Origin of the sequence: Streptomyces fradiae, assembly GCF_041270065.1 — a bacterium.
Lineage (GTDB): Bacteria > Actinomycetota > Actinomycetes > Streptomycetales > Streptomycetaceae > Streptomyces.
This window is the reverse complement of sequence record NZ_CP065958.1, coordinates 2,283,658-2,395,156: the sequence shown is the minus strand read 5'-3', so window position 1 is coordinate 2,395,156 and position 111,499 is coordinate 2,283,658. Positions and strand designations below refer to the sequence as shown.

The following is a 111,499-nucleotide window of genomic DNA, read 5'->3' as shown; positions in this document are numbered from 1 at the left end:
GACCGCGAACGGCAGGGTCACCGTCATACCCGACGAGGCCCGCCCCTATCTGGCGGCCGGTGTCCTCGACCGCCGCCTCTTCGACGTCACCGGACTCGTCGAGCAGGGCATCACCGGCGACCTGCCGCTGATCGTCACCCACGGAAAGGGCACACGCGCGGCGGCCGAGCAGGCCCCGCGCGGCACCGAGACCGTCCGCGCGCTGCCCAGCATCGGCGGCGCCGCCGTCACCGCCACGGAACCCGAGGCCTTCTGGCGCGAGTTCACCCGTACCGAGAGCACCCGGCGGACGGCCCGGTCCGCCGGCGCCACCAAGGTGTGGCTCGACGCCCGTGTGAAGGCCGCGATGGCCGAGTCCAACGCCCAGATCGGCAGCCCCGAGGCCTGGGCCGCCGGACTCACCGGCAAGGGCGTCAAGGTCGCCGTCCTCGACACCGGCGTGGACGCCGGACACCCCGACCTGACCGGCCGGGTCACCGAGACGAAGTCCTTCATCGCGGGCCAGGAGGTCGCCGACCGCAACGGCCACGGCACCCATGTCACCTCCACCGTCGGCGGCAGCGGCGCCGGTTCGGCCGGCCAGGAGCAGGGCGTCGCGCCCGGCGCCACCCTCGCCGTCGGCAAGGTGCTCAGCGACGAGGGCTCCGGCTCCGAGTCGCAGATCATCGCCGGCATGGAGTGGGCCGCCCGCGACATCGACGCCAAGGTCGTGTCGATGAGTCTCGGATCGCAGGAGCCCAGCGACGGCACCGACCCGATGGCCCAGGCCGTGAACACCCTCTCCGCCGAGACCGGCGCGCTCTTCGTCATCGCCGCCGGCAACACCGGCGCCCCCGGCTCCATCGGCTCGCCCGGCGCCGCCGACTCCGCGCTGACCGTCGGCGCCGTCGACCCGGCCGACCAGGCCGCGTACTTCACCAGCAAGGGCCCGCGCTTCGGCGACCAGGCGCTCAAGCCCGATGTGTCCGCCCCCGGCGTCGGCATCCTCGCCGCCCGCTCCCAACTCCTCCCCGGCAGCGGCCTCTACACCTCGATGAGCGGTACGTCGATGGCGACCCCGCACGTCGCCGGCGTCGCCGCGCTGCTCGCCGAGAAGCACCCCGACTGGACTGGCGCCCGGCTCAAGGACGCCCTGATGTCCAGCTCCAAGACGCTGGCCGACTCCGCCTACGACCTCGGCGCGGGCCGGGTCGACGTGGCCGCCGCGATCAACGCCGATGTGACCGCCACCGGCTCCGCCGACCTGGGCTTCCTCGCCTGGCCGTACGAGGCGAACAAGCCGGTCGCCAAGACCGTCACGTACGCCAACTCCTCCGACTCGCCCGTCGAGTTGAACCTCGCCGTCGAGGGCATGCCGGCCGGCAGCGCGACCCTCGCCGACAGCACCCTCACCGTCCCCGCGCACGGCACCGCGAGCACCATCGTCACCGGCGACGGCACCAAGGCGCCGGTCGGCACCAACTCCGGCCGGATCACCGCGACGTCCGCCGGATCGGTCGTCGCGCACACCGCGCTCGGCCTGGTGAAGGAGGAGGAGCGCTACACCCTCACCGTCCACGTCAAGGACCGTGACGGAGCCGCCACCGCCGCCCATCTCGGCGTGCAGCAGTTGACCGCGGGCGTGGACCCGTTCCCGGCCGCGGTCGGCGAGTCCGGCACCCTCCAACTGCGCCTGAAGCCCGGCACGTACACCGTCGACACCTTCCTCGACGTGCGCGGCTCGCACGGCGAGGACTCCCTCGGCCTCGGCTTCCTCACCGCGCCCGAGATCGTCCTCGACCGGGACCGCGAGATCACCCTCGACGGGCGGCGGCTGCGCGAGATCCGCGCCGAAGTCGACCGGCGCACCGAGACCCGGCAGCTCCTGATGGAGTTCGACCGCAAGGCGAACGGCGCCTCGTACGGCGGGGCCGTGCAGGTCCCGCCGAAGTACGACTCGGTCTTCGCCGCGCCCACTGAGAAGCCCGCCACCGGCAGCTTCGAGTACCGCACGGTGTGGCGGCTCGGGAAGCCGATGCTGGAAGGCACCGCGGGCGGCGGCGACCGGATCGGCGAGCTCACCCCGCAGGGCGGCAGCGGCGTCCTCGAAGGCCGCCACCGGCTTCCCGTCGTCGACGCGGGCACCGGCACCGCCGCCGAGTACGCGGGCAAGGACGTCTCCGGCAAGGCCGTGCTCGTCCGCCGCACCGCCGGCGCCGACACCGCGCAGCTCGCCCAGACCGCCGAGGACGCCGGCGCCGAGCTGCTGCTGGTCACCGACGACCAGCCCGGCCGGCTGATGTCCTGGTTCGGCACCGCCGACTACCAGGACCGCAAGCTGCCCGTCGCCACCGTGAACGCCGCCGACGCCGGCCGGATCGCGACCGCCGCCGCCCGCGGCAGCCGCCTCGACCTGACCGGCACCCGCTTCACCCCCTTCACGTACGACCTCTCCGAGGGCCACCCGGGCGCCATCGGCACCGACCTGGTCTACCGGCCCGGCGCCCGCGACCTCGCGACCGTCGACGCGACGTACCGCATGCCGACCGCGAAGAAGGAGCTCGGCGGCGAGTTCCGCTACTCGATCACCGGCGCCTACCCGATCGGCATCGGCTTCAAGGAGTGGATCGCCTTCCCGGCCGAGCGCACCGAGTACGTCTCCACCGGCCCCGGCCAGCAGTGGCACGAGTCCGTCGACCTCGGCGAGTCCCTGGAGCAGCGCGGCGGCCTGTCGGTCTACCGCGGCGGCAGTGAGCAGGCGAAGGACTGGTTCGAGCCGGTCTGGCACCCCTGGCTCGGCACCGGCCTCGGCTGGGGACAGCAGCGAGCCGGCAACAACCTCCAGTTCAACACCCCCGGCTGGGGCGACTCCGGCGCCGACCACACCGGCTTCGGCAATGTGTGGAGCGACCCGACGATGACCCAGTACACCGAGGTGTACGTGAACGGCGTCCGCGTCGACCGCAAGCAGAGCTCCGGCGCCTACGCCTGGGACGCGCCGGCCGAGGAGGCCACGTACAGGGTCGTCACCGACACCGCGCTCGACCGCGAGCGTTGGCGGCTCGGCACCAAGGGCCACAGCGAGTGGACCTTCCGCTCCGCCGAGACGCCGGCCGACCGGTACACCTACCTGCCGCTGATCAACCTCGGCTTCGACCTCGACACCGACCTCGCCGGCGATGTGCGTGCCGGGTCGAAGGTGCCCGTACGGATCTTCACCGAGTACGTGCAGGGCGCGGCCGGCACCGGCACCATCGGCGCCGCCACCCTGGAGGTCTCCTACGACGAGGGCGCGACCTGGACCAAGGCGGCGCTGAACGCGCAGGGCCGCGGCGAGCTGCGCGTCCCGGCCGGCGCCGGCTCCGTCTCGCTGCGGGCCCGCGCGAGCGACGACCGGGGCGGCAGCGTCGTCCAGGAGATCATCCGGGCGGTGGGCGCGAAGTAGTCGCGCGCCCCCCGAACGGGTCGTCCCGGGGCGGGTCCGGGCGCGTGTCCTTGCCGTCGGTCTATGCCCAGGTCAGGCTCCGGTCTGAGCAACCCGGCTCATCAGGAGGTAATTTCATGCGCAAGTTCCTCGCCACGGCCGCCCTGGCCGCCGCCGTCGTCCTCACCGGCTCGGGCACGGCCCTCGCCCACGGCTACGAGGACGACTCCGACGGCAACAGCGTGACCATGGTGGACCACACGGTCGTCGTCTGCGGCGACTTCAGCATGTGTGGCGGCGACGGCGCCTGAGCCTCCCTGCTGTCGTCACGGCGAAGGCCCCCTCGGACCGAGGGGGCCTTTCCCGCGCCTGGGGGACCCCGCACACCGCCTAGCCGACGATGCCGCGTACCACCCCGAGCGCCACCAGGTCCTGCGGGCGGAGCCGCAGCTGGTCGGCGGTGGCCGGCACCTGTTCCGGCGGGCGCTTGAGGATCTGCGCGGCGAGCTCGGGAGCGATCACCGAGAAGTAGCCGTCCGGTGTGACCCAGGTGTTGCCGGGCGCGGCGAGCGCGAGCGCCCCGCCCGAGCCGCCCTCGCCGACGAGCAGCGAGGTCACCGGCGTACGGGCCTCGGCGATCGCCGTGAACGCCTCCGCGATGGCCGGCCCGGCCCCCGCCCGCTCCGCCGCGGCGTCGTTGGCCGCGCCCGGCGTGTCGATCAGGGTCAGGACCGGAATGCCGAGCCGGTCCGCGAGCCGGGCGAGCCGCGCCACCGTACGGAACCCGGCCGGCCGGGTCGCCCCGCCCAGCTGCGCCGCGTACGCCACTGCCCGCCCCTCGTGGACCCCGAACCCGCACTCCACCGTCGGGTCAACCCCGCCGGCCCGGTCGCCGCTGATCGCGGCCCGCACGTCGAAGTACGCGTCGAGGTACGCCCCGGCCCGCGGCCGCTCCGGCGCGCGGGCCGCCCGCACGGCTTCCCACCCGGTGGCCGGAAGCTCCCGCTCACGCAGCGCGCGCGGTGGGGGAGCGGCCACGGGCTCCTCCCCGGCCTCCGGGGTCAGCAGCCGCAGCCACAGCGCGAGGGCCTCGCGCAGCCGCTCCGGCGGTACGAGGGCGTCGACATGGCCGTGCGCGTGCTGGTCCTCCGCCGTGTACGCGGCCGGGTCGGCGTCCGCCGGCCGCACCCGCGACCCCGCGAACGCCACCTGCGCCGAGGGCAGCGCCAGCACCACATCCGCCCCGGCCCCGACGGTGGCCCAGCCCCCGCCGGTGGCCGGGTCGCGGAGCACGGTGACATGCGGCAGCCCCGCCGCCCGCAGCCGGACGGCCGCCGCGGCGACCCGCTGCAGCTGGGTGAGGGCGATCATCCCCTCCTGCATCCGACTGCCCCCGGTGGCGACGAGGGACACCAGCGGCACCCTCCTCGCCCCCGCCGCCGCGTAGGCCGCCACCAACCGGTCCCCGGCCGCCCGCCCGAGCGACCCCCCGAGGAACCCGAACTCGAAGACGACGAGCACGCAACGGCGTCCGCCGACGGTGGCGGTGCCGAAGACGACGGACTCGTCCTCACCGGTGCGCCGGGCGGCCCGGGCGCGGGAGGCGCCGTAGCCGTCCCAGCCGAGGGGCCCGTCCGCCGCCTGCCCGGCGTCCGGTTCGCCGGCCCCGCCGGCCGGCGGCGGCGTCGGCGCCGTCAGCTCCGTGAAGTCGTCCGTCACCAGGGCGATCGCCGCGCGGGCGGAGAGGCGCTCAGCCATCGGTCGGCTCCCGGAGCGCCTTCTTCAGGATCTTGCCCATGTCGTTGCGGGGCAGGGCGTCCAGGTAGCGGACCTCGCGGGGGCGCTTGTGGGGGGCGAGGAGGGTGGCGACGTGGTCGGCGAGGGGGCCGGGGGCGGGTGGGGCGGTGGGGTCGGTGGGGACGATCCAGGCGACGATGCGCTCGCCGAGATCCGGGTCGGGTTCGCCGGTGACGGCGGCCTCGCGGACGCCGGGGTGGTCGAGGAGCGCGTTCTCGATCTCGCCGGCGCCGATCTTGTAGCCGCCGCTCTTGATGAGGTCCGTGGCCTTGCGGCCGACGATCCGGACGTAGCCGTCGGGCTCCCGTACCGCCATGTCCCCGGTGCGGAACCAGCCGCCCTCCGCGAAGGCCGCCGCCGTCGCGTCCGGCCGGTTGAGGTACGCGGTGAACAGGTTCGGGCCGCGCACCTGGATCTCGCCGACCGTCTCCCCGTCGGCCACCGGCAGCACGGAGCCGTCCTCCTCCACGAGCCGCAGCTCGACGCCGTCGAGTGGCAGCCCGACCGAACCGGGGCGCGGGCCCGACCCGACGGGCACGGACGTGTTCATCAGGGTCTCGGTCATCCCGTAACGCTCGACGACGGTCCGCCCCGTCGCCGCCGTGATCCGCTCGTGGTCGTGCACCGGGAGCGCCGCCGAGCCGGAGACGAGGAGCCGGGCGGCCGTCAGAGCCCGTACCAGCGCCGGGTCGTGGGGGAGGGCCTCCGCGATCCGGTGGTACATGGTCGGTACGCCGAACAGCATCGTGCCGCCGCCCTCGCCCAGCTCCTTCGCGACGCCCTCGACGGAGAAGCCGCCCAGGTGCCGTACCTCGCCGCCGCGCCGGAGCGGGCCGAGGACGCCCAGGACCAGGCCATGGACGTGGAACAGCGGGAGACCGTGCACGAGGACGTCGTCCTCGGTCCAGGCCCATGCGGCCGCCAGCGCGTCGAGGGAGGCGGCGATGGCGCGGTGGGACAGCAGGACGCCCTTGGGCGGGCCGGTGGTGCCGGAGGTGTAGACGATCAGGGCGGGGGTCTCGGGGTCGACCGGCTCCTCGGCGTACGTGTCGCCGTCCGCGTACGGCCCGGTCGCCCGTACGTCCACGTCGATCCGCGGCAGCTCCGCCAGACCCGTCGGCAGCTCGTCCCCCGCGGCCGCGAGCACCGCGCCGGGTGCGCTGTCGCCGAGGATGTGCGCGAGTTCGCGCTCGCCGATCCGCGGGTTCAGCGGGACGGCCGGTACGCCGGCGAACAGCGCGGCGACCACGCCGACCGCGGTTTCGGCCGTGGGCGTGGCCCACACGGCGACCCGGCCGGCGGCACGCAGCCGCGGGGCCAGGGCGCCGGCGGCGCGCGCCAGTTCCTCGTACGTCAGGGTGCCGGCGCCGAACCGCAGGGCGGGCCGGTCGGATGTCTTCAGGGCCAGGAGGCGGGCGCTCATGCCGGGGATTCTGCCCACCCGTCAGGTGCGGCGCGCTGCGACCTTGCTCACGTCGGGCGCGGGATCCCCGCTTTCCGGCCGGATGTTCCGCATCCGGCCGTAGGCGTACACGCAGCCGGCCAGGGCCAGGTCGGAGAGGAGCATGAACCCGATCGAGTACGAGTCCTTGGCGCTGTAGATCGCGCCCATGACCAGCGGCGGCACGAAGCCGCCGAGCCCGCCCATCGCGCCGACGATGCCGGTGACGCTGCCGACCTGGGCCTGCGGGGTGACCTGGGAGACCAGGGCGAAGACCGAGCCGGACGCGGTGCCGAGGCCGGCCGCCATGATGAGCAGGGCGATGGTGCCGCCCGGGTCGAGCGGCGGGTCGAAGGCCTGGACGATGGCGAGCAGCGCGACGACGGCGAGCGCAACGGCGGTCACCAGAGCCGGGTGGACCCGGTCCGACAGCCAGCCGCCGAACGGCCGGAACACCACCGTGACCAGGGCGAATCCGGCGGCCTTGGTGCCCGCGTCGGTCGGGTCGAGCTCGTACCAGGTCTTGAGGTACGTGGGCAGGTAGACGCCGAACGCGACGATGCCGCCGAAGCCGATCGCGTACAGCGCCGACAGCTCCCAGGTGACCCGCAGCCGCCCGGCCCGGCCGAGCCGTGTGGCGAGCGACGCGGCGGGGACGGGCCGGTCGGGGCGGTCGGAGATCAGCAGGGCGGCGAGCACGGCGTAGGCGGCGAGGGCGATGGCCACCACGATGAACGGCAGGTTCTCGCCGTGCTTGGCGATCCGCGGGGTGAAGTAGCCGGAGAGCGCCACCCCGCCCATGCCCATGCCGAACACACCGAGCGCGAAGCCCCGCTTGACCGGCGGGAACCAGGAGTTGACCAGGGGGACGCCGATGGCGAACGTGGTGCCGCCGAGCCCGAGCAGGAAGGCCACGGCCAGCATCAGACCGTACGAGTCCTTGACGACGATCAGGAGCAGCACGGGTACGACGGTCAGCGCCGACACGAGCGGGAACATCAGCTTGGCGCCGTACCGGTCGGTGAGCGCGCCGGCCGGGATCCGGCCGATCGAGCCGACCAGGACGGGGATCGCGACGAGCAGCGACTGCTGGAAGGAGCTGAGCGAGAGCCGGTCGCCGTACCAGCCGCCGAGCGGGGAGATCAGGTTCCAGGCCCAGAAGGTGAGCGTGAAGCCGACCGTGGCCATGACGAGATTGCGGTAGGCGGCCGCGGGGATCTTCTCGGCGGGGGCGGCGGGGTGCTGCGCTGCGGTGTCCACGACCTCAAGTCAAGATCGGGGGAGGGGGCGGGGCGCGCGGAACTGCTCCGTACGAGGGACGCCGGGGGCCCGGGGCCTTGGTCTTCGTCGTCAGGGCTTGCGGGCTAGGGCTTGCGGGTCAGGGCTTGCGGGTCAGGGCCAGGTCACCACGGCCGGCGGCCGTCCGTCGTCCGCGACCCGCAGCCGGAGGCCGTCCGCGCCCGCGCCCACCTCGACCGTCACGGCCCCGACGCCGGAGCGCCGGTGGGCGGCGGCGAGCGCGCCGCGCAGCGTGGCGAGCAGCCGGTCGGTCCCGGTCTCGTCGGCGAGGGTGTCGACGGCGCCGGAGAAGTGCACGGACGGCTGGAAGCCGAGCAGCGCCGCCGCGCCGCCGGTCTCGCGCAGCACCCGGCCGCGGAAGGAGGCCGGTGCGTCGGCGGGCGGCTGCTGGAGCGCGAAGATCGTGGTGCGGACCTCCTGGATGGTGGAGTCCAGCTCGTCCACCGCCCGCGCGAGGAGGGCGTCGACCTCGCGCACGGCGGTCCGGCGGCGGGTCGACTCCAGCATCATCTCGGTGGCGAAGAGCCGCTGGACGACGAGATCGTGCAGGTCGCGGGCGATCCGGTCGCGGTCCTCGTAGACGGCGAGCTGTTCGCGGTCGTGCTGGGCGTCGGCGAGCACCAGGGCGAGCGCCGCCTGGGAGGCGAACTGCGAGGCGAGCAGCCGGTCGACGGCCGAGTAGGGGCGGTCGCCGCGCCGCCGGGGGAGCGCGAGGGTGCCGATGAGCCGGCCGCCGCTCTGCAGCGGCAGCATCATCGAGGGCCCGAAGCGGCTGCGGACGTGGGTGGTCATCCGGGGGTCGGTGGCCGAGTCCTCGATGAACACCGGTTCGCCGCCGAGCAGCTGGACCAGGACGGGGGAGCCGGGCGCGATCGTGGTGCCGATCAGATCGCCGGGGTCGTCGGGGGTGGAGGCGGCGACGATCTCCATGCCGCCCTCCTCGGTGGGCTGGAGGACCACGCCCGCGGAGGCGTCGGCGAGCAGCCTGGCCCGTTCGGCCACGGTCGTCAGGGCGTCCTCGGCCGGCCTCCCGGCCAGCAGGGCCGTGGTGACGGCCGCCGCCCCCTCGATCCAGCGCTCGCGGCGGCGGGCGGTCTCGTAGAGGCGGGCGTTGCCGATGGCGATGCCGGCCTGGGTGGCGAGGACCCGGAGCAGGGCCCGGTCCTCCTCGGTGAAGGGGCCGGTCCGCTTGCCGGTGAGGTGGAGCCGGCCGAAGACCTCGGTGTGCACGCGGATGGGCACGTCGAGACCTGCTCCTGGGGCGTCGGGCTCGTCGTCGGCCGTACCGGCCGCCGTACCGGCGGTGAACCGTTCGGTGGTGCGGCCGCGCTCGGGGTCGACGACCCCGAGCGCGCCGTGGCGGGCGCCGGTCAGCGCGGTCGCGGTGTCCACGATGTGCTGGAGGGTGGCCCGCAGTTCGAGTTCGCTGCCGACGCTGAGGACGGCCTCCAGGAGCATGGGCAGCCGGGGCGCGGGCGCCGCACCCGGATCGGTGCCGGGGTCGGTGCCCGCTGGCCCGTGTGCGTCCTCGTCCATGATCGGCATGGCCCCATTGTCGTACAAAACGCCCGACTAGTCGGCGGTGGTGGTCTCGGCCAGCGGGTCGAGGACGAGGGGCTGGATGCGGCCCTCCAGCATCGCGCCGAGGCCGAGCACGGCGCACACGTCGGGCCGTTCGGCGATGTGCACCGGCATGCCGGTCGCCTCGCGCAGCATCTGGTCGAGGCCCGGCAGCAGGGCGCTGCCGCCGACCATCATGATGCCCCGGTCGGCGAGGTCGGCGACGAGGTCGGGCGGGCAGTCGCGGAGCACCTTGCCGATGCCGTCGAGGACGGCGGTCAGCGGGGTCTGGATGGCTTCGCGGACGGCGGCGGTGTCGACGGTCACCGAGCGGGCGAGGCCGGTGGCCACGTCACGGCCGTGGATCTCGGTGAAGGTGGGGCCCTGCAGGGTCAGACCGTTGCCGTGCAGCGCGACCTGCAGCGGGCGGACCGACTGGCTCGGCAGCATCAGTTCGTGCTGGTGGCGCAGGTGCTGGATGACGGCGTGGTCGATGGCGTCGCCGCCGACCGGCATCCGCTCGGCGGTCACGATCGCGCCGAGCGAGAGCACCGCGACCTGGGTGGTGGCCGCCCCGCACACCAGGATCATGGTGGCGGTCGGCTGCTCGACCGGGAGGCCGCAGCCGACGGCCGCGGCGATCAGGGTGTCGACCAGTTCCACCCGGCGGGCGCCCAGGCCGACCAGGGTCTCCACGGCGGCGCGCTGGGCGAGCGGGTCGCTGTCGTGCGGGGTGCAGGCGGCGGCGCGCAGCCGGGGCTTGCGGCGCAGCTGGCGGCGGAGCTTGTCGCCGAGGAGGTGACGGAGCATCCGCTGCGCCATCTCGATGTCGACGACGGTGCCGCCGGAGACGGGTCTGACCACCCGGATGTAGTCGGGGGTGCGGCCGGTCATCTTCTCGGCGAGCGCGCCGACGGCGATCAGCGCGCCGGTGCGGGTGTTGACGGCGGCGACGGACGGCTCGTCGACGACGAGGCCGGCGCCCTTGACGAAGACCCTGGTGCGGGCGGCGCCCAGGTCGACGGCGACATGGCAGCGGCGTAGCTGCTCAAGGCTGACGGTCACGGCGGTCCTCCGGAGTGCGGTGCTGGCACGGGCGAGGCGGCGCGCGGGAGCGCGGTCCTGTTGGCATCGTGCTGCCGCCCCGCGCGGCGCGCGCGCTGAGCTGAGCCGCCCGGGGTCACGACACGCCGTCTGCAGGAGGGAAAAATCACTGACGTAACGTCAGGTCATGGGCAGGGCTTCACGTGGGGTGGGCACGGCTTCACGCGGGGCGAGCAGGGCGGGAGGGGTGCCCGAGGTCATGCGAGGGCAGCGGCGGGACCTGACGCTGGAGCAGACCCCAGGCGAACTCCGCCGCGCAGCGCGCGCCGCCGGGCAGCGTGAAGTCGAGCCGGGCCAGGGTCGGTGCCACCCCCTCGCGCGGCTCGACCTCCTCGAACGCCCGCCACACCTCGTCGATCGTGCACCCCCAGGGCAGCAGGTCGGCGGCGGTGCGCAACTCCGGTACGGGGGCTCCCGGCGCCCTCGTCAGGGTGCGGGACCACACGGCGCGGCCCGGCCCGACCAGGACCGTGAACCGGAGTTCGGGCCACAGCGGGACCCGCCACAGCCAGGCCTCCGCGTCCCCGCGCAGCACGTCCCCGCGCACCGGGCGCCGGGCCTCCGGCTCGCCGAGCGCCCGGTGGTAGCGGGCGAACTCGCCCGGCCCCTGCCGCGCGTGCGCCCCGGCCTGCCAACGCTTGTTCGCCTCGCGCATCTCCGTGTACGTGGCACCGAGTTCGCGCAGCGCGTCGTCCACCAGGGCGGGCTGGTGGTCGGCCATCCGGCGGAGCAGCACGAACTGGAACTCGCGCGGCCCGAAAGGGGCGGCGGGGCGGGCGGCGGACGAGCGGGCGGCAGGGCTCATGCACCCATCCTGCCCTTACGTCCCGTCCGGCGGGACTTAGCGGGAAATTCACGACGACGCGCCGCCGACCTGCGCTTTCCTCACAGGATCCTCACGTCGGCGCCTATCTGCCGGGTCCTCACGGCGCATAGCCTGCGGGCGCCATGGACTACTGCCACCAGTGCCGACGGCATCTCAACGGCGCCCTGGCCTGTGCGGGCTGCGGGACCCCCGCCGAGGAGCTGCGGTACCTCGCTCCCCCCACGCCCCCCACACCCCCCGCGCCCGCCGCGTCCTTCCAGCCGCTCGCGGAGCCGGTGGTCACCACGCCGCCGCCCGTGGAACCGGAGTTCAGCTACGAACTGGACCCGCTCGAGCCGCCCCGCCCCGCCGAGGGGCGCGCCGCCGCGCGCCGACGCGCCAAGGACGGCGGCAGGGGTGGTGGCAGAGGTGCCGGTGGGTCCGGGGCCGGATCCGGTGGCCGGGCCGCCGGTCGAAACGCGGGCCGGAACGGCGGGCGGCGGGCGCGCTCGCGGCGCGGCCGTACGGTGCTGCTCGGCACCCTCGGCTTCGCGCTCGCGGTCGGTTCGCTGACGATGGCCAAGCTGGCCCTGGAGCAGCCGGCCGACGGCGGTGCGGCCACCGCGGTCGAGGAGGAGGACGTCGTCGAGACCCTCGACCCCGACCAGCCGACGCCTTCCGAGAGTGCCGGGATCCCCGACGGCCCCGGCCCGGTCGAGTCCGGCTCGGCCCGTCCCTCCTCCACCCCGCACCCGGCCCGCGGCTCCGGCCGAGCCGGCGGCAGCGAGCACAGCAGCGACACGGGTACGGGTACGGGGTCGGGCTCCGGTACGGGCGACGGGCCAGGCGACGGCACGGGCGACGGGTCGGGGCCCTCGCCCCGGACCACGCCCACAGGACCGGGGAAACCTTCCGCCACCCCCAGCGGCAGCGGCTCGCCCTCGGCGAGCGGCACGGCCCCGGGCCCCTCGTCGAGCGCGCCGACCCCGACGACCTCGCCGAGCCCGGAGCCGACGTGCACGCGCTTCCTGTGGTGGTGCGTGTAGCGGGCGGCGGCCTTACGCCGTCGCCGCGTCGCCCTTGTTCCCGCCGTCGCCCTCGCCCAGCATGCGCTTCAGCAGGTCGCGCAGCAAGGTGCGCTCGACGTCGGTGAGCTCGCCGAGCGGCTCGCGGGCGAAGCGCAGCGAGTCGCGGAGCCGGCGGGCGGTCTCGCGGCCCTCGTCGGTGGGGGCCGCGACCTTGACGCGCCGGTCGGCGGGGTCGGGGCGGCGCTCGACCAGGCCGCGGGACTCCAGGCGGTCGATGATCCCCGTGACGTTCGACGGCTCGCACTTGAGCTGCTCGGCGATCTTCCGCATGGGTGTGGGCTCCACGGCGAGCAGTCCGAGGACCCGGGCCTGGGCGCCGGTCAGGGCGTGTGCGGCGGCGGCCTCCTCGTACTCCTCGTGGTAGCGGGTCACGACCGTGCCGATGAGTTCCACGACCTCGCGGGTCAGCGGGTCCGTGCGGGGCGTGCGTGCGGTGGGCATGCGAACCATCGTACTCCGATACTTGACAACATGAAATATCGAGGCGCATGGTTGTTTCAGGTAGTGAAACTTTCCCGGGAGCCCCCTTCCGGGAGATCCTTATCCGGAGGCCCAGCCGATGTCCGTACTCCCCGCGTCCAGCCGTGAGTGGCACCTCGTCACCCGTCCGCACGGCTGGCCCGTGCCCGCGGACTTCGCGCTCCGCGAGACCCCCGTCACCGAGCCCGCCGAGGGCCGCGTCCTCGTGCGCAACCTGCACTTCTCGGTCGACCCGTACATGCGCGGCCGGATGAACGACGTGAAGTCGTACATTCCCCCGTTCAAGCTGGACCACCCCATGGACGGCGGCGCGGTCGGCGTGGTCGTCGCCTCGAACGCGGAGGGCTTCGCCGTCGGCGACCACGTGCTGCACGGCCTCGGCTGGCGGGAGTACGCGGACGTGCCCGCCCAGCACGCCACCAAGGTCGACCCGGAGCTCGCCCCGCTCTCCGCCTACCTCGGCGTGCTCGGCATGACCGGCCTCACCGCCTACGCGGGCCTCTTCGAGGTCGCCTCCTTCAAGGAGGGCGACGCCGTCTTCGTCTCCGGCGCGGCCGGCGCAGTCGGCAGCCAGGTCGGCCAGATGGCCAAGCTCAAGGGCGCCTCCCGGGTCATCGGCTCGGCCGGCTCCGACGAGAAGGTCAAGTGGCTGGTCGAGGAGCTCGGCTTCGACGCCGCCTTCAACTACAAGAACGGCCCGGTCAAGGACCAGCTGCGCGAGGCCGCCCCGGACGGCATCGACGTCTACTTCGACAACGTCGGCGGCGACCACCTGGAAGCCGCGATCTCCTCGCTCAACGTGCACGGCCGCGCCACCATCTGCGGCATGATCGCGCAGTACAACGACACCGAGCCGGTCCCCGGCCCGCGCAACATGGCCATGATCATCGGCAAGCGGCTGCGCCTCCAGGGCGTCCTCGTCGGCGACCACTACGGGATGCAGCAGCAGTTCGTCCAGGAGGTCGGCGGCTGGCTGCGCTCCGGCGAGCTGAAGTACGGCGAGACCTTCGTCGAGGGGATGGAGAACGGCGTGGACGCCTTCCTCGGCATGCTCCGCGGCGACAACACCGGAAAGATGATCGTCTCGGCGACCCGTTAGTCTTCCCTCAGCCGTCGCGATCGTGGGCGCGAGTCGCGGCGAACAGCAGAAGGAAGACAGCAGCATGTCGATTCAGCACTCCGACGTCCTGTACACCGCCGTCGCCACCGCCGAGAACGGGCGCGACGGCCGGGTGGCCACCGACGACGGCCGGCTCGACGTCGTCGTGAACCCGCCGAAGGCCATGGGCGGCTCCGGCGAGGGCACCAACCCGGAGCAGCTCTTCGCCGCCGGCTACAGCGCCTGCTTCCAGGGCGCCCTGGGCGTCGTGGCCCGCAACGAGAACGCGGACATCGCCGGCTCGACGGTCACCGCCGAGGTCGGCATCGGCAAGAACGACGAGGGCTTCGGCATCATCGTCAAGATCTCGGCCACCATTCCGAACGTGGACGCCGAGACCGCCAAGAGCCTCATCGAGAAGGCCCACCAGGTCTGCCCGTACTCCAAGGCGACCCGCGGCAACATCACGGTCGAGCTCGCGGTCTGAGTTCGGTCTGAGTTCGATCTGAGTTCGACGCCCCGGCCCCGGGGCCGCAGACTGAAGAGGGGCCGTACCCTGACCGACCAGGGTGCGGCCCTTTTTCGTATCGCTCGAACGGTCCCACTAGGGTGATCGCCATGCGTGATTTCGGGGTGGGCTTCGGTTATCTGCTGCGCGGCCAGAAGTGGGTCGCCGGCCACGGACGCTGGTTCGGCTTCGGCCTGCTGCCCGGGCTCGTCACCCTCGTCCTGTACGTGGCGGCGCTGACCGGGCTCGGCTACGGCGCGGACGACCTGACGGCCTGGGCGACGCCCTTCGCCGACGACTGGGGCTCGCCCTGGCAGGGCCTGCTCCGCGGCGCCCTCACCTTCCTGGTCTTCGCGCTCGGCCTGTTCCTCGCCGTGATCACCTTCACCGCCGTGACCCTCCTGGTCGGCCAGCCCTTCTACGAGTCGCTGTCCGAGGCCGTCGACCGCGACGAGGACGGCGAGGCGCCCGAGTCCGGGCTTCCGCTCTGGCGCGAACTGTGGATCTCCGCCCGCGACAGCCTGCGGGTTCTCGCCCGGGTCGCGCTCTACGGCATCCTGCTCTTCGCCGCCGGATTCATCCCGGTCGTCGGCCAGACCGTCGTCCCCGTCATCGGCTTCTGCGTCTCCGGCTTCTTCCTCACCGAGGAGCTCACCGCCGTCGCGCTCCAGCGCCGCCGCGTCGAGTTCAAGGAGCGGCTCGGCATGCTGCGCGGCCGCCGGGCCGCCGCCCTCGGCTTCGGCGTACCGCTCGTCCTCGCCTTCCTGATCCCCTTCGTCGCCGTTCTGCTGATGCCGGGCGCCGTCGCCGGCGCCACCCTGATGGCCCGCGAGCTGAACGGCGAGACGCCGGCGGAGGACGCGGACGAGGCCGGGGCGCCCGCCCCGCGCCGGACGGATGCGGACAGCCGGCTGGGCTGAGCGGCACTCCGGGCGGCGCCGGACCCGCCCGTCCGGCGGGGCGCTCAGGGCCGATCCGGCCCTGAGCCGCCGGACAGGCCCTGGCCCAGGTCGGGGTGCAGTTCCGGGCGGGCCTCCCACCAGGCGCGGTGGAAGTCGTTGTGCGGCACGTTGTCCAGGTACGCCAGGCCCGCCGCCCGGTACAGCAGGGCCGCCCGGGGCTCGCCGACGGCGGCCCGATTCCAGGCGAGCCGGATGCGGCCGGTGATCGGGTCGCCGGCCAGCGGCCGGAGCACGGTCCCGGCGGCGGGCGGCGCCGTCGGCTGGCTCAGCGAGATCGCCCGACCGCCGGCGATCAGGTCGTAGTGCAACTTGCGGTCGGCGATCCGGTAGCGCAGCGACGGGGTGAACCCGGCCCGCCGGCAGGCGGCGACCAGCGCCTCGGGGCCGCCGTCGTCGTCCTCGACCAGGGTCATCCAGGTCTCGCCCGCCAGCTCCGCCAGCTCGATCCGGTCCCGCCCGGCCAGCGGGTGCGCCGCCGAGAGCCGCACGCAGAACGGCTCCTTCGGGATCAGGGTGCGGGCCGCGACCCCGTCGGGCAGTGGCACCTCGTGGTCGGCGACCTCCCCGTACACGATCGCGTCGTACTGCCCGGCGCCCAGCATCCGGCTGAGCGTGGTCACCGAGTGCTCGACGCTGACCGCGATCTCCGGGCCCGCCAGCTCCTGCTCCAGGCGCCCGATCAGCCGGTCCACCAGGACGAGCAGGATGCAGCCGAGCCGCAGCGTCGGATGCGGCGCGGCGGCCCGCGCGCCCGCCGCGAGCGCGTCCATCTCGCCGAGCACCCGGCGCGCCTTGGACAGCACGAACTCGCCGAGCGGCGTGGGGTCCACCCCGTGCCGCCCGCGCACGAACAACTCGCCGCCCGCGGCCCGTTCGATCCGCCGCAGCTGAGCCGAGAGGGCCGGCTGAGACACCCCGAGCCGGACCGCCGCCCGCCCCAGGCTGCCCGCCTCCGCTATCCGGCAGACGGCTTCCAGATGCCTCAACTCCAGCTGCATTTCACCAGGTTAGACACCTGTCCGGGGCGGACGACAGCCTTCGGGCCCGCCCGCGCCATAACGCCGGTCTTATGCCCGGTGAGAGGTCCCCTCCTTGCCATGTCCACACCCATACTCGGCGCGTCCCACCGTCTCCCCCCACCCGAACGGAGCAGACGTGCACCCCACCAGACTCTCGGCGGCCGTCGCGGCGCTCGCCCTGACGGCGAGCCTCGCGGGCACCCTCGCGGGCACCGCCAGTGCCGCCGCGAACCCGCAGGCCGCGCCCGTACCGCCCGGGCACGGCAAGTCGCTCGCCCTCGCCGCCGCCGACAAGGCCGCCGACAGCGGACTGGACGGACTGCGCCACGGCACCGACGAGGAACTCGTCAGGACCGCCGTCACCCCGTGGGCCGGCGGCCTCTACTACGCCGCCTACCAGCGCACCTACAAGGGCCTCCCGGTCGCGGGCGGCGGCGACGCCGTCGTCCTGACCGACAGCGCCGGCAAGGTACGGCACGTCGCCGCCGCGCCCGCCCCCGCGCTCAAGCTGTCCACGAAGGCCACCGTCGGCTCCGCCGCCGCGCTCGCCACCGCCCGCGCCCAGCTGGCCGGCGTCGAGAGCGCGAGCGCCCCCGAACTCAGCGTGCTGCTCAAGGGGAACAAGCCGGTCCTCGCCTGGCACACCCTCGTCGTCGGCCGCACCGCCAAGGGCCTGCCCAGCTCGCTCGACACGTATGTCGACGCCCGCACCGGCAAGGTCGCCCAGGCCACCGACAAGGTGCTGCACGCCGACGGCCGCGGCTACCACAACGGCAACGTCACCATCGACACCGCCACCACCTCGATGACCGACGCCACCCGCTCCCCGTTCCGCTGCGGCGGCCAGAACGGCAGCGCCTACACCGGCTCCTCGCCCTGGGGCAACGGCGGCGCCAACGACCTGGTCACCGCCTGCGTCGACATCATGTACGCCGCCCAGCGCGAGTCCGACATGCTCAAGCAGTGGTTCGGCTACAACGGCCAGAACGGGCAGGGCGGCATGGTCCCGGCCCGGGCCGGACTGAGCGAGGTCAACGCCTACTACGACGGCACCAAGACCACCTTCGGCCACAACCAGAACGGCACGATGCAGCTCACCGGCATCGACGTGGTCGCCCACGAGTACGGGCACGAGATCTTCGACAAGACCCCGGGCAGCGCCGGCTCGTCCAACGAGAACGGCGGCATGAACGAGTCGACCGGCGACATCTTCGGCGCGCTCACCGAGCACTTCGCGAACAACCCCAACGACACCCCCGACTACACCGTCGGCGAGAAGCTGAACTTCCTCGGCGACAACAAGCCGATCCGCTACATGTACAACCCCTCCCTCGCCGGCGACCCCAACTGCTACCCGCAGCTGAACTCCGGCACCGAGGTGCACGCCGCGGCCGGCCCGCAGAACCACTGGTTCTATCTGCTCGCCGAGGGCTCCAACCCCGGCGGCGGCAAGCCCACCAGCCCCATATGTTCCGGCGGCCCGTCCTCCGTGACCGGCATCGGCGTGCAGAAGGCCGGCAAGATCTTCATGGGCGCGCTGCTGATGAAGACCTCCTCCTGGAACCACCTCGCCGCCCGCAAGGCGACCCTTGCCACCGCCAAGAACACCTACGGCAGCACCGAGTGCAACGCGGTGAAGACGGCCTGGAACGCGATCGGCGTCCCCGCCCAGTCCGGTGAGACCGACTGCGGCGGCACCACCAACCCCGACTTCTCCCTCGCCCTGAACCCGGCCGCCGGCACGGTCCAGGCCGGCGGCTCGGTCAACTCCACGGTCAACACCACGACCACCGGCGGCAGCGCCCAGACCGTGCAGCTCTCCGCGAGCGGCGTGCCGAGCGGCGTCAAGGTCTCCTTCAGCCCGACCTCGGTGACCTCCGGCGACTCCTCGACGATGACCGTCCAGGTCGCGGCGGACACCGCGAACGGCACGTACCCGATCACCGTCACCGGTACGGGCTCCGCCACGCACACCGTGACCTACCAGCTCACGGTCGGCACCGACACCCCGCCGCCCACCGGCTGCGACAACTCCGAGTACACCTACCAGGGCAGCCTCTCCTCCGGGCAGGCCGAGGCCCAGCCGGACGGCTCGTACTACTACTCCGCGACCTCCGGCACCCACGTCGGCTGCCTGCGCGGCCCGGCCGGCACCGACTTCGACCTCTACCTGCAGAAGTGGAACGGCTACAACTGGGCCGACGTGGCCGTCGGCGGCACCGCGGGCGCCGACGAGGACACCAGCTACTACGGCTCCGCCGGCTACTACCGCTATGTGGTGCACGCCTACAGCGGCTCCGGCGCCTACACCCTGGGCCTGAGCGCCCCGTAGGGGGAGCCTTCGAGCGCCCCGTCACGGGGACGGGGCAGGTCCGTCACGGGCAGGGGGTTCCGTGACGGCTTCCCCGGAGGGCCGGACCGCCGTATGTCCCACGGCGGTCCGGCCCTCATGCGCGGTTCGCGCGCCGGCCGTTCACCCGGCCACCTTCACGAGCACGAAGCCCGGCTCGTCCGGACCCGCGTCCGCGAGCCGCTCCCCGTCCGGGCCCCAGGCGCCGGCCATGCCGCCGCCCACCCCGTCCTCGTTGGGCCCGAGGACATTGCCGAGGACGACATGCAGCCCGAAGTCGCGGGCGCGCGCCGGATAGACCTCCGTGAACGAGTCGTTGTCGGCGCCGAGCACCGAACTCGCCAGATAGACGGAGCAGTCGTCGGCGGCGGCCCGCCCGGCGAGCTCGGGGAAGCGGTTGTCGTAGCAGGTGGCGAGCGCGAAGCGGACCCCGTCGAGCGCGAACCGCCCGTCCACGGCGCCCGGTTCGAAGACCTCGGCCTCCACCCCGTACAGATGCCGCTTGTCGTAACGGGCGAGCAGCCCGCCGTCCGGGCCGATGACGAGGGTGGTGATGCCGGGACGCGAACCGGGACGTGAACCGGGGCCCGCCACCGGCCCGTTGACCACGGCCGCCGCCGACACCGCCCGGCACGCCTCCCGTACGGGTTCCAGGCGCGGGTCGTCCTCGGTGAGCACCAGCTCGGGGTTGTCCCGGATCAGGCTCGGCTCGTACCCGGTGACCGAGAGCTCGGCGAAGACCACGACCCGGGCCCCCTCGGCCCCGGCGGCGCGGACCAGGGCGGCGACGGCCCCGACGTTGGCGGCGATGTCCCCGGCGACCGGGGCGAACTGCGTGGCGGCGACGATCATGCCCGCATCATCGCAGCCGTCTCCCGCAGCAGCGCCAGGAAGGCCGTCGCCGCCACCGTCGGCACCGGCGGGGTCGCGGCGCAGATCCGCCGGTACGGCACGTCGTCCGGGTGGATCGTCACCAGCGTCACATCGGGCCGTACGGACGCGGCCGCGAGCGCCGGTACGAGGGTGACGCCGAGCCCCGCCGCCACCGCGCCCAGCTTGGCGATCCAGTCGAGCGCGAGCAGCCCGGTGCGCGGCCGGAACCCGGCGGCGACGGCGGGCCGGAACAGGGTGTCCTCCAGGCGCTCGTTGGCGACGATCCACTCCTCGTCGGCCAGCTCCGCGAGCCGCACGTCCCGCCGCCCCGCGTACGGGTGTCCGCGCTCAAGCGCCACCAGCATCGGCTCGTCCAGGAGGTGATGGAGCGTCACCCCGTCCGGTGCGGCCCCACTCGTCGCCGGGCTGACCACCGCCAGGTCCTCCTCACCGGCCGCGACCAGCCGCAGATGCTTGACCGAGGGCCCCTCCACCCGGGTCACCGCGACCCCCGGATGCCGCGCCCGGAAGGCCGCCTGGGTGCGCGGTACGAGCGCTGCGCCCGCGCTGGCGAAGGCGCCGAGCCGCAGCAGCCCGCCGTCCAGGGTGCGCAGCGCCGCCAGTTCGGCGCGGGCCAGGGCCAGCCGGTCCCGTACGGCCTCGGCGTGCGGCAGCAGCACCCGGCCCGCCTCGCTCAGCCGCACCCCGCGCGGCAGCCGCTCGAACAGGGCCGCGCCGGTCTCGTCCTCCAGAGCCTGGATCTGCCGGGACACCGCGGACTGGGTGTAGCCGAGGGTCCGGGCGGCGGCGGTGAAGGAGCCGGCGCGGGCGACGGCCAGGAACACCTCGTACAGGGACTGGGAGCCATGCGGGTTGGGCATGGTTCCCATGCTAGACATTCGCTTGTGGCATGCCGCCTCGCTCTCTAGCGTCGGAAGCATGGAGAACACGCGGAACGAGACCGCCCACGAGACCGCTCAGAAGATCGCTTTCCTCGGGCTCGGCAACATGGGCCTCCCCATGGCCCGCCGGCTCCTCGACGCCGGCCACCCCCTCACCGTGTGGAACCGCACGCCCGGCAAGGCCGACGCCCTCGTCGCCGACGGCGCCGTGCGCGCCGCGGACCCCGCCGAGGCGGTCGCCGGCGCCGACGTCGTCATCACCATGCTCGCCGACCCGGCCGCCGCGCGTGCCGTCGCCGAGACCATGCTCCCGGCGCTGCGCCCCGGCACCCACTGGATCGACACCTCGACCATCGGCCCCGACGCGGTGCGCGAGCTCACCGACCGGCTCCCCGAGGGCGTCACCCTGATCGACGCACCCGTCATGGGCAGCGTCGACCGGGCCGCCACCGGCGAACTGCTCATCTTCGCGGGCGGCGACACCCCGCCCGTCGCCGCCGTCCTCGACCGGCTCGGCACCGTCACCCCGTGCGGCGGCCCCGGCACCGGCGCCGCCCTCAAGCTCGTCCTCATCAACGCCGTCATCGGCGGCGTCGCCCTGATCGGCGAGGCCCTCGCCCTCACCGACGCCCTCGGCCTGCCCCGTGAGCTCGCCCTCCGCACCCTCGGCGCGGGCCCGCTGGCCGGTGCCGTCGGCCGCGCAACCGCCACCGGCGTCCACTTCCCGGTGGCCCTCGCCGCCAAGGACGTGGCCCTGGCCACCGCCGCCACCGAGGCGAAGCTCCCGATCCTGGAGGCCGTCCACCAGGCCCTCACCCGGAACCCGGCCCTCGCGGCGGAGGACCTGGCGGCCGTCGTCACCCAGTGACGCGGGCGCTCACCTGACGGGTCCACCCAACCGGCGCCCTCGCGCGGCGCCGAACGAGTGGACTCGCCGGAGCGCGGACCGGGCGGTGGGCGCCCGGCGTACGGTCCGGTGCCGATGCTGGCCGTCCGGGCCCCGCGTCCGGGCCGCGACGGCTCCGGGCCGGAGGTGCGGGCCCGGAGCCGTCGTGGCCCGCAGCCGTGGCCCGGGCCCGTGCCGTGCCGCGTACTCCGTGATCCGCGCTCCGTGACCCGGAAGAGGCACCCCGCCCATGCGACGTACCCCCCGCCGTCGGCTGCTCGCCGCGACTCTGCTCGCGGTGAGCGTCCTCGCCCCGATGGCAGCCGTGCCCGCCACGGCCGCCCCCACGCTCCGCGCCGCCGCCGGCGGCGACGACGGGCCGCACGGGAGCGGGACCGGGACCGACTGCCCGCGCGACGACGGCCTCGATCCCGCGCTCAGCGCCCGCCTGGACAAGACCATCGCCCAGGTCCGTGCCCAGGCCGGCATCCCCGGCGTCGTCGTCGGCCTGTGGCTGCCGGGCCGGGGCTGCTACGTGAAGGCGACCGGCGTCGCCGACAAGAAGACCGGCGCCCCGATGCCCCTCGACACCTTCGTGCGCATCGGCAGCGAGACCAAGACCTTCACGGTCACCGCGCTCCTCGAACTCGTCGACGAGGGCAGGATCGGGCTCGACGACCCGATCGACCGTTACGTCCGGGGCGTGCCGAACGGGCACAAGATCACGCTGCGCCACCTCGCCGAGATGCGCAGCGGCCTCTTCCCGTACACCGCCGACGCCGACTTCATCCGCGACCTGCAGACGCAGCCCGAGCGCGCCTTCAACCCGTGGGAGGCGCTGTCGTACGGCTACCGGCACGCCAACACCTTCGCCCCCGGCGCCCAGTTCCAGTACTCCAACTCCAACCTGCTGCTCCTCGGCCTCGTCGTCGAGAAGGTCACCGGGCAGAACCTCGCCGACGTCCTGCACCACCGGGTGATCCGGCCCGCCGGGCTGCGGCACACCCTCATGCCGAAGGGCACCGAGTTCCCCTCGCCGCACGCCCGCGGCTACACCGACCAGACCCTGGACGGCACCGTCCAGGACGTCACCGACTGGAACCCCAGCTGGGCCTGGGCGGCCGGCAGCATGATCTCCGACCTGGGCGACCTGCGCCGCTGGGCCGAGGTCCTCGCCACCGGCAAGCTGCTGAGCCCGCAGACCCAGGCGCAGCGCCTGAAGATGCTGCCGACCGGCTTCCCCGGCACCGACTACGGCCTCGGCATCCTCGACACCGACGGCTGGATCGGCCACAACGGCTCCATCCCCGGCTACGAGACGGTCACCGTCTACCTGCCCGAGGAGAAGGCCACCATGGTCCTGATGATGAACACCGACGTCCTCGTCGGCGGCCAGGAGCCCTCGACCCTGCTCGCCCGCGCGATCACCCAGGTGATCACGCCGGACCACGTGTACGCGGGCGGCATCGCCCCGCGCTGAGCCACCGGCCGTCACGGCCGGCGACCCCGGACGCGCACCGCACCCGGCCCACCCCTTCTCGGAGGGGGTGGGCCGGGTGCCTTATCGCTCCTCGGGCCGCAGCAGGCGTACGAAGTCCCGGAAGGCGGCCGGCATGTCCACCGCGTCCGGGTCGAGCAGCCACTGGTACTGCAGGCCGTCCATCACCGCCGTGAGCAGCGGTGCCGCCCGCTCCGGGGTGAGCCCGCCCGGGAGTTCGTCGCCGAACTCGGCGCGCAGCACGTCCGCCATGTTCTCCCGCACCTGTGCGTAGCGCTCGGTGAAGAAGGCCCGCGCCGGGTGGTCCTCGGTGACGCTCTCGCCGAGCAGCGCCGAGAAGGTCTGCACGATCCCCGGGCGCATCGCGTTGTACTCGACCAGCGACTCCATGAGGTCGAGCCGCCACCGCTCCCGGTCCCGGGCGCCGCTGGTGTCCCAGCGGTCGCGCTCCTCCAGGACGGCGACGAGCAGCGCCTCCTTGGTGGGGAAGTAGTGCAGCAGACCCTGCTGGGTGAGCCCGACCCGTTCGGCGACCGCGCCCAGGGAGGCGCCCCGGTAGCCGCGCTCGGCGATCACCTCCAGGGCGGCGCGGACGATCTCCGCCTTGCGCTCCTCGCTCCTGGTACGCGCCATGCCCGTTCCCCCTTCCGCAGGTCCCTGTCGTGAGGACCGTACGCCATTCCTTTGATAACGAAATGCTAACGTAACCTACCGATCTACAGGTAGGCGAGTCACCATGGCCGCACAACGCCCACCACGAGGAGGTACGGCCGTGGCAGACACGAACGCGGTGCACACCGACGCGGCGCACGCGGACACCGTGCGCGAGGAAGCCGTCGAGGCGGCGCTCGCCAAGCTCGACCTGGACGCCAAGACCCGGCTGCTCGGCGGCCAGGACATGTGGTCGCTGCCCGCCCTGCCCGAGATCGGCCTGGCCTCGCTGGTCATGTCGGACGGCCCGATCGGCGTCCGCGGCGTCCGCTGGACCGCCGACGACCCGTCCGTCGCGCTGCCGTCCCCGACCGCCCTCGCCGCCACCTGGGACCCGGAGCTCGCCCGCCGCGCGGGCCGGCTGCTCGCCCAGGAAGCCCGCCGCAAGGGCGTCCACGTCCTCCTCGCACCCACCGTCAACCTGCACCGCACCCCGCTCGGCGGCCGCCACTTCGAGGCGTACAGCGAGGACCCGTACCTCACCGGCGCCATCGGCACCGGCTATGTGCAGGGCGTCCAGGACGGCGGCGTCGGCACCACCGTCAAGCACTTCGTCGGCAACGACGCCGAGACCGACCGCTTCACCGTCGACAACGAGATCGCCCCCCGCCCGCTGCGCGAGCTCTACCTCGCGCCCTTCGAGGCCATCGTCGCCAACGCCCACCCCTGGGGCATCATGACCGCCTACAACCAGGTCAACGGCGTGACGATGACCGAGCACCGCCACCTGGTGAACGAGGTGCTGCGCGGCGAGTGGGGCTTCGACGGCTACAACGTCTCCGACTGGATGGCCGCCCGCTCCACCACCGGCGACATCGAGGGCGGCCTCGACGTCGCCATGCCCGGGCCGCGGACCGTGTACGGCGAGGCGCTCGCCGCCGCCGTCCGGTCCGGCGAGGTCGCCGAGGCCACCGTCGACACCGCCGTGCGCAACGTGCTCCGGCTCGCCGCCCGAGTCGGCGTCCTCGACGGCGCCCCCGCCGCCGTCACCGAGCCGCCCGCCGCGATCGACGGCGACGCCCTCGCCCGCGAGATCGCCCGCCGCGGTTTCGTCCTCGTACGGAACGAGGTACGTGACGAGGGCGCGGCCCTGCCCCTGCGAGCCGGTTCGGTCGCGCTCTCCGGCGCCGCCGCCCGCGACGCCCGGGTCCTCGGCGGCGGCTCCGCCCAGGTCTTCCCCGAGCACGTCGTCTCCCCGCTCGACGGCCTGACCGCCGCGCTCCCCGAGGGCAGCCTCTCGTACGTGATCGGCGCCGACCCCAGCGACGAACTCGCCCCCGCCGACCAGGGGTTCACCCTGCGCGCCGTGTGCCGGGACGCCTCCGGCGCGGTCATCGGCGAGGGCAGCCTGCCCAACGGCCAGGTCCAGTGGATCGGCGACGACCTCCCGGCCGGCGTCACCCACGAAGCCCTCGCCTCCATCGAGGTCACCGGCACCTTCACCCCGCGCGAGAGCGGCGAGCACTCCTTCGGCACCCGCGGCCTCGGTGCGTACGCGCTCACCGTCGGCGGCCGGGTCCTCTTCGACGGCGTGCAGTCCATGGGGCCCGAGACCGACCCCTTCGAGGCGTTCTTCGGCTCGCCCGTCGAGCGCGGCAAGGTCGCCCTCACGGCCGGCGAGACCGTCGAGGTCTCCCTCCGGCACACCCTGGACAAGGAGTTCGCGGCGCCGCTGCCGGCCGTCATGTTCTCCTTCGTCCACCTCGGTCCGCGCCGTGACCCCGACGAACTGATCGCCGAAGCCGTCGCCTCGGCGCGCGCCGCCGACACCGCCGTCGTGGTCGTCGCCACCACCGAGCGCGTCGAGTCCGAGGGCTTCGACCGCAAGGACCTGGCCCTGCCGGGGCGCCAGGACGACCTCGTACGGGCCGTCGCCGCCGCCAACCCGAACACGGTCGTGGTCGTCAACGCCGGCTCCCCGGTCGAGATGCCCTGGCGGGAGGACGTGGCCGCGATCCTGCTCAGCTGGTTCCCGGGGCAGGAGGGCGGCGCCGCGCTCGCCGACGTCCTCACCGGCGCCGAAGAGCCCGGCGGCCGGCTGCCCACCACCTGGCCGGTCGCCCTCGCCGACGTCCCGGTCACCGAGGTCACCCCGACCGACGGCCGACTCGCCTACGCCGAGGGCCTGTTCATCGGCTACCGCGCCTGGGACCGGGCCGGCGCCGTCCCCGCGTACCCCTTCGGCCACGGCCTCGGCTACACGACCTGGTCGTACGACGCGCTCACGGCCACCGCCGAGTCCGCCACGGTCCGCCTCACCAACACCGGCCCCCGCACCGGCCGCGAGGTCGTCCAGCTCTACCTGGCCCCCGTCGCCGACACCGTCGAACGCCCCGCCCGCTGGCTGGCCGGCTTCGCGAGCGTCGAGGCCGCCCCCGGCGAGACCGTCGAGGTCACCGTCGACCTCCCGCGCCGCGCCTTCGAGATCTGGAACGAGGAGCAGGCAGCCTGGACCCCGATCCCCGGCCCCTACGACCTCCTCGCCGCCCACTCCCTCACCGACCCCCGCCTCACCACCCGCGTCACCCCCTGACGCGCCCCTGAGACCGGCCCCGGGACGGACCCTGACATCCGCCCCGGGGCCCTACGCCTTGGTGATCTGCCGGTACGCGAGCTCCGCGAGCCGCGCCTGGCCGGACTTGCTCGGGTGGAAGAAGTCCCAGGGGCTCAGTTGCGGCTGGTCGAAGGCGAAGCCGAAGACGGCGCCGCCGTCGTAGCGGCAGCGGGCGTCCTTCGCGCACTCCTCGCGCAGGACCCGGTTGTACGCCACCACCCGGTCCCGCACCGCGGTGCGGCGGCGTTCGGCGGTCGGGCCCAGGTCGGTCGGGTCCTTGAGCATGGCGCCGCAGATGCCCAGCTGCCACACCTGGCGGCCCAGCGGGCTGACCCGGCCGGTCTCCCAGAGGCGGTGCAGGTCGGGCAGGCTCGACACGTACACCTGGGCCTTCGGCGCCCCGGCGCGGAGCCGGGTGAGCGCCGCCGCGAAGGAGGCCCGGAAATCCCCGACCGGGGTCATCTCCTCGGCCCGGGCCCGGCACGCGTCGTTCGCGCCCATCATCACCGTGACCAGCTCGGGCCGTTCGGCCGCCGCCGCGGCCATCTGCTCCGGCAGCTCCGCCATCCGCGCCCCGGTACGGGCCAGGTTCCAGCTCCGGCCGGCCACCCGCGCCGGGCCGAGCAGCCGCAGCGCCAGGCTGTTGACCTCGGCGTCCGTGCCGGTCGCCCAGGACATCTCGGGGCAGTCCGCCAGGACCGTACAGGCGTCGAAGGCGCGGGTGATGGAGTCGCCGACCGCGGCGACCGAGGAGGGGGAGACGTTCCACACCGGCTTCGGCGGAGGCGTCGGCTTCGGCGAGGCGCTCGCCGCCCGCGGGCCCGGCCCGTCACCGCCGCCCGAACAGCCCGCGAGCACCGTCACGGCGCACAGCAGCGCCGTCCCCGCGACGGCGGTACGGAATCGGTCTCGCCCGTGCGGCATCCCGCGGCCCCTCCTCGGCGTCCTCGCGAGTGAAAGCTTGGTGTCCACCCGTCCCCGACCGACCGTACGTCACCCCGACCCGGGCGCGGCACGGTAGCTTTTCCCCCGTCGAACCAGAGGCGCCCCTGCCGATCGGCTCCGGTAAATTACATCACGTCACATGCTGTCCCCTTTTTGGGGGTTTGCGAAGCCGCTTCTTCGTGATGTTGTTTACTGAGGCCGCTGGGAAAGGCGAACCTCGTCCCACACTGGAGGTCCCGGTGACGACACGTGGAGTCCTGTACGTTCACTCCGCACCGCGCGCGCTCTGCCCGCACGTCGAATGGGCGGTCGCGGGCGTCCTCGGTGCGCGGGTCCAGCTCGACTGGATCCGGCAGCCCGCGTCCCCGGGCACGTGGAGAGCCGAGTTCTCCTGGCAGGGCGAGACCGGCACCGCCTCCAAACTCGCCTCCGCCCTGCGCGGCTGGCAGCTGCTCCGCTTCGAGGTCACGGCCGAGCCCTGCGCCACCGCCGAGGGCGAGCGCTACAGCGCCACCCCGGACCTCGGCATCTTCCACGCGGTCACCGGCATCCACGGCGACATCCTGATCCCCGAGGACCGGCTGCGCGCCGCCCTGGCCCGCGCCGCGCAGGGCGAGACGGTCCTGGAGGCCGAGATCTCCAAGCTCCTCGGCAAGCCCTGGGACGACGAGCTGGAGCCCTTCCGGTACGCGGGCGAGGGCGCCCCGGTCCGCTGGCTGCACCAGGTGGTCTAGGAGCTGATGGAGACGCGGGGAACCACGGCGGCCGGCACGGCCGCCGTACTGCTGTCCGGAGACGGCGTCTCGTGGTGGTGGCCGGCCACCGCGGCGGGCGTGGCGGCGGCGTTCGCGGCCGGGTACGCGCTGGGCCGGCGGAGGCGGCCCGCGCCCGAGGAGGCCGGGCCCCAGGGGCCGGTGGCCCTTGAGAAGCACGACGGGCAGCCCGAGGACAGGAAACCGGAGGACCGGAAACCGGAGATCCGGAAGCCCGCCGCCCGCCGCCGAGGCGTGCCCGACGGCGCCGTCCTCCCGCTCGCCTTCCTCGCTCTCGCCGTCTTCCTGACCGTCCTCTGGATGGTCTGGCCCGACGCGAGGGACTTCGCCCCGGACCGGCCCTAGCCAGCCGAAAGCCCCCTGCCGGAACACGGGTGTGTTCCGGCAGGGGGCTTTCCGCCCGCGCTGTGACGTCCGATCAGACCGAACGGAACGCGAGCACCACGTTGTGGCCGCCGAAGCCGAAGCTGTTGTTGATCGCGGCGATCGTGCCCTGCGGCAGCTCGCGCGGCTCGTCGATGACGATGTCCGCGTCGACCTCCGGGTCCAGGTCGTCGACGTTGATCGTCGGCGGGGCCAGGCGGTTGTGGAGCGCGAGGACCGTGGCGACCGTCTCGATGCCGCCGGCGCCGCCGAGGAGGTGGCCGGTCATCGACTTGGTCGCGGAGATCGCGACGTGGGACAGGTCGTCGCCCAGGACCTTCCGCAGCGCCTTGATCTCGGCGACGTCGCCCTGCGGCGTCGACGTGGCGTGCGCGTTGAGGTGGACGACCTCGGCGGGCTTCAGGTCCGAGGTGTCGAGGAGGTGCTGCAGGGCGGCGGCGATGCCCCGGCCGGTCGGCTCGGGCTGCGCGATGTGGTGGCTGTCGGCCGACAGGCCCTGGCCCAGCGCCTCGCAGTAGATCTTCGCGCCGCGCGCCTTGGCGTGCTCCTCGGACTCGAGCACGATGACGCCCGCGCCCTCGCCCAGGATGAAGCCGTCGCGCGCCTTGTCGTAGGGGCGGGAGGCCTTCTGGGGCTCGTCGTTGTTCTTGGACATCGCCATCATGTTGGCGAAGGCCGCGATCGGCAGCGGGTGGATCGCCGCCTCGGTGCCGCCGGCGACGACCACGTCGGCACGGCCGGTGCGGATCATCTCGATGGCGTAGCCGATGGCCTCGGCACCCGACGCGCACGCGGAGACCGGGGTGTGCACGCCCGCCCGGGCGTTCACCTCCAGGCCGACGTTGGCGGAGGGGCTGTTGGGCATGAGCATCGGCACGGTGTGCGGGGAGACGCGGCGCACGCCGGACTCCTTCAGCACGTCGTACTGGTCGAGCAGAGTCGTGACACCGCCGATGCCGGAGGCGATGACGGAGCCGAGCCGCTCGGGCGCGATCTTCTCGTCCTCACCGGCCGGGGCGGTGTAGCCCGCGTCGGCCCACGCCTCGCGGGCCGCGATCAGCGCGAACTGCGCCGAGCGGTCCAGCTTGCGGGCCAGCGGCCGGGGCAGCACCTCGGAGGGGTCCACCGCGGCGAGCGCGGCGATCCGTACGGGCAGCTCCGCGAAGCGCTCGCCCTCCAGGGGCCGGACGCCGGAGCGCCCCGCCAGCAGACCTTCCCAGGTCGAAGCGGAGTCGCCACCCAGCGGAGTGGTTGCGCCGATACCGGTGACGACCACGGTGCGATTGGTCGAGCTCACAGGAATTCTTTCTCCATGTGTGTGATGGTCGAAAAACGGCGCCACCGCCGGGTGGCGAACCGGTTCAGCCGGACCGGGGTCCGGCCGGGCCCCGAATCAGGCCTGGTGCTTGAGGATGTAGCTGGTCGCGTCGCCGACCGTCTTGAGGTTCTTGACGTCCTCGTCGGGGATCTTGACGTCGAAGCGCTCTTCGGCGGCGACGACGACCTCGACCATGGACAGGGAGTCGACGTCCAGGTCGTCGGTGAAGGACTTGTCGAGCTCGACGTCCTCGACCGGGATGCCGGCGATCTCGTTCACGATCTCGGCGAGACCGTCGACGATCTCCTTCTCGGTGGCGGCCATGGTGGCGCTCCTTCTTGTGTCTGTACTGAGGAAAATCGGCTTCCGGAAGATCCGGAGTGCCTAGGGGAGAGTAACGACCGTCGCGGCGAAGACGAGACCCGCCCCGAAGCCGATGATGAGCGCCGTGTCGCCGCTCTTGGCCTTGCCGGTCGCCAGGAGCCGCTCCATCGCGAGCGGGATCGAGGCGGCCGAGGTGTTGCCGGTGGTCTCGATGTCACGGGCGACCGTGACGTGCTCCGGCAGCTTGAGGGTCTTCACCATCGAGTCGATGATCCGCATGTTGGCCTGGTGCGGGATGAAGACGTCCAGGTCGTCCGCCGAGATGCCGGCGGCGTCCAGCGCCTGCTGGGCGACCTTCGCCATCTCGAAGACGGCCCAGCGGAAGACCGCCTGGCCCTCCTGCGTGATGGCGGGGAACTTGATCTCGCCCGCTTCGTTGAGGGGCAGCTTCGACACGTCGCCGACCTGGAACTCGTTCCACGGCACGGTCTGCTTGATCGTCTCGGCCTTGTCGCCCTCCGAACCCCACACGGTGGGGCCGATGTGCGGCTCGTCGGACGGGCCGACGATGACCGCGCCGGCGCCGTCGCCGAACAGGAAGGCCGTCGCACGGTCCTCCAGATCCGTCAGGTCGCTCAGCCGCTCGACGCCGATCACGAGGACGTACTCGGCCGAACCCTCGACGATCATGCCCTTGGCGAGGGTGAGGCCGTAGCCGAAGCCCGCGCAGCCGGCGGAGATGTCGAAGGCGGCGGGCTTGCCGGCGCCGACCTTGTCGGCGATCTCGGTGGCCACGGCCGGGGTCTGCTTGAAGTGCGACACCGTCGAGACGATGACCGCGCCGATCTGCTCGGGGGTGATCCCGGCGTCGGCGACGGCCTTGCCCGCGGCCTCCACCGACATCGCGGTGACGGTCTCCTCGGGGGACGCCCAGTGACGGGTCGCGATGCCGGAGCGCGAGCGGATCCACTCGTCGGACGAGTCGATCTTCTCGAGGATCACCTCGTTGGGCACCACACGGGTCGGGCGGTAGCCGCCGACACCCATGATGCGCGCGTAGGGGTGGCCCTTGCTGGGCTTGATCTTCGCCATGCTTCTCGACACTCCTTGTCAGGCCGTAGCCGTGGCCGTCTCGGCGACGAGCGTGCGGGCCGCGTCGAGGTCATCCGGGGTCTTGAGAGCCACGGTGCGGACACCGGGCAGGGCGCGCTTCGCGATGCCGGTGAGGGTGCCGCCGGGGCACACCTCGATCAGGGCGGTCGCGCCGAGTTCCTGGAAGGTCTCCATGCACAGGTCCCAGCGGACCGGGTTGGCGACCTGGCCGACCAGGCGGGCGATGACATCGGCGCCCGCGGTCACGACCTTGCCGTCCTTGTTGGAGACGTAGCGCACGGCCGGGTCGGCCGGGGACAGCTCCGCGGCGGCCTGCTCCAGCTTCGCGACCGCCGGGGCCATGTGGTGCGTGTGGAACGCGCCGGCGACCTTCAGCGGCATCACCCGGCGGACGCCCTCGGGCTTGTCCTCGGCCAGGGCGGCCAGCTGCTCCATGGTGCCGGCGGCGACGATCTGGCCGGCGCCGTTGACGTTCGCCGGGGTCAGGCCGAGCTTCTCGAGGTGGGGGACGACCACCTCGGGCTCGCCGCCGAGCAGCGCCGACATGCCGGTCTCGGTGACGGCGGCGGCCTCGGCCATCGCCAGACCGCGGGTGCGGACAAGACGCAGCGCGGCGGTGTCGTCGAGGACGCCCGCGAACGCGGCCGCGGTGAGCTCGCCGACGCTGTGGCCGGCGACCGCGCCGGGCTTCAGGTCGATGCCCTCACCGAGGGCGGCGGCGGACAGCAGACCCGCGGCCACCAGCAGTGGCTGCGCCACGGCGGTGTCGCGGATCTCGTCCGCGTCCGCCTTCGTGCCGTAGTGGGCAAGGTCGAGCCCGATGGCGTCGGACCACGCGGCGACGCGGTCGGCGGCACCGGGGAGTTCGAGCCAGGGAGTCAGGAAGCCGGGCGTCTGAGCGCCTTGGCCGGGAGCGACGAGTACGAGCACCCTCACACTCTCTCTTGGGGACGGTCCCGGACGCCCGTGGGGACAAGGACGAAGAACCGTCGGGGGAATTGTTGGTGTTCGACAAAAGTCTAGGACTGCGTCTCCGCGTCGGCCAAGCGCCCGAGAATGAGGGCGATCCGCAGGGTGAAGGCCGAGCGGACGTCGGACGGCGACCAGCCGGTGACGTCGGTCACACGTCGGAGCCGGTAGCGCACGGTGTTCGGATGGACGAAGAGCATCCGCGCCGCGCCCTCCAGACTGCTCGCCTGCTCCAGATAGACACTGAGCGTTTCCAGGAGCGCCGAGCCCGCTTCCTCCAGCGGTCTGTAGATCTCCTCCACCAGCTGCTCGCGCGCCGAAGGGTCGGAGGCGATCGCGCGCTCCGGCAGGAGATCGTCCGCGAGTACGGGACGGGGCGCGTCCTGCCAGGCCGAGCAGGCCTTCAGGCCGGCCGCGGCGGCCTGCGCGGAGCGGGTCGCGGCGAGCAGGTCGGGCACCACGGGGCCGGCCACCACCGGTCCGGCCGCGTAGGGCCCGATCAGGGCCTTCGCCACGGCGAGCGGATTGTCGTTGCCGCCCGCGATGACGACCAGCCGGTCGCCGAGGACACCGGTGAGGACCTGCAGCTTGGCGTGCCGGGCGGCCCGCCGGATCGCCTCCACGGTCAGTTCGCTGTCGCCGTCGGGCGCGGTGCCGAGCACCACGCACACGTTCTCCGGCGAGTTCCAGCCGAGCGCGGCGGCCCGGGACACGGCGCCCTCGTCGGCCTCGCCGGAGAGCACCGCGTTCACGACCAGGGACTCCAGCCGCGCGTCCCAGGCGCCCCGGGCCTCGGCGGCCTGGGCGTACACCTGGGCGGTGGCGAAGGCGATCTCCCGGGCGTAGACGAGCAGCGCCTCGCGCAGCACGCTCTCGTCACCGGGCGCGGCGACCTCCTCGATCGCCGACTCCATGACCTCGATGGTGGTGCGCACCATCTCGACGGTCTGGCGCAGCGTGATCGCCCGGGTCAGCTCGCGAGGCGCGGTGCCGAAGACATCCGTGGAGATCGCCTGCGGGGTCTCCGGGTGCCGGAACCATTCGGTGAACGCGGCGATGCCGGCCTGCGCGACCAGACCGATCCACGACCGGTTCTCGGGCGGCATCGCCCGGTACCACGGCAGCGTCTCGTCCATGCGGGCAATGGCGCTGGCGGAGAGCCGCCCGGAGGACTGCTCCAGGCGCTTCAGGGTCGCGGCATGCGGGTGAGCGGCGTTCACGGGTTCAGACACGGGGACAAGACTGCCTTATCGGGACGGCCACGTGTCGGGTCGGGGCGGCTCGCGCCCGTGCGGCGCGCGGATTCGGGGCCGAGTGAGGCCGCGCGGTGCCGCGCGGGGCCGCCCGCCGGGCCCCGGCGCCGCTACCGTGATCCCGTGATACGCATCCAGCGCGGCGGGGAGCGCTACCCCGGCGGTGACCCGGAGGCCGGGATCGAGACCCGGCACGCCTTCTCCTTCGGGCGTTTCTACGAGCCCGACAACCTGCGCTTCGGCGCGCTGCTCGCCTGCAACGAGGAGCGGCTCGCGCCCGGCGCGGGCTTCGACGAGCACCCGCACAGCCACACCGAGATCGTCACCTGGGTCGTCGAGGGCGAGCTGACCCACCGCGACTCGGCCGGCCACGCCACCGTCGTCCGCCCCGGCGACGTCCAGCGGCTCGGCTCGGCCTCCGGGGTCCGGCACGTGGAGCGCAACGACGGCCCCGACCCGCTGGTCTTCGTGCAGATGTGGCTGGCCCCGCTCGACCCGGGCGGCGAGCCGTCGTACGAGATCGTCCGCGGCATCGCCGACGCCACCCCGTACGCCCTTCCGGAGGCGGGCGCGATGCTCCACGTCCGCCGCCTCGAACAGGGCGCGCGCACCGCGCTCCCGGACGCCGACCACCTCTACGTGCACGTGGTGCGCGGCACCGTACGGCTCGCGGGCGAGGAACTGGCCCCGGGCGACGCGGCCCGCACCACCGCCGAGCAGGGCCTCGCGCTGCTCGCGACGGCGGACGCGGAGGTCCTGGTGTGGGAGATGCGGAGCGCTTCCGGCGGCGTCTAGCTAGGCGGACGGTCCGGCGCGGACGACGGCCTGGTCCCCACGGGGACCGAACAGGTGCAGGATCTCCACGGCGCTGTCGTCCGCGGGGCCGAACCAGTGGGGCTCGGTGGTGTCGAACTCGGCCACTTCGCCGGGCCGCAGCGTGACGTCCCGCGCCCCGAGGACGAGGCGCAGCCGGCCGGCGAGGACGTAGAGCCACTCGTAGCCCTCGTGCGTGACCAGCTCCGGCGGGCGGGGTGACAGCACCTGCTTGAAGACCTGCACCCGGCCCGGGTACTGGGTCAGGGGCACGAGGACGCTCCCGCGCTGCCTGCGCAGGGGCCGCAGGTGCACCCGCGGGTCGCCGCTGGCCGGCGCCGCCACCAGCTGGTCGAGCGCGACGTGGTGCGCCCGGGCCAGCGGGATGAGCAGGTCCAGGGTCGGGCGCCGGATGCCCGACTCCACCCGCGACAGCGTGCTGACCGAGATCCCGGTCGTGGCCGCGAGCGCCTCAAGGGTGAGCCCACGGTCCTTGCGCAGCCTACGCAGCCGGGGCCCGATGCCGTCGAGGATCCGTTCCAGCTCCGGGTCCCCGGTTCCTGTGTTCATGGATCCAGTTTTGCAGTCCTCGCAAAAACGATGGGCCGTGGCCGTCCGCCGGGCCGAGCCTTGCCGGGCACTGTCCCGGCGAACCGGCCATCGGACATCGACATCGGAGGAAGACCGTGACCGTGACGACCCCACCCGCTCAACCCGTGGTCCAGCCCGTGCTGAGCGCGCGCAGACGCTGGACGGTACTGGCCGTCTGCTGCCTGAGTATGTTCCTGGTGGGCCTGGACACCACCATCGTCAACGTGGGGCTGCCGGCCATCGGGCGCGGCCTGGACGTCGGCACGCGCGGCCTCGAATGGATCGTGGACGCCTACACCCTCGTCCTGGCCGGTCTCCTGATCTCCTCCGGCGCGCTGGCGGACCGCTTCGGACGCCGCCGGGTGTTCCAGTCCGGTCTCGCCGTGTTCGGCGCGGCCTCGCTGGTCTGCGCGCTCGCCCCGTCGGCGGGCGTGCTCGTCGCGGCCCGCGCGGCGCAGGGCGTCGGCGCCTCGATGCTCAGCCCCGTGGCGCTCGCGATCGTGGTGAACGTGATGCCTGACCCGAAGGAACGGGCACAGGCGATCGGCATCTGGGCGTCGGTGTTCGGACTCAGCATGGCCGCCGGGCCCGTCACGGGCGGGGCGCTGCTCGCCGGGCTCGACTGGCGGGCGCTGTTCTGGATCAACGCGCCCGTCATCGCGGCCGCCCTGCTGCTCAGTGCGGTCTTCGTGCCCGAATCCCGGGGGCAGCGGACCCGGCGCCTCGACCTGCCCGGCCAGCTCCTGCTCACCGTGGCCCTCGCGGCCGCCGTCGGCATCCTGATCGAGGGGCCGCGCATCGGCTGGACCTCGCCCGCCGCCCTCGCGGGATACGCCGGGGCCGCCGCGGCGACGGCCGCGTTCGTGTGGGCCGAGTCCCGCCATCGCGAGCCGCTGATGGACCTGCGGCTCTTCCGGCGCCCGGTGTTCAGCGGCGCCGTCCTGGGCGCGGTGGCGGTCTTCGTCGCCCTCAACATGACCCTGCTGCTCAACACCCTCTATCTGCAGCACACCCGGGGCTGGTCGCCGCTGGCCGCCGGCGTGGCGACCCTGCCCCTGGCCCTCGGAGCGACCGTCTGCGCCCCCTGGTCCGGCCGCATGGTCGGCCGCACGGGACCACGGCTGCCGCTGCTCCTCGCCGGCGGGTTCATCACGGCCGGCGCGGCCTGCCTGGTCCGGCTCACCCCGCACACGAACGTGCTCCTGCTCCTGGCCGCGTACATGCTCATCGGCATCGGCGTCGGCTTCGCCAACGCCCCGATCACCAACACCGCCGTCAACGGACTGCCGCCCGAGCGTGCCAGCGTGGCCGGGGCGATCACCTCCACCGCACGCCAGATCGGCGCCGCCCTCGGCATCGCCGTCGCCGGCGGCCTGGTCACGGGCGCCGGCCCGGCGCGGCTCGCGCTCGCGTCCCGCCCGGGCTGGATCCTGGTCGCGGCCTGTGGCCTGCTGCTCCTCGCCGTCGCCCAGGTGTCACGGCCGAAGCAGGCCGCCGCGAGCCGCGCCTAGAGCAGCGCCTAGGCCGTGTCTTCCGGATCTTGCCGGGCTCGCGACGCCTGGCACGCACGCTCGCCGCGTTGTCGTCGGTCGCCGATGGCCCCCTGGGCTTCGCCCGGGAGGTGCCCCCACCGCATGGACTCCCTCCTCCGCCTTGCGATCGCACGCACTGGGGGTACCACCCAGGCGAAGCTCTGGGGGAGCCGCTCCCTGATCCGGCCTGATCCGAAAGACACGGCCTAGCGGACGCCGCACGCGAACGACGGTACGGGGCCATGGCGTTCCTCCGGCACGCGAACGGGGCGCCCGGGGCAGCGTCCTGGGCAGCGGACGGGGCGCGTGCACGGGGCCGGCGGGCGGGGCGCACGCACGGGTCAGCGCGCCGTGCCGGCGCAGGGCGTCAGCGCAGCGCGCTCTTCTTCTGCCACTGCTCCCAGCTCAGGTTCCAGTCGCCGTAGCCGTTGCCCTCCGCCACCACGCCCTTGGTCTCCGCACCGGTGATCTCGAAGGGGTCGCCGGGGCGGAGCGCCGCGAAGAGGGACGAGGCCTGTTCGGTGCTCATGCCGATGCAGCCGGAGCTCTTGTTCGCGCGCCCGAAGTACGCGGCGTTCCACGGCGCCGCGTGCGCGTACATCCCCGACCAGGTCAGCCGCATCGAGTAGTCGACCATCTTGTTGTACGCGTCGCCGAGGCCGACGGTCTCCGAGTTCATCCTGATCGTGCCCTCCTTCGCCATCAGGACGGCCGTGCCCCGCCAGGACCGCTTGTCGCCGCCGGGGGTGCCGCCGGAGACCGGGATGGTGGTGACGGTCCTGCCGTCGCGGACCACGGTGAGCTTGTGGCGGTCGAGGTCGACCTTGACCACCCGGGCGGCCGCGTCGACGGTGAAGCCGGTGCGGTAGTCCCGTACGAACCAGCCGCCGGCCTTCCCCGAGTCCGTACCGTTGAGGGTGGCGTCCAGGGTGACCTTCGTGCCCGGCTTCCAGTACTCCTTGGGCCGCCAGTCGGCGCGGTCCTTGCCCGAGTAGTCCGTCACCCAGCCCCAGGAACCCTCGGTGCCGTTGGAGGTGGTGACCTTCAACTGGCGTTCCACGTCGGCCTTGTTGGCCACCGGCCGGTCGAACACGATCGACAGCGGCTGCGCGACGCCCACGGTGGTGTCCTTCCCCGGCGCCAGGCTCAGCTTGTTGACCGTGCCCGCCTCGGGCGTGGAGAAGGTCGAGCGGGAGGTGGTCTCCTTGCCGCCGGTGCCCCGCGCGGTGATCTCGACGGTGTACGAGGTGCCGGGCGCGGCCTTGCGGTCGGAGGTCCAGGAGGCGCCGCCCGTGCCGGTACGGCCCACCAGGACGCCGCCCTCGGCGTCGACGACCTTCACCTCGGCGAGCGAGCCGCCGCTCGCCGTCACGGTGACCGGCTTCCCGGCGGCCGGCGGGACCACGGTCACCTTCGCGGGCGCGCCGTCCGCCGGGGCGGCGCCGCCGCCCTTGGGCGAGGAGTCGTCCGCCGTCGCCGCCGAACAGGCGGTCAGGGCCACGGCCGAGAGCAGGAGCAAGGGGATGCGTATGCGGGAGCGCAGCACGGGACAGACCTCCGGGAGATCCGGGAGAGGCGGGCAAAAGGTGGGATGCCTCGGACTGTAGGCCGCCCCGCGCACCCTCCGCCCCGCCCCGGGCCCATGTGACGACGGCTGCAGAAAAACGGTCATCGTCCGGTCACATTCCTCGCGCGGACCGGTCAACACCGGCTGTGAGCCTGCTGTGCGCCCCACCCGAACGGGGCGGAACAAGGAGGCTCCCCGTTGTGTCAGCGCTGCTCGTGACGCCCGCACCCGCGCCCGTGCCCGCCCACGCCGCCGTGCCGCCGCGGCTCGGACCGGTCACCCCGGAGGCGTACCGCGCGTTCCTCGCCACCCGCTCCACCGGCCCCCACGGACCCAGCTTCCTGCAACTCCCCGCCTGGGCCCAGGTGAAGGAGGGCTGGTCGCACCAACTCCTCGGCTGGGGGCCCGCGTCGGGCGAACTCACCGGGGTCGCCCTGGTGCTCCTGCGCCCCTTCCCCGGCACCCGCAAGTACTTCGCCTACCTTCCCGAGGGGCCGGTCGCCGACTGGGCCGACCCCCACATCGACGGCTGGCTCGACCCGCTCCTGAAGCATCTGCGGGCCTCCGGCGCCTTCGCCGTACGCATCGGGCCCGGGCCCGACTACCGGCGCTGGACCGCCGCCACGCTCAAGGCGCACACCGGCCCCGGCCGGCGCCTCGGCGACGTCCTCGCCAGCGAGGTCGACCCGCTCGGCTCGGCCGTCGCCGAACGCCTGCGGGCCCGCGGCTGGCGCAAGTGCGGCGGCGACTCCCAGGACGGCGCCGACGCCCAGCCCCGGCACGTCTACCAGGTGCCGCTCACCGGCCGCAGCGCCGACGACCTGTGGAACGGCCTCAACCAGGAGTGGCGGCGCAACATCCGCAAGGCCCGCAAGAGCGGCGTCGAGGTCGTCGTCGGATCGGCGGCCGACCTGCCCGAGTTCCACCGCCTCCTGCGTATTACGGAGGAGCGCGACGGCTTCCGGCTCGGGCGCTCCCTGGCGTACTACGAGCGGCAGTACGCCGTCCTCAACGCCGAGGAGCCGGGACGGATGAAGCTCTATCTCGCCCGGCACGAGGGCGAGATCCTGGCCGCCCACACCATGGTCACGGTCGGCCGGCGGGTCTGGTACCAGACCGGCGCCTCCGCCGACCACCGCCGCGAGGTCCGCCCCTCCAACGCCCTGCAGTGGCGCATGATGCTCGACGCCCACGCGCTCGGCGCCGACGTCTACGACCTGCGCGGGGTACCCTCCACCCTCGACCCGGACGACCGCGCCCACGGACTCCTGCGTTGGAAGCTCGGCACCGGCGGACAGGTCGTCGAGACCCTGGGGGAGTGGGAGACACCGATGCCCGGCACGACCAACCACACGCTGTACCGCGCCTTCCAGGCGTATCTGGCCCGCCGATGACGGCTGTCGTCACCGAGAGCACCAGGTCCACGAAAGCGCCGTCCGTCGCGCGCAGCGGCGCGCTCATGGCGGCCGGCTCACTGGTCTCCCGCGCCACCGGCTTCGTACGCTCCGCGGTCGTCGCGGCGGCCATCGGCACCGGCTTCGTCGCCGACGGCTACGCGGTCGGCAACTCCGTCCCCACCATCGTCTACATGCTGCTGCTCGGCGGCGCCCTCAACGCCGTCTTCGTGCCCGAACTCGTCAAGGCCGCCAAGGAGCACGAGGACGGCGGCGTCGCCTACACCGACCGGCTGCTCACCGTCTGCGTGCTCGCCCTCACCGTGCTCACCGCGGTCGCCGTGCTCGCCGCGCCCGCGATCGTCGACGGCTACACCGATTACACCGGCGCGCAGCGCGACACCACCATCGCCTTCGCCCGCTCCTGCCTGCCGCAGATCCTCTTCCTCGGGCTCTTCACCCTGCTCGGCCAAGTGCTCAACGCCCGCGGCCGGTTCGGCGCCATGATGTGGACGCCGGTCCTCAACAACGTCGTCGTCATCGGCGTGTTCGCGCTCTTCCTCGTCGTGTCGGACGGCGGCGGTCTCACGGCCGGCGAGACCGCGCTGCTCGGCTGGGGCACCACCGCCGGCATCGCCGTCCAGGCCCTCGCCCTCGTGCCCTCGCTGCGCGCCGCCGGCTTCCGCTGGCGGCCCCGCCTCGACTGGCGCGGCAGCGGACTCGCCGCGCCGCTGCGCGCGGCCGGCTGGCTGGTGCTGCTCGTGCTCACCAACCAGGCCGCGTACTGGGTGACGACGAAGGTCGCCACCGCGGCCGGCCAGCGCGCCGAGGGCGCCGGACTCAGCGCGTACAACAACGCCTATCTGCTGTGGGCCGTCCCGCACGGCATCGTCACCGTCGCCCTCGTCACCGCCCTGATGCCGCGGATGAGCGGCGCGGCGGCCGACGGCGACCTCGCCGCCGTGCGCCGCGACGTCGCCTACGCGCAGCGCACCACCGCCGCGGCCGTCGTCCCCGCCGCCTGCGCCCTGTTCGCGCTCGCCGTGCCGGTGCTCGCGACGGTCTTCCAGTACGGCGTCACGGACGCGGGCGCGGTCCGCTCGATGGCCTGGATCCTGATGGCCCTCGCGCCCGGGCTGATCGCCCTGTCCGGCCAGTACGTGTGCACCCGCGCCTTCTACGCGCTGCGCGACACCCGCACCCCGTTCCTGCTCAACCTGGTCATCGCCGGCCTGAACGCGCTGCTCGCGGGCGTCTCGTACGCCGTCCTGCCGGCCCGCTGGGCCGTCGCCGGCATGGCGGCCGGCTACTCGCTCGCGCTGTGGGCGGGCTGGGGGGTCACTGCGTACGTCCTGTCGCGGAGGCTGCGGGGCGTGGACCGCGACGCCGGGGGTACGGGGGCGGGTGCCGCGCTCGTACGGCTCCTGGTCGCCGCCGTGCCCGCCGCCGGGCTCGGGCTGCTCACCGCCGACCTGACCGGCCCGGCCGGACCCGTCCCCGCCGGCCTGGCCGGCGCCGCCGCGATCGGCGCCGTGTTCGTGCTGCTCGCCCGGCCGCTGCGGCTCACCGAGGTGCGGGCGCTGATCGGGAACGCGACCGGCCGTGTCCGCCGTCTCACCAGGCGGCCCCGATGACCGCCCCCGACCTTGGGATACTCCACAGATGCCACGCGTGCTCCTGATCGAAGACGACCCCTCCGTCCGTGAGGGCGTCGAACTCGGCCTGCGCCGCCGCGGCCACGAGGTGCGGACCGCCGCCACCGGCGAGGCGGGCCTCGCCGCGCTCCGCGAGTTCCGCCCCGACCTGCTGCTGCTCGACCTGATGCTGCCCGGCATGAACGGCGTCCAGGTGTGCCGCCGGGTCCGCGAGAGCAGCCAGCTGCCGATCATCATGCTCACCGCCCGCGGCGACGACTTCGACGTGGTGGTCGGCCTGGAGGCCGGCGCCGACGACTACATCGTCAAGCCCGCCCGTACCGAGGTCATCGAGGCCCGCATCCGCGCCGTGCTGCGGCGCATCGAGGAGCCGGGCGGCGGGCGGCCCGCCGTGGAGTTCCACGGCGAACTGGCCGTCGACCGGGCCGGCCTCACCGTCGCCAAGAACGGCGAACGCGTCGCCCTCGCCCCCTCCGAGCTCAAGCTGCTGCTCCATCTGACCGCCGCCCCCGAGCAGGTCTTCAGCCGCCAGCAGCTCCTCGAACACGTCTGGGAGCACAGCTTCCACGGCGACGCGCGGCTGGTCGACGCATGCGTGCGGCGGCTGCGCAACAAGATCGAGGACACCCCGGGGGAGCCGCGCTACATCCAGACGCTGCGGGGATTCGGCTATCGCTTCGGCCCGCTCCAGTGACCACGTGCAGAGCGAGGACCGCAGCATGAAGGCCCATGTCCCCGGTGACGTCGACCGGCCGCCGAGACGGCGCCTGCCGCGCGCCTTCGGGCTGCGCACCCGGCTCGTCCTCGCCTTCCTGCTCGTCGCCGCCGTCGGCTGCGGCACCACCGCCGCGCTGACCTACCGCGCCGCGCGCACCGCGATCCTGGAACAGACCCAGGACACCGCCGTCTCCGCCTTCCGGCAGCAGGTCGAGACCCTGACCGTCCAGCTGCCGGTCAGCCGCGACGGACTGCGGAACGAGCTCCAGCGGATCGCCCGGCAGGGCAAGCCGCGCCCGTGGCGGGTCTACGCGGAATACGGCGACCTGCGGGTCTCCTCCACCGACCGGCCCGAGTCCAGCGTCCTCACCCCCGAATTGCGCCGCCGCGCCACCGCCGACGGCACCACCCACGGCAGCTTCCAGCGGGTGGTCAAGGACGGGACGCCGTACCTCACCGTCGCCGTCCCCGCGGTCTTCGGCAACTTCGCCGGCCAGCCGGAGGGCCACCCCACCGGGCTCGTCGTCTACGCGGTGATGGACCTCGGCGTGGAGGAGGCCAACGTCGAGGCCATGCTGCTCGCCGCCCGCGACGGCGCGCTGCCCGCGCTGCTCGTGGCCCTCGTCCCGGCGCTGCTCGCCGCCCGGGGTGTGCTGCGGCCGGTACGGGAGCTGCGGCTCGCCGCGCACAGCATGGGCCGGGGCCGCCTGGACACCCGTATCCACGCCAAGGGGAGCGACGAACTCGCCGACCTGGCCCGGACGTTCAACGAATCGGCGGCGGAGCTGGAACGGTCGGTGACCGAGCTGCGGCGGGCCGAGGCGCGCGCCCGGCGGTTCGCCTCGGATGTCTCGCACGAGCTGCGCACCCCGCTGGCCGGCATGCTCGCGGTGACCGAGGTGCTCGACGAGGACGCCGGCGCGCTCGACTCGGACACGGCCCGCGCGGTACGCCTGATCAGCGCGGAGACCGGCAAACTGGCCGTGCTCGTCGAGGATCTGATGGAGATCTCGCGCTTCGACGCGCGCGCCGCCGAGCTGCACACGGACGAGGTGGACGCGGCGGAGATGGTCCGCAAGACCCTGCAGAACCGGCACTGGAACCATGTGGTGACGGAGCTCGCCGACGGCATCCGCGCCCGGCTCGACCCGCGCCGCTTCGACGTGGTCGTGGCGAACCTGGTCGGCAACGCGCTGCGGCACGGCGCGCAGCCGGTGACGGTGCGGGTGTACGAGGCAGGGGCGGGGGCTGGGGCGGGCGCGGGCTCGGGCGCGGGCTCGGGGGTGCTGGTCACGGAGGTCGCCGACCGCGGGCCGGGCATCCCCGAGGACGTCCTGCCGCATGTCTTCGACCGCTTCTACAAGGCCGACCAGGCCCGTACGCGTTCGGCGGGCAGTGGGCTCGGGCTCGCGATCACCCTGGAGAACGTACGGCTGCACGGCGGCACGGTCGTCGCGGCCAACCGCCCCGACGGCGGCGCCGTCTTCACAGTCAGGATCCCGCTGTGAGCCGCCGCCGGACGTGGCCGGGTCTCGCCGCCCTGCTGAGCCTGGCGTGCCTGCCGGTCCTCGCGGGCTGCGGCATCCAGGGCAGCGACGTGGTCGAGGCCGGGGGCCCGGCGCCGGTCACCGTGCAGCCGACGGCCAGCCCGCGGGTCGTGCTGTTCTTCACCGGCAAGGACGGGCGGCTGATGATGGTCCTCCGGTCCGTCGGCTTCCTCCCCGGCGCGGAGTCGAGCGCGGACTCGGGCACCGGCACCGCCGCCGGGCACGCGGTGGACCCCACCTTCCCGGCCGACGGCTCCGACCGGATCGCCACCGACAAGGTGCTGACCGCGCTTCTGGAGGGCCCGGCGGCGGAGGAGCGCGCCGCGGGACTCACCACCCGGCTCAGCTTCCACGGCCGTGGCGAACCCCATGTCACCCTGCCCGTCCCCGACGGCCCCCGGCAGCTCAACCTTCGGGTCGGGGTGCGGGTGCGGGACCTGGACCCGGTCGCCGTCCAGCAGTTGGTGTGCACCGCCGCGTACGCCGAGGCCGAGAAGTACGGCACCGGGATCCCGGTCGTCGTCTCGGGCACGGACGGCGCGTTGCCCGCGACGAGCTGCGAGGTGTCGTAGGGCCGGTTACGGAGCGACCAGCGCCGCCACCACCCGCCGTACCGCCGGGCGCGGGTCGGGTGCGCCCGGCCAGGACGTCATCAGCAGGTGGTGGGCGGTGCCGACGAGGGCGAGGGCGGCGGTGGCCGGGTCGAGGCCGGCCGGGACCCGGGCCAGGTCGCGTTCGGCGGCCAGATAGCCGGCGATGGCGGCCTCGATCGCGGCGAAGCCGGGGGCGCCGGACTCCAGGGCCTCGCGGACCCGGGCCGACGCGGCGGGGCGGGACATGACGAGGCCCGAGACGGCGGGGCCGTCGGAGGCGAACAGGGCCAGGACCACGGCGTCGAGGTTGCCGGTGACGGTGCCCCGGCCGGCCAGGCCTTCGAGGGCGCGGGCCCGTTCGGCGGTGCGGGCGAAGCGGTCGAGGCAGAGCTCGGCCACGAACTCGTCGAAGCCCGCGAAGTGCGCGTGCAGCAGGCCCTTCGCGCAGCCCGCCTCGGTCGTCACGGAACGGCTGGTGAGCGCGCCGGGGCCGTCCCGCTCCACGACCCGTTCGGCGGCGGCGAACAGGCGCTCGCGCACGTCGGGCGTCGCCACTCCACGCGGTGACATGACGGTCCCTCCCTCTCGGCCCTTTCTCGGCCCACTCTCGGCTGCTTCCCGGATCGTAATCGGGATTGCGGGTATGGGCATGTGCCCATACTGTTTGGGCAAGCGCCCATTCTCAAGCCCGGTCGTAGGAGGCAGCCATGCCCGAGATCGTCAACACCGCCCAGGAGCAGGCCTGGAACGGCCCCGAAGGCGCCCACTGGGCCCGCCACCAGGACCGCTGGAACGCCGTCAACGAGGGCTTCGACGAGCCGCTGCTCACCGCCGCCGGCATCGCCGCGGACACCCGCACCCTCGACATCGGCTGCGGCGCCGGCCAGACCACCGTCCTCGCCGCCCGCCGCGCCCCGGCCGGCCGGGCCCTCGGGCTCGACCTGTCCGGCCCGATGCTCGCCGAGGCCCGCGCCCGTGCCGCCCGCGAAGGCGTCGCCAACGCCGCCTTCGTCCAGGGCGACGCCCAGACCCACCCCCTGGAGGACGGCGCCTTCGACGCGGCCATCAGCCGCTACGGCGTGATGTTCTTCGCCGACCCCGAGGCCGCCTTCGGCAACATCGCCCGCGCCCTGCGCCCCGGCGGCCGCCTCGCCTTCGTCTGCCCGGCCGAACCCGAGCTCAACGACTGGCTGGTCGCCATGACCTCACTGCGCGACCTGCTCCCGGTCGGCGACCTGGGCACCCCCGGGCAGCCCGGGATGTTCTCCCTCTCCGCCCCCGACCGCATCCGCGCGGTCCTCGCCGCCGCCGGCCTCACCGCCGTCGCCGTCGACCGTGCCGACGCCCACGGCAACTGGGGCGCCGACGCCGAGGACGCCGCCGACTTCCTGCTGCTCTCCGGCCCGGGCCGGCACTTCACGGCCCAGGTCGACCCGGCCACTCAGGACCGCGCCCGCCAGACGCTCACCGACCACCTCCGCGCCCATGAGACCGCGGACGGCACGGTACGGCTGCGCAGCGCGTCCTGGCTGGTCACGGCGACCCGGCCGTGAGGACCGGTCTTCAAGCTCGCGCCCGCAGGTCCGCGAGGACCGCGTCCGTGAACGGGGGCCAGGCCTCGATCGCCCACGGGCCGAAGGCGCGGTCCGTCAGCGCCACGCACGCCGCGCCCGCCTCCGGGTCGATCCAGAGGAAGGTGCCCGACTGGCCGAAGTGGCCGAAGGCGCGCGGCGAGGAGGTGGCGCCGGTCCAATGCGGGGCCTTGCCGTCGCGGATCTCGAAGCCGAGGCCCCAGTCGTTGGGCCGCTGATGTCCGTAGCCGGGCAGGATTCCGGTCAGACCGGGGTACGTGACGGTCATCGCGTCCAGGACCGTGCGCGGGTCGAGCAGCCGCGGCGCCTGCACCTCGGCGGCGAAGCGCACCAGGTCGTCGACGGTCGACACCCCGTCCTTGGCGGGCGAGCCGTCCAGGGTCGTGGCCGTCATGCCGAGCGGCTCCAGGACGGCCTGGTGCAGATACTCGGCGAAGGGGATGTCCGTCGCCTTGGCGACATGGTCGCCGAGCGCCTCGAAGCCGGTGTTGGAGTAGATCCGGCGGGTGCCGGGGGCCGCCGTCACCCGGTTCTCGTCGAACGCGAGCCCGGAGGTGTGCGCGAGCAGATGCCGTACGGTCGCGCCCTCCGGCCCGGCCGGCTCGTCGAGGTCGATCGCCCCCTCCTCGTACGCCACGAGCACCGCGTACGCCGCGAGCGGCTTGGTGACGGAGGCGAGCGGGAAACGCCGGTCGGTGGGGCCGTGGGACCCGGCCAGGGTGCCGTCCGCGCGGACCACGGCGGCCGCCGCGTGCGGGACGGGCCAGTTCTCGATCGACGCCAGGCTGGGCAAGCTGCTCTGCATGCAGCCGAGCCTACTTGCTTCGAGTGCACTCCAACCTTTTAGCGTGGAGGTCATGAGCGTGATCGAGAGCACGAGCACGGACACGGCGGCCGCCCCCGTCGCACAGGAGCGGTTCACCATCAGCGAGGTCGCGGCCCTCACCGGTCTCACCGCGCACACCCTGCGCTGGTACGAGCGGATCGGCCTCATGCCGCACGTCGACCGGTCCCACACCGGGCAGCGCCGCTTCGGCCGGCGCGACCTGGACTGGCTCGCCTTCGTCGGCAAGCTGCGGCTCACCGGCATGGCCGTCGCCGACATGGTGCGCTACGCGGAGCTGGTGCGCGAGGGCGCCCACACCCACGACCAGCGGCGCGCCCTCCTGGAGGCCACCCGGGACGACGTCGTCACCCGGATCGCCGAACTCCAGGACGCCCTCGCCGTGCTCGACCTCAAGATCGACCACTACGGCACCGTCTGCGGAGGAACCCCGTCATGACCACACTGAACGGCAAGATCGACACCGTCCGCCTCGGCGGCCCGGACGGCCCCGAGACCGGTGTGCAGGGCTTCGGCGCGATGGGCATCAGCGAGTTCTACGGCGACACCGACGAGGCCGCCGCCCGCGACACCCTGGAAGCGGCCCTGGAGGCCGGCGTCACCCTGATCGACACGGCCGACGCGTACGGGCACGGCGCCAACGAGGAGTTCCTCGCGCCGTTCGTCGCCGCGCACCGCGACGAGATCGTCCTCGCCACCAAGTTCGCCCTGGAGCGGCGCGTCGACGACCCCACGTACCGGGGCATCAACAACGACCCCGCCTACATCCGCAAGAGCGTCGAGGGCAGCCTGCGCCGCCTCGGCGTCGAGACCATCGACCTCTACTACATGCACCGCCGCGACCCGGCCGTGCCGTTCGCCGAATCCGTCGGCACCATGGCCGAGCTGGTCAAGGAGGGCAAGGTCCGGCAGCTCGGTCTCAGCGAGGTGACCGGCCCGGAGCTGCGCGAGGCGTACGCCGTCCACCCGATCGCCGCCCTCCAGTCGGAGTGGTCGCTGTTCTCCCGCGACGTGGAGCACAGCGCGGTCGGCGCGGCCGCCGAGCTCGGCGTGACCTTCGTGCCGTACTCGCCGCTCGGCCGCGGCTTCCTCACCGGTTCCTTCGCGGATGCCGGAAAGGAGCTCGCGGAAGGCGACTTCCGGCGCAGCCAGCCGCGCTTCACCGGCGAGAACGCCGAGCGCAACGCGGCCCTGCTCGAACCCCTCCGCGCGATCGCGGCCGAGCACGACGCCACGCCGGCCCAGATCGCCCTGGCCTGGCTCCACCACCGGCCCGCCGTCCACGGCCTCACCGTCGTCCCCATCCCCGGCACCCGCAAGCGCACCCGCCTCCTGGAGAACGCCGCCGCCACCCGGATCAAGCTCTCGGCCGCCGACCTCGCCGCCCTGGAGCCCATCGCCGCCCTGGTCACCGGCGACCGCTACCCGGACATGCGCTCCACCTCGGCGGCCCGGGAGGCCTGACGCCCGCCGCGGTCCTGGCGTGCGGCCCGTGGGGGTCACGCCAGGCCCAGCGCGAAGACCGCGAAGCCCGCCGCCAGGACGCCCGCGACCGCCCGCCGGACCGTGCCGGTGCGGGTCCACGGGGACTCGAAGCCCCGTGCGTACCGCCCGATCAGGACCAGCAGGCCCGCGAAGACCGGCATCCAGGCGAGCCGCGCCAGGATCCAGGTCACCGAGTCGGGCGCGCCGACCAGGCCGGTGAGCTCGCCCGCGTACGAGGCGGTGGGGATCGCGGCGGCGAGCATGGCCGTCTGGTGCCAGCACAGGATCGTCATCGCCGACAGGTTGATCACGACCACCGGCGCCCACAGCGCCGGCCGCTTCAGGAGCCGCCCGAAGCGCTCGCGCAGCAGGATCGCGGCGCCGCTCTGCGCGGCGGCGAGGGCGAGCACCAGGAGGGACGGCGGGTGGGAGTTGGTGCGGGCCTCGCCGGGGACGCCGACCATCGAGGCCGGGTAGCCGAACCAGACGAGCAGCGCGGCGAACAGCGCGGCCCCGCCCAGCAGCAGCCCCCACGCGTGCCGGCGGCCGACCCGGCCCTCGCCCCACGAGACGCCGAGCTGATACGCGAACAGCCAGCCGGGCAGGATGTTGAGCACGCTCAGCCAGGACGGCATCGCGTCGGCGTACGGGCCGTAGCGCAGGAGGTCGACGACGGCCACCGAGCCGAGCAGCGGGGCCGCGGCCCACGCGCCGAGCCGCCGGGCGGCGCGCACGCAGTACGGGGTGAGCGCGGTGACGACCACGTACACGCCCACGAACCACAGCGGCTGGACGACCAGCGTGGACGCCGTCCGCAGGGTGTCGGACGGCACCCCGAGGCCGTAGTGCAGCAGCGGCAGCAGCGCCGCCCAGACGGCGGTCACCCCGAGCACCGGCCGGCCGAGCCGGGCGATCCGGCCGCCCAGCCACGCGCGCGTGGAGCCCTGGTGGCGGCGGAAGGAGAGGACGGAGGCGTAGCCGCCGACCAGGAAGAAGATGCCCAGCATCTGGAGGATCCAGCTGACCGGCGCCAGGCCGCCGAAGGCGGAGAGCGGGCTGGCGTTGTGGATCGCGCCGTCGGCGGAGCGCGTGAAGCCGCCGAGCAGCCAGTGCCCGGTGGGCACGGCGAGCAGGGCGAGGGCGCGCACCCCGTCGATCGCGCGGTCGCGGTGGGCGGGGGTGCGGGCCTCGATCGTCGCGGCCATCCGGTGCATCGAGCGCAGGGTCTTCATCGGCTTCAGCGTCTTCATCGGACGTCACCCCGGGCGATCGCGGCGAAGGTACGGAGGGAGGCGGTGCCGGGCGCGAAGTAGCCGTCATGGCCGTCGGCGTCACCCGCGGGCACGATCCGGGCGCCGAAGCCGGGGTCGGTCGGGTCGGTGCCGTGCCCGAGGCCCGCGAACGAGACGTTCGGCACCCGGTCGATCCAGTCCGTCGGATCCTTCGCGGCCCACACCCGGGCGCCGGTGTTCAGGGCGGCCACGTCGTCGGCGCGCATCCCGGGGGAGGCGACCGCGACCAGGTCCTTGGCCTTGATCTCGTGGGCGGCGAGCCCGCACACCACCGAGCCGTAGCTGTGGCAGAACAGCGCGGGCTCGGCCGCGTTGACCGTGCGCAGCCCGGCCAGGAAACCGGTGAGCCGGGCCGCGCCGGCCTCGGCCAGCTCCCCGGAGGCGGCGTCCAGGCCGACCCCTACGGGAGTGGTGTAGCCGGCCCAGGCGACGACGGCGGTCCGCGCACCCGCCGCCCCGCGCAGCGCCGTCGCCTTGCGCACCAGACCGTCGAGATGCCCGGCGTCGGTGTCCGACCCCGGTACGACCACGGCCACGTGCGCGGCCCGCGCCAGGTCCCCGTACACGAGCACGGCCTGCCCGCGCCCCCTCGGGTCGTACGCGAGGACCTGCTGCCCGGCCCAACGCCCACCCGACACCAGGGCGTTGGCCTGGTAGCGCAGGGCGAGCGGGGCGCCGTCCAGGTTCCCGACCACGCCCGGGTGGGACCGTACGAGCTCCTGCTGCCGCTCCCGGCCCAACCCCAGGAAGAAGTCCGCGACCTGAACGGGCGTCATGCCCTGCGGGTCGGGAAGGCCGGCGGCCCGCCAGGCCCCGGTGCCGGCCGGCGCGCCGGTGACGGGCTGCTGGCTGTTCCCGGACGCCCAGCCGGCGGTCCCGGCCACCACCGTCACGGTGAGCGCGGCGGCGACCAGGGTCCTCGTGAAGCGGCGCATGCGACGGCCCTTCCTCTCGCTTGTCGTTGGCGAGAGGAAGGTAGGAACGGAGTGGGTGACCGGACGTCACACCGGGGCGCCAACCCCGAACTGATACCGGGGTAGGGGCGGGACGAGGGGCCGGCCCGAGACCGGGGGTGGGGGAAACCCCCGGGGGCGGGCCGTAGTTCGCTAGGGCGCGCCGGGTGTGACCAGGCCCGACTCGTACGCGAAGATCACCGCCTGCGCCCGGTCGCGCAGGTCCAGCTTGGCGAGCACCCGCCCGATGTGGGTCTTCACCGTCTGCTCCGCCAGGACCAGATGGTCGGCGATCTCCTGGTTCGACAGGCCCCGGGCGATGAGCTCAAGGACCTCCGTCTCGCGCGGGGTGAGGCCGTTGAGCCGCAGCGCCGCCCGGTCGGCGCGCGGCGCGGGCCGGCTCGCGGCGAAGTCGGCGATCAGGCGCTTGGTCACGGACGGCGCGAGCAGCGCGTCGCCGGCCGCGACCACCCGTACCGCAGCGATCAGATCGGCCGGCGGCGCGTCCTTCAGGAGGAAGCCGGAGGCGCCGGCGCGCAGCGCCTCGTACACGTAGTCGTCCACGTCGAAGGTGGTGAGCATCAGCACCTTCGGCCGGTGCACCACCCCCGCGGGCGGGTCGAGGATCTCGCGGGCCGCCGCGAGCCCGTCCATCTCCGGCATCCGCACGTCCATCAGGACCACGTCCGGATGCGTCGAGCGGGCCACCTCCACGCCCTGCCGCCCGTCCGGCGCCTCGCCGACCACGTCGATGTCGCTCTGCGCCGCGAGCAGGGCGGCGAACCCCGCCCGCACCATGGCCTGGTCGTCGACGATGATCACGCGGATGGTCACGGAGCGCCCTTCGAGTCGGTGGTGCCGGTGGTATTGGTGGTGCTGGCGGTGTCGGTCGAATCGGCGGAGCCGGTGGCGGTGCCGGTCGAGCCGGTGAGCGGGGTTCCGGCCGGGGGTCGCCCGGCCGTCGGCTGCTCGGTCAGCGGCAGCCGGGCGGCGACCCGGAAGCCCCCGTCCGGCAGCGGCCCGGTGTCGAGCGAGCCGCCGGTCAACCGTACGCGCTCCCGCATCCCGACGAGCCCGTGACCGGTGCCCGTGCCGCGCTCGACCGGCGAAGCCGGCTCCGCGGCCGGGCCGTTGACGACGAGCACGGTCAGCCAGTCGCCCGCGTCGTCGGCGCGCACCGACACCCGGGTGGGCGCGCCCGGCGCGTGCCGCACCACGTTGGCGAGGGCCTCCTGCACGATGCGGTACGCGGAGAGGTCGACCGCCTGCGGCACCTCGCCCAGCTCCGCGGCGAGCGCCAGTTCGGCCGGCACCCCGGCCCGTACCGTCGCCTCCACCAACTGCTGCAACCGGTCGAGCCCGGGCTGCGGCGCCCGCTCGCCCTCCGTGCCCTCGCTGCGCAGCACCGCGAGCAGCCGCCGCATCTCGGCCAGCGACTCGCGCGCCCCGCCCGCGATCGACGCGAACTCCTCGACGGCCGCGTCCGGCAGGCCCGGGATGCGGTACGGCGCGGAGTCCGCCTGCACGGTGATCACCGACATGTGGTGGGCGACCACGTCGTGCAGCTCACGGGCGATCCGGGCGCGCTCCTCCAGGAGGGTCCGGCGGGCCCGTTCGGCCTCGCTGATGGTCTCCTGCTCGACGAGCCGGCGCTCCGCCTCGCCGCGCCCGCGCAGGGCCGAGGTGAGCAGCAGCACGATCCCGCTGAGCACGAAGAGCAGCACGACGACGCCGTCGCCCGGCTGGTTCGGGGCGACCGCCTCGAAGACGGCGCCGGCGACACCGGTCATCAGCCACACGCCGAGCAGCGCGCGCCGGGACTCGCGCAGACCGAGGGCGAGCATCAGGAAGAGGTAGCCGATCACCACCATGGGCGTCCACGGCCAGGGCAGTTCGCGGTAGTTGTCGGCGATCAGCACGACGAAGCCGCCCACCACGTCCGCCGTGAAGATCACCCACCAGGCCTGCAGCGGCCGGGACACGGCGAGCAGCAGCGGCGTGGCCTGCGCGGTGGCGAGCGCCCCCGCGATGGGCCCGTTGACGTGGTAGTCGTTCACGAGCACGACGATCGTGACGGGCAGCAGGGCCGCGACGAGGGCGAGCGCGATCGCGTACGGCGCCCATCGCGCCCAGGGCGAGGCGGCGCGCGCGAGCAGCGCCTCGCCGGGGCCGGTGGGCGTCGTCAGGGCGGTCCCGAGGCTCATGAGCAGCCTGCGGGCCCGGACCCCGGCTTCGGACCCGGTCCCGCCTTCGTTCCCGGCTCCGGTCGGTCGTGGCATGCGCGGCAGTCGCCGCTTCTCTTCGTCCTTCATGGCCCGCCCAGGGTAGGCAGCGGGCCCGGGCCGGTACGTCATACCGGGGTGCGGGGCGCGGGGTCATACCGGGGTACGAGGACGGGGCCGGCGGGCCGTCGACCTGGTCCTTCAGGAGGCTGCCCGCGACCACAGCTCCCCGACCACAGCTCCCCGACCACAGCTCCCCGACTACAGCTCCGCGAGCAGCTCCGCCTTCTTCGCGGAGAACTCCTCGTCCGTCACAAGCCCGGCCTGATGCAGCTCACCGAGGTGGCGGATCCTTTCTGCGACCCCGGCCGGATCCCGTGGCCGCGCCGCGACCGCCGGCACCCGTTCCCGCTCGGACGCGCCGCGGATCGCGGCCAGGACGGACGCGGCGAAGGGCAGGGACTCGTACACCGGCCCGTAACCGAGACCGAAGACGACGGAGGCCGGGTCGTGGTCGGGCTGCACGGGGCGGCTGTCGTGGCCGTCCCGGCGCACCAGGCGCAGATAGCCGTCCATGATCTCCGGCGAGCGCCACTCGACCCCGCTCAGCTCCCGTACCCGGAAGGTCTGGTCGCCGGCCTTCCACTTCTCCGAGGACGCCCCGGTCCAGAACCAGCGGAAGCCGATCTCGCCCTTCCCGTCGAAGCTCGCCTTCCCGTCGTACGCCTTGAAGGACTGCGGCCCCTCGGGCGCCGCCACCAGGAAGCCGTCCGCCGGACCCAGGTCCCGGTACGGCGCGATCGCGGCGCGCAGCTCGTCGCGGTAGTACTCGGCGAGGGTCTCCCGCTCGGCGGGCAGGACGAGGCGGTACGGATCGCTGCCGTCCTTCAGCTGCCCGGCCGCCGCCTCCATCAGCGGATCGGCGCCGGGCCGCGGCTGCGCGTGCAGCACGACGGTGCCCCGCTTGCCCGGGGCGAGCGTCACCGAAGCCAGCGCCTCGTGCGGAACGCGCCGCTCGCGCAGCGCGTTGAGGAGCTTCGGCGTGCGGATCCCCCGTTCGAAGCGGATGACGACTGCGTCGTTCTCGAACTCCCAGGTGGCATGAATTCCGGCCAGCACATCACCCATACGCCTCATCGTATGCGGCGTATGCCCCGACGTCGCCCCTTCGCAACCACCGTAAATCCGCCGTGATCTACGCGCGTCAGGCGGGTGTCCCGCCGAAGATTCCGTCGAGACAAGCGCTGTCGGCGCTCGCGCAGGTCAGCGCGCCGTACGCGCCGACGCCCAGCGCGGCGAAGTTCGCCAGGCTGCTCGTACCCGGCTCGAAATAGCCGGTGTGCCCGGCCGCACCGGCCGCCGAGAGCAGCCGCGCGCCGAACTCCGGGGCCACCGGATCGGTGCCGTGCCCGACCCCGCCGAGCTCCAGGTGGGGCACGTCCGCGATCCAGTCGTCGGCGTCCCGCATGGCCCAGACCCGGGCCCGGGTGCGCAGGTCCTCGGCCCGCTCGGCCCGCATGCCGGGGCTGCCGGCCACCACCACGTCGGTGACCCGGGCGGGCAGCCGGTCCGCGGCCACCCCGCACAGCACGGAGCCGTAACTGTGGCAGAAGAGGGTGACGCGCGAGTCGCCCGGCAGCGCCGTCGTCAGGTCGACGAGCCGCACCGCGCCGTTCGCGGCGAGCCGGCCGATCGCGGCCTCGACGCCCACGCCCACCGGGGCGGTGTAGTCGGCCCAGGCGATGACGGCGGTACGCGCGCGTGGATCGGCCCGGCGCTCGGCGGCGTACAGGGATTCGGCCATGCCGGCGGGCGCGGAGTAGCGGCGGGCGGTCTTCTGGAAGGTCAGCAGATTGGTGTCGACGCCCGGCACGATCACCGACACCCGGCGGGCCCGCGTCAGGTCGCCGAGCACCTCGGCGGTCCGCCCCGTACCCGTCGGGTCGAAGGCGAGGATCTGCCGGCCGGGCCGCATCAGACTGGTGAAGCGGTGCACCCGGCGCAGCGCCTCGTGCCGCCCGTCGGCGGTGAGCCGCGGGTCGTCGACCCTGCCCCGCTCGGCGTCGAGCGCCCGGGCCAGCGAGACCCGGTTGGCGCGGTAGCGCAGGGTGACGGGCGCGCCGTTGAGGTTGCCCACGACGAGCGGGTGGGTGTCGGCGAGCGCGGCGCCCCGGGCGGGCCCGACGGCGGCGAAGAACGCGGCGATCGTTCGGGCCGGGGACGCCGGGTCCGGCAGCGCGCGGCCGCCGATCCGGCCGTGCGTCCACGCGGCGAGCGCCTCCTCCCGGGTCGGTCCTGGCGTGCGCTGATGCCGGATCGTGGTCCACCCGGTCGTCGCGAGGAGCACGAACACCACGGCGAGCGCGAGCAGCATCCGCCAGACGGTGAGGGTGGGGGAGGAGTCGAAGGAAGACATTGGCCGCCACCCTAGGGGGCGCCGGAGGGCGCCCGTGCCGCGAGTGACGCGGATCACGGCGGGAGAGGGGTGTGCGGTGACGGTACGTGCGCGGAGGCGTACGCGACGCACGGGTAGGGGCGTGCGGTGCGGGGGGTGTGGGGCTGGGGCGTACGGCGTACGTAGGAGAGGGGCGTACGGGCGGGGCGCGGGTGGCTGGCGGGCTCAGGCGCGTGTGGGCTCAGGCGCGCCAGCGCGGGGCGAGGGCGGCGCCGAGCTGGTCGAGGTAGCGCTCGGTCAGGGCGCGGATCGACTCCAGGGTCTCCTCCTCGCCGCGTCCCCAGAGGCGGCCGGTGACCCGCATGACCCCGCCGAAGGCGGCGGTGGCGATCCGGGGCCGCGGGTCCTCGTCCACGTCCAGGCCCTCGCGCTCGGCGATCAGCCGGGCGATCCGCTCCTCGATCTCGGCGGAACGGCGCAGATGGGCGGCGAACAGCGCGGGCGTGGACTCGATGAGGTGGTAGGCGCGGATGTAGAGCTCGACCGGGACGACCTCCTCGATCGCCTCGCCGATGGCGTCCCAGGCGCCCAGGACCGCGTTGCGCATCGCGTCGAAGGGGCCCTCCTCGGGCGGGCGTTCGCCGAGCGCGCGGACGTAACGCTCCTCCACCATCTGCTGGACGGCGAGGGCCGCGTCCTCCTTGGTGGCGAAGTAGCGGAAGAAGGTGCGCTGGGAGACCTCGACGGCTTCGGCGATCTCGTCGACGGTGGTCCGCTCGTACCCCTGGGTGGTGAAGAGCTCCAGGGCGGCCCGGATCAGCGCGTCGCGGGTGCGCTGCTTCTTGCGCTCGCGCAGGCCGGGCGCGGTGGTCACGTGTCGATCCTCTTTCCGCCACTTCTTCCGGGCCAGGCTACCTGTGAGGTACGTGACAGTTACCGTCGTGTGAATCGCTTTGTCAATTGTCAGTGACTGTCATTAGCCTGCCCGCATGACTAGTCAGATCACCATGGAAAAGACCCCGCAGGGTCAGGGGGGTGGCGGCCGGACCCCGGACGGGGCCCCGGTGAAGGGACTGCGCGGTCACCCATGGCTGACGCTGTTCAGCGTCGCGGCCGGCGTGATGATGGTCGCGCTCGACGGCACGATCGTCGCCATCGCCAACCCGGCCATCAAGGAGGACCTGAACGCCAGCCTGGCGCAGGTCCAGTGGATCACCAACGGCTATCTGCTCGCGCTCGCCGTCGCGCTGATCACCGCCGGCAAGCTCGGTGACCGCTTCGGGCACCGGCAGACCTTCGTCATCGGCATCGCGGGCTTCGCCGCCGCCTCCGGCGCGATCGGCCTGTCGGGCTCGATCGGGCTCGTGATCGCCTTCCGTGTGCTCCAGGGCCTCTTCGGCGCGCTGCTCATGCCGGCCGCGCTCGGTCTGCTGCGCGCCACCTTCCCGGCCGAGAAGCTCAACATGGCCATCGGCATCTGGGGCATGGTCATCGGAGCCTCGACGGCCGGCGGCCCGATCCTCGGCGGTGTGCTCGTCGAGCAGGCCGACTGGCAGTACGTCTTCTTCATCAACGTGCCGGTCGGCGTCCTCGCCCTCGTCCTCGGCCTGCTGATCCTCAAGGACCACCGCGCCGAGAACGCGCCGCGCTCCTTCGACCTCCCCGGCATCGTGCTGCTCTCCGCCGCGATGGGCGCCCTGATCTGGGGCATCATCAAGGCCGGCGAGTCCTGGGGCTGGAGCGACGTCAAGACCTGGGGCTGCCTGCTCGGCGCCGTGCTGCTCTTCGTGGTCTTCGCGGTCTGGGAGACCAAGGTCCGCGAGCCGCTGATCCCGCTGAAGATGTTCCGCTCCGTGCCGCTGTCGGCCGGTGTGGTCCTCATGGTCCTGATGGCCTTCGCCTTCATGGGCGGCCTGTTCTTCGTGACCTTCTACCTCCAGGGCGTGCAGGGGCTCAAGCCGGTCGACAGCGGTGTGGCCCTGCTGCCGCTGACCGGCATGATGATCGTCTCCTCGCCGCTGGCCGGCCTGCTGATCACCAGGTTCGGTCCGCGGGTCCCGCTGGTCGGCGGCATGGTCTGCACCGCGGTGGCGATGTTCGGCATGCTCACCCTCGACGCCGGTACGGGGAAGCTCGCGATGTCCCTGTGGTTCGCGCTGCTCGGCCTGGGCCTGGCCCCGGTCATGGTCGGCGCCACCGAGGTGATCGTCGGCAACGCGCCGCTGGAGCTCTCCGGCGTGGCCGGCGGTCTGCAGCAGGCCGCGATGCAGGTCGGCGGCGCGCTCGGTACGGCGGTGCTGGGCGCCGTCATGTCCTCCAAGGTGTCGAGCTCGTTCGGCGAGAACTGGACCGCCGCCCATCTGCCCGGGCCCGCCGATCCGCGCCTGGAGCAGGCCGCCGAGTTCGGCATGGTGCCGCCGGAGCTGGCCAAGGCGCCGGGCATGACGCCCGAGGCCGTCCAGACCATCGGCAAGGTCATCCATGACACCTTCCTGGACGGCATGGGCCTTGCCTTCACCGTCGCCGGTGTCGTCGCCGTCGTCGCGGCCCTCGTCGCCACCCTCACCAAGCGCGGTGAGAACGCGGAGGCGGGCGCGGGAGCGGCCCACATCTAGGGGTTCCCGTAGGGGGCCGTCACCCGTTCGCGTGAACGGGGGCGGCCCCTCTTCCATGTCCGCGGACCCTCCGCCATGCTCTTGATTACAGAGAGTTACGAAACGGGGGTTCACCTGCATGTATACGAAGACGTTGCTCGTCGCCGGAGTCCTGCTCACCGCCCTGCTCGCGATCCCGGCCCAGGCGGCCGCACCGAGCGGCACCGGCACCGGCACCGGCACCGGTACCCGTGCCGGCACCGCGCTCGGCGCCTGCGGGCCCGGCCAGCTGTGCCTGTGGCCCAAGGCCGACTTCAAGGGCAGGGCCCAGGCGCACGAGCTGACCGCGGTCGACATCGAGAGCTGCACCGCCCTGCCGGCCGGGACCAGTGCCCAGTCCCTGGCGAACAGGACCGGGCGGCCGGTCACGACGTACCAGTCCGCGGAGTGCGCGGAGACCGGGGAGTTCGAGACCTATCCGGGGAAGGGGGTGTGGGTGCCCCAGTCGCCCTACCAGGTGCGGGCCTTCAAGATCTGGGAGCGGTAGGCAGCGGAACGTCAGGAGCGTCCAGGTCTGGGGCCGATTTCAGGTCCGGGGCCGGGTCCGCCGGCTGCGGGGGCGAGAGGCGCGCGACCTCGGCCCGCAGCGCCCGCACCTCGGAGGTCAGCGCCTCCAGGAGCTCGGTCTGCCGGCGGTCGGCCTCGTCGTCCCGGTCGAAGCGGGAGATGAACCAGGCGGCGATGTTCGCGGTGACCACACCGAGCAGGGCGATCCCGGACAGCATCAGGCCCACCGCGAGCACCCGGCCCAGGCCCGTGGTCGGGGCGTGGTCGCCGTAGCCGACCGTGGTCATCGTGGTGAAGGACCACCAGACCGCGTCGCCCAGGGTCTTGATGTTGCCGTTCGGGGCGTTCCGCTCCACGTGCAGCACGGCCAGCGAGCCGAACATCATCAGTCCGACCACGGCGCCCGCCACATAGGTGGTGAGCGTTATCTGCGGGGCCATCCGGGCCCGCCGGCCCACCAGGAGGAGCGTGGAGACCACCCTGAGCAGCCGCAGCGGCTGCACCATCGGCAGTATCACCGCGAGCAGATCGAGCAGATGCCCGCGCACGAAGGCCCACCGGTCCGGGGCGAGCGCCAGCCGCACCAGATAGTCCAGGGCGAACGCGCCCCACACCGCCCACTCCACATGGGAGCACCACTGGTGCACCCAGGCGTCGGCGTCCGGGGCGACGATCGGGACGGCGTAGGCGATCCCGAACGCCACCGCGAGCACCAGCAGCGGCGTTTGGGTGTGGCGTTCCCAGCGTTCCTTCATGCCGGGCATCGTAGGCAGGCCCGCACCCCCTCAGGGGCACGGGCCACCCTCCGACCAGCCACGACGCACCCGCGCGCGCGGGTACGACCACCGCTCGGACTGCTGCCCGGCTACGCGTCGCCGCCCGCGGTGCCGGGGTCGGCCGACGCGACGTCGAGGAGCCGGTAGCGGTCCACGGCCTGCTTCAGGGCCGAGCGGTCCACCTTGCCGTCCCGGGCCAGCTCGGTCAGCACCGCGAGCACGATCGACTGGGCGTCGATGTGGAAGAAGCGGCGGGCCGCGCCGCGGGTGTCCGCGAAGCCGAAGCCGTCCGCGCCGAGCGAGGTGTAGCGGCCCGGCACCCACCGGGAGATCTGGTCCGGCACCGAGCGCATCCAGTCGGAGACCGCCACGAACGGGCCCTGGGCGTTCTGCAGCTTGCGCGTCACCCACGGCACGCGCTGCTCCTCGTCCGGGTGGAGCATGTTGTGCTCCTCGACGGCCACGGCCTCGCGGCGCAGCTCGTTCCAGGACGTGGCGGACCAGACGTCGGCGCGGACGTTCCAGTCCTCGGCGAGGATCCGCTGCGCCTCCAGGGCCCACGGCACGCCCACGCCGGAGGCCATGATCTGCGCCGGGACCGCGCCGGACTCGCCGCGCTTGTAGAGGTGGATGCCCTTGAGGATGCCCTCGACGTCCACGTCCTCCGGCTCGGCCGGGTGCTGGATCGGCTCGTTGTAGACCGTCAGGTAGTAGAAGACGTCCTCGGACTCGGGGCCGTACATCCGGCGCAGACCGTCCTTGACGATGTGCGCGATCTCGAAGCCGAAGGCCGGGTCGTAGGCGACACAGCCCGGATTCGTGGAGGCGAGGAGGTGGGAGTGGCCGTCGGCGTGCTGGAGGCCCTCGCCGGTCAGCGTGGTGCGGCCGGCGGTGGCGCCGAGCACGAACCCGCGGGCCAGCTGGTCGGCCATCTGCCAGAACTGGTCGCCGGTGCGCTGGAAACCGAACATCGAGTAGAAGACGTACACCGGGATGAGCGGTTCGCCGTGCGTGGCGTAGGCCGAGCCGGCGGCGATCAGCGAGGCGGTGCAGCCCGCCTCGGAGATGCCGTCGTGCAGCATCTGGCCGGTCGGCGACTCCTTGTAGGCGAGCAGCAGTTCGCGGTCCACCGCCTCGTACTGCTGGCCGAGCGGGTTGTAGATCTTGGCGCTCGGGAAGAAGGAGTCCATGCCGAAGGTGCGGTACTCGTCCGGCGCGATCAGCACGAAGCGGCGGCCGATCTCCTTGTCCCGCATCAGGTCCTTCAGCAGCCGTACGAAGGCCATCGTGGTGGCGATCTGCTGCTGCCCGGAGCCCTTCTTCACCGCCGCGTAGGCCTTGTCGTCCGGCAGGACGAGCGGCTTGGCGCGGACCACACGGGTGGGCACGTACCCGCCGAGCGCCTTGCGGCGGTCGTGCATGTACTGGATCTCCTCGGAGTTCCGGCCCGGGTGGTAGTAGGGCGGCAGGCCCTCCTCCAGCTGCTTGTCCGTGATCGGGATGTGCAGCCGGTCGCGGAACCGCTTCAGGTCGTCGACCGTCAGCTTCTTCATCTGGTGGGTGGCGTTGCGGCCCTCGAAGTTGGGGCCCAGCGTCCAGCCCTTGACGGTCTTGGCGAGGATCACCGTCGGCTGGCCCTTGTGGGCCTTGGCCGCGGAGAAGGCCGCGAAGATCTTCTTGTGGTCGTGACCGCCGCGGCCCAGGTGCAGGATCTGGTCGTCGGACATGCCCTCGACCATGGCCCGCAGCCGCTGGTCGTCGCCGAAGAAGTGCTCGCGGATGTAGGCGCCGGTCTCCGTCGCGTACGTCTGGAACTGCCCGTCCGGCGTCGTGTTCATCCTGTTGACCAGGATGCCGTCCCGGTCCTGCGCGAGCAGCGGGTCCCAGGAGCGGTCCCAGATCAGCTTGATGACGTTCCAGCCGGCGCCGCGGAAGACCGACTCCAGCTCCTGGATGACCTTGCCGTTGCCGCGCACCGGGCCGTCGAGGCGCTGCAGGTTGCAGTTGACGACGAAGGTCAGGTTGTCGAGGTTCTCCCGGGCCGCCAGGGTCAGCTGGCCCAGCGACTCCGGCTCGTCCATCTCGCCGTCGCCGAGGAAGGCCCACACGTGCGACGCGGAGGTGTCGGCGATGCCGCGCGCCTCCATGTAACGGTTCATCCGGGCCTGGTAGATCGCGCCGAGCGGGCCGAGGCCCATCGACACGGTCGGGAACTCCCAGAAGTCCGGCATCAGCCGCGGGTGCGGATAGGACGACAGACCGTTCGGGAACTTCGACTTCTCCTGGCGGAAGGCGTCGAGCTGGGTCTCGTTCAGCCGGTCCAGGAGATAGGCGCGGGCGTAGATGCCGGGGGAGGCATGCCCCTGGAAGAAGATCTGGTCGCCGCCGTCGCCCTCGTCCTTGCCGCGGAAGAAGTGGTTGAAGCCCACGTCGTAGAGGGAGGCGGAGGACGCGAAGGTCGCGATGTGGCCCCCGACGCCGATCCCCGGGCGCTGGGCGCGCGAGACCATCACGGCCGCGTTCCACCGGGTGGCGTTGAGGACCTTGCGCTCGATCTCCTCGTTGCCCGGGAAGAAGGGCTCGTCCCGGGTGGCGATGGTGTTCACGTAGTCCGTGCTGCGCATCTCCGGCACGGCGACCCGCTTCTCGCGGGCCCGCTCGATCAGCCGCAGCATGAGGTAGCGGGCCCGCTCCCGGCCCCGCTCGTCGACGGCGGCGTCCAGGGAGTCCAGCCATTCCCGGGTCTCTTCGGGGTCGAAATCCGGGACCTGGCTGGGAAGGCCGCCAATGATGATCGGGTTGCGATCGGATGCGGAAGCCACGCTGTTCCTTCGCTGGTCGGTGGAGCCCAGGGGGACCGAAGACCCCGCAGAGGCCAGGATGCTCATCGTGTACCCCGCCGAAGGCAAACGTCATCTTTACCGAGCGGTAATCCTCGTGGGGTACCAAGGACGTTCCAGTCCGGTCAAATCGCAACCTTACGCCCATCCCGCGCATGCGTTCCGGCAATACGTTCGGCAGACTGAAGCCGCAGAGACCCACATTGCGGGACGAAGCGTGCAGGACTCGTCACGGAGCGCGACGGGTGTTCGCCGGAAGTTGCGGCGAGACGGCCCCAAACGTCACCGTTTCGGCGGTCTCATCGGCCGGGTACTTGCGCGATCCGCCCCGGCACGTGTGGACTACGGCCAGCGCCGCGCGCCCGCGCGTGGTGAGGCATTTTCCGATACATGAGCAGGAGGCAAGCCGTGAGCGCGACCGCGGACCACGCGGAGGAGCGGACCAACCCGGCAGCGAGGCTGGGGTTCGAGCCCGGACAGGTGGTCCAGGAGATCGGCTACGACGACGACGTCGACTTCGATCTCCGTGAAGGCATCGAGTCCCTTATCGGCCAGGAACTCGTGGACGAGGACTACGACGACGTCGCCGACGCCGTGCTGCTGTGGTTCCGCGACGAGGACGGTGACCTGACCGACGCCCTGGTGGACGCCATCGGCTTCCTTGAGGACGGCGGCCAGATCTGGCTGCTGACCCCGAAGACGGGCCGCGACGGCTACATCGAGCCGAGCGACATCAACGATGCCGCGCAGACCGCTGGTCTCACACAGAGCAAGAGCATCAGCGTCGCCAAGGACTGGGTCGGCACCCGACTCGGCACCCCGAAGCGCTGATCACCCCCGAACACTGCGCGGAGCCCCCGCCGGAGCACCTCCGGCGGGGGCTCCGCGCGTCCTCGTACCCGGCGGCCATAAGGTGGGTTTCACCGTTTCGGCCCAAAAGCTGGGCCGCCGGCGAAGGGATGCGTACGGGATGGCGATCGAGATCGGCGCACAGGCCCCCGACTTCGAGCTGAAGGACAACCACGGCCGCACCGTGCGGCTCTCCGACTTCCGCGGCGAGAAGCGCGTGGTGCTGTTCTTCTACCCCTTCGCCTTCACCGGCGTGTGCACCGGCGAGCTGCGCGCCCTGCGCGAGCGGGCCGGCGAGTTCGTCAACGACGACACCCAGCTGCTCGCCGTCTCCGCCGACTCCATGCACACCCTGCGCGTCTTCGGCGAGCAGGAGGAGCTGGAGTTCCCGCTGCTCTCCGACTTCTGGCCGCACGGCGAGGTCTCCCGCGCGTACGGCGTCTTCGACGAGGACAAGGGCTGCGCGGTGCGCGGCACCTTCGTCATCGACAGGGCCGGCACCGTCCGCTGGTCCGTCGTCAACGCCCTCCCGGACGCCCGCGACGCCGACGCGTACGCCAAGGCCCTCGCCGCCCTCTGACGGACCCCGTAGACCCCCGGACGGCCCTGCCGGACCAACACTCGGGCGAAACGTCTGTTTCGACGGGGAACCCGTCACTAGGATCCACACGTTGATCGGATGACAACGCACGACTGGGGGCGCTGCCCCTGAAACCAATGGAGGGACTCGTGGGAGTCAGCCTCAGCAAGGGCGGCAACGTCTCGCTGACCAAGGAGGCCCCGGGCCTGACCGCCGTCACGGTCGGTCTGGGCTGGGACGTCCGCACCACCACCGGTACGGACTTCGACCTCGACGCCAGCGCCATCCTGGTGAACGAGGCGGGCAAGGTCCGCAACGACCAGGACTTCGTCTTCTTCAACAACCTGAAGAGCGCGGACGGCTCCGTCGAGCACACCGGCGACAACCTGACCGGTGAGGGCGAGGGCGACGACGAGCAGGTCAAGGTCAACCTGGCCGGCGTCCCGGCGGATGTCGCCAAGATCGTCTTCCCGGTGTCGATCTACGACGCCGAAAACCGCCAGCAGTCCTTCGGCCAGGTGCGCAACGCGTTCATCCGCGTCGTGAACCAGGCCGGCGGCGCCGAGATCGCGCGCTACGACCTGTCGGAGGACGCCTCGACCGAGACCGCCATGGTCTTCGGCGAGCTGTACCGCAACGGTGCCGAGTGGAAGTTCCGCGCCGTCGGCCAGGGCTACGCCTCCGGCCTGCGCGGCATCGCGCAGGACTTCGGCGTCAACGTCTGAGCCGCGCACCCGACATCGTCCGGCGCCGCACACTTCGTGCGGCGCCGGACGTGCCTGTAGAGAAACACCTGACAGGGGAGGAACCATCGTCATGGGCGTCACGCTCGCCAAGGGAGGCAATGTCTCCCTCTCCAAGGCCGCACCCAACCTCACCCAGGTGCTCGTGGGTCTCGGCTGGGACGCGCGCTCCACCACCGGAGCCCCCTTCGACCTCGACGCCAGCGCCCTGCTGTGCCAGTCGGGGCGGGTGCTCGGCGACGAGTACTTCGTGTTCTACAACAACCTCAAGAGCCCCGAGGGCTCCGTCGAGCACACCGGTGACAACCTGACCGGCGAGGGCGAGGGCGACGACGAGTCCCTGATCGTCGACCTCACCAAGGTGCCGGTCCAGTGCGACAAGATCATCTTCCCGGTCTCCATCCATGAGGCGGACAATCGCGGCCAGACCTTCGGCCAGGTCAGCAATGCCTTCATCCGTGTGGTGAACCAGGCCGACGGGCAGGAACTCGCCCGGTACGACCTTTCCGAGGATGCCTCCGGCGAGACCGCGATGATCTTCGGCGAGCTGTACCGCTACAACGGCGAATGGAAGTTCCGGGCGGTGGGGCAGGGGTACGCGTCCGGCCTGCGGGGCATCGCTCTAGACTTCGGGGTCAACGTTTCGTAAAGCCGCGAGTATCGCGTAAATATCACGATGGGGTAGACAGTGATTCTGAAAACCTTCGGCTGGTCGTTCGCGATCACCGCCCTCGGCCTGGTGGCCGGGGTGCTCTACGGGGGGTGGGAGGCTTTCGGGGTCGTCGCCATCCTCTGCATCCTCGAGATCTCGCTCTCGTTCGACAACGCGGTGGTCAACGCCGGAATCCTGAAGAAGATGAATGCCTTCTGGCAGAAGATCTTCCTCACGGTCGGTGTGCTCATCGCCGTCTTCGGCATGCGCCTGGTCTTCCCCGTCGTGATCGTCGCGATCAGTGCCAAGATCGGCCCCATCGAGGCCGTCGACCTCGCGCTCAACGACGCCGACCGCTACCAGGAACTGGTCACCGACGCGCACCCGTCGATCGCCGCCTTCGGTGGCATGTTCCTGCTGATGATCTTCCTCGACTTCATCTTCGAGGACCGTGACATCCAGTGGCTGCGCTGGATCGAGCGCCCGCTCGCCAAGCTCGGCAAGGTCGACATGCTGTCGGTCTGCATCGCCCTCGTCGTCCTGCTCATCACCTCGATGACCTTCGCGACCCAGGCCCACCAGCACGGCGGCGCCCACGTCGACAAGGCGCAGACGGTGCTGATCTCCGGCATCGCCGGCCTCATCACGTACCTCGTCGTCGGCGGTCTCTCCGGCTACTTCGAGAACAAGCTGGAGGAGGAAGAGGAGCGCGAGCACGAGGCCGAGGAAGAGGCGAAGCGTTCCGGCAAGAAGGTCTCGGTGGTCCAGCTCGCCGGCAAGGCCGCCTTCTTCATGTTCCTCTACCTTGAGGTCCTCGACGCCTCCTTCTCCTTCGACGGCGTCATCGGCGCCTTCGCCATCACCAACGACATCGTCCTGATGGCCCTGGGCCTCGGCGTCGGCGCCATGTACGTGCGGTCCCTGACCGTCTACCTGGTCCGCCAGGGCACCCTCGACGACTACGTCTACCTGGAGCACGGCGCGCACTACGCGATCGGCGCCCTGGCCGTGGTCCTCATGGTCACCATCCAGTACGAGATCCCCGAGATCGTCACCGGCGGCATCGGCGTGGCGCTCATCGCCTGGTCCTTCTGGTCCTCCGTGCGCCGCAACAGGGCGCTCGCGGCGGCCGAGGGCGACGCGGACTCCTCGAACGACAAGACCGAGGTGCCGTCCGGGGTCTGACACCCCTGACCGTTCCAGGGTGTGACACCCCGGACGATTCGGGGTGTGACACCCCCGAGAATGAGGAACGCTTCAAGCGGGGCGGCCGGGAGCACCCGGCCGCCCCGTCGGCGTGTGTGCGCACGGGCCGGGGTGGACCGTAGGGGACCGACTGTGGGGGTGGGGAGCCGTGGGCTTCTTCGACAATCTCTTTCCCGGCCGGGGGGAGCCGTTCGACGCGGGCGGATCCGCCGCCGGCTCCATCGACCTGACCCGCCGCCGCCCCAGCGTCTCCCTCACCCAGCAGGGCGCCGCCACCGGCAACCTCCGGGTCAACCTCTCCTGGCGGATGCGCACCTCCGACATCGAGGGCCGCCCGCGCAGCTCCAGCAGTCTGCTGCGGCACCCGCTGCGGCTCTTCAAGCCCGAGGAGGTGCAGGCGCACACCCAGGGCATGGTCAACGTCGACCTCGACCTCGGCTGCCTCTACGAGCTGGCCGACGGCAGCAAGGGCGTGGTCCAGCCGCTCGGCGGCTTCTTCGGCGCGCTGAACGAGCCGCCGTACGTGAAGCTCAGCGGCGACGACCGGTTCGGTGCCCCGTCCGGCGAGACGATCTTCGTCAACCTCGACCACCGCGACGCGATCAAGCGCCTGCTGTTCTTCGTCTACATCTACGACCAGACCCCGGCCTTCGACCGCACCCACGCCAAGGCCACGCTCTACCCGAGCAACGGCCCACGCATCGAGATCGAACTCGACGAGCACGCCCCGCAGGCCCGCTCCTGCGCGATCTTCAGCCTGGAGAACACCAAGGGCGACCTGGTCGTCCGGCGCGAGGTGCGCTTCGTCTACGGATTCCAGGCCGAGCTCGACCGGCTGTACGGCTGGGGCCTGCAGTGGGGCCGCGGCTACAAGTCCAAGACCTGAGCCACTGGGCGGTGCCGGGTCAGCGGCCGGTGAACTGCGGGCCCATCGGCGGCATCCGGAACTCGGGCGCCGCGTGCGGATAGCCGTACGCCGGGGCCGGCAGCGGGGCGCCGACCGGCTGCGGATAGCCGTACGCCGGGGCCGGGGCCGGTGCCGTCGCCGGGGGAGTGGCCGGCTGCGGCGGTACGCCCGGGGGCGCCGTGGGCGGCGGCGGAGCCGTCACACCGGACCCGGTGCCGACCGGCGGGTGCACCATCGTCGCGTCCGGATCGTGCGCCGGGTCGTTCGCGGGGGCGGTGGCCTCCGCGGCCTCCGGGGCCTCGGCGGCCGGACCGACCTCCGCCCCTTCCGCCCCTTCGTCGACCGAGACGCCGAAGTCCGTCGCGAGCCCGACCAGACCGGTCGGATAGCCCTGCCCGACCGCCCGGAACTTCCAGCCCTCGCCGCGCCGGTACAGTTCGCCGCAGATGATCGCGGTCTCCTCGCCGGTCTCCGCCGACACGTCGAACACCGCGAGCGGCTCGCCGCCCGCCGCGCCCGGCGCCGCGTCGTACAGCAGGATCCGCAGATCGGTCACGGCCCGGAACGAGCCGCCGTCCGAGGAGGCCGCGACCACCACCTGGTCGACCGAGGCCTCCAGGGCCCCCAGATCGGCCTCCACGGTGTCCGTCAGGCCCTCCGGACCGCGCTTCTTGGCCAGCCGGCGGACAAGCCCCGAAGGGTGCCGCGGCTGGTTGTAGAAGACGAAGTCCTCGTCCGAACGCACACGCCCGTCCGCGCCGAGCAGCAGGGCCGAGGCGTCCACGTCGGGCACCCCCGGTCCCGGTGTCCAGCGGAGCACGGCCCGTACGGCCGCGGTGTCGAGAGGGACGTTGGAGCCCTTCAGCATCGCGTGCGTCATGCCGGACATCTTCCCTGGCCGCCCGCCTCCAGGACAACGTGGGGGGCCGGAAGCGGACGAGTTACCTGAACTTCACTCCCGCAGGGAACTATGGACACCCTTGCCTACGTACTATTACCGGCCACATGTCGTCCGGGCCGTCCATGCAGTCGGGGGAGAAAAATGCGTCATTTCGGGCACATCCCGGCCGCAACGCGGTCCGGATTGTTCCACCAGGAGCCCGCCGCCTTCACGGCGGACTCACCCGCGCCCACGCTCGCCACCGCGCTCGGCGCCACCCTCTACAGCCCGGCCACCCGACCCCGGCTCGCCGCCGACATCCGCAAGCAGGCCACCCGCGGCGTCGTCTCCATGGTCCTCTGCCTGGAGGATTCGATCAACGACGCCGAGGTCGAGACCGGCGAGGCGAACCTGGTCCACCAGTTCGCCGAGCTCGCAGCCGGCACCGGCGGGGACCCCGACGGCGCCGCCGACCTGCCCCTGCTCTTCATCCGGGTCCGCGAGCCCAGGCAGATCACCGACCTCGTCGACCGGCTCGGTGAGACGGTCCGGCTGCTGTCCGGATTCGTACTGCCCAAGTTCACCGAGAGTCGCGGCCGCGGCTTCCTCGAAGCACTCGCCGTCGCCGAGCGCGCCTGCGGCCGCCGGCTCTTCGCCATGCCCGTCCTGGAGTCCCCCGAACTGCTCCACCTGGAGACCCGGGCCGAGACCCTGGCCGGCATCGCCGCCCTCACCGGCAAGTACCGCGAGCGGATCCTCGCGCTCCGCCTCGGCGTCACCGACTTCTGCTCCCACTACGGGCTGCGCCGCACGCCCGACATGACCGCCTACGACGTCCAGATCGTCGCCGCCGTCATCGGCGACGTCGTCAACGTCCTCGGCCGCTCCGACGGCACCGGCTTCACCATCACCGGCCCCGTCTGGGAGTACTTCCGCCAGGGCGAGCGCATGTTCAAGCCACAATTGCGCCGCAGCCCCTTCCTGGAGGGCCGAGCCGAGGACCTGCGCACCGCGCTCATCGAGCACGACCTCGACGGACTGCTGCGCGAGATCGAACTCGACCGCGCCAACGGACTGCTCGGCAAGACCTGCATCCACCCCACCCATGTGGTGCCGGTGCACGCGCTCTCCGTGGTCAGCCACGAGGAGTTCAGCGACGCCCAGGACATCCTGCGGCCGGAACGCGGCGGTGGCGGGGTGCTCCGCTCCGCGTACACGAACAAGATGAACGAGGTGAAGCCCCACCGCGCGTGGGCCGAGCGGATCCTGCGGCGCGCCGAGGTCTTCGGCGTGGCCCGCGAGGACGTCGGCTTCGTGGAGCTGCTCACCGCGGGACTGGCCGGCTGACCGCCGGCCGGACCGACAGCTGACGAAGGGACGACAACGACGTGGTGTGGACCGGAACGTGGGTAGCGGAGCGACTGGGCGTCGAACTGCTCGGCGACGAGAAGCTGCCCGACCTGCTGGGCCTGGCCCTGCGCCGCAACCCCAAGCGGGCCCATCTGCTCGTCTCCAACGTGCTCGGCAAGCACGTGCCGCAGCGCCCGGGCGTCGTCCACGGCTCGGGGTACGAGCTGGGCGTACGGGTACGGGAGCTGCTCGGCGACGCGGAGACCGCCCGTTCCGTCGTCCTTGGCTACGCGGAGACGGCCACCGGCCTCGGCCACTCCGTCGCCGACGGCCTGGGCTCCGCGCCCTATCTGCACTCCACCCGGCGCCCCGTCGAGGGGGCCGCCACCGCCGGCGGCTTCGAGGAGTCCCACTCCCACGCCACCTCCCACCTGCTGCTCCCCGAGGACCCGGCGCTGCTGGCCGCCCCCGGCCCGCTCGTCCTCGTCGACGACGAGTTCTCCACCGGCAACACGGTCCTCAACACCATCCGCGACCTGCACGAGCGCTACCCGCGCGAGCGGTACGTGATCGTCGCCCTGGTCGACATGCGCTCGGCCGCCGACCTGGGCCGCCTGGAGGCCTTCGGCCGCGAGATCGGCGCCCGGACCGACCTGGTGGCCGGCGCGACCGGCACCGTACGACTCCCCGACGGGGTCCTCGCCAAGGGCCAGGCGCTGGTCGCGGCCCAGGAGACGGCGGCCGTGAGCGGTTCCGCCTTCGCGTCCGTGTCCGTCCCGCGGCAGCCCAGGGGGCCCCGTACGGGATCCGTGCCCGCCGCTGTACCCGTACGGGTCGGGCTCGGCTGGCCCGCGGGCGTACCGGACGGCGGCCGGCACGGCTTCACCCCCGCCCACGCGGTGGCCCTGAACGACGCCCTGCCCGCGATGGCCGAGCGCCTGACCGAGGCCCTCGGCGGCGCGCGGCGCGTCCTCGTCCTCGGCTTCGAGGAGCTGATGTACGCGCCGCTGCGGCTCGCCCTCGCCCTGGAGCGGGCCGGGACCGACGTCCGCTACTCCACCACCACCCGCTCGCCCGTCCTCGCCGTCGACGACCCCGGCTACGCGATAAGGACCCGGCTGGTCTTCCCCGCGCACGACGAGCCCGCCGACGGCCCCGGCGAGCGGTACGCCTACAACGTCGCGGGCGGCGGCTTCGACGCGGTCGTCGCCGTCGTCGACTCCGTCGCCGACACCCCGGAACTGCACGCGCCTGACGGACTCCTCGCCCAGCTCGCCGCGCACATCCCGCACGTCGTGCTGGCCGTCGTCCCCTCGTACGTACCCCAGGCCTCGTACGTCTCCCAGGCCCCCGAAGCTCCCGAAAGGAGCTCCATGCTGCCCGAGCCCCTCCGCGGCCCCGCCTTCTCCTCGTACGCGCCGGAAGAGGTCGGCTGGCTGCTCCAGGACCTCTCGGACGTCGAGCTCGAGGCCCCGACCGAGGAGCGCGAGGAGGCCATCCAGAGCGGCGGCGCGCACTACGCGGAGTCGCTGCCCGTCGAGTACCAGCCGACCGAGCGCTACCAGGAGCTGTACGCCTCCGCCCTCGACGCCTCCGCCGCCCGCATCGCCCGCGCGGTCGGCACCGTCACCGAGACCGTGCTCGCGGAGCGCGGCCCGCGCCCGGTCCTGGTCTCCCTCGCCCGGGCCGGCACCCCCGTCGGCGCGCTGATGCGCCGCTGGGCGCAGCACCGGCACGGCCTGGAGCTGCCGCACTACGCGGTGTCCATCGTCCGCGGCCGCGGCATCGACGCCAACGCGCTGCGCTGGCTCGCCGAGCACCACGACCCGGCCGACGTCGTGTTCGTCGACGGCTGGACCGGCAAGGGCGCCATCACCCGCGAACTCAGCGACGCCCTCGATGAGTTCGACGGCTTCGTGCCGGAGATCGCGGTGCTCGCCGACCCCGGCTCCTGCGTCCGCACCTACGGCACCCGCGAGGACTTCCTCATCCCCTCCGCCTGCCTCAACTCCACCGTCTCCGGCCTGATATCGCGCACCGTGCTGCGCGCCGACCTGGTCGGCCCGCACGACTTCCACGGCGCCAAGTTCTACCGCGAACTGGCCGGCGCCGATGTGTCCACCGCCTTCCTCGACGCCGTCGCCGCCCGTTTCGACGAGGTCGCCGACGCCGTCGACACCGAGGTCAAGGAGCTCCTCGCCGCCGACCGCACCCCCACCTGGGAGGGCTGGGCGGCCGTGGAGCGGATCAGCGAGGAGTACGGCATCCACGACGTGAACCTGGTCAAGCCCGGCGTCGGCGAGACCACCCGGGTCCTGCTGCGCCGCGTGCCCTGGAAGATCCTGGCCAAGCGCGGCGCGGGCGCCGACCTCGCGCACGTACGGCTGCTCGCCGAACAGCGCGGGGTCCCGGTCGAGGAGGTCGACGAACTGCCGTACAGCTGCGTGGGGTTGATCCACCCCCGGTTCACCCGCGGGGCGACAGGCGCCGACGGCAAGGCGGTGGTGTCCCAGTGACCGGCACCCCTCTGCCGAACCCCACGGCCACCTCCCCTGCCACGTCCACGGTCCTCGTCGCCAGCGACCTCGACCGCACCCTCATCTACTCCAGCGGCGCCCTCGCCCTCGGCATGCCCGACCCGCAGGCCCCGCGCCTGCTGTGCGTCGAGGTGCACGAGGCCAAGCCGCTCTCGTACGTCACCGAGCGCGCCGCCGCCGAACTGCGCGCGCTCGCCGCCGAGACGGTCTTCGTGCCGACCACCACCCGCACCCGCAAGCAGTACCAGCGGATCCGGCTGCTCGGCGACGCCCCGGCACCGAAGTACGCGATCTGCGCCAACGGCGGGCACCTGCTCGTCGACGGCGTCTCCGACCCCGACTGGCACGCCGGCGTGCTGCGCCGGGTCGCCGAGGCCTGCGCGCCGCTCTCCGAGGTCCGCGCCTACCTCACCGCCACCACCGACCTGTCCTGGGTGCGCAAGCACCGCGTCGCCGAAGACCTGTTCGCCTACCTCGTCGTCGAACGCGAACGCCTCCCGCAGGACTGGCTCGACCGCTTCACCGCGTGGGCGGACGACCGCGGCTGGACCGTCTCCCTGCAGGGCCGCAAGGTGTACGCGGTGCCCCGGCCGCTCACCAAGAGCGCCGCCATGCGCGAGGTCGCCCGCCGCACCGCCGCCACCCTCACCCTCGCCGCCGGCGACTCCCTCCTCGACGCCGACCTGCTGCTCGCCGCCGACCGCTCCTGGCGCCCCGGCCACGGCGAACTCGCCGACACCGACTGGGGCGCGCCGCACGTCACGGCGCTGCCCGAGCGGGGCGTCACGGCGGGCGAGCGGATCATCCGCGCCTTCCGCGCCGCGGCGCGGGAGCATGCCAATCCCTGGTTCAACGGTGCGCCCGCGCCCGGGTCCGCGCCCGCCGTGCTCCCGGACCCGGCCTGAGCGCCCGCCGCCGCAGCCGGACGGCGACGAAGAGCACCACGGCCGCGGCGGCCACGCCGAGCACCGCCTTCGAGTAGACCGACACATAGCCGGTGACCTGCTCCCAGTTCTCGCCGAGGGCATAACCGGCGAGAACGAAGGCGGTGTTCCACAGCGCGCTGCCCAGCGCGGTGAGCGCCAGGAACACCGGCAGCCGCATCCGCTCCACCCCGGCCGGCACCGAGACCAGACTGCGGAAGATCGGCACCATCCGCCCGAACAGCACCGCCTTGGTGCCGTGCCGCGCGAACCACGCCTCCGTCCGCTCGATGTCCGCGACCTTGACGAGCGGCAGCCGGGCGGCGACCGCGATCACCCGCGCCCGCCCGAACAGCGCCCCCGCCCCGTACAGCGCGAGCGCGCCGACCACCGAACCCGCCGTGGTCCACAGCAGCGCGGCGAGCAGCCCCATCCGTCCCGTCGAGGCGGCGAACCCGGCCAGCGGCAGGATCACCTCGCTGGGGATGGGCGGGAAGAGGTTCTCCAGGGCGACGGCGAGGCCCGCGCCGGGCGCGCCGAGGGTGTCCATGAGGCTGTTGATCCAGGTGTCCATGGTGTCGACCCTAGAAATCCGCAGGTCGCGGGGGACTGGTGCGGGCCGCACGGATCGATGCGGTTTTCCGCAGGGTGCGGACGGCGTCCGCCCGCTAGCGTGACCGATCATGAGGCCGATCACGAAGAACTCCGGCCGCGCGGCCCGCACGGTGACCGCCCTCGCCCTGGGCGCCGTTCTCACGCTCCTGGAAGTGGTGGCCGCGCTGCTCCTGCTGCCGCTCCTGGTGTGGCCGGGCGGCCGGCGGACCGCCGCGCGGGCGGCCGAGCGGATCGTCCGGGCCGGGCGGTGGCGCCTGGACCGGCTGCTCGGCGTCCGCGTCCCGCCGTACGGACAGCCGCGCACCCTGCCGTACCTCGTGGCGCGCTGGCCGCTCGACCTGCTCGGCATCGCCGTCCTCGCCAGCGCGGTCACCGGCCTGGCGTATCTGCTCTTCGCGCTCGGCGGCTGGCTGTTCGTCGACCTGCGGGAGCCGTTCATGGTCGCGGTCGGCGGGCTCGGCGGCCTGCTCATGCTCTTCCTTTCGGTCCAGGGGCTCAATCAAGTGGCCCGCACGCACGTCGAGTTGGTGCTGCGCATGCGCGGTCCGCGCCGGACCGACGTGCTGGAGGCGCGGATCGTCCAACTCGCCGCGAGCCGCGCCGAGATCATGGACGTCGTCCACGAGGAACGCCGCCGCATCGAGCGCGATCTGCACGACGGCGTACAGCAGCGGCTCGTCGCCCTCGGCCTGCTCCTCGGCCGGGCCCGCCGCGGCCGCGACCCCGAGCGGGCCGCCGAACTCCTGCTCCAGGCGCACGAGGAGGCCCGGCTCGCGCTCGACGAACTCCGCGAGGTGGCCTGGCGCGTGCACCCGGCGATCCTCGACCAGGCCGGCCTGCGTCCCGCCCTCGAAGCGGTCGCCGAACGCAGCCCGCTGCCGGTGCGGCTGGCCTACGCCGTGCCGCGGGAGCTGCCCAGGGCGGTCGAGACGGCCGCGTACTTCGTGGTGTCGGAGGCGGTGACGAACGTGGTCAAGCACGCGGGGCCGGGCAGCAGCGTGGACGTACAAGTGGGCTGGGAGGACGGGGTGTTGGGCATACGGGTACGGGACGACGGGCCCGGTGGCGCCGCACCCGGCGGCGGTAGCGATAGCGGCGGCGGCAGCGGCCTGGCCGGACTCGCGGGCCGGGTGGCGGCGCTCGACGGGCGGTTCACGGTGGACAGCCCGGCGGGCGGACCGACGGTGATCGGGGCGGAGCTGCCGTGCGCGTGATGCTCGCCGAGGACTCCACCCTGCTGCGCGAAGGGCTCGTACGGCTGCTCGCGGAGGAGGGCCACGAGGTGCGGGCGGCGGTCGGCACCGGCGTCGAACTCCTCGCCGCCGTCGCCGCCGACCCGCCGGAGGTCGTGGTCGCGGACGTACGCATGCCGCCGACCCACACCGACGAGGGGCTGCGCGCGGCCCTGGAGATCCGCGGCCGGTGGCCGGCGGTGGGCGTGCTCGTGCTCTCCCAGTACGTGGAGAAGCGGTACGCGACCGAGCTCCTGGTGGACGGGGCCGGGCCGGGCGGCGTCGGCTATCTGCTCAAGGACCGGGTGGCGCAGGTCGACGAGTTCCTGGAGGCCCTGGAACGGGTCGGCGAGGGCCGCACCGCCTTCGACCCGGAGGTCGTCCGCCGCCTCCTGGTCCGCTCCACCCACACCGACCCGCTGGCCCGGCTGACCCCGCGCGAGGGCGAGGTCCTGGCGGCGATGGCCCAGGGCCACACGAACGCGGCGGTCGCGGCGCGGCTGCACGTGTCGCAGAGCGCGGTGGAGAAACACATCAACGCGATCTTCGACAAGCTGGAGCTGACGGGCCGGAGCGAGGGCTACAGCAAGAGGGTCCTGGCGGTGCTGAGGTACCTGGACAGTTAGCCGCAGCACCTTCCGCCGCAGCACCCGCCACCGCCGCCGGAGGGCTTGGCCTGGGCGGCGGCGGTGCCACCGACCGCGACGGCCGAGAGCAGCTTCACGGTGTCGTCGTGCCCGGCGGGGCAGGCGGCGGGGGCGGCGGACTCGGCCATCGGACGGCTGAGCTCGAAGGTGTCTCCGCAGGTGCGGCAGCGGTACTCGTAACGAGGCATGGCCACAGGTTACGGCGTGCCGCTCACGGCTTGCCGCGCTCCTCACGAATGCGTTCGACGACCTGGGCGGCCGTCTCGCGGATCGCCTCCAGCTCGGTGAGGAAGGCCCAGTAGTCGGGGTGCCGCTCGCTGTCGAGCCCGGCCACCGCCCGGTCGATCCGGCCCACGGCCTCGTCGAGCGGGCGGGCGTGCCGGGGCTCGGGGGTGCTGCGCCCGGCCATCGCGAGCCGCTGGGCGTCCCGTACGGCGAAGCGGGCGCGCTCGATCTCGGCCTGCGGGTCCTTGGCGACGGCGTTCAGCCGGCGCAGCCGGTCGCCGGCCGCGGACACGCCCTCGTCGGCCGTGTTGAGCAGGGCGCGGGCGGTGGAGAGCAGCGAGGTGGCGTCCGGCCAGCGCTGCTCGGCGCGGGCCTTCGACGCCTCGGCCAGCCGCTCCTCGGCCTGGTGGGAGGCGGTCGCGGCCTGCTCCGGCACATGCTGGAGGTCCTGCCAGCAGGCGGCGGCGAACCGGCGCCGCAGCTCGGACAGGACCGGCTCGACCCCGGCGGCGCGGGTGGCGAGCGCCTGCGCGCGGGTGCGCAGCGACACGAGCCGCTTGTCGATCTCGGCGGCCCGCTCCGGCACCCGCTCGGCCTCGGCCCGCACGGCCTCCGCCTCGCGCAGCACGGTGTCGGCGCGCTGCAGGGTCTCGGTGACGCCGTGCCGCCCGGCCCCCTCGTTGAGCCGGGTGAGCTCGGGCCCGAGCCGGGCCAGCCGGGTGGCGAGGTCGTCGGCCCGGAACCCGGCCTCCCGCACCGCGTCGAGAGCGGTGCTCGCGTTACGGAGCGCCTGCCGCGCCCGCTCGACGGCGGGCGCGAGCCGGGCCAGCTGCGTCTCGGCCCGGTCGAGCAGCGGCGCCAGCCCCTGCTCGAACCGGTCGAGCTCCTCCTTGGTCCGTACGAGCTCGGCCTTGGCCCGCTCCAGCTCGCTCCGGGCCCGCCCGGCGGTCGCCGCGTCCAGCTCGACCCGGTCGAGGTCATGGGCGTCGACGGCGGTGATGTACGTATGGCTGACCTCGTCGATCCGCCGCCCGAGCGCCGCGAAGCCCTCCACGACGCGGCGCGCGTCCGCCGAGTCGTCCACGGCACTGATCGTCTCGATGGAGATCCGCAGCCCGCGCTGCGCGGTGTCCAGCTCGTAGAACGCGGCCGCCGCGGCATCCTTCGCCGCCTGCGCCTCGGCCCGCCGGCTCTCGTCCCGCCCCCCGAACCACCGCCGCCCCCCGCTGCCCCCGCCCCCGGCGAAGGCCTGCGGCAGCAGCGCCCCGACGAGCAACGGCAACGCGAGCGACACCCGGAGCAGCCCCCCGATCCCGGACGCCGCCCCACCCCTGCCCTCGCTCGCCCTCACGTCGCCTCTCCCCGTGCCGTCTCGCCGCGTGCCCGATCGCTCCAATCCTCCCACCCCGGCCAGACCCCCACACGCCCCCCACCCTCATCCGTTTGCGATCCTCACCGGTCCGCCATGTACGCTGTTGCTTCACTCCACGGGTGCGTAGCTCAGGGGTAGAGCGCTGCTCTTACAAAGCAGATGTCGGCGGTTCGAAACCGTCCGCGCCCACCACTAGGCAGTACGACGAAGGCCCAGGTCACCGGTACTGAACCGGGATCCTGGGCCTTGTTCGTTCCCCGGCCGGGGAGGCGGGGGAGGGTTGTCGTGCCAGTTACGTGCCAGATGCGTCGCCGGGCTCTGTCGGCTCATGTCCCTGCGCTTGCTGGGGTTCGCGCACGCGGCCGAGTAGGCGTCGGGCGCGTGGCCTATTCGTGGACGTGGCCTCGATATCTGACTCACACCTGACCTCTGACCTGGCAGAACATCTGAGGCGCACGCGCCCTCCGGAGTCGTGTGCGCGAAGCCCCGAACGTTGGCCCGAGGCTTCGTGTCGTTGTGGTGCGTGGCTGTTAGCCGAAGGCGCCTGTCGGCCGGTGCGAGCCCACGTTGCTGTCTCCGCGGTCGGAGGTGCCCGGCGGCGGGAGGCGGTGGGTGCGGCTGTGGCTACTCGGAGTGCGTCTCGTAGGGCGCCGGTGAGGTCCGTTGCCAGGAGGCGGAGTTCTTCCGGGTCCGACGACTCGTCGATGAGTACTTCTTGGGCGTGCTTCAGGAGCTTGGTGGCGATGTCGAGTTGGGCGGATTCGGTGTGGTCGGCCAGGCGGGACAAGGGGCCGCCGGTGGTGTCGGTCGCTACGCGGGTGCTCGCCAGAACGGCGAGGGTCGGGCTGATGCGGAGGGTTGCCGCTTCCAGCGGGGGCGGGAGGCGGGCGTAGAGCCTTTCTTCGATCGCCAGGGGCGTCGCCCCGGTTGTGGGCCAGGTCGACTCGGCGTGTACGTGCAGGCCTGATGCCCGAGGCTCGGCGCGAGTACGACGACGCTACGGGTTTCACAACTGGTATCAACGCCGGTGGACGCCCTTCCTGAGCTGCAGCCGCACCATGGAGCCCCACGTCAGCCGGGTTGTCAGTGCTGCGGCGTAGTTTCTCGCCATGGCGAAGAGACCCCCTGAGAACTGGCGTGCCTGGATGGCGGAGGTGGCCCGAGACGCCGAGGCCAGGAACTTGGAACACGAGTGCGCCGTGGCGGCGGAGATGTACCCCGAATCCTTGCTGAGGGCGACGGACGCAGCTCTGGAGGCGTTCGAGGCGGAGGTATGTGCGCTCGTCGGGCCTTCCGATGAAGAGGTCTTCGGGGTTGTTGAGAGGGTTGTTCTGGCACTCAACGCCGTCGACGGGGACGACAGCCACGGTGGCGCCGGCTACTGCACCGAAGAGCGGGAGCAGCTGTGCGAATACATCGATCTCACCTTGGGCGAGCACGGTGTGGACGTGGCTGCTCTGGCGGAGAGGAGAGGCATGAACCGCGCCGAGATCACTGATGCATGGCGCGACTGGTGACCGTGGCTTCCTGTTACTTCCCGCAGCGTTCTACGTACGAGGACAAGTGTCCTGGTCCCTTGACCCGGTTCGTGCAGCGGCATCATGAGTTCCATGACTTCCGGAACCGGCTCAGCGCCGATCGAGAGCACTCGCGTCACGTCCGCCCTTGAGGGCACGGGGCTCCGCTTCTCCTGGGACGCCGATGCCCGGATCGAGGTGCGGAACCTCGGGACCGAGATCGTCATCGAGGCGAACGCCGCGGGTCTCAGGACGCTTGCAGGGCATCTTCTGGTGCTGGCCGGCGAAGGAGTTCCGGATGGAGCCCATCTGCACCTCGAAGACAGCAACGGGCTGGAAGGCGGGTCCGTCGGCCTGGTCCTGGAACGCAGCGACGAAGAGTGACCAGGTTCCTCGCGGGAGTCGCGGGAGCTGACATCTAAAACTGAGTGACGAGTGACCAGCTGCTGATCGGACGCACGGTGGACGAACGTACAAGGCAGGTGTCGGCGCCAGGGCGGTTCGAAATCGTCCGCGCCCACCATGCCGACGAAGGCCCCCGCCGATTTCGGCGGGGGCCTTCGTCGGCTAGTCCCACCAGAAGTACCAGGTGTTCGCCAGGAGCTGGCTCGAGACCAGGGCCTCGATTGAGTCGACGCCCTGGTCGACGATGTCGGGGCAGTAGGCGTAGTGCTCCAGGGCGGTTCTGGCGAGGGCCTCCGGGGTTGTGGGGCGGTGGCGGACGAGGAGTTCGAGGACGGAGGACTCGAGGGTGACGAGCTCCGCGCCGTGGCGCTCGTGGTATTCGCGCAGGACCATCGCGTGGTCGGTGCCGGCCAGGTCGTAGTTGCAGGCGCCGAGCCAGTTGAGGAGGGCCGGGACGGTGTGGCCGGCGGGGGCGTGGACCAGGCAGAGGGCGGTGCGTTCCTGGCGCAGGGCGGAGAGGTGGAGGCCGCCGACCTGGGTGACGTCCACCTCCGCGGCCACGTGGGCGGCAAGCTGTCGTACCGCCTCGTCCGTCACTCCCTGGGAGAGGATGTCCGGCTGTGTCGGTTCGGTCGGGGCCGGTGCGTAGTCCTCCCGCAGGCCCACCAGCACGCTCCCCAGGTGTTCGGGTTCTCCGGCGAGTACCGGCCACCAGCCGGTCCGGTCGTGCAGTGCCCTGAGCTCGCTCCAGAGGCGGAACGCGTCGACGCCGGCCACCTCGCCCGCGTACACCGGTGTGCCGTCCGTCGCCGTTGCGACCGGGCGGAGTTCGGGCAGGGCGACGGCCTGTTCGGCGCAGAGGAGCCGCAGTTCGGGGATGGTGAGCGTCATGAGGCCACCGTAGGCGCGGGGTGTGACAGTGGCGCTTGACGTGTACGGGGCGGGGTCGGTGTACTCGCGGTATGGATGACATGGGGGATGGGCCCGAAGTGCAGGTGGTGGGTGGGGAGATGACGCCGCAGGGGTATGTGGACGAGCGGCTCGGGCAGTATCAGGAGTGGTACGACCGCAAGGCGACGAAGATGAAGGCGATGCATCTGCGGATGCGGACCGTGTCCGTCGTCGGGGGTGCGCTCGTGCCTGTCCTTGTGAATCTGGATCTGGGGTTCGCGCGGGTGACGGCGACCGTGCTCAGTCTGATCGTGGTGGCGTCGGTGGCGTTGGAGAGCGTGTACCGGTATCGGGAGCAGTGGAAGAACTACCGGTCCACCGAGCAGCTGCTCGGGCACGAGCGGGTCTACTTCGCCGCGCGCGTCGGGCCGTACCACGGGCAGTCCGAGCGGGACGCCTTCACGACGCTCGTCGCGCGCGTGGAGAAGGCCATCGCCAGCGAGAACTCCGCCACGCTCAACGTCATGACGCTCGGCGGGCAGGTCAACTCCGAGCTGCAGCAGTACGGGCTCCCCGCCCAGAAGGGGGTCTAGGCGCGGAAGTCGTACTCCAGGACGTACGACGCCGAGTCGAGGGTCATCTCGTTGAGCTCGACCGGGACTCCCTTCTCCGTCAGCGCCGTTCGGCCGATCAGGATGACCGGGGTGCCGAACTCCAGGGCGAGGCGGGTGGATTCCTCGGCCGTCGGCATGCGGCAGCGGATCTCCTCGCGGAAGTGGACGGGGCCGTGGCCCAGTTCGGCGAGGCGGGCGTAGGTGCCGCCGGGGCCCGTCTCGGGTTCGGCGATCGCGGTGCCCTCGGCGAGGGCGGCCGGCAGGTACGAGACGGAGAGCAGCACCGGGCGCTCGTCGAGCACGAAGCGGCGGCTGCGCACGCACACCGGCGCGTCCGGGGAGTCCAGGCCGAGCACCCGGGCCACCCGCGCGCCCGCCGGGGCGGCCGGGGTCACCTCCAGCTGGTCGATCACCAGGGCGCGGTCCTCGAGGTCCGCCGACCACACCGAGCGGCCGCTGCCCCAGTGGTCGTGCGCCAGCCGCGGGATGCCCCGGCGGCGCAGCGGGCGGAAAGCGCGGACGAAGACGCCGGCGCCCTTGCGGGCCTCCGCCAGGCCCTCGTTGCGCAGGACGGACAGGGCCTGGCGGGCGGTCATCCGGGCCACGTCGTAGGTGGACATCAGATCGTTCTCGCCGGGGAGCCGGTCGCCGGGCGCGAAGGTGCCCGACTGGATCGCGGTTCTCAACTCGTCGGCGATCCGCTGGTACTTGGGCCGACGACCGCTGTCCGGGTCAGTCATGCGTGGACCACTCCCTTCCGTCTGCGGGACACCCTACGGCGAGCCTCCGCGGGGCGGTGAGCAGCGGTGGGGCGCCCCGCGCGGGCGATCCATCCTTCGGGGGACATCTCTAGAGATGCGTTGACACAGCGCGACGCCGGGGCTTCGCTGGGTGTATCCATCTGATCGTCGACAGACGGATGCGACGGATGCGACGGATGAGATGGATGCGACGGACGGGAGGGACGTGTGAAGTCAGAGCCCGAGGTCGGTGACCTCGTACGGGACACGGCCACCGGGCGGGTCGGCTTCTACGTCGGCGCCGTCGCCGGCCGCTTCCTCATCCGGCCCGTCCACGGCGGCCCCGAATGGGAGGCCGAGCCCGCCGACGTCCAGCCCGCGACCCCGATGCGGGAGCTGCGCGCCCGGGCCGCCGAGATCAACGCCCGGAGCCGGCGCGGTCTGAGCTGACGACTGGCGAGCAGCCGCGTTGTCAGTGGGGCGCGTCACACTGGAGGCATGTGCCGCAGCATCAAGACTCTCCGCCCGCCCGCCCTGCCCCACGAGGCCACCGAGGAGGACATCCGCGCCGCCGCGCTGCAGTTCGTCCGCAAGGTCTCCGGCTTCCGCGCGCCCGCCGCGCACAACCGCGAGGTCTTCGACCGCGCCGTGGACCAGGTCGCCGAGGCCACCGCCCACCTCTTGGCCGACCTGCACGTCCGTGGGGGCCACTCGCACCCCCACGAGCACCCGGACCAGGTCAGCCCGCAGGTGCCGGAGCCGCAGCCGGACGCCGTATGACATAGGCCGCGAGCGAGCCCGCCAGGAACAGCGCGAGCACCGGGACGCAGGCGCCCAGCCAGGTCGCGCCCAGCCAGCGGCCGCTGAGCCAGCCCATCCCGACGCCGTACGTCGCCCAGATCACCGCAGCGAGCGCCGACCACGGCAGGAAGTCACGCAGCCGCCGGCCCGTCGCGCCCGCGCCGAGGGAGACCACCGAGCGGCCGGCCGGGGCGAACCGGGCGAGCACGACGAGCAGTCCGCCGCCGCGCTCCAGCGTCTCGCCGAGACGTTCCTGCGCCGCGCTCAGGCGGCGCGAGCGGGCCACCGCGCGGCCCAGCCGGGTGCCGCCGCCGCGCCGGGCCAGGCGGTACGCGGCGAGGTCGCCCAGCACCGAGGCCGAGGCGGCGCAGAGCAGCAGCGGGAGCAGGGCGGGGGCGTACGGGACGCCGGCGGCCGGGCTCGCGGCGCCCAGCGCACCGGCCGCACCGGCACCGGCCGCACCTGCCGCCGCCGAAGCGGCGGTGGCGGCCGTCACCACCAGGATCCCGCTCGGCAGCACCGGCAGGAAGACGTCGAGCAGGATCGACGTCGTCACCGCCGCGTAGATCCACGGGCCCGCGGTCAGCGACTGCAGTGACCACCCCGTGCCGTCGAGCACGTTCACGGGGTCAGAGCCTACGCGGACGGCCCCGCCCGGACGCCGACCGGGGCCGGAAACCGCCCCAGCGGTCCCCGGCCCCGACCCGTAAGCCCTGATGCGGCAGGTGTCTCAGGCGTCCTTACGCCGTCACGGTCGCGGACTTCTCCTCCGTGCGCCCCGCGTCGCTCGTGCCGCCCGCGCCGAAGAGGCCGCCGAGCGCCAGCGCGCCCGGGCCGGTGAAGACAAGCAGCAGGAAGGCCCAGCAGAACATGGCCGCGGACTCGCCGCCGTTCTGGAGCGGGAACAGCGCCTGGGACTGGTGCACGTCGAAGTACGCGTACGCCATCGAGCCCGAGGCTATGAACGCCGCGCCGCGCGTGCCCAGGCCGAGCAGCACCAGGGCGCCCGCGACGAGCTGGATGACCGCCGCGTACCAACCGGGCCACGTGCCGCCGGGGATGGTGGCGCCGCTGCCACCGGCGCCGCCGATCCAGCCGAAGAGGGAGGCGGCGCCGTGGCAGGCGAAGAGCAGGCCGAGGACGATCCGGAAGATGCCGAGGACATACGGCTGGGCCTGGTTGAGGCGGCTCGCGAGCGCGTTCATGAGGACGGAGAACTCCTTCGGTCTGGCCCGTGCCGGCGACACGGGCCGTGGGGGACGGAACCGATGAGTCCTCAGATTAGGCAGCCCTCACCAATGCTTGCAAGTTCAACAAGAACCCTGTGGAAGACGCGCGAGCTCAGCGCCGTCCGTGTACTTGGCAGCCGTTCGGTAGTCGTTCGGTGGCCATGCGGTAGCTGTTCGGTAGCCGTTCAGCAGCCGTTGAGCACCGACTGCAGGGCGCTCTTCTCGGCCGAGTCGACGCTGAGGCCGTAGTAGTACTTCACCTGCACCCACATCCGGGCGTAGGTGCAGCGGTACGCGGTGCGCGAGGGCATCCACTCCGCCGGGTCCTGGTCGCCCTTGGACTGGTTGACGTTGTCGGTGACGGCGATGAGCTGCGGGCGGGTCAGGTCGTTGGCGAAGGACTGTCGGCGGCTGGTGGTCCAGGAGTTGGCGCCCGAGCGCCAGGCCTCGGCGAGCGGGACGACGTGGTCGATGTCGAGGTCGGAGGCGAGCGTCCAGGTGGCGCCGTCGTACTCGGAGTACCAGCTGCCGCTCACGGCGGCGCAGTTGGAGTCCGTGACGACGTTCACGCCGTCGCGCTTGAGGACCACCTCGCGGGTGTTGCAGGTGCCGGACTGGGTGATCCAGTGGGGGAAGAGATCACGGCTGTAGCCGGTGGAGGAACCTTCCGCCTTCACGGTGAGGGAGGAGAGGTAGCTGCGCGCGGTGGCGGCGCTGACCGGGGTGGGCGGGGAGGCCTGGGCGGCCGGGGCGGTGGCGAGGAGGCCGGTGACGGTCAGGGCGGCGGAGGCGGCGAGGACGGCGGTTCGACGCGCGTAGATGTTGGCGGCGGACATGCGAACTCCCTTGGGGTGGGGGGACCTTGGCCGCGACCGGCCCACCCGGGGTGCGGCCCCGGGTGCCGGGCGGCCCGGTCATCGTGGCGGCGCCTGGTTTCCGTGAGGGGTGCGCCAGGTAACAGAGTGGCGACATGAACACGTCACATCAAGGGGTGTGACGTGCCCCGGCTGCACGGGAGTTCGGGAATCCGGAAGTTCGGGAATCTGGGAGTTCGGGAGGGGGTGTGGGGATACGGAAAGGGCGGCCCGTACGCGCGTGCGCGTACGGGCCGCCCTTAAGGGTTTCGGGAGTTCCGGGGACTCGGTGACTCGGGGGCGCGGTCAGGGGCGCGCGAAGCGCAGGGTGAGCGTGCCGTCCGCCGCCGGCTCGATCCGTACGCCGGTCAGGTCCGCGACATGGACGTCGGGCGCGAAGGCGGCGGCCCGCGGGCCCACGCCCACCACCCGCATGCCGGCCGCGCGGCCCGCCCGGATGCCCGCCTCGGAGTCCTCGAAGACCACGCAGTCGGCCGGCTCGAAGCCCAGCGCCGCCGCGCCCTTCAGGAAGCCCTCCGGGTCCGGCTTGCTCGCGCCGACCGACTCGGCGGTGATCCGGGTCGCCGGCATCGGCAGCCCCGCCGCGCCCATCCGGGCCTCGGACAGCGCGCGGTCGGCGGAGGTCACCAGGGCGTGCGGCAGGGTCGCGAGCGCGGCCATGAACGCGGGCGCGCCCGGCACCGGCACGACCCCGTCGAGGTCGGCGGTCTCCTCGGCCAGCATGACCCGGTTGTCCGCGTGGTTCTCCGCCATCGGGCGGTCCGGGAGCAGTACGGCCATCGTGGCGTAGCCCTGGCGCCCGTGCACCACCTTCAGGGCCTCCTCCGGGTCGAGCCCGTGCCGCTCGGCCCAGCGGCGCCAGCAGCGCTCCACCACGGCGTCGGAGTTGACGAGCGTGCCGTCCATGTCGAGCAGGAGGGCGCGGGCGGTGAGCGACGCCGGGGTGGTGGCGGTCATCGGGGATCTCCAGGAGGGGTGTCGGAGATGAGGCGTGACGGTACGAAGCGGTCCCGCCCGCCGGTCAGGGTGTGCGGGCGGGGCCACTTTGTTTCTCCACGATACAAAACGAGGCGGAGGCGCGCCAAGTCCGTCCACATCCCGGTCCTAGTTCCAGCCGTCGCCGCCGCCCGAGCCGCCGTCCCGGTCGTTCGTCGCGTTCTCCAGGGCGCGCCGGGTGGTCGGCCCGTAGACCCCCCTGGGGTCCTCCTCGATGTACATGTACGACTGGAAGACCTCGACCGCGTGCTCGACCTTCCGCCCGTACGTGCCGTCGATCCGCCCGCTGTAGAGGCCCAGCTGCCGCAGCCGCCGCTGCAGGTCCCGTACGTCATCCCCGGTGGAGCCGAGCCGCAGGGTCGTGCCGTCCGCCGACGCTGTGGCGCTCGGCCGGGCCGGTGTCGCGGACGCCGTACGGGGCGGGGCGGCGGGCGCGGTCGCCGTGGGCGTGGCGCGGGTGGCCGCGGGGGACGGCGAGCCGGTGCCCGTACGGGTCGGGCTCGGGGTCGCGGACGTGCTCGCCGACTCCGAGGGGGTGGGCGTCGGGGCCTCGGACACGGCCACGTTGTCGGAGGCGCTGGTGGTGACCTCGGGCACGCCGGCCCGGTCGTCGGTCTCGTCGCCGCCGCCGATCAGCGCGGCGGCCAGGGCGGCGGTGCCGACCACGGCGGCCGCGACCACGCCCGCGATCATTGCCGTACGGGCCCGGCCGCGCCCCCGGCCGTGTCCGTCGCGCCCCTCGGGGGCGTACGCCAGGGTGTGCGCGGGGCCCTCGTCCGGGTACCCCGGCTCGTATCCGGGCTCCGGCTCGTACCCGTAGGGGATCCCGCCCTCGTACGCGAGGTCCGGCGCCGTCCCCGGCAGCAGCAGGCGCATGGTCTCGGGCCCCCCGCCCGAACCGGCCCCCGCGCCTGCCTCCGGCAGGGGTGCCTGGGGCGCCGGGGTTGCCGGAGGCACCGCCTCCGGCGGCAGCGGCCCCGCGAGCGGTCCCGGCGCAACCGGCGGCGCAGGCGGTGCCGGCGGCGGCGCGACCGGAGGCAGCACGGCGGTCGCGTCCCCCGTCCCGTGGCCCGTCCCGTCACCGTTCCCCGGCAGCGTCACGTACGGCCGGATGCGCAGCGGGTCGAAGTCCTCGGCCGCGGCCATCGCCGCGGCCTGCGCCTGCGCTCGCTCGCAGGCGCAGCCAGGTCTGTGTACACCGCATTCAGGACAGGCGTGTCCGGACATCGTTGGGTCCCTCCCCGGTTCAACTGCGAGCGATTATGCAGCCCGACCCTGGCAGCGAGGTGAACGCGTGTGCCCAGCTGTGCCCTCTCCGCAGGCCATAACAGGCCAAACGCCCCAGTGCGGGGGGGCAGGTGAGATGGAGGAGGCGCCCGTGGCCCGGCAGTGGGGCTAGAGCTCCTTGCCGTACCAGATCTCCATGTACGGGCCGGTGCAGTACGCCGGGATCTCGGCGTAGCCGTGGCGCGTGTAGAGCGCCCGCGCCTCCACCAGGTCGAGGCGGGTGTTCAGGACCATGCGGCGGGCGCCGAGGACGCGGGCCGCGTCCTCCAGGTGGCCGAGCAGCGGCCCGGCCCCGCCCTTGCCGCGGTACGTGTGACGCAGGAAGACCCGGGTGAGCTCGGCCCGCTCCGCGTCGAGCAGCAGCACCCCGCCGCAGCCGGCCGGCTCGCCCTCGTACCGCGCCACCAGGAACTGTCCGGTGGGCGGCGCGAGCAGCTCGACCCCGTCGCCGTTCAGGCCCTCGTCGATCTCCGCCTCGGTGGCGGGGCGCCGCCAGTAGCGGCCGGCGACGTCGCCGTAGTAGTCGCGGCGCAGGGCGGTGGCGTCCGGGGTGTCGACGCGCTCGGGAGTGAAGGTCCAGGTCATGCGCGCCATTCTGGCCGCGCACGACACCGGCCCGCCTCCGGATTATCCCGGGGAAATCCGAGGTGGGGACTACTTGGGGGCGGCCTGCTGGACGACCTCGAAGGACCACAGCGTGGAGCCGGTCGCGGCGGGCTTCGGACGCTCGCCCCCGCCCTCGCCCCCGCCCTCGTGGGCGGCCTTCCGGGGGCCGTTCATCCAGGCCTGGAAGTCGTCCTCGCTGCGCCAGCGGGTGTAGACGAGGTATTCGTCCGTGCCCTCCAGCGGGCGGAGCAGCTCGAACCACTCGAAGCCGTCCGAGTTCTCCACGGCACCGGCGCGCGCGGCGAAGCGCTGCTCCAGGAGCTCGCGCTGCTCGGCGGGCACGGTCAGGACGTTGATCTTCACGATGCTCATACCGGCAGCATAGGCAGGAGCGGGCCCGTACCGGACAGGGCCGAAAGCCCTGTCCGGAGGGCCGGATCCAGCGGGCCGCTATCAGGATCAGCCGAGGACGCGGGCGAGGAGCAGCCCGTCGTAACCCTTGGTGCCGACGGTCTGGAGGGCGGTCGCGTCGAGGCGGGGCTCGTGGGCGATCAGGTCGAACATCGCGCGGGTGCCGGTGATGGCCGGGTCGTCGGGGTGTTCGTTGGCGACCTGCCCGGCCCGGACGACGTTGTCGACGACGATCAGCGTGCCGGGGCGGGAGAGCCGGAGCGCCCAGCTGACGTAGTGCGGGTTGTTGACCTTGTCGGCGTCGACGAAGACGAAGTCGAACGGGCCCGCGCCCTCCTTCTCCAGGAGCGGCAGGGTGTCCAGGGCCGCGCCGACGCGCACTTCGACGGTCTCGGCGAGGCCGGCCCGGGCGATGTTGGCGCGGGCGACCTCGGCGTGCGCGGGGGAGTACTCCAGGGTGACGAGCCGCCCGTCGGCGGGCAGCGCGCGGGCCATCCAGATGGTGCTGTAGCCGCCGAGGGTGCCGATCTCCAGGATGTTCTTCGCGCCCTGCGTGGCGACAAGGAGGTTGAGCAGCTTGCCCTGGTTGGGCGCGACGGCGATCTCGGGCAGCCCGGCGGTCCTGGAGTCGGCGAGGGCGCCGGTCAGCCCCTCGTCGCCGGGGGCGAGCAGATCGGTCAAGTAGGTGTCGACGGCGGTCCATTGAGCCTGGTCACGGTCATGGGTGGTCATGCGGCCGAACGTACACCTGACGCGCCGGGCCGCGGGCGGTCGGCGCGGCCCCGGCGCCGGGTTCGCGCCACGGCGAATCCGGCGGCGGCGAGCAGCAGGACCGTGCCGGTGACGGTGAGCAGCCAGACGGGGATGCCGCCGGCCGTCCACAGCCGGTCCTTCCAGATGATCTCGCGGTACGGCGTGTCGGCGGCGGCCCGCACGAGTTCGTGGTCGCCGCTGATGCGGGCGGGCTCGGGGAAGGACTGGTCGACGGCGGTGAGGAACACCCGGCCGGGGCCGGTGAGCTCGGCGAGCGCGCCGTCGGGCCGGTCGACGGCGCCGGCGAACAGCACCTCGGGGCGGGCGCCGCCGATGGCGTCTTTCGGCTCCATGCGGTGGTCGGAGAGCACGTACAGGCCCAGGGACTGCGGGGTGGCGGCGAGCCGGGACAGGCGCATCGGGTAGACGGGCCGGTCGTTCGGGAAGCTGATGCGGAGCGGGTCGAGGGCGCCGTACAGCGGTTCGCCGGCCTTCTCGGGGGCGAGGCGGACGGCGACGTACTCCCACTTCTGCGCCACGTACGGGCGCAGCTCGGCGGCGAGCCGGTCGGAGAGCTCGAAGCCGTTGCGGTGCAGCCAGTCGCCGAGCGCGGTCGGGTCGGTGGCGGTGAGCCGGGCCACGTCGAAGGGTCCGAGGCGTTCCCGGCCGACGACGCCGACGCCCGGTCCGGCGCCGGGCATGGCCCCGGCGGAGGCGCCGTCACCGTCGGAGGAGAAGGGCCAGTCGCGGCCGCGCGGCCAGAAGTAGTCGCGGGTGCGGCGCTCGGGCGCGGTCAGCCCGTCGAGCTGGTCGAAGAGCGCGGGGTCGCCGAGGGCGACGTCGGCGCGGTGCGGCACCGGCATGACCCAGGCGGCCTTCTCGGCGTCGCCGTGCACGGTGAAGCGCATGACGATCCGCTCGGTCCCGGTCCGCGCGTCCCAGTGCACGGCCGAGGTCTCCCGGTCGACGCCGATCCGGTCCATTCGGTTGGTGACCATGGCGCCGCAGCCGCAGGCGTAGGCCGGCGCGACGAGCGAGCCGAGCTGGAGCGCGAGCAGCGCGAGCAGCATGGTGAGAAGGCGCTTGGCGAGCAGCCGCTTGAGAAGTCGTGGTGTCCCCCGCATGACTGCTCGGACGTACGAGGGGAGCGGCTGGTTCCAGCCGCCCCTCCTCTCTCGACGACCTGGTTCAGGCCACCTTGACCTGGAGCTCCTTGATGCCGTTGAGCCAGGCCGCGCGGAGCCGGCGCGGGTCGCCGGCGAGGGTGAGGTCGGGCAGTTCGTCGGCGAGGGCGTCGAAGATCAGCTCGATCTCCTTGATGGCGAGGGACTTGCCGAGGCAGAAGTGGGGTCCGCCGCCGCCGAAGCCGAGGTGCGGGTTGGGGTCGCGGGTGATGTCGAAGGCCTCGGGGTTCTCGAAGACCTCGGGGTCGTAGTTGGCGGAGGAGTAGAAGAGGCCGACGCGGTCGCCCTTCCTGATCTTCTGGCCGCCGAGTTCGGTGTCCTGGGTGGCGGTGCGCTGGAAGGAGACGACCGGGGTGGCCCAGCGGACGATCTCCTCGGCGGCGGTGGCCGGACGCTCCGCCTTGTAGAGCTCCCACTGCTCGGGGTGGGTGAGGAAGGCGTGCATGCCGTGGCTGATCGCGTTGCGGGTGGTCTCGTTGCCGGCGACGGCGAGCAGCAGCACGAAGAAGCCGAACTCGTCGGAGGACAGGTTGCCCTGCCCCTCGGCGGCGACGAGCTGGGACACGATGTCCTTGGCGGGGCACTCCTTGCGGGCGGCGGCGAGGTTCATCGAGTAGCCGATGAGCTCCATGGCGGCCTCGGCGCCGATCTCCTCGGTGATGGCGTACTCGGGGTCGTCGTACGCGACCATCTTGTTCGACCAGTCGAAGATCCGGGCCCGGTCCTCCTGCGGTACGCCGATGAGTTCGGCGATGGCCTGCAGCGGGAGTTCGACGGCGACCCGGGTGACGAAGTCGAAGGCGCCGTCCGAACCGGGCGCCGCCGCGGCCGCCTTGGCCTCGGTGACGATGGCGCGGGCCCGGTCGCGAAGGGCGGTCTCCAGGCTGCGGATGGCGCGCGGGGTGAAGCCGCGCTGGACGATCTGGCGGACCCGGCTGTGCTCGGGCGGGTCCATGTTGAGCATGATCAGCTTCTGGACCTCGATCTGGTCGCGGTTGATGTGCTCGTTGAAGCGGATGACGGCGGTGTTCTCGTTGGAGGAGAACAACTCGGGGTGCGTGGAGACGTACTTGACGTCGGAGTGCCGGGTCACGGCCCAGTAGCCGGTGTCGGCGAAGCCGGTGACGCCGGGGGGCTGGGCGCACCACCAGACGGGAGCGGTCTGCCTGAGCCGGGCGAACTCGGGGTGCGGGACACGGCTTTGGAGCAGATCGGGGTCGGTGGCGTCGAACCCTTCGGAGAGATGGGGGCAGGGCATCGGCAACACGCTCCATATCTGATGGCCCATCAGAAGCTGCCGGGAAAGGTAGTAACGAGTTCTACAACTAGCAAGGCGCACGGCGGGAACTGTTGCGTCCCGGACCCTTGCGTACCGGCGGTAGCAGTCATAAGACTGCACTCAGAACTAGAACGCGTACTAGTTCTACGTGACGTCGACCGGCGAGGGTGCCGGGACACCCCCGCCCGGGCGAGGAGAGGACGAGCTCACATGGCCGCGGAACCCGTCATCGTCGAAGCCGTACGCACCCCCATCGGCAGGCGCGGAGGCGCACTCGCCAACCTCCATCCCGCCTACCTCCTCGGGGAGACCTACCGCGAACTCCTCGGCCGCACCGGCATCCACGCCGACTGCGTCGAGCAGATCGTCGGCGGCACCGTCACCCACGCCGGCGAGCAGTCCATGAACCCGGCCCGCACCGCCTGGCTCACCATGGGTCTCCCGTACGAGACCGCCGCTACCACCGTCGACTGCCAGTGCGGCTCCTCCCAGCAGGCCAGCCACATGGTCGCCAACATGGTCGCGGCCGGCGTCATCGACATCGGCATCAGCTGCGGCGTCGAGGCGATGTCCCGGGTCCCGCTCGGCTCCGGCTCCAAGCACGGACCCGGCAAGCCCTGGCCCGACGAGTGGAACGTCGACCTGCCCAACCAGTTCGAGGCCGCCGAGCGCATCGCCCGCCGCCGCGGACTGACCCGCGAGCGCGTCGACTCCCTCGGCCTGCTCTCCCAGGAGCGCGCCGCCACCGCCTGGGCGGAGGAGCGCTTCAAGCGGGAGACCTTCGCCGTCCAGGTCCCGACGACGGAGGAGGAGCAGGCCGCGGGGCAGGGCATGTGGCGGCTCGTCGACCGCGACGAGGGGCTGCGTGACTCCACGATGGAGGTCCTCGGCCGGCTCAAGCCGGTCATGCCGACCGCCGTCCACACCGCCGGGAACTCCTCCCAGATCTCCGACGGCGCCAGCGCGATCATGTGGGCCTCCAAGCGGATGGCCCGCGCGCTCAAGCTGCGCCCGCGCGCCCGGATCGTCGCCCAGGCCCTGGTCGGCGCCGACCCGCACTACCACCTCGACGGGCCGATCGACGCGACCCGGGCCGTGCTCGGCAAGGCCGGGATGTCGCTCAAGGACATCGACCTGGTGGAGATCAACGAGGCCTTCGCGTCGGTGGTGCTCAGCTGGGCGCAGGTCTTCGACCAGGACCTGGAGAAGGTCAACGTCAACGGGGGCGCCATCGCCCTCGGGCACCCGGTGGGCGCCACCGGGGCGCGGCTGATCGCCACGGCGCTGCACGAGCTGGAGCGTACGGACAAGGAATTCGCGCTGATCACGATGTGCGCGGGCGGGGCGCTGGCGACGGGGACGATCATCCAGCGGCTGTAGGTGCGGGGTGCTCGACGGGCCTGTTCCGGGTCCGGAAACGCCGCAGGCCCCGATTCCTCCGCTGAGGGAGGACGGGGCCTTGCTGCGTTGCGCTGGGGCTACTGGGTCGACTTAGTACCAGCCGTGGGACTGCCAGAAGGACCAGGCGCCGTTCGGGGAGCCGTAGCGCTCGTTCATGTAGTTCAGACCCCACTTGATCTGGGTGGCGGGGTTGGTCTTCCAGTCGGCACCGGCCGAGGACATCTTCGAGCCGGGCAGGGCCTGGACCAGGCCGTAGGCGCCGCTGGAGGAGTTGGTGGCGGAGGCGTTCCAGCCGGACTCGTGCTCCACGATCTTGCTGAAGGAGGCGAACTGCGACGGCGGCACGATCTGTCGGGCGATCTCCTGCGGGGTGGCGGCCGAGGCCGAACCCGTGCTGCCGAGCACCGCACCCGAGGCGCCCAGAAGGAGGGCGGCGGAGACGGCGAAGGTCTTCTTGCGGGAGGCGGCGCGAGTGGCGATCGAGCGGAACAAAGCGTCATACCTAACGTCGGGGGCAAAGGTCGCGCCGGGCGATTTCGGCATGCCGGAACCAGAGCCCGGAGAACCGGGAACTGGTGGGGAACCGGCCTGCCTGGTGTGGTCTGCCGTGATGCCCTGGGCGAGAGGCCCTGAGCACCGGCTGCCTGGCGACGTCCACTACAGAAACAAATCCGGCGGGGCGGCGCAATGACCCCCGGTACGAGGAAGGTTCGGACCCGGCGGGCGAGACCCGGGCCGGTGGACCCGGGCCGGGAAGCGGCTGAAGTGCCCTGATTGCAGGGTTCGCGCTCGCGTTTGGGGTGATTTGGGAGGCCGGTGCGGGCCTCCTATTCCACGTCGTACGTGACCTGGGTCCTATGAGGCGCCTCACCCCGGGGGCCCGTTTCGGGGCCCTCGAATGTGACCTGGGCCTCGAAGTTCGCCCGCCGCGTGGCCCGCCGCAGGGCCCGGAGGAGGGCGCCGCCGACCGTCATCGTGAGGACGACGGTGAGCAGGGCCCGGCCCAGGTCCCAGCCGAGGGACGTGGTGAGGAGGAAGGCCAGGAAGCGGACCAGGTTCGCGGAGGCCGGATCGCCCGGTACGAAGAAGATCCCGGCCTGCTGGTTCCCCGCACTGACGGTCACCCATCCGTAGAGATTCGTGACCGTGCCGTACGCGAAGGCCGCCACGAAGCCGTACGCGGCGAGCAGCACCAGCTCACGCCGCCCGCGGAGCCGGTCCGGGCCCGGCAGCAGGCCCGCGCCCATCGCGAACCAGCCCATCGCCAGCATCTGCGTCGGCATCCAGGGCCCCACCCCGCCGGTGAGCAGGGCGGACGCGAACATCGTCACCGCGCCGAGCACGAAACCGAAGCCCGGGCCGAGGACGCGTCCGCTCAGCACCATCAGGAAGAACATCGGCTCCAGACCCGCCGTCCCCGCCCCGATCGGCCGCAGCGCCGCCCCCACGGCGGCGAGCACCCCCAGCATCGCGACCGCCTTCGCGTCCATGCCGCAGTCGGCGATCGTCGCCACGACGACGCCGATGAGGAGCGGCAGCATCAGGGCGAAGAACCAGGGCGCGTCGGCGGCGTGGTCCGTGAGCGCGGAGTCACGGTCCGCGAAGAGGGGCCAGCCGATGGCGACGAGGCCGACGAAAGAGACGAGGGCGAGGGCGGTGACGGACTTGGGGCCGAGGCGGATGGGTCTGGGCCGTGCGGTGGTCATGAGCGGAGTGCCTCCTCGACCTGTTCGACCGTGAGCCACGGCTCCGGCGCGAGGATCTTCGCGACCTGCGGCGAGAAGGCGGGGGAGGAGACCACGACCTCGGCCGTCGGGCCGTCCGCGACCACCTCGCCGCCCGCGATGATCACCACCCGGTGCGCCAGCTCCGCCGCCAGCTCCACGTCATGCGTCGCCAGCACGATCGCGTGCCCCTCGGCGGCGAGCGCCCGCAGCCGGTGCAACAGGCGCGCCTTCGCCGCGTAGTCCAGCCCGCGGGTCGGTTCGTCGAGGAGGAGCAGGGGCGGGCGGGCGGTCAGCACGACGGCGAGGGCCAGGGCGAGGCGCTGGCCCTCCGACAGGTCCCGGGGGTGCGTGTCGTCCGCGACCCCCGGCAGCAGCTCCGACACCAGCTCCCGGCAGCTTCCGGGCGGCGCGCCCGCGTCGGCGTCCGCCGCCTCGCACTCCGCCGCGACGGTGTCCGCGTACAGCAGGTCCCGCGGCTCCTGCGGCACGAGCCCGACGTGGCGGATCAGCTGCCGCGGGTCGGTGGTGTGCGGGGTGAGCCCCGCGACCCGCACGGTCCCGGAGGTGGGCGTGATCGTGCCTACGAGCGTCCCGAGCAGGGTCGACTTGCCGGCGCCGTTGCGGCCCATCAGGGCGATGGTCTCGCCGGGGGCGACGGTGAGGGTGAGGTGGCGGAGGGCGTCGATGCGGGCGCGGCGGACGGCGAGACGGTCGATATGGACGAGCGGGGTGGTGGGGGCCGGGGTGGTGGGTTCGGTGCGGCGCCGCTTGAACAGGGAGATTCCCCCACCCCGCCCCTTCCCGTAACCGGGGGCTCTGCCCCCGGACCCCCGCGCCTCAAACGCCGGCGGGGCTGAATTTCCAGCCCGCACGGGGTCCGGGGCGGAGCCCCCCACGCGGCGGAGCCGCACAGGGGCGGGGTGGGGGAGAAGATGCTGGAGCTGCTCCTTCAGCGGCCCCGCCGCCCGCCGCGCGTCCCGCACCGTCAGCGGCAGCGGGGACCAGCCGGCGGCCCGGCCCAGCGCGACGACCGGCGGGTGGATGGCGGAGATCGCCATCATCTCCGCGGGCGGGCCCATCACGGACTCGGGCAGAAGAAGCACGCGGTCCGCGTACTGGACCACGCGCTCCAGGCGGTGCTCCGCCATGAGGACCGTCGTGCCCAGGTCGTGGACCAGGCGCTGGAGGACGGCGAGGACGTCCTCCGCCGCCGAGGGGTCGAGGGCAGAGGTCGGTTCGTCGAGGACGAGGACCTTGGGGTGCGGGGTGAGGACGGAGCCGATGGCGACGCGTTGCTGCTGGCCGCCGGACAACGTGGCGATGGGCCGGTCGCGGAGGTCGGCGAGGCCCAGCAGATCCAGGGTCTCCTCGACGCGCCGCCGCATCACGGACGGGGCCAGGCCCAGGGACTCCATGCCGTAGGCGAGCTCGTCCTCGACCGTGTCGGTGACGAAGTGGGCGAGCGGGTCCTGGCCCACCGTGCCCACCACGTCCGCCAGCTCGCGCGGCGGATGCGTGCGCGTGTCGCGCCCGTCGACCGTCACCCGGCCCCGCAGCGTGCCGCCGGTGAAGTGCGGGACGAGGCCGGAGACGGCCCCGAGCAGGGTGGACTTGCCGACGCCCGAGGGCCCGACGAGGAGTACCAGCTCGCCCTCGGGCACGGTCAGGTCCACGTCCTTGAGGGTGGGCGCGGACTCGCCGTCGTACGTCACCGAGACGTTCTCGAAACGGATCACGGACGCGCACTCTCCTCCGGCACCGGGGCCACGAACGCGGGCAGCAGCCCGACCAGCACAGACAGCGCCGGCCACACCGGCAGCTCGGGCGCCTCCAGCGGTACGACCCCGGGGCGCATCGCCCCGGGCACCGCCGCGCCCGTCCAGATCACCAGGGCGGCCACGGCGACGCCCGAGCCCGCGACCAGCCAGGCCCGCGCGCCCCACCGGTCCGGCCGGTAGCGGGTGCGGACGGTGCGCCGGCCGCCGAGCCTGAGGCCCGCGACCGCCGCGGCGAGGCCCGCCACAAGGAGCGGCACGCCGTAGCCCGCGCCCTGCGCGGCCAGCAGGCCGTACGAACCGGCGCACGCCCCGAGCAGCCCGCCCAGGGTGAGGACGTTGGTGGTATGCCGTACCGCCGCCGGCACCCGCGCCGTACGCCCGTACCCCCGCGCGTCCATCGACGCCGCCACCGCCACCGACCGTTCGAGCGCGCCCTCGAGCACCGGCAGGCCGATCTGGAGCAGCGCCCGCACCCCGCCGGTGGGCCGGCCGCGCAGCCGCCGGGCGGTGCGCAGCCGCACCACGTCCGCGACCAGGTTCGGTGCGAAGGTCATCGCGACGACCACGGCGACCCCCACCTCGTACAGCGCGCCCGGCAGCGACTTGAGCAGCCGCGACGGGTTGGCCAGGGCGTTCGCCGCGCCCACGCAGATCAGCAGGGTCGCCAGCTTCAGCCCGTCGTACAGCGCGAACACCAGCTGCTCGGCGGTCACCCGGCCGCCGATCCGGATGCCCTGCGCCCAGTCCGGCAGCGGCACCTCGGGCAGCGCGAACAGCTCGTACGCGCCGGGGATCGGCGAGCCGAGGAGCAGGGAGAAGAGGACCCGGATGCCGACGACCGCGAGTCCCAGCTTCACGAACGCGCCGTACGAGCGGGCCCACGGCGCGTCGGTGCGGCGCGCGGCCACCACGTAACCCGCGACGCCGATGATCAGGCCCAGCAGCAGCGGATTGGTGGTGCGGGAGGCGGCCACGGCGAGGCCGAGCGCCCAGAGCCACCAGGCACCGGGGTGCAGCGCGTTCGCCCGGTCGGCCCGCGGCGCGCGCAGCCGCGCGACGAGGCCCTGTCCCGTGGATTCCGCCGGGGTCATCCGCGCCGGCGGCGGGCCTGCACGACGCCCGCCGTGCCGAGCAGCAGCACCGCGGCCCCGCCCACGACCAGGCCCACGGACGGCCCGCCGGACTCGGACTCGGAGTCGGAGTCGGAGTCGGAGGCGGTGGTGCCGGTCCCACTGGTGGCGCGCGTCGGCTGCTCCTCCGGGAGCGCGACCTGCTCGCCGCAGCCCTGCTTCGGGTAGCCGGAGATCCCGCACAGCAGCGCGTTGGCGTCGTAGCGCAGCGGCTTGGCGACGGCCGCGAGCGCCTCGGCGGCGGTGGCGTCCTCCCGTATCTGCGGGCACGCGGTGCGCTGCGCCGGGGCCGGCGGCCGCTCACCGGCCGGGGCGTCCTCGGGGCGCCCGAAGTCGATGACGACGGCGACCCGCTTCGTACCGGCCTTCGGCTCGACGCCCGCGCAGATCCGGGTGAAGTCGGGGGCGGCGGAGGGTCGGGTCGCGTCGGAGGCGTCCCGGCTGACGGCGAAGCGGAAGCCGACCGTGTCGCCGTCGGCGGGCCGGGCGGTCGCCGGACCCTGCGTGGCGTACGTCCAGTTCGTGCCCTGGTCCTCCCAGAAGGACCAGTAGCGGTAGCCGGACCCGGCGGCGTGCGCCGGGACGGCGGCGGCCGCCGCCACGATCGCGGCGCCGACGGCCGCGGCGAGCCCGGTCCGGACCCGCCCGGTCCGGACGGCCCGCCCGCTTCCGCTGCTCACGACGTCCGTCCTCACTTCTTGTTGCGGCCGCTGAGCAGGAAGCCGATGCCGACGCCGACGACCATGCCGATGCCGATGATCCACCACAGGTCGAAGCCGCCCTCGTCCTCTGCGGCGCCCGCGGACGCCTTCGAGTTGTCGGGCGCCTTCGGCGCGGGGCCGGTGGCGTTCAGCTGCTCCAGGAGGTCGGTGCTGCCGAAGCTGCGCGGGTCGGTGTCCATCGCGTGCGCGGCGAAGACCAGCTGGGCGTAGGCGGCGGGGCCGGAGCCCTTGGCCCAGCTCGCGGCGTTCTTCTCCAGCCAGGCCAGGGAGCCGGTGGCCTCCGCCTTCGCCCCGGCGGCGGCGAGCGCCACGACGGCGTCGGCGGTGTTGCCGTAGTCGGGCAGCTCGGCGGCGCCCGCCTCGGCGCCCGGCATCGGCGGGGTGTTCAGGTGGCCGGTCTTCGCGAGCTGAGCGGCGAGGTAGGAGGCGCCGTTGAGCGCGGCCCGCTCCGGCGTCGGCTTCGGCAGGTCGGTGCAGGTCGGCTGCTGCTGGGGCTGGGCGCCGCGCGCGGTGATGCCCTTGCCGAGGCCGGCGAGGGTCGCGGCGGCGGTGGCGTCGGCGTTCGCGAGCAGCTTGCCGGCCTTGTCGGGCTGGTAGGCGAAGGCTCCCGCGCCGCCGTCCTTCACGGTGCAGGGGAGGGCGAAGGTGAGCAGCGCGTCGTACGGGTTCTTGCCGGCCGCGGACTTCACGTTGGCGGGCCGCTCACCGGCGACGACGAGCGCGTTGACGACGATCGAGGTGGAGTTGGCGTCGCTGGGGCCGCCGGGCGTGAAGCTCCAGCCGCCGTCCTTGTTCTGCACGCTCTTGAGCCAGGCCGCGCCCGCCCTCGCGACCTTGGCGACCTCCGCCGGGTCGGCGGACTGGCGCTCGACGGCGGCGAGCGCCTGCACGGCGACGGCGGTGGCGTTGCTGTCCAGCATGGTCTTGACGTCGCAGGCCTTGGCCGGCTCGGGGCGGTACGAGGCGAAGGCGCCGTTCGCGCACTGCTGGCCGAGCAGCCAGTCGACGGACTGGTCGGCGGGCTGGATGCCGGAGCTGCGCTGGGCGAGGAAGGCCAGCGACTGGCGCCAGACGCCGTCGTAGGTGGGGTCGGCCGTGCCGTAGAGCCCGGCCGGGATCTTGGCGGGGGAGGGGGTGGGCGAGGGCGCGGCGGCGGCCACTCCGGCGGCGGTGGTGCTGAGCACGGCACCGGCCGCGAGTGCGGCGGCGGCGCGGCGAACGCTGATCATGGGTCCCTCTCTGCGGGCACCGGACACCGGCACCCCGGGGGGCCAGCCTCCGGCGCCGTATTCCTCGACGGTGCCGGCGCTCACGTCCCGTACCGGGCGTTCCGACTCACCACCTCGACGCGACGGTGGCTCACGGTTGCGGGTCAGTGCCGGATTCCCACCGGCTTCCCCCTGTACGGGCATGACGACGACCGCCCACTTTACCGGCCGGGTGCTCGCCGCTCCCGGAGCCGTACGTCACACCGCCGCGTACGCCACCGGGTCCGTCCCCGGCACCGCTTCCGCCCGGCCCAGCTTCACCAGGCGCCGGACGTGGGCCTCGGCCTCGCTGACGGCGATGTTGCGGGAGCCGTGCGGGATGCGGTCCCAGGGGCGGTTCCACTCCATGCGCTCGGCGAGCTGCCAGGGGGTGAGGGGGGTGGCGAGGAGGGCGAGCAGGCCGGCGAGGCGCTCCTCGTGGTGGTCGAGGAGTTCGCGGACCCGGCCGGCGGCGTCGGCGAAGGCGTGCTGGTGGGCCGGCAGGACCTCGGCGACGCCGAGCCGGCCGATGCGTTCGAGGGAGTCGAGGTAGTCGCCGAGCGGGTCGGTCGCCGTGGCGTCGTCGGGGTCCTCGTACAGGCCGATGTGCGGGCTGATCCCGGGGAGGAGGTGGTCGCCGGAGAAGAGGCGGCCGTGGCCGGGCAGTCCGGCGGGGTGCGCCTCCTCCAGGTGGAGGCAGACGTGGCCGGGGGTGTGGCCGGGCGTCCACACGGCGCGCAGCCGGCGCCCGGCCAGGTCGAGCAGCTCGCCGGGGACGATCTCCCGGTCGGGCAGCGCGGACCGCAGCCCGGGCAGGGTGCGCATCCGCCCGCCGGCGGCCCGTGCGGCGCGCAGCGGCGCGAGATGCTCCTCGGGGGCGCCGACGGCGGCGAGCTTGCGGGCCAGGTAGTCGAGCCAGGTGCCGGGTGCGGACTCGCGAGTGCGGCGGACGACGGCGATGTCGGCGGCGTGCATGGCGATCCAGGCGCCGGACGCCTCGCGGACCTTGCCGGAAAGGCCGTGGTGGTCGGGGTGGTGGTGGGTGACGACCACCCCGTGCACCTCGCCGGGCGCGAGTCCGAGCGTCCCGAGCCCGGCGGTGAGTTCGGCCCAGGACTCGGGGTCGTCCCACCCGGTGTCGACGAGCACGGGACCGCGGTCGGTGTCGACGACGTGCACCAGGGTGTGCCCGAGGGGGTTGTCGGGGATGGGCACCCGCAGGGACCAGACGCCTCCGCCGTGGGCGATGACCTGTTCGCTGGGCGCGGGCTCGGGATCGGGCTCGGGCTCGGTCATGGGGCCTCGTCTCTCCACGGCGGTACGGAGCTTGGTTGACCGAGGCCACTATAACGAGAACTGACGAACTGTCAGCCGGTCGGTGCCGCGTCTGGTCAAGCAGAACTAGAACTGGTATCAGTTCTGAAACGCAGTCAGATTCTGGAGTCGGCGTGCGGCCCCCAGGGAGGCAGTCGGTCATGACCGAGCTTGTGGAGCACGGAAAACTGTTCATCGGCGGCGAGTTGACCGACCCGCTCGGCAGCGAGGTCATCGAGGTGATCTCCCCGCACACCGAGGAGGTCATCGGGCGCGTCCCGCACGCCTCCGCGGCCGACGTCGACCGGGCCGTCGCCGCCGCGCGCCGCGCCTTCGACGAGGGGCCGTGGCCGCGTACGACGCTGGAGGAGCGGATCGAGGTCGTCTCGCGGATCAAGGACGCCATCGCCGTCCGCCACGAGGAGATCGCCCGCTCGATCAGCGCGCAGAACGGCTCGCCGTACTCCTGGTCCGTCCTCGCGCAGGCGCTCGGCGCGATGATGGTGTGGGACTCGGCGATCCACGTCGCCCGGGCGTACGCGTACGAGGAGCGCCGCCCCGGCGTCCTCGGGCCGCTGCTCGTGCGGCGCGAGCCGGTCGGGGTGGTCGCGGCCGTCGTGCCGTGGAACGTGCCGCAGTTCACCGCCGCCGCCAAGCTCGGGCCCGCGCTGCTCGCCGGCTGCACCGTGGTCCTCAAGCCCTCGCCGGAGTCGCCGCTCGACTCGTACATCCTCGGCGAGATCGCGGCCGAGGCCGGGCTCCCGGAGGGGGTGCTGTCGATCCTGCCCGCGGACCGGGAGGTCAGCGAGTACCTGGTCGGGCACCCCGGCGTCGACAAGGTCTCCTTCACCGGCTCGGTCGCGGCCGGCAAGCGCGTGATGGAGGTCGCCTCCCGCAACCTCACCCGGGTCACCCTCGAACTCGGCGGCAAGTCCGCCGCGGTCGTCCTGCCGGACGCCGACCTGGCGGCCACCGTCGCCGGCATCGTCCCGGCCGCGTGGATGAACAACGGGCAGGCCTGCGTGGCCCAGACCCGCATCCTCGCCCCCCGCTCCCGCTACGACGAGATCGCTGAGGCCTTCGCCGCCGCGGCCGGCGCGCTCGTGGTCGGCGACCCGCTCGACCCGGCCACCCAGGTCGGCCCGCTGGTGGCCCGGCGCCAGCAGCAGCGCTCGCTCGACTACATCGGCATCGGCCAGGCGGAGGGCGCCAAGGTGCTCACCGGCGGCGGCCGCCCGGCCGGCCTGGAGCGCGGCTGGTACGTGGAGCCGACGCTCTTCGGCGACGTCGACAACACGATGCGGATCGCCCGCGAGGAGATCTTCGGGCCGGTGATCTGCCTCCTGCCGTACGGGGACGAGGCGGAGGCGCTGCGGATCGCGAACGACTCCGACTTCGGCCTGTCCGGCAGCGTCTGGACCGGCGACGTGGAGCACGGCATCGACTTCGCCCGCGGGGTCCGCACCGGCACCTTCAACGTCAACACCTTCAGCCTCGACATGCTCGGCCCCTTCGGCGGCTACAAGAACAGCGGCCTGGGCCGGGAGTTCGGCCCCGAGGGCCTGTCCGAGTACCTGGAGCACAAGATGATCCACCTTCCGGCCGGCTACGGGGAGGCGTGATGGGCGACCGCTGGCACGTGGAGGTCGACCGCGGCGTCTGCATCGGCTCCGGCATGTGCGTCAACCACGCCCCGGACGCCTTCCGCCTCGACACCGCCCGCCAGTCCCACCCGCGCGATCCCGAATCGGACGCGAACGAGCGGGTGTTGGCGGCGGCGGAGGGTTGCCCGGTGGAGGCCATCTCGATCGCGCTCGCGGACGGCGGCGAGCCCGTGTTCCCGCCCGAGGAGTAGGGCCCGTTCCCTTATGCAAAACTACTGCCTTGGTCACGGGGGCAAGAGGCCTTCGTCCGCACTTGTTTGGGAGAATTGTGCGCAAGGCGAAGTGGGTGGCCGCGGCTGCCGGTGTGGTGTTGCTGGTGGCGGGCTGCGGGAGCAACGGCGGGTCGGACGACGCGGGTTCCGGCGGCTCGTCCTCGGCGGGCGCGGCTTCGGCCGGGGCGAGCGGGGGTTCGGGTGCGGGTGGCGGCGAGGAGCTGTCGGCGGACGACGTGAAGCAGGAGATCGAGACCGCCGCGACCGGCGCCGGGCTCCAGCAGGACGCCAAGGCCGACCAGGTGCCGGCCGGCACCGAGCAGTGCATGGTCATGTGGAACGCCGACGGCAAGAAGGCCGCCGACCCGAAGAAGTCCTACGACGAGACGGTCGCCGCCCTCGGCAAGGAGGGCTGGCAGACCGGCCAGAGCATCGACCAGGCCGGCACCACCATCAAGAGCCTCAGCAAGGGCACCTGGATGCTGAAGGCGCACAACATGGGCGCGCTCAAGCTGGTGATGTTCATCGCCACCGACGCCAAGCCCGCCTGCGCGGAGGCGCTCAAGGTCGCGGGTCCGCCGAAGACCTCCTGAGCCTCCGGAACCTGCCGCACCTGCTGTTCTCAGCCGCGCCCGCGCCCCTTCGGGGGCTCGGGCGCGGTCAGCTCGATCAGCCGGCAGACCGTCTCGATGTCGATCTTCACCTGTGCGATCGACGCCCGCCCCGACAGCCAGGTGATCAGCGCCGAGTGCCAGGTGTGCTCGATCACCCGCACCGCCGACAGCTGCTCCGGCGTCGGGTGCTCCGTCCCCATCGCGTCCAGGATGATCGCCGTCGTCAGCCGCGAGACCGTGTCCACCTCGGGGCTCACGCTGCGGTCCGCGAAGGTCAGCGCCCGCACCATCGCGTCGGCGAGCTGCGGCTCGCGCTGCAGCGCCCGGAAGGCCCGCATCAGCGTCTCGGCCACCCGCTGCGCCGGGTCGTCGCCGGCCGGCGGGCGCTTGCGGAGGGTCGTGTGCATGTGCTGGAGCTGGTCCTGCATGGTGGCGACCAGCAGATGGATCTTGGACGGGAAGTAGCGGTAGAGCGTGCCGAGCGCCACTCCGGCCGCCTCGGCGACCTCCCGCATCTGGACGGCGTCGAAGCCGCCGCGCCCGGCCAGCTGCGCGCTGGCGCTCAGGATGCGCCGCCGGCGGGCCTCCTGGCGTTCGGTCAGGGGCGGCGACGCTGGTCTGTCTTCCACGCTCATGAGGTCCCGTTCCGTGCGGTGCCGTGCGGTGGCGGAGCGTCAGTATGGGCCCGGCCGCCGCCGTGGCGCGAATCACCTGTTCCGGATCTCGCGACGAAGCTACCTGCCGGTAGATTCTGTGCTCCTCGAAGGATCGAGGATGATCAAGTCTGTAACTTGTTCTAGATTAGCGCGGGCGGTTACGCTCCCGCGAAAAGCACGCTCGAAGGGGGTCCCAGTTGACCGCGGAGGCCATAGAGGCAAGCCCCCGACAGGGTGCCGGCCCGGGCGGTGACCGTCCGTTGCGGATCGCTCTCCTCACGTACAAGGGGAATCCGTTCTGCGGCGGCCAGGGCGTCTACGTCCGCCACCTCTCCCGCGAGCTCGCCCGCCTCGGCCACAGCGTGGAGGTCATCGGCTCCCAGCCGTACCCCACCCTCGACGAGGGCGTCCCGCTCACCGAGATCGCCAGCCTCGACCTCTACCGCCAGCCCGACCCCTTCCGCACGCCGAAGCGCGAGGAGTACCGGGACTGGATCGACGCCGTCGAGGTCGGCACCATGTGGACCGGCGGCTTCCCCGAGCCGCTCACCTTCTCGCTCCGCGCCCGGCGCATGCTCGCCGCCCGCCGCGGCGCCTTCGACGTCGTCCACGACAACCAGACCCTCGGCTATGGACTCCTCGGCGGCCCGCGCGCCCTCGGCGCCCCGCTGGTCACCACCATCCACCACCCCATCACCGTCGACCGGCAGCTCGAACTCGACGCCGCCGCCGACTGGAAGCGCCGCGCCTCGGTCCGCCGCTGGTACGCCTTCACCCGCATGCAGAAGCGGGTCGCCCGCCGGCTGCCCTCCGTGCTCACCGTCTCCGGCACCTCGCGCCAGGAGATCGTCGAGCACCTCGGCGTCCGCGAGGACCGCATCAAGGTCGTCCACATCGGCGCCGACACCGACCTGTGGTCGCCCGACCCGTCCGTCGCCGAGGTCCCCGGCCGGATCGTCACCACCTCCAGCGCCGACGTCCCGCTCAAGGGCCTCGTCTACCTGATCGAGGCGCTCGCCAAGCTCCGCACCGAGCAGCCCGACGCGCACCTCGTCGTCGTCGGCAAGCGCGCCGAGGACGGGCCGGTCGCCCAGGCCATCGAGCGGTACGGGCTCGACGGCGCCGTCCGCTTCGTCAAGGGCATCAGCGACGCCGAGCTCGTCGACCTCTACCGCTCCGCCCAGGTCGCCTGCGTCCCCTCCCTCTACGAGGGCTTCTCGCTGCCCGCCGCCGAGGGCATGGCCACCGGCACCCCGCTGGTCGCCACCACCGGCGGCGCCATCCCCGAGGTCGCCGGACCCGACGGCGAGACCTGCCTCGCCGTGCCGACGGGCGACGCGGGGGCGCTGGCCGTGGCGCTCGGCCGGGTCCTGGGCGACCCCGAACTGCGCACCCGCCTCGGCCGGGCGGGCCGCGCCCGGGTCCTCGACCGCTTCACCTGGGCCCGCGCCGCCCAGGGCACCGCCGAGCTGTACCGCGAGGCGATCGCGGGCGCGCCCCGCGCCCGCGCCGCGGCCACCCGCTCCTGAACGATCGCGCCCCCCACGCCCCCGTAGCAGCCCCTGAAAGGCAGACGCCGTGCTGACCGTCGACTTCACCCGCTTCCCGCTCGCCCCCGGCGACCGCGTGCTCGACCTGGGCTGCGGCGGGGGCCGGCACGCCTTCGAGTGCTACCGGCGCGGCGCCCAGGTCGTCGCCCTCGACCAGAACGGCGAGGAGATCCGCGAGGTCGCCAAGTGGTTCGCCGCCATGAAGGAGGCCGGCGAGGCCCCGGCCGGGGCGTCCGCCACCGCGATGGAGGGCGACGCGCTCAACCTGCCCTTCCCCGACGAGTCCTTCGACGTCGTCATCATCTCCGAGGTCATGGAGCACATCCCGGACGACAAGGGCGTGCTCGCCGAGATGGTCCGGGTCCTCAAGCCCGGCGGCCGGATCGCGATCACCGTCCCGCGCTACGGCCCCGAGAAGGTCTGCTGGGCGCTCTCCGACGAGTACCACGAGGTCGAGGGCGGCCACATCCGCATCTACAAGGCGGACGAGCTGCTCGGCAAGATGCGCCAGGCCGGCCTCAAGCCGTACGGCACGCACCACGCCCACGCGCTGCACGCCCCGTACTGGTGGCTCAAGTGCGCCTTCGGCGTCGACAACGACAAGGCGCTGCCGGTCCGCGCGTACCACAAGCTGCTGGTCTGGGACATCATGAAGAAGCCGGCCGTGACCCGGGTCGCCGAGCAGCTGCTCAACCCGGTCGTCGGCAAGAGCTTCGTCGCCTACGCGACCAAGCCCCACCTTCCCAAGGTCGAGGCCGACGCCAAGTGACCTCTCCCGAGCGGATCGCGGAGCACCTGGTGCTCCCCGGTGTCCTCAGCGCCGAGCAGGCCGCCGCGACCGTCGCCGGCATCCTCGCCGTCCAGCGCGAGGACGGCGCCATACCGTGGTTCCGCGGGCACCACCTGGACCCGTGGGACCACACCGAGGCCGCCATGGCCCTGGACACCGCCGGCGAGCACGAGGCCGCACGGCGGGCGTACGAGTGGCTGGCCCGGCACCAGAACGCCGACGGCTCCTGGTACGCCGCCTACCAGGACGGCGACCCCGACGACGTCACCGACCGCGGCCGCGAGACCAACTTCGTCGCGTACATCGCCGTCGGCGTCTGGCACCACTATCTGTCGACCGGCGACGACGCCTTCCTCGACCGCATGTGGCCGGTCGTCTACGCGGCCGTCGAGTTCGTCCTCGGACTCCAGCAGCCCGGCGGGCAGATCGGCTGGAAGCGCGAGGCCGACGGCACGCCGGTCACCGACGCGCTGCTCACCGGCAGTTCGTCGATCCACCAGGCGCTGCGCTGCGCCCTCGCCATCGCCGAGGAGCGCGAAGAGCCGCAGCCCGACTGGGAGTTGGCGGCGGGCGCGCTCGGCCATGCCATCCGCAGCCACCCGGAGCGCTTCCTCGACAAGTCCCACTACTCGATGGACTGGTACTACCCGGTGCTCGGCGGCGCGGTCACCGGCGCGGCGGCGAAGGCCCGGATCGACGAGCACTGGGACGCCTTCGTCGTGCCCGGCCTCGGCGTGCGCTGCGTGCTGCCCAACCCCTGGGTGACCGGCGGCGAGAGCTGCGAACTCGCCCTCACCCTCTGGGCGATGGGGGAGTCCGACCGGGCCCTGGAGATCCTCGCCTCCATCGGGCACCTGCGGGCGGAGAACGGCAACTACTGGACGGGTTACGTCTTCGAGGGCAACCGCGCGGTCTGGCCGGAGGAGCAGACCACCTGGACCGCCGGTTCGCTGCTGCTCGCCGTGGCGGCGCTCGGCGGCGAGGAGGCCACGGTCGCGGTCTTCGGCGGCGAGCGGCTGCCCCGCGGCCTGGAGCCCGACTGCTGCGGTTAGGCCCGGCCCTTCCTGGTCTCTCCGACCCGTTCACCCTCCTGGCGGACCCCGGGTGCGCGCCCCGCGCCCCCGGGTGAGGCTGGCGCCACAGTCCCCTGGGAGGTCTCACCGTGCCACGTCTCCTACGCGCGCGCCGCGCCGTCGTCGCCCTCTTCCTGTCGGGCGCGCTCCTCGTGACGACCGCGGCCTGCGGCGGCGACAGTACGCAGACCATGACGACCGGCGCGAACGACACGCCGACCGCCTCGGCCAGCTTCGAGCAGCAGAAGCTGGCCAAGACCCGGTTCGTGGCGAACGCGGGCCTCGCAGCCGGCGCCACGTACCAGTGGATCATCAAGCCGTACCGCGCGGGCAAGTTCAAGAAGGGCGCCGACGGCCGCACCTTCGCCCTCGTCAAGGCCGGCCTCGCGGGCGCCTTCACCTACAACCGGCTCAAGGCCGCCGTGAACAACGCCAAGGGCGACCCGCTGCTGTCGAAGGCGGTGGCGCCGCTCAGCGCCGGCATCGAGTCGCTGAAGAGCCTCGGGACGAAGCTGCGCAAGGGCGAGGTGACCGACGCGGACGTCGGCTCCTTCGAGAGCGTCATCAACGGCGTGAAGGACGCGGGGAAGAGCGCCGGCGCCGAGGTCGTCGACAAGGTGCCCAGCGCCTCCCAGCTCAGCGGCTGAGACTGGCCGAGACCGTCCGGGTCTCAGGTGTTCAGCTCCGCGAGCGTACGGAGCGTCTCCGGGTCCGGTGCCGTGACCAGCAGGTCCGTCACCGGGCCCTTCCGCCATTCCGCGAGCCGTTCCGCGATCCGCTCCCGCGGCCCGACCAGCGAGATCTCGTCGGCGAAGGCGTCCGGCACGGCGAGCACCGCCTCCTCCCGCCGCCCCGCCGCGAACAGCTCCTGGATGTGCCGCGCCTCCGCCTCGTACCCCATGCGCCCCATCAGGTCCGCGTGGAAATTGCGGGCCGCGTGACCCATGCCGCCGATGTAGAAGCCGAGCATCGCCTTCACCGGCAGCAGCCCGGCCGCGACGTCCTCGCACACCTGGGCCCGCACCATCGGCGCCACGGTGAAGTTGTCGGGGAGGGCGTCCGGCAGCGCGTACACCTCGGCCCAGCGGGTGGGCGACCAGTAGAGCGGCAGCCAGCCGTCGGCGATCCGCAGCGTCTGCGCGATGTTCTTGGGGCCCTCGGCGCCCAGCAGCACCGGCAGATCCGCCCGCAGCGGGTGGGTGATCGGCTTGAGCGGCTTGCCGAGCCCGGTGCCGTCCGCGCCGCTGTACGGGTGCGGGTGGTAGCGCCCGTCGAGCGCGACGGGCCCCTCGCGGCGCAGCACCTGCTTCACCACGTCCACGTACTCGCGGGTCGCGGTGAGCGGCGAGCGCGGGAAGGGGCGCCCGTACCAGCCCTCGACGACCTGCGGCCCGGACAGCCCGAGCCCGAGGATCATCCGCCCGCCCGACAGATGGTCCAGGGTGAGCGCGTGCATCGCGGTGGCGGTCGGGGTGCGCGCGGCCATCTGCGCGACGGCGGTGCCGAGCCGGATCCGCGAGGTGTGGGCGGCGATCCAGGTCAGCGCGGTGAAGGCGTCGGAGCCCCAGGCCTCGGCCGTCCACACCGAGTCGTAGCCGAGCTCCTCGGCCTCGCGGGCGAGGGCGAGGTGGGCGGGGGAGGGGCCGCGTCCCCAGTAGCCGAGGGCGAGTCCGAGTCGCATGCCGCGCCGCCTTTCTGACGTATCGTCAGATCTTTGGGTCGGTGCGCACTGTACGCCGACGGCCCCCGGCCCGGAAGAGATCCGGGCCGGGGGCCGTCGGGCGAGTGAACCGAAAGGGGGCGTCAGCCGCGCTGGATGCCGGTGGTGTCCTGCAGCACACCGCGGCGGCCGTCCTGGGTCTGCGCGATCAGCGCCTGACCGCGCTGCTCGACCGCCAGGTACCAGGCGCCGGGCGCCAGCTCGGCGATCGGCGCGGCCGAGCCGTCCTCCGCGTACAGCGGGCGGGCCGCCGGGACGGCGAACCAGAACGGGGCGAAGTCCCCGGCCGGAGCCGGTGCGGCGGTCTGTGCCTGCTGCGGGGCGGCGTCCTGCGGACCGGGGGCCGGGGCCGGCTGCGGCTGGGCGCCGTACGGCTGGCCGCCACCGAGCGACGGGTCGGGCTGCGCGCCGTACGGGGCCTGCTGGGCGCCCGGGTAGCCGTAGCCACCGGGGACGCCGGGCTGACCCGGCTGGCCGGGCTGCATGCCGTACGGCTGCGGGGTGGGCGGCTTCGGCGCACCGACCAGCGGGGCCTGCAGGGCCGGGACCAGCGGGCCCGCGATCGCGCCGGCGGCACCCGCGAGGGAGGCGATCAGGCCGAGGACCAGACCGGCGCCGACGTTCGAGGACTCGAAGACCCACATCAGGATGGTCCACGCGGAGGCCACGCTGAAGGCCGCGCCGACCTGGCCGAGCTCCAGGCCGGCCACCTTGCGCGGCTGCGGCAGCGCGCGCGAGAGCACCACGAGGGCGGCGCCGGCGATGCCGAGCAGGAAGGAGCCCCAGCCGAGCGGCGACACCTCCCACGAGAACGCCGCGTCGAAGGAGTCGCAGTAGTTGCCCGGCGCGTCACAAGCGGAGATGCCGAGGAACGAGGCGATGAACAGCACCACCGCTGCGCCGATCAGCACGCCATCGCCTCGGGTGAGGGAGCGGATATTCACGTAAGAAGTCCTTCGTCGGGTCGTCTCGTCGGGGTGGCGCGAAGCACGGGGGGCGCCCCATCGTACGGAGCGAATCTATCGTTCGCCCGATCGCTCCTCGGTCCTACCCCTGGAGGTAGGCCCCGATGCCGTCCGCGATCCCCTGCGCCGCCTTCTGGCGCCACGCTGCGTCGGTCAGCAGCGCGGCGTCCTTCGGATCACGCATATTGCCGCATTCGAGGAAGACCTTGGGAACGGTTGAGAGATTGAGACCCCCGAGATCGTCACGCACGTCCAACCCGGTGCCGGATCCGATGTAGTTGGCGGGGTTTGAACCGGTGGCACGGGCGAACCGTGTGACGAGCTTCTCGCCGAGGGTACGGGACGGGCCGACGATCTTCGCGGTGTCGGCGCCCCCGCCGCTCACCCGTGCGGGCAGGATCACATGGAAGCCGCGGTTCCCGGCGGCGGAGCCGTCGGCGTGCACGGAGATCGCGGCGTCGGCCTTCGCGGTGTTCCCGGCCCGCGCGCGCTCGTCGATGCAGGGCCCGTACGGGCGCTCGCCGTCGTGCACCAGGATCACCGTCGCGCCCTGCTTCTTGAGGAGATCGCGAAGACGGTGTGAAACATCGAGGGTGAAGGCTGCCTCGGTGTAGCCGGCGTTCGTGGAGGTGCCGGTGGTGTCGCACTCCTTACGAGTGGTCCCGATGTTCACCTTCTTGTTGATTTCCGCGGTATGCCGGAAGTTTCCCGGATTGTGCCCCGGGTCGATGACGACCGTCCGCCCGGCGAGCGGCAGCGCGGGCGAGGGGGTGGGCGCCGCACTGGGCGTGGTGGCCGGCGTGGCGCCGGGGGCGGCCTTGGCGTCCGCGGTACGGGTGGCCTGCGGCGACGACGCGGCGGACCCGCCGCACCCGGTCAGGGTCAGGGCCAGCGGCAGGCCGAGGGGCAGGGCGAGCGCGAGGAGCTTCCGGTGGGCGTACGGCACCCCGCGACTGTAGGCGCTCCGGAGCCGGAAAGCCCGCAGCGGAACCGAACGAGGGCCGCGTGTGTGAGAGGTGGGTGAAGGGTAGGTGGGGGAGATCGCCGAGCCGCCTCGGTGCCCGTACGGGACCCCGACGGGACCCCGACGGGGCGCAAGGGCGACCGCTGCGCGACCATGAGACGAACCGTCAGACGCTTCAGCCGCACGACCACGAGGGGGGACCTGTGGCCGGGGAAGAACACGACCACCACGGCACCACCGGGAGACATCCGTCACCTTGGGAGTACACCGGCCCGGGCTCGGGACAGGTGCCGGACCCGAGACGGCCACATGACGCTTCGGAGCCCCAGGACGCCCGGCCGCCGGTGCCGGACCCCCGGGTCGCGCCTGAGGCGGGTCAGGTGCCTCCGCCGCCCGCGCACCCGCCGGTGTACGGCACACCGCAGCCGACCGTGCAGCTCGGCGCCATGCCCGGTGCGGGGGCCGGGTTCGCGCCCGTGGAGCCGCCCCCGCCGCCGCAGCCCTGGCCGGCCGCCGTGGCCGCCGCGCTGCTCAACCTCTCCGGCCTCGGCCTCGGGTATGTCGTCCTGCGCCAGTGGATCGGCGCCGTCGTCTGCTGGGCGGCCACCGTCGCGCTGATCGTCGCGGTCCTGCCCGCCGACCCCGACGGCATCCCGGCCGGCGTCCTCGTCGCGTACGGCGCCTTCGTCGTCCTCGCCGCCCTGGACGTGCTGCGCCGCGCCCGCCGCACGCCGCTCGCGCCCTGGGCCTCGGCCCGGCAGGGCCTCGTCCTGCCGCTGGCGCTCGTGCTGTTCGCGGTGCCGGTGGGCGGCGGCTTCGCGTACGGCGCGGCGCGCGACGAGGCGCGGGAGCAGCGGCTCCTGGAGCAGCTCGCCGCCGCCGACAAGCTGGTGAAGGACTCCGAGGGCCAGAGCTTCACCAGCGCCGAGGCCACCTACCGCTCCGCCCTCGACACGTACCAGCGGATCGGTTCGGAGCACGCCGGCTCGCGCGCCGGGAAGCTCGTGCCCGACCGCCTCCAGGCGTACTACAAGTCGGTCTCCGCCCCGTACGCCAAGAAGGACTACTGCCGCGCCGTCCCCGCCCTGCAGCATCTGCGGGAGCTGCCCGGCCGGGTCGACAAGGCGCTGCTCGGCACTCTCGTCGGCCGGGCCGACGAGCCGCTGGCGGAGTCCTGGTTCGAGTGCGGTACGCGGAGCGTCGGCATGACCGGTCAGGAGAAGTCGTCGGCCGACCACCTCAACGCCCTGATGAGCACCTTCCCGCAGTCGCCGTTCGCGGCGAAGGTCGAGCCGACGCTGCGCGAGGTGCTGCGGGCCCGGGACAAGTCGGTGGGCGTCGCGCCCTGCGACACGGCCGCGGAGCTGCGCCGGATCGACACCACGGTCGGCCTGCTGCCGTCGGCGGCGTTCGCCTCGTTCGGGAAGGACGTGGGCCGGTCGATCCAGCGCGGTGACTTCGCGTGCGGTGTCGACCAGTTCAAGAAGAAGGAGTTCACGGAGGCGCTCGCGACGATGAACGAGTACGTCAAGGCGTACCCGTCGAGCCCGCAGACCCCGCAGGCCCGCAACATCGCGATCGCCGCCGAGATCGCGGAGGAGACCCCGGCCGCCGGCAACAAGGTCCCCTCGGCCGCCACCGCCGACGGCTCCGGCATGGTGATGGTCATCAGCAACGACGGCCCGAGCGCGGTCGAACTCCTCTACACCGGACCGGTCACCGGCCGCATCACCCTCCCAGCCTGCGGCAGCTGCAAGACCTACCCGGGGATCATCGTCCCCAAGGGCGGCAACAAGCCCTGCACCGGCCCGTCGTCCAAGTACCCGAAGCGGACCCTGACGCTGCCCCCGGGCAACTACCAGATGCTCCAGAAGCGGGACAGCACGCGCAGCTCGGCCGAGGTGAAGAAGGGCAGCACGACCAAGATCGAGTCGGGCTACAGCTACACCAACTGTCTGTACGTGACGTCGCTGTACTAGCTGTACTAGCTGCACCAGGTGTATTGGCGGCGGAGACGCGAGAAGGGCCCGGACGCTCGGCGTCCGGGCCCTTCTCGCGTCCTCGGCCGCGGTCAGCGGCGGCGCAGCACCCGGAGCGAGTCCGTGACCGAGATCTCCTCGAAGTCGCCGGACTCCAGGGCGCGCAGATAGATGCGGTACGGGGCCTGGCCGCCGTCCTCCGGGTTCGGGAACACGTCGTGGATCACCAGGACGCCGCCGGGCGCGACCTTGGGCGCCCAGCCCTCGTAGTCGCCCGAGGCGTGCTCGTCCGTGTGACCG

At 73.1% G+C, this 111,499-nt stretch carries 107 protein-coding genes, 1 tRNA gene and 1 riboswitch (2 of these 109 running past the window's edge); of the genes, 50 read left to right on the top strand and 58 right to left on the bottom strand.

Annotated elements, in window-relative coordinates; genetic code table 11:
- A protein-coding gene (locus JAO84_RS10785; RefSeq protein ID WP_370412580.1) for a S8 family serine peptidase crosses the window boundary here: on the top strand, window positions 1–3,424 show its 3' portion. 281 nt of this gene lie to the left of the window's left edge; 3,424 of the gene's 3,705 nt are visible here — the last part of the coding sequence; its start codon lies beyond the left edge, outside the window; its stop codon occupies window positions 3,422–3,424.
- Between the two features lie 116 nt (window positions 3,425–3,540).
- Window positions 3,541–3,714: a hypothetical protein gene (locus tag JAO84_RS10780; RefSeq protein WP_370412578.1), complete on the top strand. Its 174-nt coding sequence runs from the start codon at window positions 3,541–3,543 to the stop codon at window positions 3,712–3,714.
- Between the two features lie 79 nt (window positions 3,715–3,793).
- On the opposite strand, the gene JAO84_RS10775 is transcribed toward JAO84_RS10780, so the two are convergent.
- The 6 genes from JAO84_RS10775 to JAO84_RS10750 form a co-directional block, all read right to left on the bottom strand.
- Entirely contained in the window at window positions 3,794–5,161 is a 1,368-nt protein-coding gene (locus JAO84_RS10775; protein WP_370412576.1) for a carboxyl transferase domain-containing protein, read from the bottom strand.
- Window positions 5,154–6,623, bottom strand: a complete 1,470-nt coding sequence (locus JAO84_RS10770; protein ID WP_370412574.1) for an acyl-CoA synthetase — start codon at window positions 6,621–6,623, stop codon at window positions 5,154–5,156. The genes JAO84_RS10775 and JAO84_RS10770 overlap by 8 nt, the downstream gene beginning before the upstream one ends.
- Before the next feature lie 21 nt (window positions 6,624–6,644).
- Entirely contained in the window at window positions 6,645–7,829 is a 1,185-nt protein-coding gene (locus JAO84_RS10765; RefSeq protein ID WP_370416715.1) for an MFS transporter, read from the bottom strand.
- 204 nt (window positions 7,830–8,033) lie between these two features.
- On the bottom strand, window positions 8,034–9,485 hold the full coding sequence (locus JAO84_RS10760) for a GAF domain-containing protein (RefSeq protein ID WP_370412572.1): 1,452 nt from the start codon (window positions 9,483–9,485) through the stop codon (window positions 8,034–8,036).
- Between the two features lie 27 nt (window positions 9,486–9,512).
- Window positions 9,513–10,565 (bottom strand): rod shape-determining protein, encoded by a 1,053-nt coding sequence (locus JAO84_RS10755; protein ID WP_370412570.1) that lies wholly within the window; start codon window positions 10,563–10,565, stop codon window positions 9,513–9,515.
- Window positions 10,566–10,764: 199 nt separating this feature from the next.
- Window positions 10,765–11,409, bottom strand: a complete 645-nt coding sequence (locus JAO84_RS10750; RefSeq protein WP_370412568.1) for a hypothetical protein — start codon at window positions 11,407–11,409, stop codon at window positions 10,765–10,767.
- Between the two features lie 143 nt (window positions 11,410–11,552).
- Between JAO84_RS10750 and JAO84_RS10745 the strand changes: the two genes are divergently transcribed.
- Entirely contained in the window at window positions 11,553–12,455 is a 903-nt protein-coding gene (locus JAO84_RS10745) for a hypothetical protein (RefSeq protein ID WP_370412566.1), read from the top strand.
- A gap of 12 nt (window positions 12,456–12,467) precedes the next feature.
- Here the strand turns inward: JAO84_RS10745 and JAO84_RS10740 are convergent, their stop codons facing one another.
- Window positions 12,468–12,938 (bottom strand): MarR family winged helix-turn-helix transcriptional regulator, encoded by a 471-nt coding sequence (locus JAO84_RS10740; protein ID WP_370412564.1) that lies wholly within the window; start codon window positions 12,936–12,938, stop codon window positions 12,468–12,470.
- A gap of 118 nt (window positions 12,939–13,056) precedes the next feature.
- Between JAO84_RS10740 and JAO84_RS10735 the strand changes: the two genes are divergently transcribed.
- From JAO84_RS10735 to JAO84_RS10725, 3 genes are all read left to right on the top strand, one after another.
- A complete protein-coding gene (locus JAO84_RS10735) occupies window positions 13,057–14,076 on the top strand; it encodes an NADP-dependent oxidoreductase (RefSeq protein ID WP_370412562.1) in 1,020 nt (339 codons plus the stop codon).
- Window positions 14,077–14,140: 64 nt separating this feature from the next.
- On the top strand, window positions 14,141–14,563 hold the full coding sequence (locus tag JAO84_RS10730) for an organic hydroperoxide resistance protein (protein WP_370412560.1): 423 nt from the start codon (window positions 14,141–14,143) through the stop codon (window positions 14,561–14,563).
- Window positions 14,564–14,694: 131 nt separating this feature from the next.
- Window positions 14,695–15,504, top strand: coding sequence for an EI24 domain-containing protein (locus JAO84_RS10725; protein WP_370412558.1), 810 nt, complete (start codon window positions 14,695–14,697; stop codon window positions 15,502–15,504).
- Window positions 15,505–15,548: 44 nt separating this feature from the next.
- On the opposite strand, the gene JAO84_RS10720 is transcribed toward JAO84_RS10725, so the two are convergent.
- Entirely contained in the window at window positions 15,549–16,544 is a 996-nt protein-coding gene (locus JAO84_RS10720) for a LysR family transcriptional regulator (protein ID WP_370412556.1), read from the bottom strand.
- A 157-nt stretch (window positions 16,545–16,701) separates the two neighbouring features.
- On the opposite strand from JAO84_RS10720, the gene JAO84_RS10715 reads away from it, so the two are divergent.
- Window positions 16,702–18,897, top strand: coding sequence for a M4 family metallopeptidase (locus JAO84_RS10715; RefSeq protein ID WP_370412554.1), 2,196 nt, complete (start codon window positions 16,702–16,704; stop codon window positions 18,895–18,897).
- Window positions 18,898–19,038: 141 nt separating this feature from the next.
- On the opposite strand, the gene JAO84_RS10710 is transcribed toward JAO84_RS10715, so the two are convergent.
- On the bottom strand, window positions 19,039–19,767 hold the full coding sequence (locus tag JAO84_RS10710) for a carbon-nitrogen hydrolase family protein (RefSeq protein ID WP_370412552.1): 729 nt from the start codon (window positions 19,765–19,767) through the stop codon (window positions 19,039–19,041).
- Window positions 19,764–20,678 (bottom strand): LysR family transcriptional regulator, encoded by a 915-nt coding sequence (locus tag JAO84_RS10705; RefSeq protein ID WP_370412550.1) that lies wholly within the window; start codon window positions 20,676–20,678, stop codon window positions 19,764–19,766. Before JAO84_RS10705 ends, JAO84_RS10710 begins: the two co-directional genes overlap by 4 nt.
- Window positions 20,679–20,727: 49 nt before the next feature.
- Between JAO84_RS10705 and JAO84_RS10700 the strand changes: the two genes are divergently transcribed.
- Together JAO84_RS10700 and JAO84_RS10695 are read left to right on the top strand one after the other, a co-directional pair.
- Entirely contained in the window at window positions 20,728–21,558 is an 831-nt protein-coding gene (locus tag JAO84_RS10700; RefSeq protein ID WP_370412548.1) for an NAD(P)-dependent oxidoreductase, read from the top strand.
- A gap of 268 nt (window positions 21,559–21,826) precedes the next feature.
- A complete protein-coding gene (locus JAO84_RS10695; RefSeq protein ID WP_370412546.1) occupies window positions 21,827–23,056 on the top strand; it encodes a serine hydrolase domain-containing protein in 1,230 nt (409 codons plus the stop codon).
- Between the two features lie 81 nt (window positions 23,057–23,137).
- Here the strand turns inward: JAO84_RS10695 and JAO84_RS10690 are convergent, their stop codons facing one another.
- Window positions 23,138–23,707, bottom strand: coding sequence for a TetR/AcrR family transcriptional regulator (locus JAO84_RS10690; RefSeq protein WP_265862128.1), 570 nt, complete (start codon window positions 23,705–23,707; stop codon window positions 23,138–23,140).
- A 103-nt stretch (window positions 23,708–23,810) separates the two neighbouring features.
- On the opposite strand from JAO84_RS10690, the gene JAO84_RS10685 reads away from it, so the two are divergent.
- The gene (locus tag JAO84_RS10685; protein ID WP_370412544.1) at window positions 23,811–26,318 is read left to right on the top strand and encodes a glycoside hydrolase family 3 protein; all 2,508 of its coding nucleotides are present in this window, start codon (window positions 23,811–23,813) and stop codon (window positions 26,316–26,318) included.
- A gap of 51 nt (window positions 26,319–26,369) precedes the next feature.
- Here the strand turns inward: JAO84_RS10685 and JAO84_RS10680 are convergent, their stop codons facing one another.
- Window positions 26,370–27,263, bottom strand: a complete 894-nt coding sequence (locus tag JAO84_RS10680) for an SGNH/GDSL hydrolase family protein (protein WP_370412542.1) — start codon at window positions 27,261–27,263, stop codon at window positions 26,370–26,372.
- 260 nt (window positions 27,264–27,523) lie between these two features.
- Between JAO84_RS10680 and JAO84_RS10675 the strand changes: the two genes are divergently transcribed.
- Entirely contained in the window at window positions 27,524–28,018 is a 495-nt protein-coding gene (locus JAO84_RS10675; protein WP_265862124.1) for a DUF3145 domain-containing protein, read from the top strand.
- Window positions 28,019–28,024: 6 nt separating this feature from the next.
- Window positions 28,025–28,402, top strand: a complete 378-nt coding sequence (locus JAO84_RS10670; RefSeq protein WP_370412540.1) for a hypothetical protein — start codon at window positions 28,025–28,027, stop codon at window positions 28,400–28,402.
- Window positions 28,403–28,475: 73 nt separating this feature from the next.
- On the opposite strand, the gene fabF is transcribed toward JAO84_RS10670, so the two are convergent.
- From fabF to fasR, 5 genes are all read right to left on the bottom strand, one after another.
- Window positions 28,476–29,738, bottom strand: a complete 1,263-nt coding sequence (fabF, locus tag JAO84_RS10665; RefSeq protein WP_370412538.1) for a beta-ketoacyl-ACP synthase II — start codon at window positions 29,736–29,738, stop codon at window positions 28,476–28,478.
- 96 nt (window positions 29,739–29,834) lie between these two features.
- Window positions 29,835–30,083 carry an acyl carrier protein gene (locus JAO84_RS10660; protein WP_265862119.1) on the bottom strand — a complete coding sequence of 83 codons (249 nt, stop codon included), beginning with the start codon at window positions 30,081–30,083 and terminating at the stop codon, window positions 29,835–29,837.
- A 60-nt stretch (window positions 30,084–30,143) separates the two neighbouring features.
- Window positions 30,144–31,175, bottom strand: coding sequence for a ketoacyl-ACP synthase III (locus tag JAO84_RS10655; protein WP_265862118.1), 1,032 nt, complete (start codon window positions 31,173–31,175; stop codon window positions 30,144–30,146).
- 18 nt (window positions 31,176–31,193) lie between these two features.
- Window positions 31,194–32,126: an ACP S-malonyltransferase gene (locus JAO84_RS10650; protein WP_370412536.1), complete on the bottom strand. Its 933-nt coding sequence runs from the start codon at window positions 32,124–32,126 to the stop codon at window positions 31,194–31,196.
- 89 nt (window positions 32,127–32,215) lie between these two features.
- Window positions 32,216–33,397 carry a fatty acid biosynthesis transcriptional regulator FasR gene (fasR, locus tag JAO84_RS10645; protein WP_265862115.1) on the bottom strand — a complete coding sequence of 394 codons (1,182 nt, stop codon included), beginning with the start codon at window positions 33,395–33,397 and terminating at the stop codon, window positions 32,216–32,218.
- A gap of 147 nt (window positions 33,398–33,544) precedes the next feature.
- Between fasR and JAO84_RS10640 the strand changes: the two genes are divergently transcribed.
- The gene (locus tag JAO84_RS10640; protein ID WP_370416714.1) at window positions 33,545–34,213 is read left to right on the top strand and encodes a pirin family protein; all 669 of its coding nucleotides are present in this window, start codon (window positions 33,545–33,547) and stop codon (window positions 34,211–34,213) included.
- Here JAO84_RS10640 and JAO84_RS10635 read toward each other — a convergent pair whose 3' ends face one another.
- A complete protein-coding gene (locus tag JAO84_RS10635) occupies window positions 34,214–34,801 on the bottom strand; it encodes a helix-turn-helix domain-containing protein (RefSeq protein ID WP_370412533.1) in 588 nt (195 codons plus the stop codon).
- Window positions 34,802–34,923: 122 nt separating this feature from the next.
- Between JAO84_RS10635 and JAO84_RS10630 the strand changes: the two genes are divergently transcribed.
- On the top strand, window positions 34,924–36,333 hold the full coding sequence (locus tag JAO84_RS10630) for an MFS transporter (protein WP_370412531.1): 1,410 nt from the start codon (window positions 34,924–34,926) through the stop codon (window positions 36,331–36,333).
- A 388-nt stretch (window positions 36,334–36,721) separates the two neighbouring features.
- Here JAO84_RS10630 and JAO84_RS10625 read toward each other — a convergent pair whose 3' ends face one another.
- Window positions 36,722–37,900, bottom strand: a complete 1,179-nt coding sequence (locus tag JAO84_RS10625; RefSeq protein ID WP_370412528.1) for an Ig-like domain-containing protein — start codon at window positions 37,898–37,900, stop codon at window positions 36,722–36,724.
- A 221-nt stretch (window positions 37,901–38,121) separates the two neighbouring features.
- On the opposite strand from JAO84_RS10625, the gene JAO84_RS10620 reads away from it, so the two are divergent.
- The 5 genes from JAO84_RS10620 to JAO84_RS10600 are packed head-to-tail and all read left to right on the top strand — an operon-like array spanning window position 38,122 to window position 43,806.
- The gene (locus tag JAO84_RS10620) at window positions 38,122–39,315 is read left to right on the top strand and encodes a lipid II:glycine glycyltransferase FemX (protein ID WP_370412526.1); all 1,194 of its coding nucleotides are present in this window, start codon (window positions 38,122–38,124) and stop codon (window positions 39,313–39,315) included.
- A complete protein-coding gene (gene murJ, locus JAO84_RS10615) occupies window positions 39,312–40,949 on the top strand; it encodes a murein biosynthesis integral membrane protein MurJ (protein WP_370412524.1) in 1,638 nt (545 codons plus the stop codon). Before JAO84_RS10620 ends, murJ begins: the two co-directional genes overlap by 4 nt.
- Window positions 40,950–40,977: 28 nt before the next feature.
- Complete coding sequence (locus tag JAO84_RS10610) at window positions 40,978–41,664, top strand: response regulator transcription factor (protein WP_265862108.1); 687 nt, start codon at window positions 40,978–40,980, stop codon at window positions 41,662–41,664.
- A gap of 25 nt (window positions 41,665–41,689) precedes the next feature.
- Complete coding sequence (locus JAO84_RS10605; protein ID WP_370416713.1) at window positions 41,690–43,195, top strand: sensor histidine kinase; 1,506 nt, start codon at window positions 41,690–41,692, stop codon at window positions 43,193–43,195.
- On the top strand, window positions 43,192–43,806 hold the full coding sequence (locus JAO84_RS10600) for a hypothetical protein (protein WP_370412522.1): 615 nt from the start codon (window positions 43,192–43,194) through the stop codon (window positions 43,804–43,806). Before JAO84_RS10605 ends, JAO84_RS10600 begins: the two co-directional genes overlap by 4 nt.
- Window positions 43,807–43,812: 6 nt before the next feature.
- Here the strand turns inward: JAO84_RS10600 and JAO84_RS10595 are convergent, their stop codons facing one another.
- A complete protein-coding gene (locus tag JAO84_RS10595; protein WP_265862105.1) occupies window positions 43,813–44,397 on the bottom strand; it encodes a TetR/AcrR family transcriptional regulator in 585 nt (194 codons plus the stop codon).
- A gap of 137 nt (window positions 44,398–44,534) precedes the next feature.
- On the opposite strand from JAO84_RS10595, the gene JAO84_RS10590 reads away from it, so the two are divergent.
- Window positions 44,535–45,380, top strand: a complete 846-nt coding sequence (locus JAO84_RS10590; RefSeq protein WP_370412520.1) for a class I SAM-dependent methyltransferase — start codon at window positions 44,535–44,537, stop codon at window positions 45,378–45,380.
- Window positions 45,381–45,390: 10 nt separating this feature from the next.
- Here JAO84_RS10590 and JAO84_RS10585 read toward each other — a convergent pair whose 3' ends face one another.
- Window positions 45,391–46,224: a serine hydrolase domain-containing protein gene (locus JAO84_RS10585; RefSeq protein WP_370412518.1), complete on the bottom strand. Its 834-nt coding sequence runs from the start codon at window positions 46,222–46,224 to the stop codon at window positions 45,391–45,393.
- A gap of 52 nt (window positions 46,225–46,276) precedes the next feature.
- On the opposite strand from JAO84_RS10585, the gene JAO84_RS10580 reads away from it, so the two are divergent.
- Window positions 46,277–46,702: a MerR family transcriptional regulator gene (locus JAO84_RS10580; RefSeq protein ID WP_370412516.1), complete on the top strand. Its 426-nt coding sequence runs from the start codon at window positions 46,277–46,279 to the stop codon at window positions 46,700–46,702.
- Window positions 46,699–47,727 (top strand): aldo/keto reductase, encoded by a 1,029-nt coding sequence (locus tag JAO84_RS10575; protein ID WP_370412514.1) that lies wholly within the window; start codon window positions 46,699–46,701, stop codon window positions 47,725–47,727. Before JAO84_RS10580 ends, JAO84_RS10575 begins: the two co-directional genes overlap by 4 nt.
- A 35-nt stretch (window positions 47,728–47,762) precedes the next feature.
- Here the strand turns inward: JAO84_RS10575 and JAO84_RS10570 are convergent, their stop codons facing one another.
- The 7 genes from JAO84_RS10570 to JAO84_RS10540 all read right to left on the bottom strand — a co-directional run bounded on the left by JAO84_RS10570 (window position 47,763) and on the right by JAO84_RS10540 (window position 55,484).
- Window positions 47,763–48,980, bottom strand: coding sequence for an acyltransferase (locus tag JAO84_RS10570; RefSeq protein ID WP_370416712.1), 1,218 nt, complete (start codon window positions 48,978–48,980; stop codon window positions 47,763–47,765).
- A gap of 14 nt (window positions 48,981–48,994) precedes the next feature.
- Window positions 48,995–49,975 (bottom strand): alpha/beta hydrolase, encoded by a 981-nt coding sequence (locus JAO84_RS10565; protein ID WP_370412512.1) that lies wholly within the window; start codon window positions 49,973–49,975, stop codon window positions 48,995–48,997.
- Between the two features lie 171 nt (window positions 49,976–50,146).
- The gene (locus JAO84_RS10560; protein WP_370412510.1) at window positions 50,147–50,827 is read right to left on the bottom strand and encodes a response regulator; all 681 of its coding nucleotides are present in this window, start codon (window positions 50,825–50,827) and stop codon (window positions 50,147–50,149) included.
- Window positions 50,824–52,272, bottom strand: coding sequence for a sensor histidine kinase (locus JAO84_RS10555; RefSeq protein WP_370416711.1), 1,449 nt, complete (start codon window positions 52,270–52,272; stop codon window positions 50,824–50,826). The genes JAO84_RS10560 and JAO84_RS10555 overlap by 4 nt, the downstream gene beginning before the upstream one ends.
- Window positions 52,273–52,476: 204 nt before the next feature.
- Window positions 52,477–53,343: a DUF4429 domain-containing protein gene (locus JAO84_RS10550; protein WP_370412508.1), complete on the bottom strand. Its 867-nt coding sequence runs from the start codon at window positions 53,341–53,343 to the stop codon at window positions 52,477–52,479.
- A 76-nt stretch (window positions 53,344–53,419) separates the two neighbouring features.
- Window positions 53,420–54,631, bottom strand: coding sequence for an alpha/beta hydrolase (locus tag JAO84_RS10545; protein ID WP_370412506.1), 1,212 nt, complete (start codon window positions 54,629–54,631; stop codon window positions 53,420–53,422).
- 220 nt (window positions 54,632–54,851) lie between these two features.
- The gene (locus JAO84_RS10540) at window positions 54,852–55,484 is read right to left on the bottom strand and encodes a TetR family transcriptional regulator (protein ID WP_370412504.1); all 633 of its coding nucleotides are present in this window, start codon (window positions 55,482–55,484) and stop codon (window positions 54,852–54,854) included.
- A gap of 133 nt (window positions 55,485–55,617) precedes the next feature.
- On the opposite strand from JAO84_RS10540, the gene JAO84_RS10535 reads away from it, so the two are divergent.
- Window positions 55,618–57,225, top strand: coding sequence for an MFS transporter (locus JAO84_RS10535; RefSeq protein WP_370416710.1), 1,608 nt, complete (start codon window positions 55,618–55,620; stop codon window positions 57,223–57,225).
- Between the two features lie 118 nt (window positions 57,226–57,343).
- Window positions 57,344–57,751: a peptidase inhibitor family I36 protein gene (locus JAO84_RS10530; RefSeq protein ID WP_370412502.1), complete on the top strand. Its 408-nt coding sequence runs from the start codon at window positions 57,344–57,346 to the stop codon at window positions 57,749–57,751.
- Here the strand turns inward: JAO84_RS10530 and JAO84_RS10525 are convergent.
- Both JAO84_RS10525 and aceE read right to left on the bottom strand, forming a co-directional pair.
- Window positions 57,732–58,535, bottom strand: coding sequence for a potassium channel family protein (locus JAO84_RS10525; RefSeq protein WP_370412500.1), 804 nt, complete (start codon window positions 58,533–58,535; stop codon window positions 57,732–57,734). The genes JAO84_RS10530 and JAO84_RS10525 overlap by 20 nt on opposite strands.
- Window positions 58,536–58,636: 101 nt before the next feature.
- On the bottom strand, window positions 58,637–61,369 hold the full coding sequence (gene aceE, locus JAO84_RS10520) for a pyruvate dehydrogenase (acetyl-transferring), homodimeric type (RefSeq protein ID WP_370412498.1): 2,733 nt from the start codon (window positions 61,367–61,369) through the stop codon (window positions 58,637–58,639).
- Between the two features lie 426 nt (window positions 61,370–61,795).
- On the opposite strand from aceE, the gene JAO84_RS10515 reads away from it, so the two are divergent.
- From JAO84_RS10515 to JAO84_RS10490, 6 genes are all read left to right on the top strand, one after another.
- Complete coding sequence (locus JAO84_RS10515; RefSeq protein WP_265862089.1) at window positions 61,796–62,218, top strand: DUF3052 domain-containing protein; 423 nt, start codon at window positions 61,796–61,798, stop codon at window positions 62,216–62,218.
- 139 nt (window positions 62,219–62,357) lie between these two features.
- A complete protein-coding gene (locus tag JAO84_RS10510) occupies window positions 62,358–62,816 on the top strand; it encodes a peroxiredoxin (RefSeq protein WP_370412496.1) in 459 nt (152 codons plus the stop codon).
- A 149-nt stretch (window positions 62,817–62,965) separates the two neighbouring features.
- Window positions 62,966–63,541, top strand: a complete 576-nt coding sequence (locus JAO84_RS10505) for a TerD family protein (protein WP_265862087.1) — start codon at window positions 62,966–62,968, stop codon at window positions 63,539–63,541.
- 91 nt (window positions 63,542–63,632) lie between these two features.
- On the top strand, window positions 63,633–64,208 hold the full coding sequence (locus JAO84_RS10500) for a TerD family protein (RefSeq protein WP_265862086.1): 576 nt from the start codon (window positions 63,633–63,635) through the stop codon (window positions 64,206–64,208).
- Between the two features lie 39 nt (window positions 64,209–64,247).
- Window positions 64,248–65,396, top strand: a complete 1,149-nt coding sequence (locus JAO84_RS10495) for a DUF475 domain-containing protein (RefSeq protein ID WP_370412493.1) — start codon at window positions 64,248–64,250, stop codon at window positions 65,394–65,396.
- A gap of 169 nt (window positions 65,397–65,565) precedes the next feature.
- Window positions 65,566–66,303 (top strand): Tellurium resistance, encoded by a 738-nt coding sequence (locus JAO84_RS10490; protein WP_265862083.1) that lies wholly within the window; start codon window positions 65,566–65,568, stop codon window positions 66,301–66,303.
- A gap of 19 nt (window positions 66,304–66,322) precedes the next feature.
- Here the strand turns inward: JAO84_RS10490 and JAO84_RS10485 are convergent, their stop codons facing one another.
- Window positions 66,323–67,213, bottom strand: coding sequence for a TerD family protein (locus JAO84_RS10485; protein ID WP_370412491.1), 891 nt, complete (start codon window positions 67,211–67,213; stop codon window positions 66,323–66,325).
- Between the two features lie 153 nt (window positions 67,214–67,366).
- Here JAO84_RS10485 and JAO84_RS10480 point away from each other — a divergent pair, with 153 nt between their 5' ends.
- The 3 genes from JAO84_RS10480 to JAO84_RS10470 are packed head-to-tail and all read left to right on the top strand — an operon-like array spanning window position 67,367 to window position 71,996.
- A complete protein-coding gene (locus tag JAO84_RS10480; RefSeq protein WP_370412489.1) occupies window positions 67,367–68,551 on the top strand; it encodes an HpcH/HpaI aldolase/citrate lyase family protein in 1,185 nt (394 codons plus the stop codon).
- A gap of 41 nt (window positions 68,552–68,592) precedes the next feature.
- Window positions 68,593–71,070, top strand: coding sequence for a phosphoribosyltransferase (locus JAO84_RS10475; RefSeq protein ID WP_370412487.1), 2,478 nt, complete (start codon window positions 68,593–68,595; stop codon window positions 71,068–71,070).
- Window positions 71,067–71,996: an HAD family hydrolase gene (locus tag JAO84_RS10470; RefSeq protein ID WP_370412485.1), complete on the top strand. Its 930-nt coding sequence runs from the start codon at window positions 71,067–71,069 to the stop codon at window positions 71,994–71,996. Before JAO84_RS10475 ends, JAO84_RS10470 begins: the two co-directional genes overlap by 4 nt.
- Here the strand turns inward: JAO84_RS10470 and JAO84_RS10465 are convergent.
- On the bottom strand, window positions 71,941–72,588 hold the full coding sequence (locus JAO84_RS10465; RefSeq protein WP_370412483.1) for a DedA family protein: 648 nt from the start codon (window positions 72,586–72,588) through the stop codon (window positions 71,941–71,943). The two genes, JAO84_RS10470 and JAO84_RS10465, sit on opposite strands and share 56 nt — an antisense overlap.
- Before the next feature lie 109 nt (window positions 72,589–72,697).
- Here JAO84_RS10465 and JAO84_RS10460 point away from each other — a divergent pair, with 109 nt between their 5' ends.
- Together JAO84_RS10460 and JAO84_RS10455 are read left to right on the top strand one after the other, a co-directional pair.
- Window positions 72,698–73,843: a sensor histidine kinase gene (locus JAO84_RS10460; RefSeq protein ID WP_370412481.1), complete on the top strand. Its 1,146-nt coding sequence runs from the start codon at window positions 72,698–72,700 to the stop codon at window positions 73,841–73,843.
- Window positions 73,834–74,487 (top strand): response regulator, encoded by a 654-nt coding sequence (locus JAO84_RS10455; protein ID WP_370412479.1) that lies wholly within the window; start codon window positions 73,834–73,836, stop codon window positions 74,485–74,487. Before JAO84_RS10460 ends, JAO84_RS10455 begins: the two co-directional genes overlap by 10 nt.
- Here the strand turns inward: JAO84_RS10455 and JAO84_RS10450 are convergent.
- Window positions 74,484–74,696, bottom strand: coding sequence for a zinc ribbon domain-containing protein (locus JAO84_RS10450; protein WP_370412477.1), 213 nt, complete (start codon window positions 74,694–74,696; stop codon window positions 74,484–74,486). The genes JAO84_RS10455 and JAO84_RS10450 overlap by 4 nt on opposite strands.
- A 23-nt stretch (window positions 74,697–74,719) precedes the next feature.
- Window positions 74,720–76,045, bottom strand: a complete 1,326-nt coding sequence (locus JAO84_RS10445) for a hypothetical protein (protein ID WP_370416709.1) — start codon at window positions 76,043–76,045, stop codon at window positions 74,720–74,722.
- 177 nt (window positions 76,046–76,222) lie between these two features.
- On the opposite strand from JAO84_RS10445, the gene JAO84_RS10440 reads away from it, so the two are divergent.
- The 3 genes from JAO84_RS10440 (at window position 76,223) to JAO84_RS10430 (ending at window position 78,006) form a co-directional block, all read left to right on the top strand.
- Window positions 76,223–76,297 (top strand) — tRNA-Val (locus JAO84_RS10440).
- Window positions 76,298–77,214: 917 nt separating this feature from the next.
- Window positions 77,215–77,622 carry a hypothetical protein gene (locus tag JAO84_RS10435; RefSeq protein WP_370412475.1) on the top strand — a complete coding sequence of 136 codons (408 nt, stop codon included), beginning with the start codon at window positions 77,215–77,217 and terminating at the stop codon, window positions 77,620–77,622.
- 93 nt (window positions 77,623–77,715) lie between these two features.
- Window positions 77,716–78,006 (top strand): hypothetical protein, encoded by a 291-nt coding sequence (locus JAO84_RS10430; protein WP_370412473.1) that lies wholly within the window; start codon window positions 77,716–77,718, stop codon window positions 78,004–78,006.
- A gap of 183 nt (window positions 78,007–78,189) precedes the next feature.
- On the opposite strand, the gene JAO84_RS10425 is transcribed toward JAO84_RS10430, so the two are convergent.
- Window positions 78,190–78,918 (bottom strand): DUF4253 domain-containing protein, encoded by a 729-nt coding sequence (locus JAO84_RS10425; protein WP_370412471.1) that lies wholly within the window; start codon window positions 78,916–78,918, stop codon window positions 78,190–78,192.
- 119 nt (window positions 78,919–79,037) lie between these two features.
- On the opposite strand from JAO84_RS10425, the gene JAO84_RS10420 reads away from it, so the two are divergent.
- Window positions 79,038–79,511 (top strand): DUF4231 domain-containing protein, encoded by a 474-nt coding sequence (locus JAO84_RS10420; protein ID WP_370412469.1) that lies wholly within the window; start codon window positions 79,038–79,040, stop codon window positions 79,509–79,511.
- Here JAO84_RS10420 and JAO84_RS10415 read toward each other — a convergent pair.
- On the bottom strand, window positions 79,508–80,272 hold the full coding sequence (locus JAO84_RS10415; protein ID WP_370412467.1) for a GntR family transcriptional regulator: 765 nt from the start codon (window positions 80,270–80,272) through the stop codon (window positions 79,508–79,510). The genes JAO84_RS10420 and JAO84_RS10415 overlap by 4 nt on opposite strands.
- A 228-nt stretch (window positions 80,273–80,500) precedes the next feature.
- On the opposite strand from JAO84_RS10415, the gene JAO84_RS10410 reads away from it, so the two are divergent.
- Window positions 80,501–80,722: a hypothetical protein gene (locus tag JAO84_RS10410; protein ID WP_370412465.1), complete on the top strand. Its 222-nt coding sequence runs from the start codon at window positions 80,501–80,503 to the stop codon at window positions 80,720–80,722.
- 48 nt (window positions 80,723–80,770) lie between these two features.
- Window positions 80,771–81,052: a DUF2277 domain-containing protein gene (locus JAO84_RS10405; RefSeq protein ID WP_370412463.1), complete on the top strand. Its 282-nt coding sequence runs from the start codon at window positions 80,771–80,773 to the stop codon at window positions 81,050–81,052.
- Here JAO84_RS10405 and JAO84_RS10400 read toward each other — a convergent pair.
- The 10 genes from JAO84_RS10400 to JAO84_RS10355 form a co-directional block, all read right to left on the bottom strand.
- Window positions 81,012–81,698: a DedA family protein gene (locus JAO84_RS10400; protein ID WP_370412461.1), complete on the bottom strand. Its 687-nt coding sequence runs from the start codon at window positions 81,696–81,698 to the stop codon at window positions 81,012–81,014. The genes JAO84_RS10405 and JAO84_RS10400 overlap by 41 nt on opposite strands.
- Before the next feature lie 115 nt (window positions 81,699–81,813).
- On the bottom strand, window positions 81,814–82,278 hold the full coding sequence (locus tag JAO84_RS10395; protein ID WP_265862055.1) for a DoxX family protein: 465 nt from the start codon (window positions 82,276–82,278) through the stop codon (window positions 81,814–81,816).
- A 209-nt stretch (window positions 82,279–82,487) separates the two neighbouring features.
- Window positions 82,488–83,138 (bottom strand): HNH endonuclease family protein, encoded by a 651-nt coding sequence (locus tag JAO84_RS10390; protein WP_370412459.1) that lies wholly within the window; start codon window positions 83,136–83,138, stop codon window positions 82,488–82,490.
- A gap of 324 nt (window positions 83,139–83,462) precedes the next feature.
- Window positions 83,463–84,134: an HAD-IA family hydrolase gene (locus JAO84_RS10385; protein ID WP_370412457.1), complete on the bottom strand. Its 672-nt coding sequence runs from the start codon at window positions 84,132–84,134 to the stop codon at window positions 83,463–83,465.
- A 147-nt stretch (window positions 84,135–84,281) separates the two neighbouring features.
- Entirely contained in the window at window positions 84,282–85,319 is a 1,038-nt protein-coding gene (locus JAO84_RS10380; RefSeq protein WP_370412455.1) for a peptidoglycan-binding protein, read from the bottom strand.
- 249 nt (window positions 85,320–85,568) lie between these two features.
- Window positions 85,569–86,054: a GNAT family N-acetyltransferase gene (locus JAO84_RS10375; RefSeq protein WP_370412453.1), complete on the bottom strand. Its 486-nt coding sequence runs from the start codon at window positions 86,052–86,054 to the stop codon at window positions 85,569–85,571.
- Window positions 86,055–86,114: 60 nt separating this feature from the next.
- Entirely contained in the window at window positions 86,115–86,438 is a 324-nt protein-coding gene (locus JAO84_RS10370) for an antibiotic biosynthesis monooxygenase (RefSeq protein ID WP_370412451.1), read from the bottom strand.
- A gap of 87 nt (window positions 86,439–86,525) precedes the next feature.
- Complete coding sequence (locus JAO84_RS10365) at window positions 86,526–87,209, bottom strand: O-methyltransferase (protein WP_370412449.1); 684 nt, start codon at window positions 87,207–87,209, stop codon at window positions 86,526–86,528.
- On the bottom strand, window positions 87,206–88,354 hold the full coding sequence (locus JAO84_RS10360; RefSeq protein ID WP_370412447.1) for a DUF2330 domain-containing protein: 1,149 nt from the start codon (window positions 88,352–88,354) through the stop codon (window positions 87,206–87,208). The genes JAO84_RS10365 and JAO84_RS10360 overlap by 4 nt, the downstream gene beginning before the upstream one ends.
- A gap of 64 nt (window positions 88,355–88,418) precedes the next feature.
- Complete coding sequence (locus tag JAO84_RS10355; RefSeq protein ID WP_370412445.1) at window positions 88,419–89,672, bottom strand: cytochrome P450; 1,254 nt, start codon at window positions 89,670–89,672, stop codon at window positions 88,419–88,421.
- A gap of 231 nt (window positions 89,673–89,903) precedes the next feature.
- On the opposite strand from JAO84_RS10355, the gene JAO84_RS10350 reads away from it, so the two are divergent.
- The gene (locus JAO84_RS10350; protein ID WP_370412443.1) at window positions 89,904–91,073 is read left to right on the top strand and encodes a steroid 3-ketoacyl-CoA thiolase; all 1,170 of its coding nucleotides are present in this window, start codon (window positions 89,904–89,906) and stop codon (window positions 91,071–91,073) included.
- A 111-nt stretch (window positions 91,074–91,184) separates the two neighbouring features.
- Here JAO84_RS10350 and JAO84_RS10345 read toward each other — a convergent pair whose 3' ends face one another.
- From JAO84_RS10345 to JAO84_RS10315, 7 genes are all read right to left on the bottom strand, one after another.
- Window positions 91,185–91,586: a transglycosylase SLT domain-containing protein gene (locus tag JAO84_RS10345; protein WP_265862045.1), complete on the bottom strand. Its 402-nt coding sequence runs from the start codon at window positions 91,584–91,586 to the stop codon at window positions 91,185–91,187.
- 335 nt (window positions 91,587–91,921) lie between these two features.
- The gene (locus JAO84_RS10340) at window positions 91,922–92,800 is read right to left on the bottom strand and encodes an ECF transporter S component (protein ID WP_370412441.1); all 879 of its coding nucleotides are present in this window, start codon (window positions 92,798–92,800) and stop codon (window positions 91,922–91,924) included.
- Entirely contained in the window at window positions 92,797–94,557 is a 1,761-nt protein-coding gene (locus JAO84_RS10335; RefSeq protein ID WP_370412439.1) for an ABC transporter ATP-binding protein, read from the bottom strand. The genes JAO84_RS10340 and JAO84_RS10335 overlap by 4 nt, the downstream gene beginning before the upstream one ends.
- Window positions 94,554–95,690, bottom strand: a complete 1,137-nt coding sequence (locus JAO84_RS10330; RefSeq protein ID WP_370412437.1) for an energy-coupling factor transporter transmembrane component T — start codon at window positions 95,688–95,690, stop codon at window positions 94,554–94,556. Before JAO84_RS10330 ends, JAO84_RS10335 begins: the two co-directional genes overlap by 4 nt.
- Window positions 95,687–96,409, bottom strand: coding sequence for an SCO2322 family protein (locus tag JAO84_RS10325; RefSeq protein WP_370412435.1), 723 nt, complete (start codon window positions 96,407–96,409; stop codon window positions 95,687–95,689). The genes JAO84_RS10330 and JAO84_RS10325 overlap by 4 nt, the downstream gene beginning before the upstream one ends.
- 11 nt (window positions 96,410–96,420) lie before the next feature.
- The gene (locus JAO84_RS10320; RefSeq protein WP_370412433.1) at window positions 96,421–97,680 is read right to left on the bottom strand and encodes a prenyltransferase/squalene oxidase repeat-containing protein; all 1,260 of its coding nucleotides are present in this window, start codon (window positions 97,678–97,680) and stop codon (window positions 96,421–96,423) included.
- Window positions 97,681–97,774: 94 nt separating this feature from the next.
- Window positions 97,775–97,853, bottom strand: a riboswitch (cobalamin riboswitch).
- A 64-nt stretch (window positions 97,854–97,917) separates the two neighbouring features.
- Window positions 97,918–98,994, bottom strand: coding sequence for an MBL fold metallo-hydrolase (locus tag JAO84_RS10315; RefSeq protein WP_370412431.1), 1,077 nt, complete (start codon window positions 98,992–98,994; stop codon window positions 97,918–97,920).
- Window positions 98,995–99,173: 179 nt separating this feature from the next.
- Between JAO84_RS10315 and JAO84_RS10310 the strand changes: the two genes are divergently transcribed.
- From JAO84_RS10310 to JAO84_RS10300, 3 genes are all read left to right on the top strand, one after another.
- A complete protein-coding gene (locus JAO84_RS10310) occupies window positions 99,174–100,634 on the top strand; it encodes an aldehyde dehydrogenase (RefSeq protein ID WP_370412429.1) in 1,461 nt (486 codons plus the stop codon).
- The gene (locus JAO84_RS10305; RefSeq protein WP_370412427.1) at window positions 100,634–100,867 is read left to right on the top strand and encodes a ferredoxin; all 234 of its coding nucleotides are present in this window, start codon (window positions 100,634–100,636) and stop codon (window positions 100,865–100,867) included. Before JAO84_RS10310 ends, JAO84_RS10305 begins: the two co-directional genes overlap by 1 nt.
- A 95-nt stretch (window positions 100,868–100,962) precedes the next feature.
- Window positions 100,963–101,481: a hypothetical protein gene (locus tag JAO84_RS10300; protein ID WP_370412425.1), complete on the top strand. Its 519-nt coding sequence runs from the start codon at window positions 100,963–100,965 to the stop codon at window positions 101,479–101,481.
- Window positions 101,482–101,510: 29 nt separating this feature from the next.
- Here the strand turns inward: JAO84_RS10300 and JAO84_RS10295 are convergent, their stop codons facing one another.
- Window positions 101,511–102,137 carry a TetR family transcriptional regulator gene (locus JAO84_RS10295; RefSeq protein WP_370412423.1) on the bottom strand — a complete coding sequence of 209 codons (627 nt, stop codon included), beginning with the start codon at window positions 102,135–102,137 and terminating at the stop codon, window positions 101,511–101,513.
- 218 nt (window positions 102,138–102,355) lie between these two features.
- Between JAO84_RS10295 and JAO84_RS10290 the strand changes: the two genes are divergently transcribed.
- The 4 genes from JAO84_RS10290 to JAO84_RS10275 all read left to right on the top strand — a co-directional run bounded on the left by JAO84_RS10290 (window position 102,356) and on the right by JAO84_RS10275 (window position 106,218).
- Window positions 102,356–103,687, top strand: a complete 1,332-nt coding sequence (locus JAO84_RS10290; protein WP_370412421.1) for a glycosyltransferase family 4 protein — start codon at window positions 102,356–102,358, stop codon at window positions 103,685–103,687.
- Window positions 103,688–103,736: 49 nt separating this feature from the next.
- Window positions 103,737–104,477: a class I SAM-dependent methyltransferase gene (locus tag JAO84_RS10285; RefSeq protein ID WP_370412419.1), complete on the top strand. Its 741-nt coding sequence runs from the start codon at window positions 103,737–103,739 to the stop codon at window positions 104,475–104,477.
- Entirely contained in the window at window positions 104,474–105,550 is a 1,077-nt protein-coding gene (locus JAO84_RS10280; protein ID WP_370412417.1) for a prenyltransferase/squalene oxidase repeat-containing protein, read from the top strand. Before JAO84_RS10285 ends, JAO84_RS10280 begins: the two co-directional genes overlap by 4 nt.
- 110 nt (window positions 105,551–105,660) lie before the next feature.
- On the top strand, window positions 105,661–106,218 hold the full coding sequence (locus JAO84_RS10275; protein WP_370412415.1) for a hypothetical protein: 558 nt from the start codon (window positions 105,661–105,663) through the stop codon (window positions 106,216–106,218).
- A gap of 23 nt (window positions 106,219–106,241) precedes the next feature.
- Here the strand turns inward: JAO84_RS10275 and JAO84_RS10270 are convergent, their stop codons facing one another.
- The 3 genes from JAO84_RS10270 to JAO84_RS10260 all read right to left on the bottom strand — a co-directional run bounded on the left by JAO84_RS10270 (window position 106,242) and on the right by JAO84_RS10260 (window position 109,202).
- A complete protein-coding gene (locus tag JAO84_RS10270) occupies window positions 106,242–107,252 on the bottom strand; it encodes an LLM class F420-dependent oxidoreductase (protein ID WP_370412413.1) in 1,011 nt (336 codons plus the stop codon).
- 122 nt (window positions 107,253–107,374) lie between these two features.
- Entirely contained in the window at window positions 107,375–108,235 is an 861-nt protein-coding gene (locus tag JAO84_RS10265; protein ID WP_370412411.1) for a hypothetical protein, read from the bottom strand.
- 103 nt (window positions 108,236–108,338) lie between these two features.
- Window positions 108,339–109,202 (bottom strand): N-acetylmuramoyl-L-alanine amidase, encoded by an 864-nt coding sequence (locus JAO84_RS10260; RefSeq protein ID WP_370412409.1) that lies wholly within the window; start codon window positions 109,200–109,202, stop codon window positions 108,339–108,341.
- 398 nt (window positions 109,203–109,600) lie between these two features.
- Between JAO84_RS10260 and JAO84_RS10255 the strand changes: the two genes are divergently transcribed.
- Complete coding sequence (locus tag JAO84_RS10255) at window positions 109,601–111,199, top strand: hypothetical protein (protein ID WP_370412407.1); 1,599 nt, start codon at window positions 109,601–109,603, stop codon at window positions 111,197–111,199.
- A gap of 92 nt (window positions 111,200–111,291) precedes the next feature.
- Here JAO84_RS10255 and JAO84_RS10250 read toward each other — a convergent pair whose 3' ends face one another.
- Window positions 111,292–111,499, bottom strand: the end of a protein-coding gene (locus JAO84_RS10250) for a class I SAM-dependent methyltransferase (protein WP_370412405.1). Its footprint extends 422 nt past the window's final position; 208 of the gene's 630 nt are visible here — the last part of the coding sequence; its start codon lies off the right edge, out of view; the stop codon is at window positions 111,292–111,294.

Excerpts from the sequence above, each read along its gene's own strand:
- JAO84_RS10705 (WP_370412550.1), bottom strand. The coding sequence starts at position 20,678 with ATGGGAACCATGCCCAACCCGCATGGCTCCCAGTCCCTGTACGAGGTG.
- JAO84_RS10720 (WP_370412556.1), bottom strand. The coding sequence starts at position 16,544 with ATGCAGCTGGAGTTGAGGCATCTGGAAGCCGTCTGCCGGATAGCGGAG.
- JAO84_RS10770 (WP_370412574.1), bottom strand. The coding sequence starts at position 6,623 with ATGAGCGCCCGCCTCCTGGCCCTGAAGACATCCGACCGGCCCGCCCTG.
- JAO84_RS10450 (WP_370412477.1), bottom strand. The coding sequence starts at position 74,696 with ATGCCTCGTTACGAGTACCGCTGCCGCACCTGCGGAGACACCTTCGAG.
- JAO84_RS10380 (WP_370412455.1), bottom strand. The coding sequence starts at position 85,319 with ATGGCCGCGGCCGAGGACTTCGACCCGCTGCGCATCCGGCCGTACGTG.
- JAO84_RS10745 (WP_370412566.1), top strand. The coding sequence starts at position 11,553 with ATGGACTACTGCCACCAGTGCCGACGGCATCTCAACGGCGCCCTGGCC.
- JAO84_RS10305 (WP_370412427.1), top strand. The coding sequence starts at position 100,634 with ATGGGCGACCGCTGGCACGTGGAGGTCGACCGCGGCGTCTGCATCGGC.
- JAO84_RS10535 (WP_370416710.1), top strand. The coding sequence starts at position 55,618 with ATGGAAAAGACCCCGCAGGGTCAGGGGGGTGGCGGCCGGACCCCGGAC.
- JAO84_RS10565 (WP_370412512.1), bottom strand. The coding sequence starts at position 49,975 with ATGCGCCGCTTCACGAGGACCCTGGTCGCCGCCGCGCTCACCGTGACG.
- JAO84_RS10730 (WP_370412560.1), top strand. The coding sequence starts at position 14,141 with ATGTCGATTCAGCACTCCGACGTCCTGTACACCGCCGTCGCCACCGCC.
- JAO84_RS10510 (WP_370412496.1), top strand. The coding sequence starts at position 62,358 with ATGGCGATCGAGATCGGCGCACAGGCCCCCGACTTCGAGCTGAAGGAC.
- JAO84_RS10550 (WP_370412508.1), bottom strand. The coding sequence starts at position 53,343 with ATGGGTGATGTGCTGGCCGGAATTCATGCCACCTGGGAGTTCGAGAAC.
- JAO84_RS10685 (WP_370412544.1), top strand. The coding sequence starts at position 23,811 with ATGGCCGCACAACGCCCACCACGAGGAGGTACGGCCGTGGCAGACACG.
- JAO84_RS10740 (WP_370412564.1), bottom strand. The coding sequence starts at position 12,938 with ATGCCCACCGCACGCACGCCCCGCACGGACCCGCTGACCCGCGAGGTC.
- JAO84_RS10350 (WP_370412443.1), top strand. The coding sequence starts at position 89,904 with ATGGCCGCGGAACCCGTCATCGTCGAAGCCGTACGCACCCCCATCGGC.
- JAO84_RS10465 (WP_370412483.1), bottom strand. The coding sequence starts at position 72,588 with ATGGACACCTGGATCAACAGCCTCATGGACACCCTCGGCGCGCCCGGC.
- JAO84_RS10405 (WP_370412463.1), top strand. The coding sequence starts at position 80,771 with ATGTGCCGCAGCATCAAGACTCTCCGCCCGCCCGCCCTGCCCCACGAG.
- JAO84_RS10435 (WP_370412475.1), top strand. The coding sequence starts at position 77,215 with ATGGCGAAGAGACCCCCTGAGAACTGGCGTGCCTGGATGGCGGAGGTG.
- JAO84_RS10340 (WP_370412441.1), bottom strand. The coding sequence starts at position 92,800 with ATGACCACCGCACGGCCCAGACCCATCCGCCTCGGCCCCAAGTCCGTC.
- JAO84_RS10590 (WP_370412520.1), top strand. The coding sequence starts at position 44,535 with ATGCCCGAGATCGTCAACACCGCCCAGGAGCAGGCCTGGAACGGCCCC.
- JAO84_RS10295 (WP_370412423.1), bottom strand. The coding sequence starts at position 102,137 with ATGAGCGTGGAAGACAGACCAGCGTCGCCGCCCCTGACCGAACGCCAG.
- JAO84_RS10530 (WP_370412502.1), top strand. The coding sequence starts at position 57,344 with ATGTATACGAAGACGTTGCTCGTCGCCGGAGTCCTGCTCACCGCCCTG.
- JAO84_RS10780 (WP_370412578.1), top strand. The coding sequence starts at position 3,541 with ATGCGCAAGTTCCTCGCCACGGCCGCCCTGGCCGCCGCCGTCGTCCTC.
- JAO84_RS10695 (WP_370412546.1), top strand. The coding sequence starts at position 21,827 with ATGCGACGTACCCCCCGCCGTCGGCTGCTCGCCGCGACTCTGCTCGCG.
- JAO84_RS10270 (WP_370412413.1), bottom strand. The coding sequence starts at position 107,252 with ATGCGACTCGGACTCGCCCTCGGCTACTGGGGACGCGGCCCCTCCCCC.
- JAO84_RS10595 (WP_265862105.1), bottom strand. The coding sequence starts at position 44,397 with ATGTCACCGCGTGGAGTGGCGACGCCCGACGTGCGCGAGCGCCTGTTC.
- JAO84_RS10680 (WP_370412542.1), bottom strand. The coding sequence starts at position 27,263 with ATGCCGCACGGGCGAGACCGATTCCGTACCGCCGTCGCGGGGACGGCG.
- JAO84_RS10605 (WP_370416713.1), top strand. The coding sequence starts at position 41,690 with ATGAAGGCCCATGTCCCCGGTGACGTCGACCGGCCGCCGAGACGGCGC.
- murJ (WP_370412524.1), top strand. The coding sequence starts at position 39,312 with ATGACGGCTGTCGTCACCGAGAGCACCAGGTCCACGAAAGCGCCGTCC.
- JAO84_RS10360 (WP_370412447.1), bottom strand. The coding sequence starts at position 88,354 with ATGCGGGGGACACCACGACTTCTCAAGCGGCTGCTCGCCAAGCGCCTT.
- JAO84_RS10635 (WP_370412533.1), bottom strand. The coding sequence starts at position 34,801 with ATGAACACAGGAACCGGGGACCCGGAGCTGGAACGGATCCTCGACGGC.
- JAO84_RS10580 (WP_370412516.1), top strand. The coding sequence starts at position 46,277 with ATGAGCGTGATCGAGAGCACGAGCACGGACACGGCGGCCGCCCCCGTC.
- JAO84_RS10765 (WP_370416715.1), bottom strand. The coding sequence starts at position 7,829 with ATGGCCACGGTCGGCTTCACGCTCACCTTCTGGGCCTGGAACCTGATC.
- JAO84_RS10585 (WP_370412518.1), bottom strand. The coding sequence starts at position 46,224 with ATGCAGAGCAGCTTGCCCAGCCTGGCGTCGATCGAGAACTGGCCCGTC.
- JAO84_RS10390 (WP_370412459.1), bottom strand. The coding sequence starts at position 83,138 with ATGTCCGCCGCCAACATCTACGCGCGTCGAACCGCCGTCCTCGCCGCC.
- JAO84_RS10525 (WP_370412500.1), bottom strand. The coding sequence starts at position 58,535 with ATGCCCGGCATGAAGGAACGCTGGGAACGCCACACCCAAACGCCGCTG.
- JAO84_RS10460 (WP_370412481.1), top strand. The coding sequence starts at position 72,698 with ATGAGGCCGATCACGAAGAACTCCGGCCGCGCGGCCCGCACGGTGACC.
- JAO84_RS10750 (WP_370412568.1), bottom strand. The coding sequence starts at position 11,409 with ATGAGCCCTGCCGCCCGCTCGTCCGCCGCCCGCCCCGCCGCCCCTTTC.
- JAO84_RS10775 (WP_370412576.1), bottom strand. The coding sequence starts at position 5,161 with ATGGCTGAGCGCCTCTCCGCCCGCGCGGCGATCGCCCTGGTGACGGAC.
- JAO84_RS10420 (WP_370412469.1), top strand. The coding sequence starts at position 79,038 with ATGACGCCGCAGGGGTATGTGGACGAGCGGCTCGGGCAGTATCAGGAG.
- JAO84_RS10655 (WP_265862118.1), bottom strand. The coding sequence starts at position 31,175 with ATGGCGAAGATCAAGCCCAGCAAGGGCCACCCCTACGCGCGCATCATG.
- JAO84_RS10415 (WP_370412467.1), bottom strand. The coding sequence starts at position 80,272 with ATGACTGACCCGGACAGCGGTCGTCGGCCCAAGTACCAGCGGATCGCC.
- JAO84_RS10545 (WP_370412506.1), bottom strand. The coding sequence starts at position 54,631 with ATGTCTTCCTTCGACTCCTCCCCCACCCTCACCGTCTGGCGGATGCTG.
- JAO84_RS10725 (WP_370412558.1), top strand. The coding sequence starts at position 14,695 with ATGCGTGATTTCGGGGTGGGCTTCGGTTATCTGCTGCGCGGCCAGAAG.
- JAO84_RS10480 (WP_370412489.1), top strand. The coding sequence starts at position 67,367 with ATGCGTCATTTCGGGCACATCCCGGCCGCAACGCGGTCCGGATTGTTC.
- JAO84_RS10395 (WP_265862055.1), bottom strand. The coding sequence starts at position 82,278 with ATGAACGCGCTCGCGAGCCGCCTCAACCAGGCCCAGCCGTATGTCCTC.
- JAO84_RS10370 (WP_370412451.1), bottom strand. The coding sequence starts at position 86,438 with ATGAGCATCGTGAAGATCAACGTCCTGACCGTGCCCGCCGAGCAGCGC.
- JAO84_RS10385 (WP_370412457.1), bottom strand. The coding sequence starts at position 84,134 with ATGACCGCCACCACCCCGGCGTCGCTCACCGCCCGCGCCCTCCTGCTC.
- JAO84_RS10555 (WP_370416711.1), bottom strand. The coding sequence starts at position 52,272 with ATGCCACGACCGACCGGAGCCGGGAACGAAGGCGGGACCGGGTCCGAA.
- JAO84_RS10425 (WP_370412471.1), bottom strand. The coding sequence starts at position 78,918 with ATGACGCTCACCATCCCCGAACTGCGGCTCCTCTGCGCCGAACAGGCC.
- JAO84_RS10575 (WP_370412514.1), top strand. The coding sequence starts at position 46,699 with ATGACCACACTGAACGGCAAGATCGACACCGTCCGCCTCGGCGGCCCG.
- JAO84_RS10355 (WP_370412445.1), bottom strand. The coding sequence starts at position 89,672 with ATGCCCTGCCCCCATCTCTCCGAAGGGTTCGACGCCACCGACCCCGAT.
- JAO84_RS10710 (WP_370412552.1), bottom strand. The coding sequence starts at position 19,767 with ATGATCGTCGCCGCCACGCAGTTCGCCCCGGTCGCCGGGGACATCGCC.
- JAO84_RS10430 (WP_370412473.1), top strand. The coding sequence starts at position 77,716 with ATGACTTCCGGAACCGGCTCAGCGCCGATCGAGAGCACTCGCGTCACG.
- JAO84_RS10485 (WP_370412491.1), bottom strand. The coding sequence starts at position 67,213 with ATGTCCGGCATGACGCACGCGATGCTGAAGGGCTCCAACGTCCCTCTC.
- JAO84_RS10735 (WP_370412562.1), top strand. The coding sequence starts at position 13,057 with ATGTCCGTACTCCCCGCGTCCAGCCGTGAGTGGCACCTCGTCACCCGT.
- JAO84_RS10365 (WP_370412449.1), bottom strand. The coding sequence starts at position 87,209 with ATGACCACCCATGACCGTGACCAGGCTCAATGGACCGCCGTCGACACC.
- JAO84_RS10315 (WP_370412431.1), bottom strand. The coding sequence starts at position 98,994 with ATGACCGAGCCCGAGCCCGATCCCGAGCCCGCGCCCAGCGAACAGGTC.
- JAO84_RS10670 (WP_370412540.1), top strand. The coding sequence starts at position 28,025 with ATGGAGACGCGGGGAACCACGGCGGCCGGCACGGCCGCCGTACTGCTG.
- JAO84_RS10760 (WP_370412572.1), bottom strand. The coding sequence starts at position 9,485 with ATGCCGATCATGGACGAGGACGCACACGGGCCAGCGGGCACCGACCCC.
- JAO84_RS10330 (WP_370412437.1), bottom strand. The coding sequence starts at position 95,690 with ATGACCCCGGCGGAATCCACGGGACAGGGCCTCGTCGCGCGGCTGCGC.
- JAO84_RS10310 (WP_370412429.1), top strand. The coding sequence starts at position 99,174 with ATGACCGAGCTTGTGGAGCACGGAAAACTGTTCATCGGCGGCGAGTTG.
- JAO84_RS10690 (WP_265862128.1), bottom strand. The coding sequence starts at position 23,707 with ATGGCGCGTACCAGGAGCGAGGAGCGCAAGGCGGAGATCGTCCGCGCC.
- JAO84_RS10610 (WP_265862108.1), top strand. The coding sequence starts at position 40,978 with ATGCCACGCGTGCTCCTGATCGAAGACGACCCCTCCGTCCGTGAGGGC.
- JAO84_RS10570 (WP_370416712.1), bottom strand. The coding sequence starts at position 48,980 with ATGAAGACCCTGCGCTCGATGCACCGGATGGCCGCGACGATCGAGGCC.
- JAO84_RS10320 (WP_370412433.1), bottom strand. The coding sequence starts at position 97,680 with ATGATCAGCGTTCGCCGCGCCGCCGCCGCACTCGCGGCCGGTGCCGTG.
- JAO84_RS10660 (WP_265862119.1), bottom strand. The coding sequence starts at position 30,083 with ATGGCCGCCACCGAGAAGGAGATCGTCGACGGTCTCGCCGAGATCGTG.
- JAO84_RS10500 (WP_265862086.1), top strand. The coding sequence starts at position 63,633 with ATGGGCGTCACGCTCGCCAAGGGAGGCAATGTCTCCCTCTCCAAGGCC.
- JAO84_RS10700 (WP_370412548.1), top strand. The coding sequence starts at position 20,728 with ATGGAGAACACGCGGAACGAGACCGCCCACGAGACCGCTCAGAAGATC.
- JAO84_RS10375 (WP_370412453.1), bottom strand. The coding sequence starts at position 86,054 with ATGGCGCGCATGACCTGGACCTTCACTCCCGAGCGCGTCGACACCCCG.